The sequence below is a fragment of the Phycicoccus sp. CSK15P-2 genome (assembly GCF_016888005.1).
Taxonomy (GTDB): Bacteria; Actinomycetota; Actinomycetes; order Actinomycetales; family Dermatophilaceae; genus Phycicoccus.
The window spans coordinates 114095-209487 of record NZ_JAFDVE010000011.1; the positions used below are offsets into that span (position 1 = coordinate 114095).

At 72.9% G+C, this 95393-nt stretch carries 85 protein-coding genes and 2 riboswitches (1 of these 87 cut by a window edge); of the genes, 29 read left to right on the forward strand and 56 right to left on the reverse strand.

The features are described 5' to 3' along the window. Both sucB and JQN72_RS07460 read left to right on the forward strand, forming a co-directional pair. Nucleotides 1-302 carry the 3' end of a 2-oxoglutarate dehydrogenase, E2 component, dihydrolipoamide succinyltransferase gene (gene sucB / locus JQN72_RS07455; RefSeq protein WP_204134534.1) on the forward strand. It extends 1648 nt beyond the left edge of the window, so only the last 302 of its 1950 coding nucleotides appear in the window; the start codon falls outside the window, past its left edge; it ends in the stop codon at nucleotides 300-302. Nucleotides 303-314: 12 nt separating this feature from the next. Further along, entirely contained in the window at nucleotides 315-1205 is an 891-nt protein-coding gene (locus JQN72_RS07460; protein WP_204134535.1) for a TIGR01777 family oxidoreductase, read from the forward strand. Nucleotides 1206-1258: 53 nt separating this feature from the next. Here the strand turns inward: JQN72_RS07460 and JQN72_RS07465 are convergent, their stop codons facing one another. After that, the gene (locus tag JQN72_RS07465; RefSeq protein WP_204134536.1) at nucleotides 1259-2845 is read right to left on the reverse strand and encodes a protein kinase; all 1587 of its coding nucleotides are present in this window, start codon (nucleotides 2843-2845) and stop codon (nucleotides 1259-1261) included. 92 nt (nucleotides 2846-2937) lie between these two features. Between JQN72_RS07465 and JQN72_RS07470 the strand changes: the two genes are divergently transcribed. The 6 genes from JQN72_RS07470 (at nucleotide 2938) to JQN72_RS07495 (ending at nucleotide 9584) form a co-directional block, all read left to right on the forward strand. Next, nucleotides 2938-3675 carry a peptidase E gene (locus JQN72_RS07470; RefSeq protein WP_204134537.1) on the forward strand — a complete coding sequence of 246 codons (738 nt, stop codon included), beginning with the start codon at nucleotides 2938-2940 and terminating at the stop codon, nucleotides 3673-3675. 137 nt (nucleotides 3676-3812) lie between these two features. Further along, nucleotides 3813-5123 (forward strand): extracellular solute-binding protein, encoded by a 1311-nt coding sequence (locus JQN72_RS07475; protein ID WP_204134538.1) that lies wholly within the window; start codon nucleotides 3813-3815, stop codon nucleotides 5121-5123. A 109-nt stretch (nucleotides 5124-5232) separates the two neighbouring features. Beyond that, nucleotides 5233-6246 (forward strand): carbohydrate ABC transporter permease, encoded by a 1014-nt coding sequence (locus tag JQN72_RS07480; RefSeq protein WP_204134539.1) that lies wholly within the window; start codon nucleotides 5233-5235, stop codon nucleotides 6244-6246. Continuing rightward, nucleotides 6243-7073, forward strand: a complete 831-nt coding sequence (locus tag JQN72_RS07485; RefSeq protein WP_204134540.1) for a carbohydrate ABC transporter permease — start codon at nucleotides 6243-6245, stop codon at nucleotides 7071-7073. The genes JQN72_RS07480 and JQN72_RS07485 overlap by 4 nt, the downstream gene beginning before the upstream one ends. Next, nucleotides 7070-8524 (forward strand): GH1 family beta-glucosidase, encoded by a 1455-nt coding sequence (locus JQN72_RS07490; RefSeq protein ID WP_204134541.1) that lies wholly within the window; start codon nucleotides 7070-7072, stop codon nucleotides 8522-8524. The genes JQN72_RS07485 and JQN72_RS07490 overlap by 4 nt, the downstream gene beginning before the upstream one ends. Nucleotides 8525-8570: 46 nt before the next feature. Beyond that, a complete protein-coding gene (locus tag JQN72_RS07495) occupies nucleotides 8571-9584 on the forward strand; it encodes a LacI family DNA-binding transcriptional regulator (RefSeq protein ID WP_307812498.1) in 1014 nt (337 codons plus the stop codon). A 42-nt stretch (nucleotides 9585-9626) separates the two neighbouring features. Here JQN72_RS07495 and JQN72_RS07500 read toward each other — a convergent pair whose 3' ends face one another. Next, entirely contained in the window at nucleotides 9627-11921 is a 2295-nt protein-coding gene (locus JQN72_RS07500) for an MMPL family transporter (RefSeq protein WP_204134543.1), read from the reverse strand. Between the two features lie 71 nt (nucleotides 11922-11992). Here JQN72_RS07500 and lipB point away from each other — a divergent pair, with 71 nt between their 5' ends. The 3 genes from lipB to JQN72_RS07515 all read left to right on the forward strand — a co-directional run bounded on the left by lipB (nucleotide 11993) and on the right by JQN72_RS07515 (nucleotide 14571). Then, nucleotides 11993-12631: a lipoyl(octanoyl) transferase LipB gene (gene lipB, locus JQN72_RS07505; RefSeq protein ID WP_204134544.1), complete on the forward strand. Its 639-nt coding sequence runs from the start codon at nucleotides 11993-11995 to the stop codon at nucleotides 12629-12631. A gap of 126 nt (nucleotides 12632-12757) precedes the next feature. Continuing rightward, the gene (gene lipA / locus JQN72_RS07510) at nucleotides 12758-13783 is read left to right on the forward strand and encodes a lipoyl synthase (RefSeq protein ID WP_204134545.1); all 1026 of its coding nucleotides are present in this window, start codon (nucleotides 12758-12760) and stop codon (nucleotides 13781-13783) included. 62 nt (nucleotides 13784-13845) lie between these two features. Further along, nucleotides 13846-14571 carry a DUF4191 domain-containing protein gene (locus JQN72_RS07515; protein WP_204134546.1) on the forward strand — a complete coding sequence of 242 codons (726 nt, stop codon included), beginning with the start codon at nucleotides 13846-13848 and terminating at the stop codon, nucleotides 14569-14571. An 81-nt stretch (nucleotides 14572-14652) separates the two neighbouring features. Here JQN72_RS07515 and JQN72_RS07520 read toward each other — a convergent pair whose 3' ends face one another. Both JQN72_RS07520 and JQN72_RS07525 read right to left on the reverse strand, forming a co-directional pair. Further along, nucleotides 14653-15117 (reverse strand): aromatic ring-opening dioxygenase LigA, encoded by a 465-nt coding sequence (locus JQN72_RS07520; RefSeq protein WP_204134547.1) that lies wholly within the window; start codon nucleotides 15115-15117, stop codon nucleotides 14653-14655. Nucleotides 15118-15225: 108 nt separating this feature from the next. After that, nucleotides 15226-15642: an RDD family protein gene (locus tag JQN72_RS07525; protein ID WP_204134548.1), complete on the reverse strand. Its 417-nt coding sequence runs from the start codon at nucleotides 15640-15642 to the stop codon at nucleotides 15226-15228. Nucleotides 15643-15894: 252 nt separating this feature from the next. Here JQN72_RS07525 and glnA point away from each other — a divergent pair, with 252 nt between their 5' ends. The 3 genes from glnA (at nucleotide 15895) to JQN72_RS07540 (ending at nucleotide 18490) form a co-directional block, all read left to right on the forward strand. Further along, nucleotides 15895-17319, forward strand: coding sequence for a type I glutamate--ammonia ligase (glnA, locus tag JQN72_RS07530; RefSeq protein WP_304622425.1), 1425 nt, complete (start codon nucleotides 15895-15897; stop codon nucleotides 17317-17319). Between the two features lie 200 nt (nucleotides 17320-17519). Continuing rightward, nucleotides 17520-17897 (forward strand): helix-turn-helix domain-containing protein, encoded by a 378-nt coding sequence (locus JQN72_RS18705; protein ID WP_204134550.1) that lies wholly within the window; start codon nucleotides 17520-17522, stop codon nucleotides 17895-17897. Further along, nucleotides 17894-18490, forward strand: coding sequence for a PIN domain-containing protein (locus JQN72_RS07540; RefSeq protein ID WP_204134551.1), 597 nt, complete (start codon nucleotides 17894-17896; stop codon nucleotides 18488-18490). The genes JQN72_RS18705 and JQN72_RS07540 overlap by 4 nt, the downstream gene beginning before the upstream one ends. A gap of 67 nt (nucleotides 18491-18557) precedes the next feature. On the opposite strand, the gene JQN72_RS07545 is transcribed toward JQN72_RS07540, so the two are convergent. Next, the gene (locus JQN72_RS07545) at nucleotides 18558-19325 is read right to left on the reverse strand and encodes a thioesterase family protein (RefSeq protein ID WP_204134552.1); all 768 of its coding nucleotides are present in this window, start codon (nucleotides 19323-19325) and stop codon (nucleotides 18558-18560) included. 101 nt (nucleotides 19326-19426) lie between these two features. On the opposite strand from JQN72_RS07545, the gene JQN72_RS07550 reads away from it, so the two are divergent. After that, complete coding sequence (locus JQN72_RS07550; RefSeq protein WP_204134553.1) at nucleotides 19427-20056, forward strand: class II aldolase/adducin family protein; 630 nt, start codon at nucleotides 19427-19429, stop codon at nucleotides 20054-20056. 9 nt (nucleotides 20057-20065) lie between these two features. Here the strand turns inward: JQN72_RS07550 and JQN72_RS07555 are convergent, their stop codons facing one another. The 3 genes from JQN72_RS07555 to mtnA are packed head-to-tail and all read right to left on the reverse strand — an operon-like array spanning nucleotide 20066 to nucleotide 22576. Continuing rightward, entirely contained in the window at nucleotides 20066-20839 is a 774-nt protein-coding gene (locus JQN72_RS07555; protein WP_204134554.1) for a hypothetical protein, read from the reverse strand. Then, a complete protein-coding gene (locus JQN72_RS07560) occupies nucleotides 20836-21492 on the reverse strand; it encodes a SatD family protein (protein ID WP_239100282.1) in 657 nt (218 codons plus the stop codon). The genes JQN72_RS07555 and JQN72_RS07560 overlap by 4 nt, the downstream gene beginning before the upstream one ends. Nucleotides 21493-21535: 43 nt before the next feature. Beyond that, nucleotides 21536-22576 carry an S-methyl-5-thioribose-1-phosphate isomerase gene (mtnA, locus tag JQN72_RS07565; protein ID WP_204134555.1) on the reverse strand — a complete coding sequence of 347 codons (1041 nt, stop codon included), beginning with the start codon at nucleotides 22574-22576 and terminating at the stop codon, nucleotides 21536-21538. Nucleotides 22577-22748: 172 nt separating this feature from the next. Here mtnA and JQN72_RS07570 point away from each other — a divergent pair, with 172 nt between their 5' ends. Next, complete coding sequence (locus JQN72_RS07570) at nucleotides 22749-23609, forward strand: universal stress protein (RefSeq protein WP_204134556.1); 861 nt, start codon at nucleotides 22749-22751, stop codon at nucleotides 23607-23609. Here JQN72_RS07570 and JQN72_RS07575 read toward each other — a convergent pair. The 6 genes from JQN72_RS07575 to JQN72_RS18300 all read right to left on the reverse strand — a co-directional run bounded on the left by JQN72_RS07575 (nucleotide 23599) and on the right by JQN72_RS18300 (nucleotide 33362). Then, entirely contained in the window at nucleotides 23599-25734 is a 2136-nt protein-coding gene (locus JQN72_RS07575; protein ID WP_204134557.1) for a S9 family peptidase, read from the reverse strand. The genes JQN72_RS07570 and JQN72_RS07575 overlap by 11 nt on opposite strands. A gap of 82 nt (nucleotides 25735-25816) precedes the next feature. Beyond that, the gene (locus JQN72_RS07580; RefSeq protein WP_204134558.1) at nucleotides 25817-27577 is read right to left on the reverse strand and encodes a bifunctional UDP-sugar hydrolase/5'-nucleotidase; all 1761 of its coding nucleotides are present in this window, start codon (nucleotides 27575-27577) and stop codon (nucleotides 25817-25819) included. Between the two features lie 139 nt (nucleotides 27578-27716). Then, nucleotides 27717-31340, reverse strand: coding sequence for a DNA polymerase III subunit alpha (gene dnaE, locus JQN72_RS07585; RefSeq protein ID WP_204134559.1), 3624 nt, complete (start codon nucleotides 31338-31340; stop codon nucleotides 27717-27719). Nucleotides 31341-31442: 102 nt separating this feature from the next. Then, nucleotides 31443-32366: an RluA family pseudouridine synthase gene (locus JQN72_RS07590; protein ID WP_204134560.1), complete on the reverse strand. Its 924-nt coding sequence runs from the start codon at nucleotides 32364-32366 to the stop codon at nucleotides 31443-31445. Then, on the reverse strand, nucleotides 32359-32889 hold the full coding sequence (gene lspA / locus JQN72_RS07595) for a signal peptidase II (RefSeq protein ID WP_204134561.1): 531 nt from the start codon (nucleotides 32887-32889) through the stop codon (nucleotides 32359-32361). Before lspA ends, JQN72_RS07590 begins: the two co-directional genes overlap by 8 nt. A 29-nt stretch (nucleotides 32890-32918) precedes the next feature. Continuing rightward, the gene (locus tag JQN72_RS18300) at nucleotides 32919-33362 is read right to left on the reverse strand and encodes a TraR/DksA family transcriptional regulator (protein WP_307812500.1); all 444 of its coding nucleotides are present in this window, start codon (nucleotides 33360-33362) and stop codon (nucleotides 32919-32921) included. Between JQN72_RS18300 and JQN72_RS18305 the strand changes: the two genes are divergently transcribed. After that, nucleotides 33316-34056, forward strand: coding sequence for a hypothetical protein (locus tag JQN72_RS18305; protein WP_239100283.1), 741 nt, complete (start codon nucleotides 33316-33318; stop codon nucleotides 34054-34056). The two genes, JQN72_RS18300 and JQN72_RS18305, sit on opposite strands and share 47 nt — an antisense overlap. On the opposite strand, the gene JQN72_RS07605 is transcribed toward JQN72_RS18305, so the two are convergent. From JQN72_RS07605 to JQN72_RS07675, 15 genes are all read right to left on the reverse strand, one after another. Next, complete coding sequence (locus JQN72_RS07605; protein WP_204134563.1) at nucleotides 33966-35384, reverse strand: DivIVA domain-containing protein; 1419 nt, start codon at nucleotides 35382-35384, stop codon at nucleotides 33966-33968. The two genes, JQN72_RS18305 and JQN72_RS07605, sit on opposite strands and share 91 nt — an antisense overlap. Nucleotides 35385-35517: 133 nt before the next feature. Then, nucleotides 35518-35817, reverse strand: coding sequence for a YggT family protein (locus tag JQN72_RS07610; RefSeq protein WP_204134564.1), 300 nt, complete (start codon nucleotides 35815-35817; stop codon nucleotides 35518-35520). Nucleotides 35818-35866: 49 nt separating this feature from the next. Further along, the gene (locus JQN72_RS07615) at nucleotides 35867-36340 is read right to left on the reverse strand and encodes a cell division protein SepF (RefSeq protein WP_204134623.1); all 474 of its coding nucleotides are present in this window, start codon (nucleotides 36338-36340) and stop codon (nucleotides 35867-35869) included. Between the two features lie 55 nt (nucleotides 36341-36395). Beyond that, the gene (locus JQN72_RS07620) at nucleotides 36396-37091 is read right to left on the reverse strand and encodes a YggS family pyridoxal phosphate-dependent enzyme (protein ID WP_204134565.1); all 696 of its coding nucleotides are present in this window, start codon (nucleotides 37089-37091) and stop codon (nucleotides 36396-36398) included. Then, nucleotides 37088-37795 (reverse strand): polyphenol oxidase family protein, encoded by a 708-nt coding sequence (locus tag JQN72_RS07625; RefSeq protein WP_204134566.1) that lies wholly within the window; start codon nucleotides 37793-37795, stop codon nucleotides 37088-37090. The genes JQN72_RS07620 and JQN72_RS07625 overlap by 4 nt, the downstream gene beginning before the upstream one ends. A 64-nt stretch (nucleotides 37796-37859) precedes the next feature. Continuing rightward, nucleotides 37860-39269: a cell division protein FtsZ gene (ftsZ, locus tag JQN72_RS18310; RefSeq protein ID WP_204134567.1), complete on the reverse strand. Its 1410-nt coding sequence runs from the start codon at nucleotides 39267-39269 to the stop codon at nucleotides 37860-37862. A gap of 222 nt (nucleotides 39270-39491) precedes the next feature. After that, a complete protein-coding gene (locus JQN72_RS07635; RefSeq protein WP_204134568.1) occupies nucleotides 39492-40253 on the reverse strand; it encodes a cell division protein FtsQ/DivIB in 762 nt (253 codons plus the stop codon). Next, on the reverse strand, nucleotides 40250-41710 hold the full coding sequence (gene murC / locus JQN72_RS07640; protein ID WP_307812502.1) for a UDP-N-acetylmuramate--L-alanine ligase: 1461 nt from the start codon (nucleotides 41708-41710) through the stop codon (nucleotides 40250-40252). The genes JQN72_RS07635 and murC overlap by 4 nt, the downstream gene beginning before the upstream one ends. Nucleotides 41711-41712: 2 nt before the next feature. Further along, nucleotides 41713-42798, reverse strand: a complete 1086-nt coding sequence (gene murG, locus JQN72_RS07645) for an undecaprenyldiphospho-muramoylpentapeptide beta-N-acetylglucosaminyltransferase (RefSeq protein ID WP_307812503.1) — start codon at nucleotides 42796-42798, stop codon at nucleotides 41713-41715. Next, nucleotides 42795-44057, reverse strand: a complete 1263-nt coding sequence (gene ftsW / locus JQN72_RS07650; protein ID WP_204134569.1) for a putative lipid II flippase FtsW — start codon at nucleotides 44055-44057, stop codon at nucleotides 42795-42797. Before ftsW ends, murG begins: the two co-directional genes overlap by 4 nt. 3 nt (nucleotides 44058-44060) lie before the next feature. Beyond that, on the reverse strand, nucleotides 44061-45551 hold the full coding sequence (murD, locus tag JQN72_RS07655) for a UDP-N-acetylmuramoyl-L-alanine--D-glutamate ligase (RefSeq protein ID WP_204134570.1): 1491 nt from the start codon (nucleotides 45549-45551) through the stop codon (nucleotides 44061-44063). Continuing rightward, nucleotides 45548-46630: a phospho-N-acetylmuramoyl-pentapeptide-transferase gene (gene mraY, locus JQN72_RS07660; RefSeq protein ID WP_204134571.1), complete on the reverse strand. Its 1083-nt coding sequence runs from the start codon at nucleotides 46628-46630 to the stop codon at nucleotides 45548-45550. Before mraY ends, murD begins: the two co-directional genes overlap by 4 nt. After that, on the reverse strand, nucleotides 46627-48030 hold the full coding sequence (gene murF / locus JQN72_RS07665; RefSeq protein WP_204134572.1) for a UDP-N-acetylmuramoyl-tripeptide--D-alanyl-D-alanine ligase: 1404 nt from the start codon (nucleotides 48028-48030) through the stop codon (nucleotides 46627-46629). Before murF ends, mraY begins: the two co-directional genes overlap by 4 nt. Further along, a complete protein-coding gene (locus JQN72_RS07670) occupies nucleotides 48027-49568 on the reverse strand; it encodes a UDP-N-acetylmuramoyl-L-alanyl-D-glutamate--2,6-diaminopimelate ligase (protein ID WP_204134573.1) in 1542 nt (513 codons plus the stop codon). The genes murF and JQN72_RS07670 overlap by 4 nt, the downstream gene beginning before the upstream one ends. A gap of 10 nt (nucleotides 49569-49578) precedes the next feature. Beyond that, entirely contained in the window at nucleotides 49579-51384 is a 1806-nt protein-coding gene (locus JQN72_RS07675; protein ID WP_204134574.1) for a penicillin-binding protein 2, read from the reverse strand. Between JQN72_RS07675 and JQN72_RS07680 the strand changes: the two genes are divergently transcribed. Further along, a complete protein-coding gene (locus JQN72_RS07680) occupies nucleotides 51371-51919 on the forward strand; it encodes a hypothetical protein (protein ID WP_204134575.1) in 549 nt (182 codons plus the stop codon). The two genes, JQN72_RS07675 and JQN72_RS07680, sit on opposite strands and share 14 nt — an antisense overlap. On the opposite strand, the gene JQN72_RS07685 is transcribed toward JQN72_RS07680, so the two are convergent. From JQN72_RS07685 to mraZ, 3 genes are all read right to left on the reverse strand, one after another. Continuing rightward, entirely contained in the window at nucleotides 51882-52337 is a 456-nt protein-coding gene (locus JQN72_RS07685; protein WP_204134576.1) for a hypothetical protein, read from the reverse strand. The two genes, JQN72_RS07680 and JQN72_RS07685, sit on opposite strands and share 38 nt — an antisense overlap. Continuing rightward, nucleotides 52334-53311, reverse strand: coding sequence for a 16S rRNA (cytosine(1402)-N(4))-methyltransferase RsmH (rsmH, locus tag JQN72_RS07690; protein ID WP_239100284.1), 978 nt, complete (start codon nucleotides 53309-53311; stop codon nucleotides 52334-52336). The genes JQN72_RS07685 and rsmH overlap by 4 nt, the downstream gene beginning before the upstream one ends. A 185-nt stretch (nucleotides 53312-53496) precedes the next feature. Then, complete coding sequence (mraZ, locus tag JQN72_RS18315; RefSeq protein ID WP_307812504.1) at nucleotides 53497-53940, reverse strand: division/cell wall cluster transcriptional repressor MraZ; 444 nt, start codon at nucleotides 53938-53940, stop codon at nucleotides 53497-53499. A 391-nt stretch (nucleotides 53941-54331) separates the two neighbouring features. Between mraZ and JQN72_RS07700 the strand changes: the two genes are divergently transcribed. From JQN72_RS07700 to JQN72_RS07710, 3 genes are read left to right on the forward strand one after another with little or no spacing between them, the layout of a single operon-like run. Continuing rightward, complete coding sequence (locus JQN72_RS07700; protein ID WP_307812505.1) at nucleotides 54332-55336, forward strand: AAA family ATPase; 1005 nt, start codon at nucleotides 54332-54334, stop codon at nucleotides 55334-55336. A 7-nt stretch (nucleotides 55337-55343) separates the two neighbouring features. Continuing rightward, nucleotides 55344-56615, forward strand: coding sequence for a DUF58 domain-containing protein (locus tag JQN72_RS07705; protein ID WP_204134578.1), 1272 nt, complete (start codon nucleotides 55344-55346; stop codon nucleotides 56613-56615). Beyond that, complete coding sequence (locus JQN72_RS07710) at nucleotides 56612-58894, forward strand: DUF3488 and transglutaminase-like domain-containing protein (RefSeq protein WP_204134579.1); 2283 nt, start codon at nucleotides 56612-56614, stop codon at nucleotides 58892-58894. Before JQN72_RS07705 ends, JQN72_RS07710 begins: the two co-directional genes overlap by 4 nt. Before the next feature lie 126 nt (nucleotides 58895-59020). Here JQN72_RS07710 and JQN72_RS07715 read toward each other — a convergent pair whose 3' ends face one another. The 6 genes from JQN72_RS07715 to JQN72_RS07740 all read right to left on the reverse strand — a co-directional run bounded on the left by JQN72_RS07715 (nucleotide 59021) and on the right by JQN72_RS07740 (nucleotide 64963). Beyond that, nucleotides 59021-60604 (reverse strand): RNA polymerase sigma factor, encoded by a 1584-nt coding sequence (locus JQN72_RS07715; RefSeq protein WP_204134580.1) that lies wholly within the window; start codon nucleotides 60602-60604, stop codon nucleotides 59021-59023. A gap of 224 nt (nucleotides 60605-60828) precedes the next feature. After that, the gene (locus tag JQN72_RS07720) at nucleotides 60829-61224 is read right to left on the reverse strand and encodes a universal stress protein (protein WP_204134581.1); all 396 of its coding nucleotides are present in this window, start codon (nucleotides 61222-61224) and stop codon (nucleotides 60829-60831) included. A gap of 56 nt (nucleotides 61225-61280) precedes the next feature. After that, the gene (locus tag JQN72_RS07725) at nucleotides 61281-62411 is read right to left on the reverse strand and encodes a homoserine O-acetyltransferase (RefSeq protein ID WP_204134582.1); all 1131 of its coding nucleotides are present in this window, start codon (nucleotides 62409-62411) and stop codon (nucleotides 61281-61283) included. A 16-nt stretch (nucleotides 62412-62427) separates the two neighbouring features. Then, nucleotides 62428-62537: riboswitch (SAM riboswitch) on the reverse strand. An 11-nt stretch (nucleotides 62538-62548) separates the two neighbouring features. Continuing rightward, entirely contained in the window at nucleotides 62549-63646 is a 1098-nt protein-coding gene (locus JQN72_RS07730) for a DUF4192 domain-containing protein (protein WP_204134583.1), read from the reverse strand. Nucleotides 63647-63742: 96 nt separating this feature from the next. Continuing rightward, nucleotides 63743-64141, reverse strand: a complete 399-nt coding sequence (locus JQN72_RS07735; protein WP_204134584.1) for a YkvA family protein — start codon at nucleotides 64139-64141, stop codon at nucleotides 63743-63745. An 84-nt stretch (nucleotides 64142-64225) separates the two neighbouring features. Beyond that, nucleotides 64226-64963, reverse strand: a complete 738-nt coding sequence (locus JQN72_RS07740; RefSeq protein WP_307812508.1) for an EcsC family protein — start codon at nucleotides 64961-64963, stop codon at nucleotides 64226-64228. A 30-nt stretch (nucleotides 64964-64993) separates the two neighbouring features. Here JQN72_RS07740 and JQN72_RS07745 point away from each other — a divergent pair, with 30 nt between their 5' ends. Beyond that, nucleotides 64994-66808 carry a DNA polymerase gene (locus JQN72_RS07745; RefSeq protein WP_307812510.1) on the forward strand — a complete coding sequence of 605 codons (1815 nt, stop codon included), beginning with the start codon at nucleotides 64994-64996 and terminating at the stop codon, nucleotides 66806-66808. Between the two features lie 141 nt (nucleotides 66809-66949). Here JQN72_RS07745 and JQN72_RS07750 read toward each other — a convergent pair whose 3' ends face one another. From JQN72_RS07750 to JQN72_RS07765, 4 genes are all read right to left on the reverse strand, one after another. Continuing rightward, entirely contained in the window at nucleotides 66950-67861 is a 912-nt protein-coding gene (locus JQN72_RS07750; protein ID WP_204134585.1) for a proteasome assembly chaperone family protein, read from the reverse strand. Nucleotides 67862-67955: 94 nt separating this feature from the next. Further along, nucleotides 67956-71804 carry an ATP-dependent RNA helicase HrpA gene (gene hrpA, locus JQN72_RS07755; protein WP_204134586.1) on the reverse strand — a complete coding sequence of 1283 codons (3849 nt, stop codon included), beginning with the start codon at nucleotides 71802-71804 and terminating at the stop codon, nucleotides 67956-67958. Nucleotides 71805-71832: 28 nt separating this feature from the next. Beyond that, a complete protein-coding gene (locus JQN72_RS07760; RefSeq protein ID WP_204134587.1) occupies nucleotides 71833-73071 on the reverse strand; it encodes a hypothetical protein in 1239 nt (412 codons plus the stop codon). 8 nt (nucleotides 73072-73079) lie between these two features. Continuing rightward, nucleotides 73080-73367: a hypothetical protein gene (locus tag JQN72_RS07765; protein WP_204134588.1), complete on the reverse strand. Its 288-nt coding sequence runs from the start codon at nucleotides 73365-73367 to the stop codon at nucleotides 73080-73082. A gap of 92 nt (nucleotides 73368-73459) precedes the next feature. Here JQN72_RS07765 and JQN72_RS07770 point away from each other — a divergent pair, with 92 nt between their 5' ends. Beyond that, a complete protein-coding gene (locus tag JQN72_RS07770; protein WP_204134589.1) occupies nucleotides 73460-73750 on the forward strand; it encodes a hypothetical protein in 291 nt (96 codons plus the stop codon). Nucleotides 73751-73981: 231 nt separating this feature from the next. Here JQN72_RS07770 and JQN72_RS07775 read toward each other — a convergent pair whose 3' ends face one another. Further along, on the reverse strand, nucleotides 73982-75463 hold the full coding sequence (locus JQN72_RS07775) for a bifunctional o-acetylhomoserine/o-acetylserine sulfhydrylase (protein WP_255541749.1): 1482 nt from the start codon (nucleotides 75461-75463) through the stop codon (nucleotides 73982-73984). Continuing rightward, a riboswitch (SAM riboswitch) is annotated at nucleotides 75428-75540 on the reverse strand. (Overlaps the previous gene by 36 nt.) 193 nt (nucleotides 75541-75733) lie before the next feature. On the opposite strand from JQN72_RS07775, the gene mgrA reads away from it, so the two are divergent. After that, nucleotides 75734-76783: an L-glyceraldehyde 3-phosphate reductase gene (gene mgrA, locus JQN72_RS07780; protein ID WP_204134591.1), complete on the forward strand. Its 1050-nt coding sequence runs from the start codon at nucleotides 75734-75736 to the stop codon at nucleotides 76781-76783. A gap of 146 nt (nucleotides 76784-76929) precedes the next feature. Then, the gene (locus JQN72_RS07785; protein WP_204134592.1) at nucleotides 76930-77364 is read left to right on the forward strand and encodes a nitroreductase family deazaflavin-dependent oxidoreductase; all 435 of its coding nucleotides are present in this window, start codon (nucleotides 76930-76932) and stop codon (nucleotides 77362-77364) included. Nucleotides 77365-77423: 59 nt separating this feature from the next. Here JQN72_RS07785 and JQN72_RS07790 read toward each other — a convergent pair whose 3' ends face one another. Both JQN72_RS07790 and JQN72_RS07795 read right to left on the reverse strand, forming a co-directional pair. Next, nucleotides 77424-77864: a hypothetical protein gene (locus JQN72_RS07790; protein ID WP_204134593.1), complete on the reverse strand. Its 441-nt coding sequence runs from the start codon at nucleotides 77862-77864 to the stop codon at nucleotides 77424-77426. Further along, the gene (locus JQN72_RS07795; RefSeq protein WP_204134594.1) at nucleotides 77857-78219 is read right to left on the reverse strand and encodes a hypothetical protein; all 363 of its coding nucleotides are present in this window, start codon (nucleotides 78217-78219) and stop codon (nucleotides 77857-77859) included. The genes JQN72_RS07790 and JQN72_RS07795 overlap by 8 nt, the downstream gene beginning before the upstream one ends. 60 nt (nucleotides 78220-78279) lie before the next feature. On the opposite strand from JQN72_RS07795, the gene JQN72_RS07800 reads away from it, so the two are divergent. Beyond that, on the forward strand, nucleotides 78280-79176 hold the full coding sequence (locus tag JQN72_RS07800) for an alpha/beta fold hydrolase (protein WP_204134595.1): 897 nt from the start codon (nucleotides 78280-78282) through the stop codon (nucleotides 79174-79176). Here the strand turns inward: JQN72_RS07800 and rocD are convergent. From rocD to JQN72_RS07815, 3 genes are all read right to left on the reverse strand, one after another. Further along, the gene (rocD, locus tag JQN72_RS07805) at nucleotides 79169-80416 is read right to left on the reverse strand and encodes an ornithine--oxo-acid transaminase (RefSeq protein ID WP_204134596.1); all 1248 of its coding nucleotides are present in this window, start codon (nucleotides 80414-80416) and stop codon (nucleotides 79169-79171) included. The two genes, JQN72_RS07800 and rocD, sit on opposite strands and share 8 nt — an antisense overlap. A gap of 111 nt (nucleotides 80417-80527) precedes the next feature. After that, nucleotides 80528-81433 (reverse strand): patatin-like phospholipase family protein, encoded by a 906-nt coding sequence (locus JQN72_RS07810; RefSeq protein WP_204134597.1) that lies wholly within the window; start codon nucleotides 81431-81433, stop codon nucleotides 80528-80530. 58 nt (nucleotides 81434-81491) lie between these two features. Next, nucleotides 81492-82169, reverse strand: a complete 678-nt coding sequence (locus tag JQN72_RS07815; protein ID WP_204134598.1) for a SprT-like domain-containing protein — start codon at nucleotides 82167-82169, stop codon at nucleotides 81492-81494. A 235-nt stretch (nucleotides 82170-82404) separates the two neighbouring features. Between JQN72_RS07815 and JQN72_RS07820 the strand changes: the two genes are divergently transcribed. Then, nucleotides 82405-83982, forward strand: a complete 1578-nt coding sequence (locus JQN72_RS07820; RefSeq protein ID WP_204134599.1) for an OFA family MFS transporter — start codon at nucleotides 82405-82407, stop codon at nucleotides 83980-83982. Between the two features lie 184 nt (nucleotides 83983-84166). Here the strand turns inward: JQN72_RS07820 and JQN72_RS07825 are convergent, their stop codons facing one another. From JQN72_RS07825 to JQN72_RS07845, 5 genes are all read right to left on the reverse strand, one after another. Beyond that, nucleotides 84167-85069, reverse strand: a complete 903-nt coding sequence (locus JQN72_RS07825; protein WP_204134600.1) for a hypothetical protein — start codon at nucleotides 85067-85069, stop codon at nucleotides 84167-84169. Further along, a complete protein-coding gene (locus JQN72_RS07830; RefSeq protein ID WP_204134601.1) occupies nucleotides 85069-85677 on the reverse strand; it encodes a DUF6318 family protein in 609 nt (202 codons plus the stop codon). Before JQN72_RS07830 ends, JQN72_RS07825 begins: the two co-directional genes overlap by 1 nt. 156 nt (nucleotides 85678-85833) lie before the next feature. Continuing rightward, a complete protein-coding gene (locus JQN72_RS07835) occupies nucleotides 85834-87777 on the reverse strand; it encodes a glycoside hydrolase family 55 protein (RefSeq protein ID WP_239100285.1) in 1944 nt (647 codons plus the stop codon). A 171-nt stretch (nucleotides 87778-87948) separates the two neighbouring features. Then, nucleotides 87949-88860 (reverse strand): hypothetical protein, encoded by a 912-nt coding sequence (locus tag JQN72_RS07840; RefSeq protein ID WP_204134602.1) that lies wholly within the window; start codon nucleotides 88858-88860, stop codon nucleotides 87949-87951. Nucleotides 88861-89000: 140 nt separating this feature from the next. Next, on the reverse strand, nucleotides 89001-89849 hold the full coding sequence (locus tag JQN72_RS07845) for a hypothetical protein (RefSeq protein ID WP_204134603.1): 849 nt from the start codon (nucleotides 89847-89849) through the stop codon (nucleotides 89001-89003). Nucleotides 89850-90843: 994 nt separating this feature from the next. Here JQN72_RS07845 and JQN72_RS07850 point away from each other — a divergent pair. Next, nucleotides 90844-91821: an Ltp family lipoprotein gene (locus tag JQN72_RS07850; RefSeq protein ID WP_204134604.1), complete on the forward strand. Its 978-nt coding sequence runs from the start codon at nucleotides 90844-90846 to the stop codon at nucleotides 91819-91821. On the opposite strand, the gene JQN72_RS07855 is transcribed toward JQN72_RS07850, so the two are convergent. Together JQN72_RS07855 and JQN72_RS18710 are read right to left on the reverse strand one after the other, a co-directional pair. Beyond that, on the reverse strand, nucleotides 91767-93320 hold the full coding sequence (locus JQN72_RS07855) for an HNH endonuclease signature motif containing protein (protein ID WP_204134605.1): 1554 nt from the start codon (nucleotides 93318-93320) through the stop codon (nucleotides 91767-91769). The two genes, JQN72_RS07850 and JQN72_RS07855, sit on opposite strands and share 55 nt — an antisense overlap. 230 nt (nucleotides 93321-93550) lie before the next feature. Next, on the reverse strand, nucleotides 93551-94054 hold the full coding sequence (locus tag JQN72_RS18710) for a DUF1996 domain-containing protein (RefSeq protein WP_255541740.1): 504 nt from the start codon (nucleotides 94052-94054) through the stop codon (nucleotides 93551-93553). On the opposite strand from JQN72_RS18710, the gene JQN72_RS07865 reads away from it, so the two are divergent. Continuing rightward, a complete protein-coding gene (locus JQN72_RS07865; RefSeq protein ID WP_204134607.1) occupies nucleotides 94013-95077 on the forward strand; it encodes a hypothetical protein in 1065 nt (354 codons plus the stop codon). The genes JQN72_RS18710 and JQN72_RS07865 overlap by 42 nt on opposite strands. An 85-nt stretch (nucleotides 95078-95162) precedes the next feature. Here the strand turns inward: JQN72_RS07865 and JQN72_RS07870 are convergent. Next, a partial coding sequence (locus tag JQN72_RS07870) for a DUF1996 domain-containing protein (protein ID WP_204134608.1) occupies nucleotides 95163-95393 on the reverse strand: 231 nt, incomplete at its 5' end.

Below are 95393 nucleotides of genomic sequence, written 5' to 3' on the forward strand. Positions count from 1 at the left end.
CCCCGGACGACCTGGCGGGTGGCACGTTCACGATCACGAACACCGGGTCGCGCGGTGCGTTGTTCGACACCCCGATCATCAACCAGCCGCAGGTCGGCATCCTCGGCACGGGTGCGGTCGTCAAGCGCCCGGTCGTCGTCACCGACGAGGACGGCGGCGAGACGATCGCGGTGCGCTCGATGGTCTACCTCGCCCTGTCGTACGACCACCGGATCGTCGACGGCGCCGACGCGGCGCGCTTCCTGACGACGATGAAGCAGCGCCTCGAGGAGGGGGCGTTCGAGGCCGACCTCGGTCTCTGACGTCCGGCTCCCATGGCCCGGGTCGCCGTCACCGGTTCGTCCGGACTGATCGGTTCCGCGCTCGTCGCCGCGCTCCGTGAGCGCGGCGACGAGGTGGTGCGGCTCGTGCGCCGTGCCCCCTCGGGAGCGGACGAGGTCCGGTGGGACCCGGCCTCCCGGTACCTCGACCCGACCGTCCTCGACGGGGTCGACGCCGTCGTCAACCTCGCCGGGGCCGGTGTGGGCGACCGCCGGTGGACCCCGTCGTACAAGCACGAGATCCTCGCCTCGCGCACCGACAGCACGACGGCCGTGGCAGGAGCGGTCGCGGCCATGGACGGCCCGGTGCGGCTCGTGAGCGGCTCGGCCGTCGGCTACTACGGTGACCGCGGCGACGAGGAGCTCACCGAGCGCAGCGCACCCGGTGCGGGCTTCCTCGCCGACGTGACGCGCGCCTGGGAGGCCGCCACGCAGCCGGCCGTGGAGGCGGGGGCCCCTGTCGCGGTCGTCCGCACGGGCATCGTCCTGGCGCGCAAGGGCGGCGCGATGGACCGGCTGCTCACCCTCGCGCGGCTGGGGCTGGCCGGGCCGTTGGGTTCTGGCCGCCAGTTCTGGCCCTGGATCACGCTGCCAGACACGGTGGGGGCCCTGCTGCACCTCGTCGACCATCCGGAGGTCACCGGGCCGGTGAACCTCGCGGCGCCCTCCCCCGCCCGGCAGCGCGAGGTGGTGGCGGCCCTCGGCCGTGCCCTGGACCGCCCCGCCCTGCTCCCCGCGCCGTCCCCCGCACTCCGTCTCGTACTCGGGGAGTTCGCCGGGGAGATCCTCGCGAGCCAACGCGTCGTGGGCGAGGCCCTCGCGGCCGGCGGGTTCGCGTGCACCCATACGGACATCGACTCCGCGGCCGCCTGGCTCGTCGCCTGAACGGCCCGCGCCTCGTCGCCCCAGCGGCCGCCGGGCCACCGAGCAGCCGACGGTCACGCGCTCCGCAGGTCGGCCATCCGCCAGCCCCGCTCGTCACGGACCAGCTCGACGACCACCTCCTGGGCCGCCTGGGCCTCCCGGTGCGAGACCGCCGTGCGTCCTCCGGCGACCGCGTAGCCCGTGGTCCCGAGGCGGGCGCGCACCGTGGCGGCGGACTCGGCGGAGCGGACGACCCGGACCTCGGTGACGGTGTAGCGCAGCCCGTCGTACCGGAGCCCGGTACGTCTCAGCTCGGCCACCCCACGGGCGTCCCGCTCGAGCATCGGACCGGTCGTGAACGCCTCGCCGAGCTGCTCCGGGTCGGCCTCGGCCCAGGCCCGGGCGCGGGCGTCGGCGAGGGTGCGCAGGACGGCGTCCGGCCGGGCGTCGACGGCACGGTCGAGCCGCGGGTCGTCCCCGGGCGCAGACGCCTGCTGGGGCATGACCGTGGAAGTACCGGAGCCGGTCACCGCGGGAGCACCGGAGCTGGTCACCGGCGCCCGCACGGACACGGTCGGCTCCGCGGCGCGTGGCACCGCGAGCACGCCCACCACCGCCACGGCGGCGCCGAGCAGCGCCGCCGCGCCGACGAGCAGCGGCGACCGCCGGGTGCCGGCACCGTGCCGCGCCCTGCGGCGCGACCGCGGGCGCAGCCCGCGGACCAGACCGCCCGCCCGCTCGACCGTCGCCGCCGCCCGTGCCACGGGCGAGCGCCCGGACGAGGACGCGTCGTCCTCCGGTCCGTCCGGCGCCCCGGCCGCCGCCCGGAGCCGGTAGGTGACGCTGCTGACGTCGTCCGTCCCGTCGACGAGATGCAGCGGCGCGGCCTGCGCCGCCTCGAAGAGCGCCCACGCGAGGTCGTCCGCGGACGGCCGCTCCCGTGCCCGTGGCGCGACGGCGGACTCCACAACGGCGAGGAGGGGCGCCGCCCCCTCCCCCGCGCGGTTCACCTCGGCCAACGTGGGGCGCAGGCCGGGCGCCCCCGGTACCTCACCCGCCAGGCACATCCAGCCGAGCGCCCCGAGGGCGTAGACGTCGGCGGCCGGTGAGGGGTCCGCCCCGAGGAGGACCTCGGGGGCGAGGTGGCCCTCGGTGCCCCAGACGGGGGTGTCCGCCTCGCCGACGACCCGGCCGAGGCCGAGGTCGGCGAGCACGGGGCGGCCGTCGAGGTCGAGGAGGACGTTGCCCGGCGAGACGTCCCCGTGCACGACACCGGCCGCGTGCAGCCGGCCGAGCGCCGACGCGACGGGCGCGAGGACCGTGACGACCTCGCCCGGCGACAGGTGGCCGCGCGCGCGGACCAGTGCCGCGAGGCTGCCACCGTCGAGCAGCGGCATGACGAGGGCGGTGCGGCCGTCGGGGAGCGGCACGCAGGCCTCGACGGCGAGGACGTGCTCGCTCGCGACCCGGGCCGACACGGCGGCCTCGCGCACCGCGGCGTCGGTGAGCTCGGGGTCCGCTCCGGTGACCTTGACCGCGACCCGGCGCCCGTCGGCCTCGCGGACGGCCGCCCAGACCTCGCTCGTCGCACCCCGGCCGAGCACCGCACCCAGCTCGAACCCCGGTACGTCCGGCACCACCACGTCGGTCACGACATCCATGGAGCCAGCCTGCCGTGCTCCGCCGGACGGGCCGTGGAGTTGTCCACAGGCCCGTGGGAGCCCCGCCGCGTCCGGCTTCGTACAGTGAGCGGATGCCCGCTGACCAGCCCACGATCCTCGCCACGTCCGGTGGCTACCGCCGGGGAGAGCGCGCCCCGCTCGAGCTCGACGCCCTGGTCCACCACGCGGTCGACCTGTCCGGCGTCCACGGCCGGCGCCCCCGGGTCACCGTCGTCGGCACCGCGTCGGGCGACCAGCGAGCGTTCTTGTACGACCACCTGCAGGCGGGCCGCCTCGCCGGGTTCGACCTCACGGTCCTCGAGCTCTTCCCCCTACCGAACGTCGAGGACGTCCCGGGGCACCTCCTCGACCAGGACGTCGTCTGGGTCGGAGGTGGCTCCGTCGCCAACCTCCTCGCCGTGTGGGCCGTCCACGACCTCGGGCCCGCGCTGCGGGCCGCGTGGCAGAGCGGCGTGGTGCTGTCCGGCGTCTCCGCGGGGTCGATCTGCTGGTACGTCGGCGGCACGACCGACTCGTTCGGCCCCGAGCTCCGGGCGGTGACGAACGGCCTGGCGCTGCTGCCCTACGGCAACGGCGTCCACTACGACTCCGAGGCACGGCGCCGCCCCCTCGTCCACCGGCTCGTCGCTGATGGCACCCTGCCCGAGACGCACTGCACGGACGACGGCGTCGGGCTCGTCTACCACGGCACCGAGCTCGTCGAGGCGGTCGCGGAGCGGGACGCCCCCGCGGCCGCCTACCGGGTCGTCCGGGACGGCGACGCCGCCGTCGAGGAGCGCCTCGGGACGCGGCGTCTGACGCGGTCCTGAGCCGCCCGGGGTCCCGCTCAGGTCTCGAATCGGTAACAGCCCCTGGGACGACCATTGACGCGCTCACGACGACCCACCACTCTGTGAGAGCGCTCTCGTGAGAGCGCTCTCAACCCGGTGGGACCGAAGGAGTTCTCATGACCGCTCGACCGACCCCGACGCGCTCGCGACGCCCCCGTCACTGGCACGCCACCATCGCCACGGCCGCCGTGGCCGCTCTCGCCCTCACCGGGTGCGGCGGCGACTCCGACGGCGCAGACGACGCCGCCGGGGACGACGGCCCGGTCACCCTGACCCTCGCGACGTTCAACCAGTTCGGCTACGACGACCTCATCCCCGAGTTCGAGGCCTCCCACCCGAACATCACGGTCGAGCACAAGAAGGCGGCCACGTCGAACGAGGCCCGCGACAACTTCTTCACCCGGCTCGCCGCCGGCAGCGGGATGGCCGACGTCGAGGCCGTCGAGGTCGACTGGCTGCCCGAGATGCTCCAGTACTCCGACAAGCTGAGCGACCTCACCTCCGACGACGTCGCCGGTCGCTGGCTCGACTGGAAGACCGCCGCCGCCACCGACGGCGAGGGCCGGCTCATCGGTTACGGCACGGACATCGGCCCCGAGGCCATCTGCTACCGCGCGGACCTCTTCGAGAAGGCCGGGCTGCCGAGCGAGCGCGAGGAGGTCGCGGCGTTCTTCGGCGACACCTGGGAGAGCTACTTCGAGGCCGGCCGGAAGTTCAAGGCCACGTCCGACGTCCCCTTCTTCGACTCCATCGGCGCCACCTACCAGGGCATGGTCAACCAGGTCCCGGCCGCGTACGAGAACCCGGACGACGACACCGTCACCGCCACGGACAACCCCGAGGTCAAGGCGATCTACGACCAGCTCGTGAAGGCCGGCATCGAGGACGGCCTCTCCGCCAAGCTCCAGCAGTGGGGCGACGACTGGACCGCGTCCTTCCAGAAGGACGGCTTCGCGACGATGCTCTGCCCGGGCTGGATGCTCGGCGTCATCGAGGGCAACGCCGAGGGCGTCGAGGGCTGGGACGTCGCCAACACCTTCCCGGGCGGCGGCGGCAACTGGGGCGGCTCCTACCTCGTCGTGCCGGACCAGAGCGAGCACCCCGAGCAGGCGCGCGAGCTCGCCGCCTGGCTGACCGCCCCCGAGCAGCAGATCAAGGCGTTCAAGGCCGTCGGCACCTTCCCGAGCCAGACCGAGGCGCTCGACAGCCCCGACCTGCAGTCGGTGAACGTCGAGTTCTTCAACGGCGCACCGACCGGCCAGATCCTCGCCGAGCGCGCCAAGGCCGTCACCGTGTCCCCGTACAAGGGCGCGCACTACTTCGCGGTCAACGACGCGATGCAGCAGGCGCTCACCCGCATCGAGCAGGGCGAGGACCCGACGACCTCGTGGGACAAGTGGGTCGCCGAAGTGAAGTCGATGGGCTGACCCTGCCCCTCCATCCGAGCCGCACCGGCCCCGCCGGTGCCCCGAGACCCGGGTGGCCCGGTGAGCGCGCAGGCTCGCCGGGCCACCCGACCCCAGGAGCGGACTCCCGATGACCGTGAGACCGACGCAGCCGGCCCCGGTGGCGGCCCCGACGCCACCGGACCCGGCCCCGCCGGAGCGAGCAGACCGGCCCGGCCCGGGCGCCCCCCGCACGCGCTGGCGCCGCAGGCTCACCCGCCTCGACGAGAAGGGCGCGCCGTACGCGTACGTCTCGCCGTTCTTCCTGCTCTTCGGTGTCGTCGGGCTCTTCCCGCTCCTGTACACGGCGTGGGTCTCGCTGCACGACTGGAACCTCATCGGCGGCCAGGGCGACTTCACCGGCCTGGAGAACTACCGCGACGTCCTCGCCCAGCCGTACTTCTGGAACGCCCTGCGCAACACCGTGAGCATCTTCCTGCTCTCGAGCGTCCCCCAGGTCGTCCTGGCCCTCCTCATCGCCGCCGCGCTCGACAGCAAGCTGCGGGCCCGGACGTTCTGGCGGATGGGGGTCCTCGTCCCCTACGTCCTCGCGCCGGTCGCGGTCGCCCTCGTGTTCAGCGACCTCTTCGGGGACCGGTTCGGGCTGTTCAACCACGTCCTCGGGACGCTCGGGGTGCCCGAGATCCGCTGGCACCAGGACACCCTGCCCAGCCATCTCGCGATCGCGACGATGGTCAACTTCCGGTGGACCGGCTACAACGCGCTGATCTTCCTCGCGGCGATGCAGGCCATCCCCCGTGACTACTACGACGCCGCGCTGGTGGACGGCGCGTCCCGGCTGCGCACGCTGTGGTCCATCACGATCCCGCAGCTGCGCCCCACCGTGATCTTCGTCGTCGTGACCTCGACGATCGGCGGCCTGCAGATCTTCGACGAGCCACGGATGTTCGACCAGTACGGGCTCGGTGGGCCGGACAAGCAGTGGCAGACGCTGACCATCTACCTCTACCAGCTCGGCTGGACGCAGAAGAACTTCGGGCGGGCGGCCGCCGTCGCCTGGATGCTTTTCCTCATCATCGTCGTCTTCGCGCTGGTCAACTTCCTGCTCACGCAACGGATCTCGTCCAAGGAGGGGAAGCGATGAGCCTCGCCCGCCGCGCCCACGCCGCGCCCACCGCGTACGTCTTCCTCGTCGTCGTCCTCCTCGCCTCGGCGTTCCCGTTCTGGTGGTCGATGGTCATCGGCAGCAAGGACTCGTCCGCGATCGTCCGCGACCCCTACTCGCTCGTCCCGGGCGGCCACTTCCTGCAGAACGCCGCGACGGTGGCCGACACCGTGCCGTTCTGGAAGGCCCTCGGCAACAGCGTCATCGTCTCCACGACGGCCTCGGCCGCCGTCGTCCTCATCAGCACGCTCGCGGGGTTCGCCTTCGCCAAGCTCCGTTTCCGGGGGCGCGGCGCGCTGCTCGTCTTCGTTATCGCGACGATGGCGGTCCCGACCCAGCTCGGCGTCGTCCCCCTGTTCATCGTCATGAGCAAGCTGGGCTGGATCGGCAGCCTGTGGGCGGTCATCCTCCCGAGCATGGTCAACGCCTTCGGGGTGTTCTGGATGACCCAGTACCTGCGCGAGGCGCTGCCGGACGAGCTCGTCGAAGCCAGCCGGGTCGACGGCGCGTCGACCCTGCGGACGTTCTGGTCGGTGGCTCTGCCGGCGGTACGGCCCGGCGCGGCGATGCTCGCCCTCTTCACGTTCATCATGACGTGGACGAACTTCTTCTGGCCGTTCATCATCCTCGACCCCGGCAACCCGACCCTGCCCGTCGCGCTCCAGCAGCTGCAGGCCGCGTACTTCGTCGACTACTCGCTCGTCCTCAACGGGGTGGTCCTCATGGCGCTGCCGCTCATCGGCCTGTTCGTGGTCGCCGGGCGCCAGCTCGTCGCCGGCATCATGCAGGGCGCGGTCAAGGGATGACGGCCCCCACCCGCACGGCGCACGGGACCCGCACCCTGCCGTCCGACTTCCTCCTCGGTGCCGCGACCGCGGCCTACCAGATCGAGGGCGGGCGGCACGAGGACGGCCGGACCGACTCGGTCTGGGACACGTTCTCGCACCGTCCCGGGACGGTCGTCGGCGGGGACACCGGCGATGTCGCATGCGACCACTACCACCGCTCCCGCGAGGACGTCGCGCTCATGGCCGACCTCGGGATCGAGTCCTACCGCTTCTCGGTCGCGTGGCCCCGGGTCCGCCCGGACGGCGGTTCGGTCAACCCGCGCGGTCTCGATTTCTACGAGCGCCTCGTCGACGACCTCCTCGCCGCGGGCATCCACCCGTGGCTGACCCTCTACCACTGGGACCTGCCCCAGGCCCTCGAGGACCGTGGCGGATGGACCTCCCGGGAGACCGTCGACCGGTTCGTCGAGTACTCCCTGTCGGTGCACGACCGACTCGGCGACCGGGTCGAGACCTGGACGACCCTCAACGAGCCGTTCTGCGCCGCGTTCCTCGGGTACGTCGGAGGCGTCCACGCGCCGGGCCGCACCTCGCCCGCCGACGGGCTCGCCGCCGCGCACCACCTCCTGCTCGGGCACGGGTCCGTCGTCCGGGCGCTGCGCGAGCGTGACGCCTCGCTGCGGCTCGGGCTCACTCTCAACTTGACGGTCGTCGACCCGCTCGACCCCACCGACCCCCGCGACGTCGACGCCGCGCGACGCGTCGACGGGCAGGTCAACCGGATCTTCCTCGACCCGCTGTTCCGTGGCCACTACCCTGCCGACGTGCTCGACGACGTCACGACGTTCGGCCTGGAGGACCACGTCCGCCCGGGCGACCTCGACGTGGTCTCCACGCCGATCGACGTGCTCGGCGTCAACTACTACACCGGTGACGTCGTCGGGCACCGCGCTCCCCCGTCCGCGGAACCCGGTCCGCTCGAGCCCCCCGCGGGGCGGTCCCCGCTGCCGGCGGCACCGGACGCGCACAGCCACCCGCGCGGTCTCCCGACGACGGCCATGGGCTGGGAGGTTCAGCCGGACGGCCTGACCCGGTTGCTCACCCGGGTCCACGAGGAGTACACCGGCCCTGCCCGCACGGCTCTCTACGTCACCGAGAACGGCGCCGCCTACGACGACGAGCCGGGTGACGACGGCGCGGTCGAGGACGACGACCGCACCGACTACGTCCGCGCCCATCTCGGCGCCGTGCTCGACGCCGTCGAGGCCGGGGTGCCGGTCTCCGGCTACTTCTACTGGTCCCTGTTCGACAACTTCGAGTGGGCCTGGGGGTACGCCAAGCGCTTCGGCATCGTGCGCGTCGACTACGACACCCAGGAACGCACCCCGAAGGCCAGCGCGCTCGACTACGCTCGCCTGATCGCCACCCGTACCCTGCTCCCCCCGACCGCCGATGTCGAACGGCGCTGAGACCGAGCCGGGCGGCACCCGGACCGGCAGGCCGACCCTCGAGGAGGTGGCGCACCTCGCCGGGGTGTCCCGCGCCACCGTCTCCCGCGTCGTCAACGGCTCCACCCGCGTCCGTCCGGACGTCGTCGAGCTCGTCCAGCGTGCGGTCACGCAGCTCAACTACGTCCCGAACCGGGCGGCTCGCTCGCTCGCCGCTCAGCGGACGATGTCGATCGCGCTCGTCGTCCCCGAGGACGCCCACCGCTTCTTCAGCGACCCGTACTTCGCCGACATCGTCCAGGGCATCGACGACCGGCTCGAGACGAGCGAGTACGTCCTGACGCTCCTCCTCGCCCACCCGCGCAGCCCGTCCGACAAGACCCGCCGCTACCTGCTCGGCGGCAACGTGGACGGCGCGCTCGTCGTGTCGCACCACTCGGGAGACCACTTCCTCTCCGAGCTCGCCCGGTCGCTGCCGGTGGTCTTCGGCGGGCGGCCGATGGGGCCGGTCGCGCGGGCGGACGACCACTACGTCGACGTCGACAACCACCTCGGCGCCGTGCTGGCCACCCGGCACCTCCTGGAGGCAGGCGGCCGGAACGTCGCCACGGTCGCCGGGCCCGAGGACATGCCCGCCGCCCTCGACCGCGAGCAGGGCTGGCGCGACACCCTCCGCGAGGCCGGTCTCGCCTCGGACCGGCTGATCCGCGGAGACTTCACCGAGGTGAGCGGCGTCCGGGCCGGGCTGAGCCTCCTGGACCGCTGGCCGGACACCGACGCGGTGTTCGTCGCGAACGACCTCATGGCGAGCGGTGTGATGCTCGCCTTCGCCGAGCGTGGCGTCGCCGTCCCCGACGACGTCGCGCTCGTGGGGTTCGACGACAGCCCGTACGCCGTGCGAGGGCCGCTCGGGCTCACGACCATCGACCAGCGGACCCGCGAGATGGGCGGGATCGCCGCGGACATGCTGCTGCGGCGTCTCGCGGGCGAGCCGGTGGAGCCGACCCAGGTGCTGGCCCCGCGGCTCGTCGTGCGGGAGTCCTCGCTGCCGGCGCCGTCGCGGACCGGCGGCGCCGGCTGACCGTCGGGGCCAGGACCCTGGGCTCGCCTGGCTCCGGTCTCGTCAGGACTCCGGCTCGGGGTCGGCCGCCGGATGGGCCCCGGAGGCGTGGCGTCCGGGACCGGAGCCGCCACCGTCCGCGACGAGCCGGGCCGGCCACCAGGTGCGCGCCCCGATGTCGTGGACGAGGGCCGGGACGAGCAGCGAGCGCACGACGAAGGTGTCGAGGAGCACGCCGAACCCGACGATGAACGCGATCTGGACGAGGAACTGGATCGGCAGGACCGACAGTGCCGAGAACGTCGCGGCGAGGACGATGCCGGCGCTCGTGATGACCCCACCGGTCACGGCGAGGCCGACGAGGACGCCGGGACGGGTCCCGCGCTCGATCGCCTCCTCCCGGACCCGGGTCATGAGGAAGATCGAGTAGTCGATGCCGAGGGCCACGAGGAACACGAAGCCGTAGAGCGGGATCGACGGGTCTCCCCCGCTGAAGCCGAGGACGTGGTCGAAGACGAGGGCGGCGATCCCGATCGTCGCCCCGAACGACACGACGTTGGCGACGACGAGCACGAGGGGGGCGAGCAGCGAACGCAGCAGGAGCGCCAGCACGAGGAAGATGACGACGAGGATGGCCGGGACGATGACCCGCAGGTCCCGTGCGCTCGCGTCGAGGACGTCGAGGTTCGTCGCGGCGTTGCCCCCGACGAGGGCGTCCTCGCTCACGGCGTCGAGAGTGTCGCGCAGGCGTTCCACGGTCTCCTCGGCCCCGGCGGTGTCGGCGGCGTCCCGCGTCGTGGCCTGGATGACGGTCTCGCCGTCGACGACCGGCGGGGCGCTCGGCTCCTGACCCGGCTGCGGTGGGGTCAGGCCGAGGTAGGCGCCGTCGATCCCGGGGTCGTCCTGGACGACGGTCAGCGCCTCCTCGGCCTGCGCCTGCGGGACGACGACCTGGAGCGGCTGGGCGGCGCCGCCCGGGAAGTGACGGCCGATGACCTCCTGCGCCGTGATGGAGTCGACGTCGGTGAGGAAGGTCTCCTCGATGGTCGCGCCGTCGGCCTTGAAGGTCGGGACGAACGCGGCGGCCCCGAGCAGGACGACGAGGGTGATGCCCCAGGTGCGTCGCGGGTGTGTGCCGACGAGGGACGCGACCCGGCCCCACAGGCCGCGGGAGGTGCCGACGACGTCCTCGGCGTGCCGGTGGTCGATCTTCGGGGCGAACGGCCAGAAGACCTTGCGCCCGAACAGCAGGAGGACCGCCGGCAGGAAGGTGAGGGACGCCAGGAGCGCGCCGGCGATGCCGAGGGCCCCGACCGGTCCGAGCCCGGACGTGCTGCGGAGCTCGGCGAGCAGCAGGCAGAGCAGCCCGAGGATGACGGTGGCGGCGGAGGCGGCGACTGGCTCGACGCTCCCCCGCCAGGCGGCCTTGAGGGCGACCCAGGAGCTCGGCTCGTCGTGGAGCGCCTCCCGGAAGCGGCTGACGAGGAGCAGGGCGTAGTCGGTGGCCGCGCCGACGACGAGGATGAAGAGGATGCCCTGTGACTGGCCGGAGAGCGTGATGACGTCGCTCTTCGCCAGCTGGTAGACGACGAGCGACGCGGCCGACAGCCCGAAGATGGCGCTGAGCAGCACGGCGACCGGCAGGATCGGGCTGCGGTAGACGACGAGCAGGATGACGAGCACGACCGCCAGGGCGACACCCAGCAGGATGCCGTCGATGCCGGCGAAGGCCGCCGAGAAGTCGGCGATGAGACCACCGGGGCCGCCGACGTAGGCGTCCAGGCCCGCGGGGGCGAGGGTGCGCCCGATCTCGGCCCGCAGGGCGTTCGCGCCCTCGGCGAGCGCGGTCGTCTCGCCCTGGGCCTCGGTGCCGGACTCGCCGTCCAGGGGCACGGTGACGAGGGCCGCCTCGCCGTCCTGGGACGGGATGGGGACGACGGGCGTCCCGGCCACGAGGTAGTCGCCGAGCGTGCCGCCGTCCTCGAGGACCGGCAGCGACAGCCCGGGGACGTCGGCGGCGAAGCGCTGCACGGCGGCGAGGTCGTCCTGCGTCAGCGTCCCGCCGCCGCGCTTCTCGACGACGACGAGGTAGGGCAGCTCGGTGTCGTCGCTGAAGCGCGACAGGGCCTCCGCGACGAGGGTCGACTCGGCCTTCTCCGGCAGGAACGTCGAGTTGTCGTTCGACTGGACCCCCGAGAGCTTCCCCTGGGCCTGGCCGCCGAACGCACCCACGACGAGCCAGACGAGGACGAGCCCGACCGCGGCGAGGAGCGCCGGGCGAGGTCTGCGGGCGCGGCGCGCGGGGTCGTCGGCGTCGTCCGGCGGTGGGGTCGCGGGGTCCGCGGGGGCCTCGGTCATGGGGTCAGCCTAGGAGCCTGCCCGGACGGGCCCGGACAGGGTTCGACACGTCAGCGGCGTACCGTGTCGCCATGCGCTTCGTGCACCTCGGATTCGCCCCCGACCTCGTCGACTACGAGGAGGGCTGGGCCACCCAGCGCGCCGTGCACGCCCAGGTCGTCGAGGGCACCGAGGAGGACACCACGCTGCTGCTCGAGCACGCCGCCGTGTACACCGCGGGGAAGCGCACGGAGCCGCACGAGCGGCCCACGGACGGCACGCCGGTCGTCGACGTCGACCGCGGCGGCAAGATCACCTGGCACGGGCCGGGCCAGCTCGTCGGCTACCCGATCGTCCGGCTGCCCGAGGTGCCGATCGACGTCGTCGCCCACGTGCGGCGCCTCGAGGAGGTCATGATCCGGGTCTGCCGCGAGTTCGGGGTCGAGACGGCCCGGGTCGACGGCCGCAGCGGCGTCTGGGTGCCTGCAGACCGGCGCGACCCGGAGCGCAAGCTCGGGGCCATCGGCGTCCGGGTGAGCCGGCGGGTGACGATGCACGGCTTCGCGCTCAACTGTGACGCCGACCTCGGCTGGGCCGACGCCATCATCCCGTGCGGCATCGCCGACGCCGGGGTCTCCTCGCTCACCCAGGAGGCCGGGCGGGTCATCACCGTCCAGGACGTCCTCCCCTACGCCGAGAAGCACCTCGCCGACGTCCTCGCCCGCTCCTGACCCCCTCCTTTCTCCACTCCTTCGCGGGGTCAGGGGCATCCCGTGCGCTCAGGGGCCTGTACCCACCTGATCCCGCGGGATGCCCCTGACCCCGCCGTAAGGAGGGGCGAGCGTAGGGTGGATCGCGTGACTGTCGCACCCGAGGGACGCCGCCTGCTGCGGGTCGAGGCGCGCAACGCCGAGACGCCCATCGAGCGCAAGCCGGAGTGGATCCGCACCACGGCGAAGATGGGGCCGGAGTACACCCAGATCCACGCGATGGTGAAGGGCCAGGGCCTGCACACCGTCTGCCAGGAGGCCGGCTGCCCCAACATCTTCGAGTGCTGGGAGGACCGCGAGGCCACCTTCCTCATCGGGGGTGACACCTGCACCCGCCGCTGCGACTTCTGCGACATCGCCACCGGCCGCCCGCAGCCCCTCGACGACGACGAGCCGCGCAAGGTCGCCGAGTCCGTGCGCACCATGGGTCTGCGGTACGCCACGGTCACCGGCGTCGCCCGCGACGACCGGCCCGACGGCGCCGCCGGCCTCTACGCCGAGACGATCCGGCAGATCCACGCGCTCAACCCGAACACCGGGGTCGAGATCCTCCCGCCCGACTTCGGGGCCAGGCCGGAGCTCGTCGGCCAGGTCTTCGACGCCCGCCCCGAGGTCTTCGCCCACAACCTCGAGACCGTCCCGCGGATCTTCCGCAGGATCCGTCCCGCCTTCACGTACGAGAAGTCGCTGAGAGTGCTGTCGATGGCGCGTGAGGCCGGCCTGGTCACGAAGTCCAACCTCATCCTCGGCATGGGCGAGGAGGACCACGAGGTCGAGGAGGCCATCCGCGACCTCCACGACGCGGGCTGCGACATCCTGACGATCACCCAGTACCTGCGCCCCTCCCCCATGCACCACCCGATCGACCGGTGGGTCAAGCCGGAGGAGTTCGTCCACTGGAGCGAGGTCGCGGACGACATCGGCTTCAAGGGCGTGATGGCCGGCCCGCTCGTGCGTTCGTCGTACCGGGCGGGTCGTCTCTGGGCCACCGCGATGAAGCGGTGGGGACGCCCGGTGCCCGAGCACCTGTCCCACCTCGCCGAGGCCGCGTCCGACCCCGCTCGCCAGGAGGCGGCGTCGTTGGTGGCCCGGTCCGCGCGCACCGTATCCTGAGGGCTCCCCGCCCGGCTCCCACCGGGCGCACGTCGTTCGCAAGACCAGGAGCACCGACCCCCGTGTCCGACCAGCCCGAGAAGAAGCCCGGACGGATCGCCGAGATCCGGCAGGCCTACTCCGCCCTGAAGACCCTCGACCCGAAGCTCGGGCGGTGGATGCTCGGTGTCGCGCTCGCGACCGCCGCCGTGATCATCGCCGTGGGCTTCGTCCTCGGCGGATGGTTCCGGTGGTACGGCATCCTCATCGCCATCCCCACGGCCGCGCTCGCCGCGACGGTCGTCATGAACCGGCGGGGCAACAAGGCCATGTACGGCGCCCTCGAGGGCAAGGTCGGCGCGGCCGGCGCAGCGCTCAACGGCCTCGGCAAGCGGGGCTGGTACGCGGCGCAGGAGCCGGTCGCCATGGACGGCGCCCGCGGCACCCGGCCGCAGGACATGACCGGAGCCGCACTGGTGTTCCGCGCGCTCGGCCGTCCCGGTGTCGTGCTCATCGGCGAGGGCCCGACCGGTCGGGTCGCCAAGCTCCTCAAGCAGGAGGAGAAGAAGGTCGCCCGGGTCGCTCCCGGCGTGCCCGTGCACCTGTGGACGGTCGGGGACGGCGAGGGCCAGGTGCCCGTCCGCAAGATCTCGAGCAAGCTGACCCGCATGCGCCCCGTCCTCAGCAAGGCCGAGGTGTCCGTCGTCAACAAGCGGCTCACCTCGCTCGGCGGCCTCAAGCCGCCGATCCCCAAAGGCATCGACCCGACGAAGGCCCGGATGGACCGGCGTGCCATGCGGGGCAAGTGACCCCACCGTCCCCACCCCCGGGACGACGACGCGGCCCCCGCTCCCTCTGGGACGGGGGCCGCGCGCTCGGGGCGCCGGACGTCAGGCGCGGCGGGGGGCGAGCCGGGTCATGGCCACTCCGAGGAGCAGCTGGGTGAGACCCAGGCCCATCGCCATGGCGCTGACGCCGAAGGCCAGCACCGAGGTGAAGAGCGAGGCCCGCAGGAACGAGGCGTTCATGACGACGGTCCGCCTCGGGTCCTCGCGGTCGAGCTCGGCGTAGGTCTTGCCGTCCGAGGCCTCGAGGGCGTGGTGGTTGATGATGTCCGCCTGTGCGTAGGCGCTGAACGGGCCGTCGACGTCGTCGCCGGCGAGCCAGCGTGCGTCCTCGGCGACCGTGATCTTCTCGGCGGCGAGCTGGTCCTGGACCAGCACCCAGGTGGACCCACCACCGATGAGCATGACGGCGCCGATCACGGCGACGACCCACCCGACGACCCGGGCGAAGCCGCCCGAGGAGCGGGCCGTGGTCGCGGCGGTGGTGGGGGTCGAGGTCGATGTGGTCATCGTGAGCTCCTGCCCTGTGCGCTCCGGGAGTCTCCCGGCTGAGTCCATTGTCCTACCGCTCGTAGTAGTAGACCAGGCGCCGAGCTTGTGTACTACGTCACGTAGTAGCTACTTCCCCGGGCCCGGCGCTCCGCCGGGGTGGACGATGCGCGTCCCGGCGGCGACGTCGTGCAGCCCCCGCCCGTCCCGGCCGGAGAGCACGGCGGGGACGAAGAGGCACAGCAGGGCGGTGCGGACCAGCACCTGGAGGGGAAAGCTGCCGGGACGCACCTGCCAGACCTGCAACCCGAGGAGCCGGTGGCCCACGGTGGAGCCCGTGAGTGAGACGAGGACGACGGTCAGCACGAAGAACACGCCGAGCGGCGCGAACGCCGCCGCGCCTCCGCGCGAGGTGTCGATGCCGATGAACGCGACGGCGACGAGCTGCGCGAGCAACCAGTCGACGACCACGGCGACCAGGCGACGCAGCAGGGTGGCGGTCGGAGGTGCGGGCGCGCCGCCGTGGAGGGCGTCGTCGGTCGGCACGCACCCAGCCTAGTTTCGACCGACGGTCCACCGGACGGCGCCCGCCCTCCTCGACCCACCCCACCCCTCCTGCCACGCCCGTCTCACTGGTCGTCCGCGCCTCGGTCCGCTCGTATCACCCGTTGATACGGTGCTGTGCGTTACGTCGGCGAAACATCCGGGTGACGGTCGGGAAACCGGTCAGCCCTACCTTCGTCGGCAATGCCTCAGGGCTGGCTCCATAGCCCCTGCACCGAACCAGGAGGTTCAGCATTGTTCAGCTCCGCTGACGAGGTCCTCACGTTCATCAAGGACGAGGACGTCAAGTTCGTCGACATCCGCTTCTGCGACCTGCCGGGCATCATGCAGCACTTCAACGTGCCGGCCCAGACGGTCGACGAGGACTTCTTCGAGAACGGCCAGATGTTCGACGGGTCCTCGATCCGCGGCTTCCAGGCCATCCACGAGTCCGACATGAAGCTCATCCCGGACCCCACGACGGCCTACCTCGACCCGTTCCGGGCCGAGAAGACGCTGATCATGAACTTCAGCATCGTCGACCCCTTCACCGGGGAGAAGTACGACCGCGACCCGCGCAACATCGCCGCGAAGGCCGAGGCGTACCTGAAGTCCACCGGCATCGCCGACACCGCCTTCATGGGCGCCGAGGCGGAGTTCTACATCTTCGATGACGTCCGCTTCGAGACGAAGCAGAGCGCCGGCTACTACTTCATCGACTCGGTCGAGGCCGCGTGGAACACCGGCCGCGCCGAGGAGGGCGGTAACCGCGGCTACAAGACGCGGTACAAGGGCGGCTACTTCCCCGTCCCGCCGGTCGACCACTTCGCCGACACCCGCGACAAGATCTGCCTCAACCTGGCCAAGGTCGGCATCGACGTCGAGCGCAGCCACCACGAGGTCGGCACCGCGGGCCAGCAGGAGATCAACTACCGGTTCAACACCCTGCTGCACGCGGGCGACGACGTGATGAAGTTCAAGTACGTCATCAAGAACACGGTGTGGGAGCTCGGCAAGACCGCGACGTTCATGCCGAAGCCGATCTTCGGCGACAACGGGTCGGGCATGCACACCCACCAGTCGCTCTGGAAGGACGGCGAGCCGCTCTTCTACGACGAGCGGGGCTACGGCGGCCTGTCCGACATCGCCCGCTGGTACATCGGCGGTCTCCTGGCGCACGCCCCCGCGGTGCTCGCCTTCACCAACCCGACGATGAACAGCTACCACCGTCTGGTCCCGGGCTACGAGGCGCCGGTCAACCTCGTGTACTCGGCCCGCAACCGCTCGGCCTGCGTGCGCATCCCGATCACGGGTGACAGCCCGAAGGCCAAGCGCATCGAGTTCCGCGTCCCGGACCCCTCGAGCAACCCGTACCTCGCGTTCTCGGCGATGCTCATGGCCGGCCTCGACGGCATCAAGAACCGCATCGAGCCGCCGGAGCCCGTGGACAAGGACCTCTACGAGCTGCCGCCGGAGGAGCACGAGAACATCGGGCAGGTCCCGGCCTCGCTGCCGGCCGTCCTCGACGCGCTCGAGGCCGACCACGAGTTCCTCCTCGAGGGCGACGTCTTCACCGAGGACCTCATCGCGGCGTGGATCGACTACAAGCGGACCAACGAGGTCGACCCGATCCGCTTCCGCCCGCACCCGCACGAGTTCGAGATGTACTTCGACATCTAGGCCTGACAACCTCACGAACCGGCCCCTGAACTGCTGAAACGCAGATTCAGGGGCCGGTTTGCCTCGCCCCGGTCCGCAAGAAGGTCCTCGAGGCGTTCGTTGCTGACCAACGGCAGCCGTCGATTCCGCTCGCCACCGGCGACCTCCAGAGCGGTATACACTTAGAGCACTTAGGGACTTCGAGGCTGCTGGGAGGCGACGTGAGCACAGCACTGACCGAGGACGTCCAGGCCCTACGCTCGAGTCTGGCCGGCGACGAGCCCGAGATCGAGGTGACCCTGCGCCTCCCCCGCGAGAGTGCGAAGAAGGTGCTGGCCCTCCTGGACGCCGAGCAGACCACGGGCGCACTCGTCGTTCCGGCCAAGCAGGAGTTCACCACGACCGAAGCGGCGAAGATTCTCGGAATGTCTCGCCCGACCCTGATGCGGATGATCGAGCGTCGAGGCATCGACTTCCGCATGGTCGGCAAGCACCACCGCATCCCGACCTCCTCGATCCAGAAGATGCGCGAGCTCCTCGACGAGGACCACATGGCGGTCGTGGCTGAGCTGGCGAACAAGTACGGGAATGTCGATTGAGTCTGTCGGTCACGCTCGCCGATGCGAACGTCCTGATCTCTCGAACTCTGCGCGACTACTTCGTATACGCCGCGAAGCTGGGCGCGCTGGACATCCACTGGAGCGAAGGCATCCTCGATGAGACGACCCGCAACCTCATCGACACGTTCGACTTCACCCAGGAGGATGCCGAGGTCCTCGTCGACCGGCTGAGTGCGTACATCCCGACTGCGCTCGTCGAGGTCAAGAAGCGCGACGAGACACGGGTCGCCAAGGTCGACATGGATGCCAAGGACCGCCACGTTCTCGCCGCCGCGCTCTCGGCACATGCAGAGCTGCTACTGACGCAGAACGTCCGCCACTTCCCGAGGGAGTGGATGTCCAAGCGCGGCATCGAGCTTGTCAACGCGGGCGCGCTCCTCACGCGACTGGCCGACGAGTACCCGGACATCCTGCGAGAGGCCCACCGACTCGGCCTGAGCTCACGCCCTCAAACCGAAACGGATGTGTTTGCGATCCTGGTCGACCAGGTCGGTGAGGACGTGATGGCCGTCGTCCGCGCAGTCGTGACGGCCGAGCCGGCGGCTCAGAGTGAGTCGGACTCGGCTGGCTGAACCGTCTCGGCCCCTGCCTGCATCACCGCGTCTTCGCCGTCTCCGGTCGGGGAACGGACCGTGGTCATCAGCGGGGGCGGACGGTGAGGCTCTGGGCGAGCGTCCCGACCGGGCCGTCGGTGTCACGCAGGACGCTGCTCGTGAGCCCCACGCCGCCCGGGCCGAACCACACCGACGTGTCGAAGCCCATCCACTCCCCCGCCGGCTCCCGGACGAGGTGCGCGACGAGGTCGACGTTCGGGAAGTGCACCTGCGCCGGGTCGGCCCGCACGAGCATCCCGTTCGCGAGGTCGAACAGGCCGACGAGCCGCGCGAGGTCGCTGACCGGGCCGTCTAGGAGCGGCTGGTGCGCCCGCGCCCAGAAGCAGCCCCGGCCCGGCTCGACCCGGTGCCGGCGCAGCTCCACGGAGTCGATGAAGCCCCCGGGCCAGGTCTCGCTCGGGGTCCAGGGCGCCAGCTCGTCCGGCCCGGGGATCTCGGGCAGTGGCGAGCCGGCGATCGCCGCCGTGTCACGCGGCTCGAGCAGCCACGCGCGCAGCACGACGACATCGCGGCCGGCGTGCGCCATCGTCGCCTCGACGAGCTCGACCGTGCGCCCCGGACGCAGCGTCCGCACCGAGGTCTCCACCTCCGCCACTGGGACCGTGCCGAGGATGTCGTACGCGAGACGGGAGACCACCATCCCCGGGCCCCGACGAGCGTCCCGTTCCTGCTCCACCAGGTGCACGAGCAGCCCGAGCGCCGGTGCGATGTGCTGCTCCTCCTCACGCCAGGCGCCGCCGGTGTGCTCGGTGGCGCGGAAACGCCCGTCAGCCAACTGCTCGAAGTACGCCACGCCTCTCCTCACCTCGCGAACCCGACCCGACCCTACGACCCGGCCGTGCCACCCGGCCGCGGCACCGGGACCCGAGGTCGCCGGTGGGGCATGATCGACGGGTGAGCGACCCGCGCGCCGCCCTCGCCGACGAGCTCGCCGCCGCCGGACGCCATGTCGTCGAGCGTGGCCTGGTCCAGGCGAGCGGCGGGAACCTCTCGGCCCGCATCCCCGGCACCGACCGTTTCCTCGTCACGGCGACGGGGACCTGGCTCGACCGCCTGACCGACGAGTCGTTCGCGGAGCTGACCCTGGACGGCGAGCACGTCGGCGGGGCCGAGCATCCCTCGGGCGAGTGGCGGCTGCACCAGCGCACGTACGCCGTCCGGGACGACATCGCCGCCATCGTGCACCTCCACCCGCAGCACGTGCTGCTCGTCGACATGCTCGGCGCACCCATCCGCTACACGACGCTGGATCACCGCTTCTACGTCGGCAGGGCCGGGCGGGTGCCGTTCTTCGCGTCGGGCAGCACCGAGCTCGCCGACGCCGCCGCGGAGGCGGCACGGGAGCACGACGCGGTCGTCCTGGCGCACCACGGGTGCTCGACGCTCGGCGACTCGGTGGAGACGGCCCTCCGGCGCGCCCTCAACCTCGAGGAGGCGGCGAGGATGACCTACCGGCTGCTGCTCGCCGGCGACACGACGTCCGACTTCCCGGCCGAGTGGGCCGACCGGATCATCGAGGCCTGAGCGACCGGGTCAGCCCGCGAGGACGAGGCTGCCGAGCGCGAGGAGCCAGGAGACGAAGGACCCGACGAGGAAGTACTCGGTGACCTCGTCGATCCCCACCCCCTCGACGGACACCCGCTCACTGCGCTTGCTCTGCAGCTCGGGGAAGCGGATGAGGCCCTTCGCCGCGATGACCAGGCCGGCCGCACCCAACTGTCCTGCGAGGCCCAGCCCGAGGATGAGGACCCGCTCCATCGGCCCGAGCAGGCGACCGCCGCGCAGCTGGTCCGCCGGCTCGTCACCGAGTGTGACGCGGGCACGCTCGGCGGGCCGCTTGGCCCCGATGGCGACGAGGACGAGCTGCACGACGACGTTGCCCGTGGCGAGGTTGGCGAGCAGGAGGCCCACGACGACCACGGCGACCCCGACGTCGGCGTCCCCGACGGCGCCGGGCAGCTCGGCCCACGCGAGCCATCGCCCGAGCACGCCACCCGGCTGCCCCGACCATCCGGAGAGTCCGACGAGCCACCCGGCCCCGACGGCGAGCGAGGCGAGCGCGGCGAGGTGACCGGTACCCGTCATGAGCGCCTGCTGGGAGTAGCGCAGCCACAGCACGAGCGGCACGAGGGCCGCCGCGAGGACGACGAGGTCGACGGGGCCGTGGAGGCCGGCGAGCAGTGCGACGACGACGACCCCCACCGCCCCGACGAGCCGCGCGAGGGGCTCGGCCCCGGGACGCTCACCACCGCCCCGGACGAGATCGGCCAGGCCCAGCCCGACGAGCCACACACCGAGCCAGGTCACGGCAGGCTCCGCAGGAGGTCGTGGGCGGCGAGCACGGCTCCGATGCCGTCCGAGCGCACGCGCTGGGACACGGCGGAGGCACTGATGCCCTCGCGCTCGGCGAGGGCCGCCTGGGTGGTGTCGGGGTCCATGAGTCCTCTCAGCAGCCGTAGGGGGCGGTCCGTCAACGAGCCAACCAGATGGTCCCGACACAGCAGGGCCGCGTTGACGGCGTCGGCCACCGGCGACCCGGTCCCGGCGTGCCGGTAGGCGGTGCGCAGCTCGCGCGTCGCGGCCCTCTCGGCCGCCGACTCCGCGGCCTCGACGGCCTCCCGCGCCGCCCACCAGCCGGGGCCGTCCTCGATGCCGCGCGCGTCGTCGACCACCGTGACCTCGCCCCTCCCCACGCCGACCCGGACGTCGACGTCCGGCAGCAGGTGGAGGCGGACCCGGAAGGCGGCGTCGAGCGCCACGCCCAGGCGGTCGTAGACGCCCTGGAACTCGTCGCCCACCGTGACCCGTAGCGGCCTGGTACCCGGGACGGCCCGTTCCGTCGCCTCGAGGGCCGCCATGACGGCGTCGTGGACGCCGCGGCGGTCCCGGGCGGTCCGGGAGCCCACGAGGTCCCCGATGATGACCACCTGGGATGAAGGCTCAGACTTCATCTGACTCATATGAAGACCATACCTTCATTTTTGTCAGATGAAGTCTCTGGCTTCAGGAAAGGTCGCTCATCACGGCCCCGCCGGCCGGCTCGACGACACCCCGCTCGGTGGCGACGGCCGAGACGAAGCGCGCCGGGGTCACGTCGAAGGCCGGGTTGAAGCCGGCACTCTCCTCCGGGGCGACCCGCCGACCCGCGACGGTCGTGACCTCCTCCCCCGACCGCTCCTCGATCTCGATGCCGTCACCGTCCGCCATCGTGAGGTCGACGGTCGACCACGGCGCGGCGACGAGCAGCGGGATGCCCGCCTCCCGGCACGCGAGCCCCACCGCCAGCGTGCCGATCTTGTTCGCCACGTCCCCGTTGGCCGCCACCCGGTCGGCGCCCACGACCGCGCAGTCCACGAGCCCGCGCAGCACCGTGGAGGCGGCCGCACCGTCGACCTGCACCCGGTGCTCGACGCCCTCCGCGGCGAGCTCCCAGGCGGTGAGCCGGGCACCCTGGAGCAACGGCCGGGTCTCGTCGGCGTAGACGACCTCCAGCCGCCCCCGGGCCTGCAGCTCGCGCACCACCCCGAGAGCGGTGCCCCAGGCCGACGCCGCGAGCACCCCGGCGTTGCAGTGGGTGAGGACCCGTACCCGGTCGCGGTCCATCCGCGCGAGCAGCCAGTCCGCCGCACGCCGGGACAGCTCGCGGTTGGCGGCCTCGTCCTCGGCGGCCACCCGACGCGCCGCGGCGAGCACCGCCTCCCGCCCCTGCGCGAGAAGCGGGCGCACCGCGTCGACGCCCCATGCGAGGTTGACGGCGGTCGGCCGGGCGTGGCGGACGCGGTCGATCTCGGCCTGCAGGCGCTCCTCGCCCCACCCCTCGCGCTCGGCCTGGTCGAGCGCGACGAGCACCCCCATCGCCCCCGCGACACCCAGGGCCGGCGCCCCCCGGACGGCGAGCTCCTCGATGGCCGCGACGAGCCCGTCGACGTCCCGGACGACCCGGTCCTCGGTCCGCGACGGCAACAGGGTCTGGTCCAGCAGCCGCAGCACGCCTCGCCCGTCGGGTCCCCCGGTGTCGTCCCACGAGATGGTGCGGATCGTCATGGCCGCACCCTAACGGCCGGTCCGCCACCGGCGACGTGCCGCCGGACCTTGCGCCGGGCCGGACACGGTGGCACGGTCGAAGGGTCGGGACGCCGTCCCGACGACGACGGACGCGTCATCCGTTCACCGCCGCTGGCGGGCCCGCCGCCACACCGGCCCGAGAGGACGGACGATGGACAGGTCCCGTGTCGTCGTGGGAGTGGACGGCTCCCCCTTGTCGAAGACCGCGGTCGTCCAGGCAGCGCACTACGCGAGCACGCGAGGCTTCGGCCTCCACGTGCTGCACGCCTTCGCACCCGACCTGCCGATGCTGGGCTTCGGAGCACTCGCCGACCGGGACGCGGTGAGCGAGCACGGCCGCCGACTGCTCCAGGACGCGACCGCGCGTGCCCACTCGGCCCATCCGGACCTCACGGTCACCCACGGCCTCACCGACGGCTACGCGGGCAAGGCGCTCGTCGCCTCCTCGCACACCGCAGCGCTCGTGGTCGTCGGTGCCGTCGGCTACGGCCTGCTCAGCCGGACGAGCATGGGCGCCGTCGCGATGCAGGTCATCACCCACGCCCACTGCCCGGTCCTCGTCGTCGGCCACGAGCGCGACGGCGCGCCGACCCCCGGCAGCCGGGTCGTGTGCGGCTGGGACGGGTCGGACCACGCCCGCGCCGCCCTCGCCACTGCGGTCCGCGAGGCCGCGGTCGTCGAGGGCACGGTCGAGGTCGTCCACGCCTGGGAGCCGCGCGGCGCCACCGACCCCACCCTCGGAGAGGCCTCGAGCTGGGAGGAGTACTCCACCGCCGTCGAGCGACGGGTCATGGACGCGGTCGAGCCCCTGCGCGCCGAGTACCCCGACCTCAAGGTCGACGTCCGCGTGGTCCGCGACGAGCCCGTCCATGCGCTGTCCGCCGCCGCCGAGGGCGCCGGCGTGCTCGTCGTCGGAGCACGTGGGGTGGGCGGCTTCCAGGGTCTGCACGTCGGTGCGACGGCGCTGCGGCTCGTCGGCCGTGCCCCCTGTCCCGTGCTCGTCAGTCGCTGACCGGCGCGGCCACGCGCTCCGCAGCACCCAGCTGCTCGAGCACGAACGCCCACTCCCACGCGATCTGCTCCCACGCGGCGTAGCGGCCGCTGCGGCCGCCGTGCCCCGCGGACATCTCGGTACGCAGCAGCACCGGGCGCTCCGCCGGGTCGTTGGTCACGGTCTCGCGCAGCCGGGCGACCCACTTGGCGGGCTCCGTGACGTAGACCCGCGTGTCGTGCAGGCTGCTCGTGGCGAGGACCGCCGGGTACTCGGCCGCCCGGACGTTCTCGTACGGGGTGTAGGAACGCATCGCCGCGTAGACCGCCGCGTCGGACAGCGGGTCGCCCCACTCCTCCCACTCCCCCACGGTGAGCGGGAGCTCGGGCTGGAGGATCGTGTTCAGCGCGTCGACGAACGGGACGGCCGCGTGCGCCACCCGGAAGCGCTCCGGCGCCAGGTTGAGCACGGCGCCGACGAGCAGCCCACCGGCCGAGCCGCCTTCGAGCCCGAGCCGGTCCGGCGCGACCCATCCGGTGTCGACGAGGTGGGTGGCCACCGCCACGGTGTCACCGAACGTGTTGACCTTGGCGAGCAGCTTCCCGTCGTCGTACCAGCGGCGGCCCATCTCGCCGCCGCCACGCACGTGGGCGACGGCGACGACGACGCCGCGGTCGAGCAGCCCGAGGCGCGCCACCGAGAAGTACGGGTCCGAGGAGATCTCGTAAGCGCCGTACGCGGTGAGCAGCCCGGGGTTCGTGCCGTCCGGGCCCACCCCACGGCGGCGGACCACCGAGACCGGGATGTCGGCACCGTCGGCCGCCCGGACCCACTCCCGCGACTCCTCGTAGTCGTCGGCGTCGAAGCCCCCGAGCACCGGCTGACGCTTGAGCTCGGTGCGGGCGCCGGTGGCGAGGTCGACCTCGAGGACGGTGCGCGGGGTCGTCCACGACTCGACGACGACCTGGAGGGCGGTCTGCGCCGGCTCCGGGTTGTCACCGAGACCGATGGTGTGCACCGGCTGGGCGACCTGGACGTCCCACGGCGTGCCGTGACCGGCCGGGGACGTGACGTCACGCGGCAGGACACGCAGTGCCGTGAGGCCACCGGTGCGCAGCGTGAGGACCGTCGCGGTGTCGAAGGCGTCGACCCCGACGAAACGCTCGCCCTCCCCGGAGGCGAGGAGCGGCACCCACTGGTCCGCGCTCGTCGCGTCGAGCGGCGCCCACGCGAGGTCGGAGTCCGGGGTGTCGGTGTTGTGCACGACGAGGAGCCGGTCGTCGGCCGGTTCGACGTCGTACTCGACACCGTCGCGCCGCGGTGCGACGACCCGCCACTCCCCCTCCGGGTCGTCCGACGCGAGGATCCGGACCTCCGAGGTGGTCTTCGAGCCCAGGCCGAGCAGCAGCCAGCGCTCGTCGCGGCTGCCGCTGACCCCCATCCAGAACCGTTCGTCGTCCTCCTGGTGGACGAGGACGTCCTCGGCGGGGTCGGAGCCCACCCGGTGCCGCCACAGCTGGTACGGGCGCCAGGCGTCGTCGACCCGGGTGTAGAAGACGAACCCGCCGTCCCGGCTGAACTCGCAGCCGTAGCCGATGCCCGTGAGCGAGGTGTCGAGGACCCGGCCGGAGGAGACCTCGCGGACCGTGAGGTCGAAGCGCTCGTCGCCCGCGGTGTCGACGGCGAAGGCGAGCAGCCGGTGGTCCGGGCTGACGGTCAGTGCTCCGAGGGAGAAGAACGGCGACTCCCCGGCCTCGACGTTGCCGTCGAGGACGACCTCCTCACCCGGGACCGCGGCCCCCTCGGGGTCGGGGCGGACGTCGCCGTCGGCGCGTGGCGCCCGCACGTGCACGGCGTACTGCTTGCCCTCCGCGGTCCGGCTGAAGTACCACCACGGCCCGCTCGCGACCGGCACCGACAGGTCGTCCTCCTTGACCCGTGCCTTGATCTCCTCGAACAGCGTGCGACGCAGGGGCGCGAGCTGCTCGGTCATCGACTCCGCGTAGGTGTTCTCCGCCTCGAGGTGGGCGAGGAGGTCGGGGTCGTCGAGGTCGCGCATCCACCAGTAGGCGTCCTCGACGGACTCGCCGTGGTGCTCGCGGACGTGGGGGCGGCGCGGGGCGACCGGGGGTGTCGGGGTCGGCATCCCGCCACCCTATGCGCGCCCGGTGACGCACCGAGGGCCGCACCCCGGGCAGGGGGTGCGGCCCTCGAGCGGACCACCGTGGTCAGAGACCGGCGACGCGGTCCTCCGGTGCGGTGACGCCCGGGTGCGCCTTGAAGTAGTCGACGAGGTTCGCGAGGTCCTCGGCACCACCGAGGACGTTCGTCCCGGCCGAGAACCCGGTGAACAGGTCACCGCCGTTGGCGAGGAAGTTGAGCGTGGACACGCGGTAGGTGGCGTCCATGCTCATCGGCTCGCCGTCCAGCGTCATCGAGCCGTCGACGACCGTGTGGCTCGCGGCGTCCCACTCGTACGCGAAGCCCTCGGACACCCCGAGCGCGAGCATCGGACGGCTGCCCCGCTCGGGCACCGGCTGGTACTGCTGCTCGAGGACCGTCCTGATCTGCTCACCGGTGAGGTCCATCGAGACGAGCAGGTTGCCGAACGGCGCGATGTCGTACGCCTCGGCGTAGGTGATCTCACCGGTGCCCTCGTCGTACTTCGGCTCGAGCGGCAGCTCCTCGCGGACGCCACCGATGTTCATGAACGAGATCTGCGCACCACCGTTCTCCGGCGCCTGGGTGCCCCAGAGGATCGCGTCGGCGACGAGGTCGCCCATCGGGGTCTCCTCGCAGCGGCAGGTGCCGGAGTCGCCGAGGATCGGCTCGGCGTTAGTGCCGACGACCTGCGCGGCGAGCGGGCCCGCGATGGTGTCCCACTTGTCGATGATCCGGGTCTGCTCGGCGTCGGCCGGGTACTTCTCGCGGTCGACGAGGACGTTGCGCGCCGTGGAGCGCTTGCGGTCGACGTCACCGGTGCGGCGGTCGATGACGAGCGTGGTGTCCGTGACGACCTGGCCGTAGGAGGCGGCGCTCGTCACGAGCCGCGGGTTGCCCTTCGGGTCCGGGATCGAGCAGACGTACGGCTGGTGGGTGTGCCCCGTGATGATGGCGTCGACGTCGGCCGTCATCGTCTCGGCGATCGTCGTGATCGGGCCGGAGATGCCCTCGCACTGGTCGTAGGTCCCGGCCTGGTAGCCACCCTCGTGGAGAAGGACGACGATCGAGTTCACACCCCGGCGCTTGAGGGCCCGGGCCTGCCGGTTGGCGGTCTCGACCTCGTCCTTGAACTCCACGCTCGACACCCCGGCCGGGTCGACGAGCGTGGGCGTGGCCTCGAGGGTCATCCCGATGAAGCCGATCTTCATGCCGCCGACCTTCTTGACCGACGTGCCGGGCAGGAGGGTGCGGCCGTTGGACTTCTTGACGACGTTCGCGGCGAGCCACTGGAAGTCGGCGCCACCGTACGGGTCGTCCTCGAAGTAGCAACCGTCGTCGGGGTGGCAGCCGCCCTTCTGCATCCGGAGCAGCTCGTCGGTGCCCTCGTCGAACTCGTGGTTCCCGACGCTGCTGACGTCCAGGCCCATGGCGTCGAGGGTCTCGACCGACGGCTCGTCGTGGAAGAGACCGGAGAGGAAGGTCGAGCCGCCGATGAGGTCACCGGCCGCGACGGTGAGGGACCGCCCCTTCGGCGCCTCCTCACGCAGCTCGGCGAGAGCCGTGGCGAGGTGCTCGGCGCCGCCGGCGGGGGTCTGGCTCGGGTCCTGCTCCTCGTCGAGCGGGTCGTCCGTGGCCTCGAGGTGGCCGTGGTAGTCGTTGAACGACAGGATCTGGACGGCCTGGGTGCGGCCGTGGCCCCAGCCCGGCCAGTGGCCGTGGCCCTTGCCGTGGCCGCCGGCCACGGCGGCAGGGGTGCCGGCGGCGAAGGCGGCGAGCGCGGTGGCGGCGATGCCTGCGCCGAGCACGCGACGACGAGTCGATCTCATGGTGTCTTCTCCTCGAGGTGGGACGAGCGCCATCACCCTAGGCGAGACCGCCCGCGTGGGGCAGGTCCTGTGACGCGCGAATCCGCGACGACACGAGGTGTTCACATCCGCCGTGGTCGTGCCGACCGCGGCCGGCGGGTCACGAGAGGCAGCGGGGGCCGAGGAGGACCTTGAGGTCGCCGAAGAGGGCCTCGTCGGCGTTGACCCGGAAGGCGGGGTCGAGCCGGATCTCGACGGCGCGCCCGGGCTTGGTGAGCCGCAGGTGGACCTCCGTGGTCCCCGGGTGGTTGGTCAGGACGCCCTTGAGGTCCTCGATGCGCTGCGCCGTGGCCCGGGCGGTCTCCATCGTGACGACCACCGGGCCGCGCGGGCCCTCGGAGATGTCCGGCAGGGTGAGCTCCTGGGCGTAGATCGACACCGCGTCGTCCCGGCGGTTGATCTTGCCGCGGACGACGGCGATCTGGTCCTGCTGGAGCATCCCGGCCACGGTCATGTACGTGCTCGGGAAGAAGAGGCACTCGATCGACCCGGCGAGGTCCTCGACCGTGGCGATGGCCCACAGGTCGCCCTTCTTCGTCCGCTTGACGGCGAGCCCCGTGATCAGGCCGGCAATGGTGACCATCGACCCCTCGGGCCGTCCCCCCTCGTCGGCCGTCAGCGCGGCGATCTGGGTGTCGGCGTGCGCCTGGAGGACGTGCTCGACCCCGAACAGCGGGTGGTCCGAGACGTAGAGGCCGAGCATCTCGCGCTCGAAGGACAGCAGGGTCTGCTTGTCCCACTCGACCCCCGGGACGGCGGTCAGGCCCATCATGTCGTCACCGCCGGCAGCCCCAGCGGCGTCGTCCCCGAAGGCGCCGAAGAGGCTGTCCTGGCCGATGGCCTCCTGCCGCTTGACCGACACGAACGCGTCGACGTACTCCTCGTGGACCCGTACGAGGCCCATCCGGGTCTCGGCGAGGCCGTCGAAGGCCCCGCCCTTGACGAGCGACTCGATGGTGCGCTTGTTGCAGACGACTGCGGGCACCTTGGACATGAAGTCGCGGAACGAGGTGAACCGGCCCTTCTCCTCGCGGGCCTGGATGATGGCCTCCACGACGTTGTGGCCGACGTTGCGGATGGCGTGCAGGCCGAACCGGATGTCGGTGCCGACCGCGGCGAACTGGCCGACCGAGTCGTTGACGTCCGGCGGCAGGACCTTGATGCCCATCCGCCGGCACTCCCCCAGGTAGAGCGCCGACTTGTCCTTGTCGTCGCCGACGCTCGTGAGCAGCGCGGCCATGTACTCGGCCGGGTAGTTGGCCTTGAGGTAGGCGGTCCAGTACGAGACGAGCCCGTACGCCGCGGTGTGCGCCTTGTTGAACGCGTAGTCGGAGAAGGGGACGAGGACGTTCCACAGCGCGGCGACCGAGGCCTCGTTGTACCCCTTGGCCTTCATGCCCTCGGAGAAGGGGACGTACTCCTTGTCGAGGACCTCCTTCTTCTTCTTGCCCATCGCCCGGCGGAGGAGGTCTGCGTTGCCGAGCGTGTAGCCGGCGAGCTTCTGCGCGATCTCCATGACCTGCTCCTGGTAGATCACCAGGCCGTGGGTCGTGCCGAGGATGGGTTCGAGCGCCTCGACCATCTCGGGCTGCAGCTTGCCCTTCAGCTGCGGGTCGAGCGGGATGAGCTCCTGCTTGCCGTTCTTGCGCAGCGCGAAGTTCGTGTGCGCGTTGACGCCCATCGGACCGGGCCGGTAGAGCGCGAGGGCGGCGGAGATGTCCTCGAAGTTGTCGGGCTGCATGAGCTTGAGCAGCGTGCGCATCCCGCCGCCGTCGAGCTGGAACACCCCGAGGGTGTCGCCGCGCTGGAGCAGCTCGTAGGCGGGCTTGTCGTCGAGCGTCTTGGTCAGGGCGTCGAGGTCGATCTCCTCGTTCCGGTTGGCCTGCACGTTCTCGATGGCGTCGTCGAGGATCGTGAGGTTGCGCAGGCCGAGGAAGTCCATCTTGACCAGGCCCAGGTTCTCGCAGCTCGGGTAGTCGAACTGGGTGATGACCTGGCCGTCCTGCAGCCGCCGCATGATCGGGATGACGTCGACGAGCGGCTCGCTCGACATGATGACGCCCGCGGCGTGCACGCCCCACTGCCGCTTCAGGCCCTCGAGGCCCTTGGCGGTCTCGACGATCTCCTGCAGGTGCGGCTCGGTCTGGACGAGGTCGCGGAACTCCTTGCCCTCGCCGTAGCGCGGGTGCTCGGCGTCGTAGATGCCGGACAGCGGCACGCCCTTGCCCATGACGTCGGCGGGCATCGCCTTGGTCAGCTGCTCGCCGACGGAGAACGGGTGGCCCATGACCCGCGAGGAGTCCTTGACGGCCTGCTTGGCCTTGATCGTGCCGTAGGTGACGATCTGGGCGACCCGCTCCGAGCCGTACTTCTCGGTGACGTACTTGATGACCTCACCCCGTCGGCGCTCGTCGAAGTCGACGTCGAAGTCGGGCATCGAGGCGCGCTCGGGGTTGAGGAAGCGCTCGAAGATCAGGCCGTGCGGGACCGGGTCGAGGTCGGTGATCTTCATCGCGTACGCACACATCGACCCGGCACCCGAGCCACGGCCAGGACCCACCCGGATGCCGTGGTCCTTGGCCCACGTGATGAAGTCGGCGACGACGAGGAAGTACCCCGGGTACCCCTTACCCAGGATCACCTCGGTCTCGAACTCGGCCTGCTTGCGCGCGTACTCCGGAACCCCGCCGGGGAAGCGATCGCGCAGGCCCTTCTCGACCTCCTTGACGAACCAGCTCTCCTCGTTCTCCCCGGGCGGGCAGGGGAAGCGCGGCATGTACCGACCCTCCCCCTCGGTGAAGGAGATGTCGCACATCTCGGCGATGCGGAGGGTGTTGTCGCAGGCCTCGGGCAGCTCACGCCAGGTGTGCCGCATCTCCTCGGCCGACTTGAGGTAGAAGTCGTCGGAGTCGAACTTGAACCGGTTCGGGTCCATCATCGTCGAGCCGGACTGGACGCAGAGCAGCGCGCCGTGGGCCTTCGCGTCGTCCGGGCTGGTGTAGTGCAGGTCGTTCGTGGCGACGAGCGGGAGGTCGAGCTCACGGGCCAGGCGCAGGAGGTCCTGCTGGACACGGCGCTCGATGTCGAGGCCGTGGTCCATGAGCTCGCAGAAGTAGTTCTCCTGGCCGAAGATGTCGCGGAAGTCCGAGGCCGCCTGCTTGGCGAGGTCGTACTGCCCGAGCCGGATGCGGGTCTGCACCTCCCCGGACGGGCAGCCGGTCGTGGCGACCAGGCCGCTGCCGTACTGCGAGAGGAGCTCGCGGTCGATGCGCGGCCACTTGGCGTAGACCTGGTCGAGCGAGGCCTGGCTGTCGAGCCGGAAGAGGTTGCGCAGCCCGTCGTTGTCCTTGGCCAGCAGCGTCATGTGGGTGTACGCGCCGGAGCCGGAGACGTCGTCGCCCGGGCGGGTGCGCTCGTCACCCCACTTGACGCGGGTCTTGTCGGTGCGGTGCGTGCCCGGGGTGACGTAGGCCTCGACCCCGATGATCGGCTTGACGCCGGTGCCCTGCGCCTTCTTCCAGAACTCGTAGGCGCCGAAGACGTACCCGTGGTCGGTGGTCGCGAGCGCCGGCATCCCGAGCTCCGCTGCGCGTTGGAAGAGGTCGCCGATCCGGGCGGCGCCGTCGAGCATCGAGTACTCGGTGTGCACGTGGAGATGGACGAACTGGTCCGTGCCCTTCGCAGGTGACGACGGGGCGGGGCGCGGGGCGGACGGGGTCGACATCGCCGACCATCCTAGGTCGGCCCGGGGACACCGCTCGGCGTGTCGTGGCCCGTGTCGCGCGGTCCGCCGGCGCGGCGCCCGGCACGGTCCACGAGAGGGACCTCAGAGGCGGTCGAGAGCCTGCTGGAGGTCGTCGGGGTAGCCGCTCTCGAAGGTGACCCACTCCCCCGACCCGGGGTGCTCGAACCCGAGCCCGACGGCGTGCAGCCATTGCCGCTCCAGACCGAGGCGCTTCGCGAGGCTGGGGTCGGCGCCGTAGAGCGGGTCACCGACGCAGGGGTGGCGGACGGCGGCCATGTGCACCCGGATCTGGTGGGTCCGCCCGGTCTCGAGCCGGATCTCGAGCAGGCTCGCGTGCCGGAACGCCTCGAGCAGCTCGTAGTGCGTCACCGCATGCTTGCCGACGTCCATCACGGCGAACTTGTAGTCGTGGCCCGGGTGCCGGCCGATCGGGGCGTCGACGGTGCCCACGAGCGGGTCGGGCAGGCCCTGGACGAGCGTGTGGTACGTCTTCTCGACCCGCCGCTCCTTGAACGCACGCTTGAGGACGCTGTACCCGCGCTCGCTCTTGCACACGACCATGAGACCGGACGTGCCGACATCGAGCCGCGAGACGATGCCCTGACGTTCGCTGGCACCACTGGTCGAGATCCGGTAGCCGGCGGCCTTCAGACCGGCGAGGACGTTCGGCCCGCTCCACCCGACACTCGGGTGGGCGGCCACCCCCACCGGCTTGTCGACGACGACGATGTCGTCGTCGTCGTGGACCACGCGCATCCCCGGGACCGGCTCGGCGACCACCTCGAGGGTGGGGCTCGCGGGGCCGCTCGGGATGGTGACCTCGAGCATGTCGCCCGCGCTCACCCGGTGGCTCTTGCCGACACTCGTGGCGTTGACGCTCACCTCACCGCCGGCCGCGAGGTCGGCCGCCCGGGTGCGGGACAGGCCGAACAGCCGGGCGATGGCGGCGTCCACCCGCTCGCCCTCGAGGCCGTCGGGGACGAGCACGGTGCGCTGGTCAGCCATCGGGCTGCTCCTGGGCACCGACCACCGGCTCACGGGCGGCGAGCGGGACACCCCGGTGCGCGAGCAGCATGACGACCCCCGCCGCCGCGACGATGGCGATGTCCGCGACGTTCCCGACGAACCAGCCGAAGTAGTCGATGAAGTCGACGACGTGCCCACGTCCCGGGCCGGGCGACCGCGCGAAGCGGTCGACGAGGTTGCCGACCGCACCGCCGAGGAGGAGGCCGAGGGTCAGCGCCCACGGCCGGTTGCGCACCCGCCGGGCGGCCACGAGGACACCGACGAGGATCGCGAGCGAGACGAGGGTGAGCACCCATGTCGCGCGGTCGCCCACCGAGAAGGCGGCGCCCGGGTTCCGCACGAGGTTCAGCCGGATCGCGGAGCCGATGACGTCGACCGGCTGGCCGGGGGTCAGTGCGGCGAGCGCCCAGACCTTCGTGGCCTGGTCGAGGACGAGGGTCACGCCCGCCACGAGGACCAGGAGGGAGCGGGGGCCGACCCGTCCGGAACCGTCTGTGGTCATGGCCGGGGACGAGGACGGCCCGACGGCCGTCAGCGACGCTCCTGGAGCGTCTTGCACGACAGGCAGAGGGTCGCGCGCGGCGCGGCCTGGAGGCGCATCTTGCCGATCGGGTTCCCGCAGGACTCACACGTCCCGTAGGTGCCGGTGTCCAGCCGCTCCAGGGCGTGCTCGGTCTGCTCGAGCATCTCGCGCGCGTTGTTGGCGAGCGAGATCTCCTGCTCGCGCTCGTACGTCTTGGCGCCGGCGTCCGCCTGGTCGTCGCCGGCCCCGTCGCCGGAGTCGCGCATGAGGTCGACGATGTCGCTCTCGGCGTTCTCGAGCTCCTCGCGCAGCTGGGCCACCTCGCGCTCGAGCTCCTCGCGGATCCCTCGGACCTCCGCAGCGGTCCACTTCTTCTCGTTCTCGAGAACGGGCAGGGTTGCGGGCGTGACCTTCGCAGAGGTCTTCTTCGCCGTCTTCGTCGCGCTCTTCACCGGTGCCGCCTTCTTCGTCGTGGAGGTCTTCTGGACCGGCGTCTTCTTCACCGTGGAGCTCTTCTCGGCCGCCGGCGACTTCTTCGCCGGGGCGGACTTCTTCGCGGCCGACGACTTCTTCGCCGGAGCAGACTTCTTCGCGGCCGACGACTTCTTCGCCGGGGCGGACTTCTTCGCGGCCGACGACTTCTTCGCCGGAACAGACTTGTTCGTCGTGGAGGCCTTCTCGGCCGACGTCCTCTTCGCCGGAGCCGACTCCTTCGAGGCGGAGGACGTGGTGGCGCCGGACGACGCCGTCGCGGCCGACGTCGAGGCCCCGGAGGTGGCCGGCGTCGAGCTGGTCGAGGCGCCGCGACCGCGACCGACGGCCTTGCGGGCGTTGCTCGCCGCGCGGGACGTCGTCTTCCTCGCGGCGTCGATCGCCCGCTTCACAACCATCTCGTCCAACCCTTTCCCGGGCCGGCCGGGCCTGTCTGACCCGGCCGGTGCGTGGAGGATACGGGTGCTTCCCGTGGTGCCTCAACGCGGGTCCCGCGCCGATCGTGCGTGGACCCCAACGACGAGGGGCCCGGGATGGTGCCCGGACCCCTCGTCGTGTGGTGCTCAGCCCTGGTGCTCGTGCTGCTTCGCGGCGTCCTCCGCCGCGTCGCCCTCGGAGTCCGGCTTGAGGTCGGCCAGCTGGTGCTGGATGTAGTCGTGGAGCCGGCTGCGGTAGTCCCGCTCGAAGCCCCGCAGCTCCTCGATCTTGCGCTCGAGGAGCTGGCGCTCCTTGCCGAGCTCCTCGAGGACCGCCGCCTTCTTCTGCTGCGCCTCGGCGACCATGCCCGTCGAGCGCTCCCGGGCCTCGGTGAGCATCTCGTCCCGCTGCGTGGTCGCGGTGCCGATCATCTCGTCCCGCTGCGCCGTGGCGGTCGTGACGAGCTCGTCGTGCTGCGACTGACCGGTGCTGAGGAGCTCGTCGTGCTGCGACTGGCCCGTCGTGACGAGCTCGTCGTGCTTGGACTGCCCGGTGGACAGCAGCTCGTCGTACTTCGCCTGGCCGGTCGAGATGAGCTCGTCGTGCTTGCGCTGGGCGGTCCCGAGGAGCTCGTCGTGGCGACGCTGACCCTCCGTGATGAGCTCCTCGCGCTTGGACTCACCGGCCGAGACGTGCTCGTCGTGGAGCCGCTGCGCGAGAGCGATGACGCCCGCGGCGCTCGCCCCGCCACCGGCGGCGGCCAGCGCGGCGACGTCGCCGGCACCCGCGACAGGGGTGCTCGAGGCAGCGGACGCGGCCTGCTGCTCGGCAGCGTCGGCCCGCTGCTGGGCTTCCGCGACGCGCTTCTCGACATCGGCGACCCGCTGGTCGGCCTCGGCCTGGACCTCCTGGAGGCGTGCCTCCAGGGTGGCCACTCGCTCGTCGGCGGCCTGGCCACCGGCCTGCTGGGCGGACTGCAGCTGGGCCTCGAGCCCGCGGACCTTCTCCTCGAGGGAGTTGGCGTGGCTCTCGATCTGGGTCGAGTGGTGCTCGAGCTCGGTCGCGCGGCGCTCGGCGTCGGCGACCCGGCCGTCGGCGTCACCGCTGTTCGCGCGAAGCTCCTCGAGCTGGCGCTGGAGCTCGGCGGACTGCTGCTCGAGCTCCCCGTTGCGGTGCTCGAGCTGGCCGACCTGACCCTGGAGCTCGGCGGCGCGGGACTCGGTGTCGCCGCTCTTGTTCTCGAACTCGCCGAGGCGCGCCGTGAGCTCGCTGCGCGCACCCTCCAGCTCGGAGACGCGTGCCGCGAGGGTGGCGTTCTTCGAGCGGAGCTCCTCGAGCTCGCGGGCGCTGTTGTCGGCGTCGGCCCGGGAGACGACCGGGGCCAGGCCCTTGCCGTCCCGGGCGCCGGAGAGCTCCCCGCGCAGGTCGTCGGACTCCTTGAGCATCCGCCGCATCTCGACGACGACGTCGTCGAGGAAGTCGTCGACCTCACGCTCGTCGTAGCCACGACGGAACTGGGTCTGGGTGAACGTCTTGTTCAGGACGTCCTCGGGCGTGAGAGCCATCTGCAACTCCTGCTGGCGCGGGGGGCACGGGCGAGCCCGGAGACAACGTTGACGCTGCCTCGGGGTCTCGAAGGGACACCCTACGCGATGCCGGGGCGTGAGAGACGGGAGTTACCAGAAGTGACTCAACTCGTCACGCCGACGCGCGGGCCAAGGTCAGAAGAACCTCTCGGACCACGACGACACCGACGAAGAGCACGAGGAAGGAGAGGTCGATGGTGGCCCCACCGACACGCAGCGGGGGGATGAAACGGCGCAGGGCCCGGATGGGCGGCTCGGTCATCGTGTACACCGGCTCGGCGACGAGGAGAACGACCCCGCGGGGCCGCCAGTCCCGCGCGAACGTCCGGATCCCCTGGAAGACGACACGACCGACGAGGACCAGGAGGAACAGGTAGACCACGAAGGCCAGCGCGGAGAGGGTCGTCGACATGACAGGTAAGTCTGGCGGATCACCCTGAGCGCGTGGCGGGCGGCCCCGGTCAGCTCTGGTTGAAGACTCCGCGGGCCGGCGGGACCGCGCCGTCCTCGGCGGTGACCTCGACCGTCTCCGGGGAGAGGAGGAAGACCTTGGACGTGACGCGCTCGATGCTGCCGTGCAGCCCGAACACCAGGCCCGCGGCGAAGTCGACGAGGCGCTTGGCGTCGGCGTCGCTCATGTCGGTGAGGTTCATGATGACCGGCACGCTGTCCCGGAAGTTCTCACCGATGGTCTTGGCCTCGTTGTAGGTCCGCGGGTGGATCGTCGTGATCCGCGAGATCGAGGCCGCCTCGTGCGGGCGCACGACCTCGGCGACGGCACGACGGGTCGGCAGCGGGGTGACCTCGGCGCCACGGTGCTCCGTGACGTCGTCGGTGTCGGGCTGGTCGTCGTAGTCGTAGTACTCGTCGTCGTAGCCGCCCTGGTCCTCGGCGAGGCCCAGGTAGACCATCGTCTTGCGCAGCGCGCCTGCCATCCCGTGCTCCTCGGTCGTCGGCTCCGCCTTCCGGTGCCGTGCGTCGTGACCGAAGTTACCCGTGTGACTCACGAGAACCGAGGATTGCCGAGCCGACACGCAGGTGTGTCGCGCCTTCGGCCACCGCGTCCTCGAGGTCGCCGCTCATCCCGGCGGAGATGGCGGTGGCGCCCGGATGAGCGCTGCGCAGCCGCTCGGAGAGCTCGCGCAACCGCGCGAAGGCGGGCCGCGGAGGCTCGCAGCGCGGGGCGACCGCCATGACACCGCGCAGCCTCAGGTGCTCCAGCCCGGCCACGAGGTCGGCCAGCGCGGGGACGTCCGCAGCGGGCGCTCCCCCGCGACCGCCCGCGGTGTCCAGGCCCACTTGGAGGAGGACCTCGATCGCGCGCCCCTCACGCTCGGCGGCGCGGTCGAGCGCCCGAGCCAGCTTCTCGCGGTCCAGCGAGTGGACGACGTCGGCGTACCGGGCCACCGAGCCGGCCTTCCTCGTCTGCACCTGACCGACGAAGTGCACCGTGAGCCCGGAGCGCGCCGCGACCTCCGGCAGCTTCGCGGCCGCCTCCTGGTCGCGGTTCTCCCCGATGTCGGTGACCCCCAGGTCCACGAGGAGGTCCAGGTCGGAGGTCGGGAACCGCTTCGTCACGACGACGAGGGTGGGGGCGTCCGTGCGTCCGGCGGCCGAGAGCGCGGCGTCCACCCGCTCGTGCACCCGGGCCAGACCCGCGGCGAGCTCCGCCCGCCGGTCGCTCACGACGCCACCCGTCGCACGACCCCGGCGAACCGGCCGGTCGTGCGGTCGCGCCGGTAGGAGTAGAGGTCGTCCCGCTCACGGGTGCAGCCGGGCACCCAGGTCACCGGGACGTCGCGGGCGGTGAGGCGGGCGACCACGCCGGCCGCGACGTCCACCGCCGTCGTCCCGGTCCAGGAGACCGTCGCAGCGAGGGGAGCCACCCCGGCGACGTCGTCACGCATCGCCGCGGGCACCTCGTAGCAGCGGCCGCACACCGACGGCCCGACGACCGCGTCGACCGCGGACGCGCCGAGGTCACGCATGGCGTCCAGGGCCGCGTCGACGACCCCGGCGACCAGCCCGGGACGGCCGGCGTGCACCGCCGCGACGACACCGTCGGGGCTGGCGAGGAGGACGGGGACGCAGTCGGCGACGAGCACGGCGACGGCGAGCTCGGCGCTCGTCGTCACGAGCGCGTCCGCCGAGGGCGCGACCTCCGGGACGGTGTCGACGACCGCGACCTCGGCGCCGTGGCACTGGTCCATGTAGACGACCGGAGCCCCGACCGCGGCGGCGAGCCGGGAACGGTTCTCGCGCACCGCGTCCGGGTCGTCCTCGACGTGCAGCCCGAGGTTCAGGCCGAGCCACGCCCCTCGGCTCACCCCGCCCTCACGACCGGTGAGGGCCCGGTGGACACCGCCCGTCGTCTGCTCCCAGGTGAACACGGACCCACCGTAGACGCGCCGGGGCGGGCCGGGAGCCCCGGCCCGCCCCGGCGTGCGTCGAGTCCTACTTGAGGAAGTCCGGAACGTCGAGGTCGTCGGCCTCGTCGAAGGTGACGGTCCGCGGCGGCTGCTGCTTGGCCGGCTCGGGCGGCGTCGACTCCCGCTCGGTGCGCACCGGCTCCTCGTCCGCGTCGGGCTCCTCCGGGACGACGGCCGGCGGGACGGCGGGGGCCGACGGCTCGGGGCTCTCCTGGTGCGGCCGGAACATCTCGCCGGGCGGCGGCGCGGCGGGCGGGGCCGACGGCGCCGTCGAGGGCGGGGACACCGCCGCGCCGGACGCCGCGCCACCGCCGATGACCGCCGGGCGGGAGGTGGCCGGAGCACCGGGCGCCGCAGGGGCCGGCGGCGTCGTCGACGGGGTCGAGGTGGTCGACGGCGTCGAGGGAACGGCCGGTGGCGGCGAGACCGGCGGGACCGGACGCCCCTGGATCGTGCCGAGGGCGCGGTCGTCCTGCCTGCGGACCGGGGCTCCGCCGTCGAAGCCCGCCGCGATGACGGTGACCCGGACCTCGTCGCCGAGGGCGTCGTCGATGACCGCCCCGAAGATGATGTTGGCCTCGGGGTGCGCGGCCTCCTGGACGAGGCGTGCCGCCTCGTTGATCTCGAAGAGGCCGAGGTCGCTGCCGCCCTGGATCGAGAGAAGCACCCCGTGGGCGCCGTCGATGCTCGCCTCGAGCAGCGGGCTGGAGATCGCGAGCTCGGCGGCCTGGACGGCGCGGTCCTCACCCCGGGCCGAGCCGATGCCCATCAGGGCCGAGCCCGCTCCTTGCATGACGGACTTGACGTCGGCGAAGTCGAGGTTGATCAGGCCCGGCGTGGTGATGAGGTCGGTGATGCCCTGGACGCCGGAGAGCAGCACCTGGTCGGCGCTGCGGAAGGCGTCGAGCATCGAGACGCCGCGGTCGCTGATCGAGAGCAGCCGGTCGTTGGGGATGACGATGAGGGTGTCGACCTCGTCGCGCAGCGCGGCGATGCCGGACTCGGCCTGGTTGGCGCGGCGCCGGCCCTCGAAGGTGAAGGGCCGGGTGACGACACCGATGGTCAGGGCGCCGAGACCCTTGGCGATCCGGGCGACGACCGGGGCGCCGCCGGTGCCGGTGCCACCGCCCTCGCCTGCGGTGACGAAGACCATGTCGGCCCCCTTGAGGACCTCCTCGATCTCCTCGGCGTGGTCCTCGGCGGCCTTCTTGCCGACGTCCGGGTCCGCACCCGCACCGAGGCCGCGGGTGAGCTCGCGCCCGACGTCGAGCTTGACGTCCGCGTCGCTCATGAGAAGGGCCTGGGCATCGGTGTTGACCGCGATGAACTCGACCCCCTTGAGGCCGACCTCGATCATCCGGTTGATGGCGTTGACGCCGCCTCCGCCGATGCCGACGACCTTGATGACGGCGAGGTAGTTCTGGGGTGATGCCACGGCTGGGGGCCTTCCACTGGGACGTCGGCGGTGCGGTGATGCCGACCGAACTCTCGAGGTGAGGTCGAGGGTTACTGTTCGGTGACGGTGTCGATGGGACGACGCTACGTCCGCCCCCGCTGTCCGGCGCAACATGAGCGTGGCGTGTCGCGACATCCCGTGGTACGAATCCTGCCACGTGGAACCGAGAGCGGACCATCCGCCCCATCCGTCACACGAGCGTCATCGGGTCACGGGGGTGTTCGGGGCGCTGACGTCGATGGTCCTCGCCTTCGTCCCGAGCAGTGCGCGCAGCACACGGATCTTCAGCTCGGCGTCGTCGGCGCCGCCCCAGACGACGGTGCGCTTGCCCAGCGTGAACGTCACGAGGTCGGCGCTGCTGACGGTGACCGCCGAGACGTCGTCCGCGAGGTCTTCTGGGAGAGCGGTGAGCAGGGCGAACGCGGCGGCGAGGGCCTCCGGGGTCATCGCCCGCTCCCCCGTCGCGGTGACGACGGGGATGCCCTTCGGCGCCTTCTTCACGGTGCCGAACGCGACCCCGGTGGCATCCACGACCTCGAGTCGACCTTGAGGGTTCTTGACGACGATCGCGGCGGTCCGCGGCACGACGTCGACCTCGAGCGACCGTGGCCAGCCGCGCCGTACCGACACCTCCGCGACGGTGATCCGTGTCCGGACGTCCGCCTCGACGGCTGCGGTGTCGACCCGCGCGAGGGGGGTGCCCGGCGGGACGTCGACGAGCCCGCGGACCGCCTTCTCCTCGGCGCCGTCGACACCGGAGACGACGACCTCGCGCACACCGAGGACGTCGGTCCAGCCGACCACGTACCCCGCGCCGACGAGGACTCCCGCGACGGCCACGGTCCCCAGGGCGCGCAACCACGGGCGACGCCGCCGCGCGATCGCCCGGTCTCGGAACCGGGACGCCGACGACTCGACACCGGTGTGGGACGGGCGCCGCGGGCGGGTCGCCGTGCGGCTCATCCGGACTCCCGGCCGTGGCGGTCGCGGAGCGCGTCGAGCAACGGCGCCCCGAGCGCGGTGACGTCCCCGGCACCGACGGTCAGGACGAGGTCGCCGGGGCGGGCGGCCTCCGCGAGTGTCGCCACGGCGACCGGCGCGGTGAGCCCCACCTCGACGAGGCGTTCGCCCGGCAGGTCCCGGAGCGGGTCGCCGACGAGCGCCGAGGAGACGCCCGGCATCGGCGCCTCACGCGCGCCGTAGACGTCGAGCAGGACCACGTGGTGCGCGGGAGCGAGCGCCGCCGCGAAACCCTCAGCGAAGTCGCGGGTCCGGCTGTACAGGTGTGGTTGGAACACGACGAGGACCCGGCCGTGTCCGGCGCGCTCGACGACCCCCCGTGCCGTGGAGACCACCGCCGCGACCTTTGCCGGGTTGTGCGCGTAGTCGTCGACCACGGTCACCCCGTCGACCGACCCCCGCACCTCGAAGCGCCGGCGCACCCCGGTGAAGGCCGCGAGCCCGGCGAGCACCGCGTCCGGGTCCTGGCCGAGCCCGACCGTGGCGGCGAGGAACGCGGCCGCGGCGTTGCGGACGTTGTGGTCGCCCGGCACCTGGAGGACGAGGGTGTGCTCGCTCCCCCGCCACGTGAACGGGCTCCGCGTGCCGAGGCCCTCGGGCGTCGTGTGGATCAGCCGGAGGTCGGCGACCGGGTCCGCCCCGTACGTGACGACCTGTCGACCGGCGGCTCGCTCGCCCTCGGCCAGCCTGCGGGCCCCGGGGTCGTCGAGGCAGGCGACGAGCACGCCACCCTCACGCACGGTGGCGGCGAACTCGACGTAGGCGGCGTCGACCGCCTCGGGGGTCCCGTAGAAGTCGAGGTGGTCGGGCTGGACGGTGGTGACGACGCCGACCTCGGGCCGGTAGACGAGGAACGTGCCGTCGCTCTCGTCGGCCTCGACGACGAAGGCCTCCCCCGCGCCCACGGCCGCGTTCGAGCCGAGCTGCGGGATCTCGCCGCCGCCGGCGTAGGACGGGTCGGCCCCGGCGTGGACGAGCGCGACGGTGAGCATCGAGGTCGTCGTCGTCTTGCCGTTCGCCCCCGCGACCGCCACCCCACGGCTGCCGGCCATGAGCGACGCGAGAGCCTGGGAGCGGTGCAGGACCCGCAGCCCGCCGGCCCGGGCAGCCGCGAGCTCGGGGTTGTCCTCGCGGATGGCCGAGGACACCACGACGGTGTCGACGCCGGCGAGGTGCGCGGCGTCGTGCCCGACGTGGACGGTGGCACCGGCCTCGCGAAGGCCCGCGAGGGTGGGCGAGTCGGCGGCGTCGGACCCGCTGACCGTCACGCCTCGACCCAGCAGCAGCCGGGCCACCGCGGACATGCCCGCACCGCCGATCGCGACGAGATGGACCGCACCGAGCCGGTCCCACGGCGGGACCGGCGCCCGGAGGTCGACCCGGGGGTTGACGACGGGCACGGTCACCGCCCCCGGGCGGCGACGACGAGGTCGGCGAGCTGCTCGTCGCCGTCCCGCTCCCCCACGGAGGCAGCGGCGGCGGCCATCCGGGCGAGGCGGTCGTCGTCGAGCGCCAGGGGGACGACGGTGTCCTGCACCCACGCCGCGTCGACGGCGGCGTCGTCGACGAGGAGCCCGCCCCCAGCCGCGACGGCCGTCGCGGCGTTGAGCCGCTGCTCGCCGTTGCCGATGGGCAGGGGGACGTAGACGGCCGGCAGCCCGACCGCGGTGAGCTCGCAGACCGTGTTCGCGCCGGACCGGGCGACGACGAGGTCGGCCGCGGCGTACGCGAGGTCCATCCGGTCGCAGTACTCGAGGACGCGGTACACCGCACCTGTGCTCTCCCCCGGGTCGACCGCCTTCCCCGCCCCGGTGACGTGCAGCACCTGCACCCCCGCTGCCGAGAGCGCACCGGCCGCGCCCTCGAACGCGGTATTGAGCCGGGCGGCGCCGAGGGAGCCGCCCGTGACGAGCAGGGTCGGAGCATCGGCGAGACCGAAGTGCTCGCGGGCCCGGGACCGCAGGGCCGGACGGTCGAGCGTGGCGATCTCGTGCCGCAGGGGCATCCCGGTGACCGTGGCGTGCGGCAGCGGCGTCCCGGGGAATGTGACCGCGACCTGCGCGGCGACCCGGGCGCCGAGCCGGTTGGCCAGGCCCGGGCGGGCGTTCTGCTCGTGGACGACGACGGGGACCCCCCGGCGGCGGGCCGCGAGATAGGCCGGCGAGGCGACGAAGCCCCCGAAGCCCACCACGACCTCGGCGCCCGTGGCGTCGAGGGCCTCCCCGGCGGCCCGGACCGCGCGGCGCAGGTTGCCCGGGAGGCGCAGCACGTCGGCGGACGGGCGCCGCGGGAACGGTACGCGGGGCACCTCGTGGAGCGGGTAGCCGCGCTCGGGCACGAGACGTGCCTCGAGCCCGGTCGCCGTCCCGAGCGCCGCGACGGCGACCTCGGGGTCCCTGCGGCGAAGACAGTCGGCGAGGGCGAGCAGCGGTGAGACGTGCCCGGCCGTCCCGCCCCCCGCGAGGAGGACCGAGCGCAGCTCGCTCACGAGCGTCCGCCCGGCCGGCGCACGACACCGGAGACGACCGACAGCGACCGGCGCAGCGAGGAAGGCCGCGCCGAGAGGCTCTCGGCGCAGCCCGGCTCGTTCCGCGCGAAGCACAGGAGGATGCCGAGGGCTCCCATCGTCGTGATGAGCGAGGACCCACCGGAGGACACGAGCGGCAGTGGGACACCGATGACCGGCAGGAGGCCGATGACCGCGCCGATGTTCACCGTGGCCTGCACGATGATCCACGTCATGATGCCGGCGGTCACCACCCGCACGAAGAAGTCGTCGGAGCGGCTGACGAGGCGGTAGCACGCGACCGCGAGACCGCCGAAGAGCAGGAGGATCGCGAGCGTGCCCGCCAGGCCGAGCTCCTCGCCGATGATCGCGAAGATGAAGTCGTTGTGCGGCTCGGAGAGCAGGCCCCACTTCTCGCGGCTCTCTCCGAGGCCGAGGCCGAGCCACCCGCCGTCGGCCAGCGCGTAGCGACCGTGGATCGGCTGCCGGGCCGGGCCGTCGATGTCGGTGTCGCGCCCCAGCCAGACGTCGAAGCGGCCGAGCCGGTTCGAGCTCGTGAGGACGAATGTGACGGCCATCCCGACGAAGGGCACGCCGGCGACGGCGAACCAGCGCAGCGGGACCCCGGCCGCGAAGAGCACACCGGCCACGACCGCGCCGAGCACGAGGACGGTCCCGAGGTCCTCGCCGAGGAGGACCAGGCCGATGGCGACCGCGACCATCGGCACGAGGTACGGCACGAGCACGTGCGAGAAGGACGAGAGGTGGCGCCGCTTGCGCGAGAGGACGGCGCCGCCGGTGAGGGCCAGGCCGAGCTTGATCGCCTCGGACGGCTGGATGTTGACCGGCCCGAGGTGGACCCAGTTCCGGTTGCCCTGGAACCCGCCGCCGAGCGAGGTGAAGACGAGTAGCTGCAGGACGATGCCGACGAGCAGGACGGGCAGCGCGAGCCGCTTCCAGCCCCGCACCGGGACCCTCGCGGCGACGAACAGGACGACGGTACCGATGGCCGCGTACATCGCCTGGTTCGTGAAGATCGAGAAGGCCGACCGCTGCTCGCTGCTGGCCAGCGAGACGATGGAGCTCGCCGACAGCACCATGATGAGGCCGAACACGACGAGCGCCACGGTGAGCGAGAGCAGCAGGTAGTACGTGGTCACGGGCGACTCGAGGCGGGCGGCCCAGGCCCGCAGCCGGGCCGGGGCGCCGGGACCGGGCGCCGGTGCGGTGGTGCTCGTCACGGGCTACCCCCGGGTGTCGAGCCGCCGCACCGCCGAGGAGAAGGCGTCGCCGCGCGCACCGTAGTTCGCGAACATGTCCATGGACGCGGCGGCGGGGGCGAGCAGCACGACGTCGCCCTCCCGGGCGAGCGAGAGCGCGTCGGCCACCACCTGGTCCATGGCACCAGTGTCGGTACGGGCGACGTCGACGACGGGGACATCCGGCGCGTGTCGGGCGAGTGCGTCGGAAATGGCCGCCCGGTCACGGCCCAGCAGGACGACCCCGCGGAGCCGGCCGGCGGCGGACGCGACGAGCTCGTCGACGTCGGCGCCCTTGAGCAGGCCGCCCGCGACCCAGACGACGTGCTCGAAGGCGGCCAGGCTCGCGGCCGCCGCGTGCGGGTTGGTCGCCTTGGAGTCGTCGACCCACCGCACGCCGCGCACGACCCCGAGGTCGGCGATCCGGTGCGGCTCCGGGGTGAAGTCGCGCATGCCCTGCCGCACGGCCGCAGGCGGCACGCCGTGGGCCCGGGCCAGCGCCGCGGCGGCGAGGGCGTTCGCGACGAGATGGGGTGCCGGCGGCGGGGCGTCCGGCCCGGCGCGCAGGTCGTCGAGGGTCCCGAGCTCGGCGGCCGAGGTGCGGCGCTCCTCGACGAACGCGCGGTCGGCGAGGACGTCGTCGACGAGCCCGACCTCCGAGAGCCGTGGCGTCGCGAGCGTGAACCCGACGGCGCGGCAGCCCTCCCGGACCTCGGCGTCCTCGACGAGGTGCATCGTCACCTCGTCCTGGACGTTGTAGACGCAGGCGACCTCGGTGTTCGCGTAGACCCGGCCCTTGGCCCGGGTGTACTCCTCGAGCGAGCCGTGCCAGTCGACGTGGTCGGGAGCGACGTTGAGGCAGACCGAGGCGCGCGGGGCGATCGAGTGCGACCAGTGCAGCTGGAAGCTCGAGAGCTCGACGGCGAGGACGTCGTAGGGCTCGGGGTCCATGACGGCCTCCAGCACGGCCGTGCCGACGTTGCCGACGCTGCGGGCACGCAGCCCGGCGGCGCGCAGCATCGCGGTGAGCATCCGGACCGTCGTCGTCTTCCCGTTCGTGCCCGTGACGGTGAGCCACGGGGCCGCGCCGGTGGCGGGACGCAGCCGCCACGCGAGCTCGACCTCACCCCAGACCGGCACCCCGGCCCGGGCCGCGGCCACGAGGAGCGGCTGGTCCGGACGCCAGCCCGGTGAGGTGACGACGAGGTCGGCGGGCTCGTCCGGCAGGGCCCGCACGGCGGGCTCGCCGTAGCGCAGCCGCGCGCCGAGGATGTCGAGGATCCGGGCCCGTTCCTCCATCGGAGAGCCCTCGGCCGGCTCGGTGGCGTCGACGACGGTGACGGCGGCCCCGCGGTCGAGGAGGGCGTCGGCGGCGGCGAACCCGCTGACCCCGAGCCCCGCGACGACGGCGCGCAGCCCCGCCCAGTCGGCGTCGCGGGAGGTCAGACCGGCGGTGCGGGCGGACCCGGTGGTCATCCGGCGCTCACGACCCACTCGGCGTAGAAGAGCCCGAGCCCGAGCGCGACGAAGAGGCCGGAGATGATCCAGAACCGGATGACGATCGTGACCTCCTGCCACCCGATGAGCTCGAAGTGGTGTTGCAGGGGTGCCATCCGGAACACCCGTTTGCCGGTGGTCTTGAACGAGGCGACCTGGATGATGACCGACAGCGTGATCGTCACGAAGAGACCGCCCAGGATGACGACGAGCAGCTCGGTGCGGGTCAGCACGGCCAGGCCGGCGAGTGCCCCGCCGAGGGCGAGCGAGCCGGTGTCGCCCATGAAGATCTTCGCGGGTGAGGCGTTCCACCACAGGAAGCCGAAGCAGGCGCCCATCCCGGCCGCGGCCACGATCGCGAGGTCGTGCGGGTCGCGTACCTCGTAGCACTTGGTCCCCGGGTTCCACTGGCAGTTCTGGTTGAACTGCCAGATGCCGATGAGCACGTACGCGGCGAAGACCATGGCCGAGGTCCCCGTCGCGAGGCCGTCCAGGCCGTCGGTGAGGTTCACGCCGTTGGACGTGCCGGCCACGATGATGTTCGCCCAGAGGACGAACAGCACGACGCCCAGGACGGTGCCCGCGAAGGCGAAGTCGATCGGGGTGTCCCGCACGAACGAGACCGCGGTCGAGGCCGGGGTCCGGAACGACGAGTTGGGGAACTGCAGCGCGAGGATCGCGAAGAGCACCGCGACGAGCGTCTGTCCCGCGAGCTTCTCCCGGGAGCGCAGGCCGAGGCTGCGCTGCTTGCTGATCTTGATGTAGTCGTCGAGGAACCCGACGAGCCCCATGCCGGTCATGAGGAAGAGGACGAGCATCCCGCTGACCGACGGCAGCTGGCCCGTGAAGACGTGGGCGAGGGCGTACGCCACGAGGGAGGCCAGGACGATGACCGCACCGCCCATCGTCGGCGTACCGCGCTTGGTGTGGTGCGACGTGGGGCCGTCATCGCGGATGAACTGGCCGTAGCCGCGCTTGACGAGCAGGCGGATGAAGGCCGGCGTGCCGAAGAGGGACAGGACGAGCGAGACGACGGCAGCGATGAGGACGGCCTTCACGTCGTCTGCTCCTCGGGGCTCGCCAGTCGGTCTCCGAGCAACCGTAGCCCGGCGTCCCGGCTCGACTTGAACAGGGCCACGTCGCCCGCGCGCAGCTCGTCGCGCAGCAGCGCCTCGGCGGCCTCGGCGTCGGCCACCGCGCGGACGCGGGTCGCGCCGCCCACCGCCCGCGCACCGTCCGCCAGGGGGCGGGCGACCGCGCCGACGACGAGCAGCTCGTCGACCCCGCGGGCCACGGCCTCGGCACCGACCTCGGCGTGGAGGGCGTCCGAAAGGTCGCCGAGCTCGAGCATCGTCCCCAGCACCGCCCAGGTCCGCCGCCCCTCCCCGACCCGCTCCAGTGCCTCGAGTGCGGCGCGCATCGAGTCGGGGTTGGCGTTGTACGCGTCGTTGACCAGCGTCACCCCGTCCGGGCGCTCCGTGACCTCCATCCGCCAGCGGCTCACCGGCCGGGCCTCGGCCAGGGCGTCGACGGCGTCGTCGAGGGAGAGCCCGAGCTCGAGCGCCACGGCGAGCACCGCGAGGGCGTTGCCGACGTGGTGGCGTCCGACGAGCCCGAGGGAGAGGCGGGCCGTCGCTCCGCCGGTGGTCACGGTGCACGAGGGGCGGCCCGCGGCGTCCAGGGACACCCCGGTGGCGCGGACGTCGGCGTCGTCGGCCTCGCCGACGAGGACGACGCGCGCGTCGGTCGCACCGGCCATGGCGCGCACGACGGGGTCGTCGGCGTTGAGGACCGCGAGGCCGTCCGCGGGCAGCGCGGCAGGCAGCTCGGACTTGGCCCGGCCGATCGCCTCGCGCGAGCCGAACTCTCCGACGTGCGCCGTGCCGACGTTGAGGACCACGCCGACCCGCGGCGGGGCCATCGTCGCGAGGTAGGCGATGTGCCCGGCGCCGCGCGCGCCCATCTCGACGACGAGGACGCGTGTGTCCGGCTCGACCCGGCACACGGTGAGGGGGACGCCGACCTCGGAGTTGTAGGAGCCGACGGGGGCGACCGTCGGGCCGACGGCACCGAGGACGGCACCCAGGAGGTCCTTCGTGCTGGTCTTGCCCGAGCTGCCGGTGACCCCGACGACCGCGAGGTGGGGGCTGCGGTCGACGACGGCCCGGGCGATCGCCGCGAAGGCGTCCTGGGTGTCCTCGACGACGAGACACGGCAGCCCCTCGAGGGGCCGGGTGGTCACCGCGGCGACGCAGCCGGCCTCGACGGCGTCCGCCGCGAAGTCGTGCCCGTCGGCGTGCTCACCGACCCGGGCGACGTAGAGGCCACCGGGACCGGCCTCCCGCGAGTCCGTGACGACGGGCCCGTCGACGAGCACGCTCGTCGCGTCTCCCTCGGGGACGCCGGTGAGGGTCCCGCCGGTGACGACGGCGACCTCGGCGAGCGGGATGGGGATCATCGGGCCTCCGCCCCGGCGGCCCGGGCCAGGGCCTCGCGGAGCTCGTCGCGGTCGTCGAAGGGGTGCACGACTCCCCCGACGTCCTGACCGGTCTCGTGGCCCTTGCCGACGACGGCGACCGTGGCGTCCCGCCCGTCGGCCCAGACGGCGGCGACGGCCTCGCGGATGGCCTGCCGCCGGTCGCCGACGACGACGACCTCGACGTCCCGGCCCGCCGCACGGACCTCGTCGGCGCCCGCCCGGACGGCGTCGCGGATGTCGGCCGGGTCCTCGGAGCGCGGGTTGTCGTCGGTGACGACGACGAGGTCGGCGGCCTGGGCCGCGGCCGCCCCCATCGCACGACGCTTCTCGCGGTCGCGGTCGCCGCCGGCACCGGTGACGCACACGAGGCGTCCCGGTGTCGTGGGGCGCAGCGCCTCGAGCGCGGCGCGGATCGCGTCCGGGGTGTGCGCGTAGTCGACCACCGCGAGCGGCTGGTCGAGGTCGCCACCCAGGACGACGCGCTCCATCCGGCCGGGGACGTGCGGGGCGACGAGCACGGCGCGGGCCACGGCGTCCGGATCCTCGCCGAGGAGCACGAGGGCGGCGGCGGCCATCGCGGTGTTCGTCACGTTGAACGCGCCCGGGAGGCCGGACCTGAGGTCGAGGTCGATGGCGTCCGGGCCGGTGAGGCGGAACGCCGCCGGGTCCGAGGCATCCGGGTGCACGACCCAGTCGGCGCGGCCACCGGTGGCCAGCGTCCGCACCGGAACCCCGGCGGAGCCGGCCAGCCGTCTCCCCCAGCCGTCGTCGACGCAGACGAGGCCGCGCCGGGCCCGCTCCGGGGTGAAGAGGGACGCCTTGGCGACGAAGTAGTCGTCCATGTCGGCGTGGTAGTCGAGGTGGTCCTGCGAGAGGTTCGTGAACAGCGCGACGTCGTAGACGGCCCCGTCGACGCGGTGCTGTACGAGGGCGTGGCTCGAGACCTCCATGACGCACGTGTCCAGGCCGCGCTCGGCCATGACCGCGAGGAGGGCGTGCAGGTCGGGCGCCTCCGGGGTCGTCCGCACGCTGCCGACCCGTTCGTCACCGATGCGCGTCTCGACGGTACCGATCAACCCTGGTCGGCGACCGAGCGCGGTGAGGGCGGAGTGCACGAGGTGGGCGGTGGTCGTCTTGCCGTTGGTGCCGGTGATGCCCACGAGCCGCAGTGGGGTCGACTCGGTGCCGTAGAGCCGGGCCGCAACCGCACCGAGGACCCCCCGGGGGTCGGGCACCTCGAGGACCGGGAGCCCGACCCCTGCGGCGTCCAGGCGGGCCCGGCCGCCGGCGTCGGTGAGGACCGCGGCAGCTCCGGCGTCCCGGGCGGAGAGCGCGAAGTCCGCGCCGTGGACGTGCGCGCCGGGCAGGGCCGCGTAGAGGTCGCCGGGACGCACGGCACGCGAGTCGAGGGTGGCGCCGAGCACCTCCGTGGCGGGCTGCGGACCGGGTAGCCCGAGGAGCGCCGCGACCTCCCGGAGCGGGGTGCGGCGAGGAGAGGTCGGGCGGGGGGACACCACGCGCAGGACCCTATCGCTTGGGGTGCTTGACGCCGTCACGCAGGACGTCGGGGTCCTTCAGGGCCTTCCCGGGGTCGACCTCGAGGGTGAGCTTCCGGCTCTTGCTCCCCGTCGGGGGCACCCGCAGCTCCTGCAGCGCGTAGGTCATGACGTCCTTGAAGACCGGGCCGGCGACGTAACCACCGAAGAACGGGTAGGTCGGCTTCTGGACGATGACGGCGACGACGATCTCCGGGTCGTCCGCCGGCGCGTATCCGATGAAGCTCGCGGTCTTCCCGCTGTAGCGGCCCACCCGGGAGTCGTAGTACTCGGCGGTGCCGGTCTTGCCCGCGACGCGGTAGCCCGGGATCTGCGCCTCCTCCGCGGTGCCCTCGTCGCTCACCACACCCTCGAGCATGGCCGAGACGTCCTCGGCGGTCTGCGTCGACACGACCCGCTGGGGCGTCGCCTCGGGAGCGTGCCGCACCGTGCCGTCGGCCTCGGTCACGCCGTCGACGAGGCGCGGGGTCATCCGCACGCCCCCGTTGGCGATGGTCTGGAACACCGAGGCCGCCTGCACGGCGGTGACCGAGATGCCCTGTCCGTAGGCGACCGTGGCGCGCTGGGTGCCGCTCCACGTGTCCGACGGCGGGAGGAGGCCCGCGGACTCGCCGGGGTAGCCGAGCCCGGACCGCGAGCCGAGGCCGAAGGAGCGGAAGTAGCGCTCGAGGGTGGCCGGCTTGAGGGTCTCGCTGACGAGGACCGTCCCGATGTTGCTCGACTCCGCGAGGGTGCCCGCGACCGTGCGGTACTCGGTGGGGTGGTCGTGGCTGTCCTTGAAGCTCGCGTCGTAGCGCGGCAGCCGGTTCGGGATGACGACCGGGGTCGACGGCGTGACGGTGCCCTCCTCGAGAGCCGCCGACATCGTCATGATCTTCGCCGTGGAGCCGGGCTCGAAGACGTCCGAGAACGCCTTGTTGTCGAGGTGCACGCCCTTCTTCCCGATGTCGGTGTCCGGGTCGAACGTCGGGTAGGACGCCACGCTCAGGAGGTCGCCGGACCTGGCGTTCATGATGACGACCGTCCCCGAGGTCGCCTTGGTCTCCTTGATCCGCTGGGCCAGCGCGTTCTGCGCGTACCACTGGAGCGAGGAGTTGATCGTGAGGCTGACGTCCCGGCCGTCGACCGCGGGGGTCGAGGTCGACTCCCCCGCGGGGATGGCCGTGCCGTCGCGACCCCGCTCGAAGGTGATCTTCCCCGGGGTGCCCTGGAGGTCCTCGTCGACCATGAGCTCGACGCCGCCGCCGGGGTCGCCGTTGTCGAGGACGTACCCGACGAGGGCAGCGGTCGTCTGGCCCTGGGGGTAGACCCGCTCGGACCGCGTCTCCCGGCGGTCGCTCGCGATCCCGGGGATCCCGAGCTCGGCGATCTTGTTCCAGGTCAGCGGGGTGACGTCCTTGCTGAGGATGCGGTACTTGCTGTCGCCGGTGAGCTGCTCGACGAGCTCGCTCCGGGGCGTGCCGAGCAGCGGCGAGAGCTTCTCGGCGGCGGCCTCGACGGCCGCCTTCGAGGTCTCGGGCGCGCACGTGGGCTTCTTCGTGCGGTACGTGCACACGGCCTGCTGGTTGACGACGACGACCTCGCGGACGACGCTCGACGCGAGCACCGTGCCGTCGCTGGAGAGGACCTGACCACGCATCGCAGGGATGATCTGCGCGGTCACGCGGTTGGCCTCGGCCTCGGAGGCGACGGCGTGCGCGTCGAGTCCCTGGATCCGGACGAGCTGGGCCCCGAAGACGCTGAGGACGAAGACGGCGGCCACGGTGAGGCTGCGCATCCGGCGCCGGCTGCTCGGGCCCGGACCGGGCGCGCTGCGGCGCCGACGGCGCGGGGGGGCCTTGGGCGGCGGCGGCCGGCGGCGGCCGGACGTCGACCCGCCGCGCCCCGTCGTCGGGCCCCGGCCACCGCGGCCACCGGCCTTCACCGAGGCCGCGGCCCGACTCGACGCCTTCGTCCCGGACGCCTTCTTCGCCGGCGCCTTCGTCGACGTGGCCTTCGTCGCCGGCGTCCCACCCGACCGCCCCTTCGCCGCAGCGGGACCCGGGGACGGGGTCCGCGTCCCCGGAGCCGGGCTCTTGGCGGTCCGGCGCTCCCCCGACGCCCCGCCGGGGGCCGGGCCCGTGGCGCGGCGCCGCGCCGGGGACGACGAGCCGTCCCGAGTGGTGCGCCCGCCCGGGGACGCCGCGCGGCCGGTCCCACCGGACGCGCGAGAGCGCCCGTTCGGGGGCTTCTTCGGTGGCGTCACTGGGTCTCCGTGCTCGTGGTCGGTGCGGGTCAGCGGCTGGTCGAGGACGCGGAACGGGCTTCGGTGACCACCTTGAACCGCTTGTCGGCCTTCGCCTTCTTCGCCACGCCGACGACCTTGCCGTCGGCGAGGCGCAGGAAGACCGGCGTCTCGGCCGGCACCATGCCGAGGCTGCGTGCCTCGCGGGCGAGGGGTCCCGGTCCGGACACGGCGTCGAGGTCGTGGCTGAGGTCGTCCCGGGCGTCGGTCAGCTCGTCGGAGCGGTGCTGGAGGTCGCGGATCGTGTACGACCCCTTGGCCATCTCCGTGTTGAGGAGGAGCACCGACACGAACCCCCCGAGGAGGAGCAGCACGCAGAGCGCGATGAACGCCGCGTTGCCCTCGGGAGCGGGTGGTGCGACGACCCGGAGCCGACGCGGGGTCGGGCCGCTCGCGCGGCGGGGTGCGGGACGGTGCTGCGGCCGGGCGACGGCACTCTGGCTCATGCGGGAGCTCCCTTCGGCGAGAGTCGCTCGGCCGCGCGCAGGCGGGCCGAGGCGGACCTGGGGTTGTCGTGCTGCTCGGTGTCGGTCGGGACCTCGGCCCCACGGGTGAGGAGCCGGAGGTAGGGGGCGTGCTCCGGGAGCTCGACGGGCATCCCGGCCGGGGTTCGGCTGCGGGAGCCGTGCGCCAGGGCCCGCTTGGTGATCCGGTCCTCGAGCGAGTGGTAGGACAGGACCGCGATCCGCCCCCCGGGCTCGAGCGAGGCGATGGCGGAGTCGACCGCCCGCTCCCAGACGTCGAGCTCGGCGTTGACCTCGATGCGCAGCGCCTGGAAGGTGCGCTTCGCCGGGTGTCCTCCGGTGCGCTGCAACGCCGCGGGCACGGCGGACCGGATGGTCTCGACGAGCCGGGCCGAGGTCGTGAACGGCTCCTTCTCGCGCTCGCGGAGGACCGCCGAGGCGATCCGGCCGGCGAAGCGCTCCTCGCCGTAGGTGCGGAGCACCCGGGCGAGGTCGCCGTGCGCGTACGTGTTGAGGACGTCCGCGGCCGTGCGACCACGGGTCTGGTCCATCCGCATGTCCAGCGGCGCGTCGTGCCGGTACGCGAACCCGCGCTCGGCCTCGTCGAGCTGGAGCGAGGAGACCCCGAGGTCGAAGAGGATGCCGCGGGCCGTGCCGTCGGCGACCCGCTCCAGGACCTCGGCGACGTCGTCGTAGACCGCGTGCACCGCGGTGAACCGGTCACCGAAGGGCGCGAGCCGCTCCTCGGCGAGGGCGATCGCGTCGGTGTCGCGGTCGAGGCCGACGACGCGCGCCCGGGGACAGCGGCGCAGGATCGCCTCGGTGTGCCCGCCCATCCCGAGCGTGCCGTCGACGCACACGCTGCCCGGAGCGTCGAGGGCGGGCGCGAGGAGGTCGACGACGCGGTCGAGCATCACCGGGACGTGTCGTGCTCCGGTGTCGTCGGGTGCGGTCATCGCTGCTCCTCTCGCGGATGTCGCGGTGCACTGCTGGTGCGTGGTGGTCGGTGCGGGTCGACCCGGCGGCGGGTCCCCATCCGATCCGGCCCGGCGCGGGGGAAGGCGCGTCGGGTGCGGGTCGGCTGGAGGCCTGCGGGCGGGTCGGCCGCTCGTCGTTCCTGTGGTCGGTGTGGCCGGGCGGGTCAGAGTCCGGGGACCACCTCCTCCGTCCCGGCGGAGTACGCCGAGTAGGCCGGCATGACCTCGGCGAGGTAGGCCTCCCAGCGGGTCGTGTCCCAGACCTCGAGGCGGCTGCCGTTGCCGATGACCGTGCAGTCCTTGTCGAGCCCGGCGTAGCCGCGCAGCGGCGCGGGGATGGTGACCCGGCCCTGCTTGTCGGGGGTGTCCGGGTGGGCGCTGGCCCGGAAGACGCGGACGAAGTCGCGGACGGTCTTCGACGAGCCCGGGGCCTTCTGCATCTCCTGGGAGATCCGGTGGAACTCGGCGGTCGGGAAGACGTAGAGGCAGCCCTCCTGGCCGGTCGTCACGACGAGCCCCTCGGCGAGCGCACCACGGAACCGGGCGGGGAGGAACAGGCGGCCCTTGTCGTCGAGCCGGGGCGTGTGGGTACCGAGGAACTCGTCCACGACGCCACCTCCTCGACCCGCCCGGAGGGTTCCCTCGACCTCCGGATCACTCCACTTTACTCCACCTGCTTCCCCCAGGAGACCATACTTCTGACGAAAGTGGTCTGATTTGACATAAAAATGCAGGTCAGTGCCGGTGGAGTGAAGTGGAGGGGATGAGACCCTCGCTCCCCAGAAGGTCCGATGAACCGGGGCCGAGGAAGACGGCGAGCGCCTCGGGTCCCGGGACGGGGAGCACCGTGGAGGGCCCGTGGGGCGTCGTGGGGACATCCGGTGGGGCAGGGTGGGACGAAGCACGTGCGTCGCGTCGTTGCCGTGTAGCAAGATCGTGGGCACGCCGCGCCCGCCCGTGTCGTTGGGCAGGGACCGGACAGACGAAAGGGACCATCGCGTGAGCGACCTCCAGCACGACCGCCCCCCGGCCACCGACCCCGCCGCGCGGGGCGCCTCCCTCGACCAGGTGCTCCAGGTCTGCGGGTCGCTCGCGGCCGCGATGAACTCCGTGATCGAGGGCAAGCAGTCCGTCGTCCGCACGGCGATCACGGTGCTGCTCGCCGAGGGCCACCTCCTCGTGGAGGACGTCCCCGGGGTGGGCAAGACCCTCCTGGCCAAGACCCTCGGCCGGTGCATCGACGCCTCGGTCCGGCGCGTGCAGTTCACGCCCGACCTCCTGCCGAGCGACATCACCGGCGTCTCGGTGTTCAACCAGGACGTCCGGGACTTCGAGTTCCGTCCCGGCGCGATCTTCGCCAACGTCGTCGTGGGGGACGAGATCAACCGGGCCTCACCGAAGACCCAGAGCGCACTGCTGGAGTCGATGGAGGAGGGGCAGGTCACCGTCGACGGGACGACGTACACCCTCCCCCGGCCGTTCATCGTCATGGCCACCCAGAACCCCATCGAGATGGAGGGCACCTACCCGCTGCCGGAGGCCCAGCGCGACCGCTTCATGGCCCGGATCTCGATGGGCTACCCGTCGGCCCGGTCCGAGCTCGAGATGCTCGAGGTGCACGGCGGCGCCTCGCCCCTCGACGCGCTCCAGCCCGTCACCGACGCCGCGACGATTCAGGCGATGGTCGAGGCCGTGCGCTCGGTGCACGCCGCGCCCGCGGTGCGGCAGTACGTCGTCGACCTCGCGCACGCGACCCGGTCCAGCTCGGCCCTCCGGCTCGGCGCCTCGCCGCGCGCCACTCTGCACCTCCTGCGCGCCGCCCGCGCACACGCGGCCCTCTCCGGGCGCGACCACGTCCTGCCCGACGACGTCCAGCAGGTCGTCGTCCCGGTCCTCGCCCACCGGCTCATGCCCACCGGCGAGACCCAGATGGCCCGGCGCAGCACGGCGGACGTGCTCGGCGACCTCCTCCAGCGGGTCCGGGTCCCCGCGCCGACCCGGTGACCCGGTCGTGCGGGCCCTGCGACGCACACTGACGACCCGGGGGGCGTCCTTCACCGGCTGCGGCCTCGCGCTCGTCGGCTCCGGCATGCTCCTCGGACAGCCGGACGTCACCCGCGTCGGCGTGCTCCTCGTCACCCTCGTCGCCGTGTCGCTCGTCGTCGTCCGGCGCCACGGGCTGCACCTGCAGGTGAGCCGCGACGTCGAGCCCGGCCGCGTGGTCATGGACGAGCGGTCCCTCGTGACGGTGCGCATCCACAACGGCGAGGCATCCCCCGCCCCGGTGCTCATGGCCGAGGACTCCATCGACTACGCCCTCGGTGACCGTCCGCGTTTCGTCCTTCCCTCGCTGCGTCCCGGCACGTCCCGCGAGGTCCAGTACACCGTCCGGTCGCACAGCCGCGGCGTCCATCACATCGGCCCGCTGCGGGTGCGCGTCCGCGACCCGTTCGGCCTCACGCTGCGGACCGCGTCGGTGAGCGGGCAGACCGAGATCATCGTGCTCCCCCGCGTCGTGCCGCTGTCCGCAGGGCAGTCCCTCGGCTCCGGGATCGGCAGCGAGGGCGCGATCCCGCACATGGTGGCCCTGCACGGCGAGGACGACCAGACGATCCGCGAGTACCGGGACGGCGACGACCTCCGGCGCATCCACTGGCCGGCGACCGCCCGTACCGGTGCGCTCATGGTCCGCCAGGAGGACCGGCCCGCGAAGCGGCGAGCGGTGGTCCTGCTCGACACCCGGGCGATCGGCCACGGGGGCACCGGTCGGGCGAGCTCGCTCGAGTGGAGCATCACGACCGTCGCCTCGCTCGTCGCCCACCTCGTCGACGGCGCCCACGCCGTGCACCTCCTCGTGCCGGACCCCGGGTCGGACCGGGGCACACGCCACGACGACACCCTGGACGGAGCCCTCGACGCGCTCGCCCGGGTGGGTACCGGCGACGCCGAGGACGCGATGCGCGCCGTACTCCACGACGCCGCCGGCTTCAGCGCCCAGGGCGGCCTGGTCGTCTACGTCGGGGGCCCGCTCACCGACGACGACGCCCACGCGCTGGCTGCGCTGCGCCAACCGGGCTCGAGTGCCGTGGCCATGGTCGTCGACCCGGCCGCCTTCGACGGCCACCGCCCACCGCTCCGGGGTGGCGCGCTGCGCGCCGAGACCACCTGCGCCACGCTGCGCGCGTCGGGCTGGCTCACGACCTCCGTCGAGCCCCCCACGAGCCCTGCCGACGCCTGGTCCGAGGTGGTCGGCAGCACCGCCGTCGCGGGAGTGGCCGGATGAGCCGCGCCCGTCCGGTCGAGACCGCCCTCGGTGCGGTCGCCACCCTCGCCGTCACGCTCCCGCTGCTCGACCTCTTCTCCCCCGCCTCGGCGTGGAGCAGCCCGAGTGCGGTGCTCGTCATCGCCGTCGTGGTCACGGGCCTGCTGCTGCGCACCGTGACGTCGGTGCGGCCGCTCGTCGTCCTCGCCCAGCTCGTGGTGCTCGCCCAGGGCACCGCGCTGCTCCACGGCCGGGGACATCTGTGGTCGGGCATCCTGCCCTCCGCCGAGACCGTGCACGCCTTCGGCATCCTCCTGACCGACGCATACCGGGTCGTGACCACGTTCGCCGCCCCGGCGCCGACCGACCGTGGCATCGCGCTCGGGGTGAGCCTTCTCGTCGGGCTCACCGCGGTGGCGGTCGACGCCTGCGCCGTCACGTACCGCTCCCCCGCGGCGGCGGGCGTGCCGCTGCTCACGGCGTTCCTGGCCGGAGCCACCAACACCAGCGCCGGCCTGGCCGCCTGGCTCGTCGTGCCCCCGGCGCTCTGCTGGCTGGCCATGGTCGGACGCCAGGGGGTCCGGAGCATGCAGACCTGGGGAGGGAGCCCGGCGACGAGCAGCGGCTCCGACCCGGTCGCGAGCTTCGCGACTCTCGCCCGGGTCGTCGGCGTGCTGGCCCTCGTCGCGGCGGTCGCCATGCCGGGTCTGCTCCCCCACCTGCCGACGACGTTCGTCGCCGAGGGGCTGGCGCGTGGCGCGGGCAACGGCAAGAGCAGTGGCCCGCTGCGCCTCTCGACGAGCATCGACATCGCCCGTGACCTCGCGAGCCGCTCGACGGCTCCCGTCCTCGTCTACAAGACCACGGCGTCGTCCCCGGAGCCGTTGCGGGTGGGCGTCCTCGACGACTACCGCGCCGGCCAGTGGCGTTCCACGAACGACGTCACCTTCGTGCCGCTCGACGGGCGGCTACCGGGCAGCCAGGCAGGTCCTGCGGTCACGCGGACGGTCGAGCGGATCGAGGTCGGCGAGTCCTCCGTCGGGGTGCCCCAGGTGGCGCTGCCGCCGAACACGCTGGGCACGCCCTTCCCGACCGGCTCGTGGCGCGTCACCGGGGCGGGGCTCGTCGAGCTCACCCGTCAGGTGCGGTCCTACACCGCCGAGTACGAGGCGCTGCAGCCGGAGCCGGAGCAGTTCGGTACGTTCGCCGACCTGCGGGGGTCCGGTCAGGACGTGCGGGTCGACCCCCAGGCCGAGGCGACCGTGCGGCAGCTGCTCGGCGACATCACCGACGAGGCCGGTGCCGGCACCCCTCTCGAGGTGGCCGTCGCGATCCAGGACCACCTGCGTGGTCCGACGTACGTGTACTCCGAGGAGCTCGCCGACGACACCGCCGAGGGCCGGCGGCCGGAGGAGCCGCTCGTCCGCTTCTTCGAGACCCGGCGCGGGTACTGCGTGCAGTTCGCCAGCGCGATGATCATGCTCGCCCGGGCCGCCGGCATCCCGGCGCGGATGGCGGTCGGCTTCCTGCCGGGATCCCTCGACAACGGTGAGCGGGTCGTACGGGCCGACGACGCACACGCCTGGCCCGAGCTCTACTTCCCCGACCTGGGTTGGATGCGCTTCGAGCCCACCCCGGGTGTCCGTAGCGGCATCGCCCCCGCCTACACGCGGGAGCTGACCGCACCCGAGAACAACGCCCTGCCCGTCCCGACCGCCTCGGCGTCGACCGACGCCGACGACCCGGCGCGGCCGGAGGAGGAGGACACGACCCAGGACCCGCTGGTCACCGACACGACCCCGGTGACCGGTGTGCTGGACGTCGTGGTCAGGAGCTGGCCGACCGTCGCCGGGGTGGTCGGGGTGCTCGTCCTCGCCTCCCTGACCCCCCTCGGTGCCTGGCTGGCCCGACGACGGGCCAGGGCGCGGGCCCGCGACGACGCCGACCTCGTCGAGGCCGAGTGGCAGTCGCTGCTGCTCCGGCTCGGGGACGTCGGGCTCGTCCCCGGCCCCGGCGTCACACCACGGCAGGCCTCGAAGCAGATCCGGTCCGCGGCATACCTCTCGGCCGAGGAGGGGGAAGCCCTCGAGCGCGTGGTCGGCGTCCTCGAGACCGCCCGCTACGCCCGGCCGGGCGCGGCCCTCGACGACGTCGAGGCCGACGCACGCACCGTGTGGCGGGCGGCCTTGGGGCGTCGTCGGCGCCGGGACCGCGTGCGCGCGCTCATGCTGCCCGAGGAGGGACGACGACACTGGCTCTCCCTCGTACGCCGGACGCGCGACCGAGCACCACACGCCTGAGCCCCACGCACCGCCCGGCACCGGAGCCCCGCTCGACGACGGCGTGCCCGACGACGGCGTGCCGGACAACGCAGCGGCCCCGGGGCGTCACGCCCCGGAGCCGCTCGCGCACGCCGTAGGTTCTCGTCAGTCGAGGTAGTCGCGCAGCGCCTGGCTGCGGCTCGGGTGACGCAGCTTGGACATCGTCTTGGACTCGATCTGGCGGATCCGCTCACGGGTCACGCCGTAGACCTTGCCGATCTCGTCGAGGGTCTTGGGCTGGCCGTCGGTGAGCCCGAAACGCATCGAGACGACGCCGGCCTCACGCTCCGAGAGGGTGTCCAGGACGCTGTGCAGCTGCTCCTGGAGGAGCGTGAAGCTCACGGCGTCGGCCGGGACCACGGCCTCGGAGTCCTCGATGAGGTCACCGAACTCGCTGTCGCCGTCCTCGCCGAGCGGGGTGTGCAGCGAGATCGGCTCGCGACCGTACTTCTGGACCTCGACGACCTTCTCGGGGGTCATGTCGAGCTCGAGTGCCAGCTCCTCCGGGGTGGGCTCGCGGCCGAGGTCCTGGAGCATCTGGCGCTGCACGCGGGCGAGCTTGTTGATGACCTCGACCATGTGCACCGGGATGCGGATGGTGCGGGCCTGGTCGGCCATCGCGCGGGTGATCGCCTGGCGGATCCACCACGTGGCGTACGTGGAGAACTTGTAGCCCTTGGTGTAGTCGAACTTCTCGACCGCCCGGATGAGACCGAGGTTGCCCTCCTGGATGAGGTCGAGGAAGAGCATGCCGCGGCCCGTGTAGCGCTTGGCGAGGCTGACGACGAGACGCAGGTTGGCCTCGAGGAGGTGGTTCTTGGCCTTCTTGCCGTCCTGGGCGATCCACCACAGCTCGCGCTTGAGCTTCATGTCGAGCTTCTCGCCCGCGTTGAGCTTCTCCTCGGCGAAGAGCCCGGCCTCGATGCGCTTGGCGAGCTCGACCTCCTGCTCGGCGTTGAGGAGGGCGACCTTGCCGATCTGCTTGAGGTAGTCCTTGACGGGGTCGGCGGTGGCACCGGCGGTGACGACCTGCTGGGCCGGCGCGTCCTCCTCGTCGTTGCTCATGACGAAGCCGCTGTCCTCGCCCTCCTTGACCTCCGGCTCCTCGGCAGCGGCGGCACCGCCGTCGACCTCGAGGTCCTCGAGGTCGACCGCCTCCGTGCCCCCGGTCGGGGCCTCGGCGGTCTTCTCGGCGGTCGACCTCTTCGCGGTCGACTTCTTGGCGGTGGCCTTCTTCGCGGTGGCCGGTGCGGCGGCCGACGCCGTCTTGCGGGTGGACGACGTGGAGGCGCCCTTGCTCGTCGCCTTGGTGGCTGCCGTGCCTTCGGACGCCGCGGCCTTCTTCGTCGTCTTGGTGGACTTGCTGGTGGACTTCGAGGGGGTCGAGGTCTTGGCGGCAGCCTTCTTGCCGGTCTTCTTGGCGGACGCGGTGGCCGACGGCTTCTTCGCGGTGCTCGTCGCCGCGGCGACCCCCGACGCGTCGTCGGCGCGAACCTCGATGCCCTGGTCACCCAGAGCCCGCAGGACGACCCGGCCGCGGTTCGGACGGACCTCGGCCGCCCGCATCGCCTCCGCGACCTGTGCACCCGTCACCGTCCCGCTCGTGCGGCCCCGGCGCACCAGGGTCTGGAGGGCCTGGTGGGAGAACTCGGGGGGGAGGGCGCTGGGCTCGGAGGACGTCGTGGACACAGGCGACACCGTCTACCTTTCGTCGCGGATGACCGCAGCCCGGGGACACGAATGCCCGGGCAACGGCGAGTTCGGGGGTCCGGGGCGACACCTCGTCCGACTCGGTTGGCGGGCCGTCCGGCCGGGTGCGCACTACCATTATAACTTCGCGGTCGCCCGACGGACACATCAGACCGGTCGGGCGCCTCCGGGTGCGGCGGCGGGCGGGGTGCCCGCGGGGGCCATCAGCCCTTGACGGCGAGGACCGCGCAGGGGGCGTCGAGGAGGATCCGCTGGGCATTGGAGCCCAGGATGAGCTTGCCGACGGGGGTGCGGCGACGCAGCCCGATGACGATGAGGTCGGCCTCGGTCTCGGTGGCGACGGCGATGAGGTCCTCCGCGGGCTCGTTGCCCCGGACCAGCTGGCGCACCTCGATCTCCGCGCCGCTGCCGCTCAGCTCCTCGGCGGCACGCTGCAGCTCCTCCTCGGCCGCTCGCGACGCGTCGTCGTCGAGGTCGCGACCACCACGGTGGGAGTTGATGACGATGAGCCGCCGGCTGCGCTCACGCGCCTCCTGGACGGCGCGGGCGAGGGCAGCACGGCCCTCCTTCGTGGGCACGAAGCCGACGACGATGGTCACGGTCTCCTCCTGGGCCGGGCGGACACTCGTCCGACCGTACCGCAGAGGCGGACGGGTCACCCGGGCCGCGTCACCGCGCGGATGACGGCACCCACCTGCTCGGTCTCGACGAGGAACCCGTCGTGGCCGTGGCCGGACTCGACGACCGTCAGCGCGGTGTCCGGACGCATCCGCACCATCTCCTCGGAGAGCCTGAGCGGGTAGAGGCGGTCGGTGGTCACCCCCGCCACGTGGAGGGTGCCGGGAAACGCACGGAGCGCGGCCGCCACACCCCCCCGGTCACGGCCGACGTCGTGGCTGTTCATCGCCTCGGTGAGGACGACGTAGCTGTTGGGGTCGAACCGGCGAGCGAGCTTCTCGGCGTGGTGGTCGAGGTAGCTCTCGACGTCGTAGCGGCCTCCGCCACCCAGCGGGTCCTCCCCCGCTCGCGGACGACGGCCGAAGCGGTCGTCCAGCTCGCTGTCGTGCCGGTACGTCGTGTGGGCGATCCTGCGGGCGATCCCGAGCCCGGTGAGCGGGGCACGCCCCGTGTCGTAGTAGTCGCCGTCCGCGTAGTCCGGGTCGCTGCGGATGGCGAGGAGCTGGGGCTGGCACCACGCGACCTGGTTCGCGCTCGCGGCGGCGGTCGAGGCCAGGACGAGCGCGCGCTCGACCCTGTGGGGGTACGTCGCCGCCCACTCGAGGGCGCGCATCCCGCCCATCGAGCCCCCGAGGACGGTGTGCCAGCGCCGGATGCCGAGGGCGTCGGCGAGGGCCGCCTCGACACCGACCTGGTCCCGGATGGTGATGTACGGGAACCGCCCACCCCAGGGGCGGCCGTCCGGCGCGTCGGAGGCCGGGCCGGACGTCCCCTGACAGCCGCCGAGCACGTTCGACGCGACGACGAAGAAGCGGTCGGTGTCGAGCGGGGCGCCGGGCCCGATGAGGCCCGGCCACCAGCCGTCCGTCGGGTGACCCGGGCCGGCCGGGCCGACGACGTGGCTGTCGCCCGTCAGCGCGTGCTCGACGAGAACGGCGTTGCCGCCGTCCGGAGCGAGGGTCCCCCACGTCTCGTACGCGACCGTGACGTCCGGCAGAAACCCGCCGCGTTCGAGGGCGATCTCGCCGACCGCGGCGAACTGCCGGTCGCCGACCGGGTCACCCGTGCGCCAGGCGGCTCCGGCCCAGCGGGTCGGGGTGGCGGTCATCGGCGTGCTCCTCGGCATCTCGCGTTGCCGGTACGCACCGCACCGGCCGGGTCATCACCCGGGGCACCCCACCGCGAGGAGGGTTGCCGCCCAGCAAACCGGGGTTTGGCACTGGGACTCATGACCTGTCGAGAATGCTACCCGGCCAGGCTCTCCGGGGCGGGAGGAGTCCGCGGAGCGGTCGTGCCCACCCCCGACACCCGCAGGCCGGCTCCGACGACCGTGTCGAGCAGCAGGGCGAGGCGGTAGCCGGGGTCGAGGCGGAGCGCCCGGCCCAGGGCGGCGCGGGTCAGGGCGCCGTCGCCGTCGTGCCACGCGGCCTGGGCGAGCACGGTGCACGCGGCCGCCGCGTCGGCCGGACGGTCGTCGGGCACTGCGCGGGCGAGCCCGATGAGGCGTTCGACGACGAGACCGCGCCCACCGGGGTCCGGGGAGCCCGTTCCCCACGACCCCATGGCGCCCCATCGGGGCAGGCACCCCTCGAGCAGCCGGACGACCCGCGCGTCCACCGCCGACCGGGGCAGCACACCGGGAGCGACCCACGAGACGACGCCGTCGCGCAGGGGCACGTCGGTGAGACCCCGCACCGCGACGGCGACGTCGGACGCCCCGACGTGGTGGTCGTGCGGCGGCGCGGTGGCGGGGGTGCGCAGCACACGGGACCAGGCTCGCACGGCCGCCCGGCGTCGGCGGACGGTCTGCGCCGGCAGCGCGGCGAGCCGATCGGCCACGGCCCGGGTGGGGCCGGAGGGCTCGACGAGGGCGTCGACGCTCCGGCGGTCGGGGAGCGGCGAGCGGCCGAGCGCCACGAGCTCGGCCACCGCAGGGACGTCGGCGGCGAGCGGCAGGGGGATGCCGTCGGGCGGGCAGCAGGGGCGGTCGCACCGCAGGGAGTACCGCCGACCGTCGCGCACGACCACGACGTCGAGGACCCTCGTGCCGGCCTGCCCGAAGCGCTCGGCGAGAGCGGCCAGAAGGGGCTCGGACTCTCCCACGTGGTCCTCGTAGCCGACGAGGAGGACGCTGCCGGGACGCTCGCGCAGGGCCGGGCCCGCCACCGCCGCGACCACGGTCGGCACGCCGTCCGGCCCGGGGAGGTCCACCCGTGCCGTCATGACGACCCGCGTCGCACGGAGGGTGATGACGACGGCGCTACGTCTCGGGTGGTAGCCGAGCTGGTAGGGCAGGGACGCGACGACGTCACCGGGGTCGCGCAGGACGATGGATGCTGTCATGCCTCCACGCTGCCGACGTCCCGGCGCGGCCGGAAGGCCGGGCCTGCGTGCCTGTGGACGACCGACGGCAGCCGGGCGCCTGTGGACGACGCGGGCTCAGTCGACGACGTCGGAGCGCACGGTGGTGGGCCCGGCGGCCGGCTCGCCCTCCCCCGGCCCGCGGCCGCTGGATGCCTCCCACTCGAGGAACTTCTCGGTCTCCTCGACGACGGTCGTCGCGACCCAGCCGAGAACCATCGCGTCGTCCGCGAGCCCGAGGACGCCGAGGACGCCCTCGGGGAGGAGGTCGACGGGCGAGACGACGTAGGCGGCACCGGCGGCGACGAGGCCGAGCCGGACGAGCGAGGTGCCCGTGTAGTCGCCGCTGCGTACCGCGGACACGAGCCGTGGGATCGCCACCGCGCGGTCTCCGAGGGACGGGCCGCCGGGGCGGGTGGCGAGCTTGGCCGCGCGCGCGAGCGCGCCGACGTAGGCGAAGCCGCGGGCTTTCGACATGGTTCCTCCTGGTCCGGTGGCGGGTGGCTCCCGCCGTCTCTCTCGACGTGTGTGGCGCGCGGGAGGTTCCCGCGACCGGCCGCGTCAGCCGTTCTGGATCTGCGGAGTGGCCGGCGGGAACTCCCGACGTGCGTCGGAGGCGATCCGGCGAAGGAGCACGATGTCGACCCCTGCGCCGATGACTCCCCCGGCGAGCGGGACGCCCCGGCCGAGGCGTGCCAGCACGGTCTTCGTCGTGCCGGCCACCATCCGGAAGTACACGCCCTTCTTGACGACCATCTCGACCGGGCCGGGCAGCCGCTGTGCCGCGAGGTTGACGAATCGTCCCCCGGGCGGGGTCGGCAGGTGGGCCTTGCGCAGCAGGTCCTCGGCGTCCGCGCCGACGAGGGTGAGCAGCACCGCGGCACGGATCGGTTCGCGGTCGATGTCGTGGCCCCGCAGCCGGGCGATGGCGGCGGTCATCCGGGTGGCTGCCGCGTAGAAGGCGATGACGTTGGCGGGCAGCGCCACCGGCAGGGTGACGAAGCCACCGAGCCCGGTGAGGAACCCCTCGGACCCCGCCGCGACGGTGTGCGTGCGGACGATGTGGTCGATGGCCTTCTCGACGTCTCCCCCCGACTTGCGCAGGGCCGTGTCGGCCACCCGGGAGGCGGAGGCGAAGGGGCCCTTGCCGTCGATGCCGACGTCGAGCACGGTGTCGACGACCTTGATGGCCCGCCGGGAGAGCATGCCGTCGTCCGTGGGCTCCTCCGCGGCCCGTTCGAGAGCAGGACGGTCGTGCGTGGCGTCCTTGCCCTTGCCACGTCGGTCGAGAGTCCCCACGGTCACCTCCGGGTCGGCCGGGGCGGCGCCGTGTCGGCCGCGCGGGTCCGGCTGTTCGTCATCCTGCCACGCAGCGCGCTGACCTGGCACAGCGCCGGACGCACCCGCGGTGACGGTGCCGGGACGTACGCTCGGCGCGTGCTCGGTGCGGACGAGGTGGCGGTGCTCGTCGTCGGCCCGTCCGCGGGTGTGCACCGTTCTGCCGCCGCCCTCGTCCACGGCGGCTCGGCCCGGGTACTGCCGGCGGCCGAGGTCGTGGACGAGGTCGCGCGCCTCGAGGCCGAGCACCGTCCGCGGTGGGTCTGGTGGTCCGCGGGGGCAGCCGCGCGGGACCTCGTCGCCGCGCGGGTCCGGCTCGCCCGCTCCTGGGACGTCGCCGAGGCACACCGCCTGCTGCACGGTGGCTCCGCAGCCGGGCCGCCGCTGGCCTGGGCGGCGGCGCACGGTCTCGGCCCCGGGTCCGTTCCCGCGGCCCCGACGGGCGACCTCTTCGACCACGTGGCGCGGCAGGACCTCCCCGCGGAGGACACCCTCGTCGACGACGCCGGCCACCTGCGGGCCGACCACCTGCGCTGGCTCGAGGACCCCGAGCACCTCGTGCCATGGGCCCACGCGGCGCTCGAGACGGCCCGGACCCAGCTCGACGCGGCGACCCAGCGCTCGCCGCGCCTGACGGGCACGGTCGCCTCCGAGTCGGCTGCGTCCCTGCTCTGCCTCGAGCTCGAGCGCGACGGGCTGCCGCTGGACCGCGCCCGGATGGAGGAGCTCGTCGCCGGCGCCGCGGGTCCGCGGGCGGCCGACCCCGCCGGCGAGGTCGCGGGACGCCGGGCGCGGGACGCACGGGTCCTCCGGCACGTCCCGGAGCGAGGGTCCACCGACCTGCGCAACCCTGCCCAGGTCAAGGAGATGCTCGCGGCCGTCGGGGTCGACGTCCCGTCCACCCGCAAGTGGGTCCTCGAGGCCTACCGGGAGGTCCATCCGGTCGTCCCGGCCCTCCTCGAGTGGCGGCGGGACGAGCGCATCGCGACGACGTACGGCTACCGGTGGCTGGATGCCTGCGTGGGTCCGGACCACCGGCTCCGCGGGGCCTGGACCGCGTGCGACGGCGCGGCGGGGCGGATGACCGCCGAGAACGGGCTGCACAGCCTGCCGGCCCTGCTGCGTCCGGGGGTCGCGGCCGAGCCGGGTCACGTGCTGGTCCGGGCCGACCTCGGGCAGGTCGAGCCGCGGGTGCTCGCGGTGGTCGCCGGCGACGCCGCGTTCGCCGCCGCCACCCGCGCCGACGACCTGTACGCGCCCGTCGCGCAGCGGCTCGGGGTGGAGCGTCCGGTGGCGAAGGTCGCCGTCCTGGCCGCGATGTACGGACAGCGCAGCGGCGCGGCCGGTCAGGCCCTCCGGGGGCTCGAGGCGGCGTACCCGGTGGCGATGGGGTTCCTCGACCGCGCCTACGCGACCGGACGGCGCGGTGAGCCGCTGCGCACGTACGGAGGACGTCTCGTCCACACCGGCCGCGTCCTGGCGGGGCAGCCACCCGGGACCGACCCTCGTCTCGACGCGGCCCGCGGCCGGTTCGCCCGCAACGCCGTGATCCAGGGGTCGGCCGCCGAGCTGTTCAAGGCGTGGGCGGCCACCGTCCGGGCGACGACGGCGGACCTCCAGGCACAGGTCGTGCTCTGCCTTCACGACGAGCTCTTGGTGCACGTGCCGGAGGAGGCGGCCCAGGAGGCGGTGCGCCGGGTCGACGACGCGCTCACCGACGCCGCCCGCCGGTGGTCGGGCGGGGCCCCGGTGCGCTTCGTGTCCCACACCTCGGTCGTCCGCCGCTGGTCCGACGCCAAGGACTGACCGCGGCGGCGGGTGCCCCGACCCGTCGGCCCGGGGCACCCGATCAGGGCTGGGAGAGCCCACCGGACGGGCCGCTGCCTGGGCTCGTCCCCGCGGTCGGCTCCGCGTCCTGGGGAGGGCCGACGGCCGCGCCGGGGAGGGTCAGTCGTCGTCGGAGACCGTGCGGAGGAAGTCCTCGAACTCGGCACCGAGCTCGTCGGCGGACGGGATCTCGCGTGCCTCCGTGGCGAGCAGGCTCGGGCGCTCCTCGCCGGCGACGAACGCGTCGTACTGCTGCTCCAGCGCGGTGATGACCTGCCGCGCCTCCTCGCTGTTCTCGACCTCGGCCGCGATGGCGCGCTGGTTGACGCGGGCGCGCTCGACGAGCTCGTCGTTGGGGAGGTTCAGTCCGGTGGCGTCGGTGATCGCGCCGAGGGCCGCGAGCGAGCCCTCGGCCCACTCGGCGTTCGCCAGGTAGTGCGGGACGTGGACGGCGAACCCGAGGGCGTCGCGCCCGGCCTCCCCGAGCCGCAGCTCGAGCAGGGCGCCGATGGAGGCCGGCACCTGGACCCGGCCGAACGGCGAGCGCGCCTCGCCGATGAGGGAGTCGTCCGTGGCGTGTGCCGTCATCCCCACCGGGCGGGTGTGCGGCACCGCCATCGGGATGCCGTGCGACGACACGACGAGGGTCACCCCGAGCCGGTCGACGAGCTCGGTGACCGCCTCGACGACACGCTCCCACTGGTAGTCGGGCTCGGGCCCGGTGAGCACGTAGTACGTCTGGCCGTCGCGGTCGGTGAGCCGGTGCAGGAGCATGGCGGGGTCGTCGTACTCGACCCAGCGCGTCGTGTCGAAGACCATCGCGGGACGCCGGCCCCGGTAGTCGAGGAGCTGGTCGACGTCGAAGGACGCCACGATCTCGGACCCGCCGGACTCCAGGAGGTGGTCGGTGAGGGTCTGCTGGATCTGCCCGGCGTCGACGAAGCCACCGAGGAGCACGAGCAGGACGCCGGGGCGCGAGTCGTCGAGCCCGGCGTCGGTCTCGACGTGGTAGAGGTCGCTGGGGTTCTGCACGGGTGAAGCCTTTCACGCAGAGGGTCTCACCCTGCACCAACGCCCGGGGCCGGCAGCGGATTCCCCGGCCCGGCGGGCTCAGCCTTCGGTGGGCTCAGCCTCCGGCGGCCACCGCGGCGATGGCCCGCCGCACCCGCTTCTCGGAGACGGGGTGCGCCGTTCCGAGGGACTGCGCGAAGAGCCCGACGCGCAGCTCCTCGACCATCCAGGCGATGTCGGCGACCTCCGGCGCCGCCCGGCGCGCCGCCGGCAACGCGTCGAGGAGGTCGGCGTACGCGGTCTCGACGGCGTCGACCTGCTCCTGCAGCACCGGCTCGCGTGGGTTGGACGCCGCTCGCTCGAGGCGCTGCTTGGCCGCCCGCAGGTATCGCCGGAGGTCGGGCAGCCGGAGCGCTCCGGTGGCGGCGACGAAGCCCGGGCGGACGAGGCCGTCGAGCTGTGCGCGGACGTCCGCGCGTGCCGCTGCCGTGGTGGTGGCCGCACCTCCTGACCCGAGGGCGTCGAGGGTCCGGCGTACCTGCGCCGCGAGGACGAGCACGGGCTCGACCGCCTCCACGACCGTGAGGACCCGCGTCGCGGCGTGCGTCCGGACGGCCACGAGCACCCGGTCGAACTCCTCCTCGGTACGCACCGGACCGGTCACGTGCTCGGCGGCGATGGCGTCGACCGCGGCGTCGAGACAGTCCTGCAGCAGGGCCGGCACCGAGCCGTGCGGGTTGTCGGCGAGGGCGAGCTTCTGCGCGTTCGTCAGCCGGGCGAGCACGCGCTTCCACGGCGCGGTCGTGCCGAGCAGCAGCAGCCGGCGTACTCCCGCCCGGTGGGCCGCCGCGGCGGAGCCGGCGTCCGGGAGCACGCGCAGGGCCACCGAGTCCCCCGCGTCGACCAGGGCCGGGAACCCGACGACCGGCTGCCCGCCGGCGTGCCCCTCGAAGGTCTCGGGCACGGTGCCGACGTCCCACGTCGTGAGCCCGGCTCGCTCGATCGAGGCGCCCGCGCGGGACATCCCCTCGCGGACCGCTCCCCCGGCCCGCTCGCGGAGCGCCTCGAGGTCCTTGCCGGCGGCGACGACCCGCGGACCGCGGGAGCCGGGCCGCTCGACCGAGAAGGTCACCCGGAGGTGGTCGGGGACCCGCGCGAGGTCGAACTCGCCGGGGTCGACACGCACCCCCGTGCGGTCGTGCAGGACCCGGGCGAGCTCCTCCACGAACGTCCCCCGCGCGGGGTCGGCGTCGCGCAGCGCCGCGGCCGCGTGGTCGGGGGCGGGGACGAAGTGCCGGCGGACGGCCTTGGGCAGCGAGCGCAGCAGCGCGACGGCAAGGTCGTCGCGCAGCCCCGGCACCTGCCAGTCGAAGCCCTCCGGGGTGAGCCGGTTGAGGACGGCCACCGGGACGTGCACGGTGACGCCGTCGGCCGCCTGGCCGGGCGCGAACTGGTACGTGACGTCGAGCTCGACGTCGCCCTGCCGCCAGGTCCGCGGGTAGTCCTCCACGGAGATCCCCTCGCCCGCGTCCGAGGTCAGAGTCTCCTCGGTGAGGTCGAGCAGGTCGGGGCGGCGGCGCCGCTCACCGCGCCACCACCGGTCGAAGTGCCGCTCGGTGGTGACGTCCGGCGGGATGCGCGCGTCGTAGAAGGCGAACACGACGTCGTCGTCCACGACGATGTCCCGGCGCCGGGCGCGCTCCTCGAGCTCGGCGACCCGGGCGAGGGTGCGCCGGTTGCGCCGCCAGAAGTCGTGGCGCGGGTCCCAGTCGCCCTCGACGAGCGCGGAACGGAGGAAGATCTCGCGGGCCGCCTCGGGGTCGAGACGCGCGTACTGGACGGTGCGGTCGGTGACGAGCGGCACCCCGTAGAGGGTGACCCGCTCGGTGGCGACGGCGGCGCCGGCCTTCTTGCTCCAGCGAGGCTCGCTCACCGTCCGCGCCACGACGTGTGCGCCGGCCTCCTCGGCCCACTTCGGTTCGATGACGGCGACGGTCCGCGCCCACAGTCGGCTCGTCTCGACGAGCTCGCCGGCCATGACGTACTCGGGCCTGCGCCTGAAGAGCGTCGACCCCGGGCTGATCCCGAACCGGGCGCCCCGCCCGCCGAGGTACTCGCGCCGCACCTGGTCGCGGACTCCGACGTGCGAGAGCAGCCCGGCGAGCAGCGCCCGGTGCACGGTGTCCCAGTCGGGGTCGGCGTCCTGCGCGGCCGTCGCGAGGTCGGGGTCGATACGGACCGAGCGGGCCGCCCGACGCAGCTGGGCATGGAGGTCCTGCCACTCGCGGATCCGCAGGTAGTGCAGGTACTCGTTCTTGCAACTCCGCCGGAAGGCACTGTGCGACAGCTCTTCCTGCTTCGTCGTGAGGTAGCGCCACAGCGACAGGTACGCGGCGAAGTCGGAGCGGTCGTCCGTGAACCGGGCGTGCTGCTGGTCGGCCTGTGCCTCCTTGTCGGCGGGCCGTTCGCGCGGGTCCTGGATGGACAGCGCCGCGACGAGGACCAGCACCTCGCGGGTGCAGCCGAGCCGGCCGGCCTCGACGACCATCCGGGCCAGGCGTGGGTCGAGCGGCATCCGGGCGAGGGTGCGACCGGTCGGGGTGAGCCGGCGCCCGCGCCCACGGTGCCGCCCGGGGCCGCGCTCGTCGGTGGAGAACGCCCCGAGCTCCTCGAGCAGACGGACCCCGTCGGCGACCTGCCGGGCGTCCGGCGGGTCGACGAACGGGAAGCGGGCGACGTCGCCGAGCCCGAGCGAGGTCATCTGGAGGATGACGGAGGCGAGCGAGGTGCGCTGGATCTCCGGCTCGGTGAACTCGTCGCGGGCGTCGTGGTCCTCCTCGGAGTAGAGCCGGATGCACACGCCCGGGGCCACCCGCCCGCACCGACCCGCCCGCTGGCTGGCACTGGCGCGGCTCACCGGTTCGATGGGCAGACGCTGGACCTTCGTCCGCTGGCTGTACCGGCTGATCCGGGCGGTGCCGGTGTCGACGACGTAGCCGATGCCGGGCACGGTGAGCGAGGTCTCGGCGACGTTCGTCGCGAGCACGATCCGCCGACCTCCGCCGCGCCGGAACACGCGGTGCTGCTCGGCGGCGGAGAGCCGGGCGAAGAGCGGGAGCACCTCGGTGTTCGGCAGACGCAGGGCGGTGAGGGCCTCGGCGGCGTCGCGGATCTCCCGCTCGCCACTGAAGAACACGAGGATGTCGGTGGCCTCGGGGCTCGGTGGGGCCTCGGTCCACAGCTCCTCGACGGCCTCGACCACCCCCTGGGTCTGGTCCTTCTCGGCGACGACGTGCCGGCCGTCGGGGTCCAGCTCGACGAGGGGTCGGTAGCGGACCTCGACGGGGAAGGTGCGGCCCGAGACCTCGACGACGGGGACCTCGCGGACGGTCTCGCCACGGTCGTCGGTGCCGAAGTGCCGGGCGAAGCGCTCGGGGTCGATCGTCGCCGAGGTGATGACGACCTTGAGGTCGGGGCGGCGCGGCAGCAGCTGCTTGAGGTAGCCGAGGATGAAGTCGATGTTGAGGCTGCGCTCGTGGGCCTCGTCGATGACGACCGCGTCGTACCGGCGCAGGTCGCGGTCGCGCTGGAGCTCGCTGAGCAGGATGCCGTCGGTCATCACCTTGACCCGGGTCGCGTCGCTGCTGTGGTCGCCGAAGCGCACCTGGTACCCGACGAGGCCGCCGAGCTCGACCTGCATCTCCTCGGCGATCCGCTCGGCCACCGACCGCGCGGCGATGCGGCGCGGCTGGGTGTGGCCGACCTGCCGCCCGCGCGCGCCGAGGCCGAGCTCGAGGAGCATCTTGGGCAGCTGTGTCGTCTTGCCCGAGCCGGTCTCCCCCGCGACGACGACGACCTGGTGCTCGCGCAGCGCGGCGAGGAGGTCGTCACGCCGCTCGACGACGGGCAGGTGCTCCGGGTAGTGCAGCTCCGCCGGGGTGAGCGCGTCGGCGGGGGCGGGCATGCCGCCAGGATAGGTGTGCCCCACCCGCCTACCGGCCGCCCGGTGGCCCACCGGGGGACATCCTCGGGTCGGGCCCCGTGGGCTCTGCGCGGCCGTCCTCCAGACCCCCCGTGGTCGTGGGTCGCAGTGGCCGGTCGACGAGCCCGGCCGTCTCGTCCACCTTCTGCGTCGTCTCCCTCGCTTTGACCGCCGCGGACAGTGAGGCGCCTGCCACGTACATCTTCTGGGTGCTCGAGCCGCCGGCCGAGACGAGCCGGTACTCGTGGGCCATCTGCCGCCGCCGGTAGTCGGCCTCCCTCGACACGCGGTCGCCTACCGTCGGACGCTGCGGGAGCGGACGCCGCTGCACATCACTCTCCTGGCGCGGAGGGTTAAGCCGGTGGCTGTCCCGCGCCTCTCGGAGCCGGTCCTTCGCTGCCCGGATCGAACCGCCCACGACCCGGTCGTCGAGCCGCATCGCGGCACTGACCACGGTGCCGTCGGCCTTCGTCGTCGCACCCAGCTTCGCCCCGGCCCGCAGCCCGTCCCCGAAGACTCCCGTGGCGGCCATCCCGACGTCGCTGCCGATCTGCGCCCAGTCCCCCTCGTCGTAGAAGACGGCCAGGACTGCGTCGCCGCCCAGACCGACCGTGTCCCCCACCGCGCCGGCCACCCTGGCGTGCGGCGACCACTGCCCCACCACGCCCACGTACCCGAGTCCGTGCCCGATGCCGCTGACCGTCCGGGTACCGCGGTAGAAGAACGAGTCGGCGATGTCGTCCTCGGCCAGGGCCCGCAGGGCGCGCGCGCACTCGGCGTCGGCCTCCTCCACCCGGGCGTGCGCCGCCGCATGGCGTGCCTCGCTCTCCGTCATGACCGCCACCTCGTCCCGCTGGAGACGGAGCAGCGTCTCGACCTGCGGGTCCCCCATCTCTCGCCCCGAGTCGAGCAACGCCACGATGCGGTTCTCGATGGCGAGGATCTCGTCGCATGCCGAGGAGTGACGGGTGCTCAACCAGGTGGCGAGCCGCTGCTCCTCCTCCAGGACGGCCGCGAACCGACGCAGCGGCCCGGCCGCACCCTCGAAGCGCCGGGTGGCCCGGCCGAGCAGCGTCGGGGCGTCCGCGATCCGGGACAGGAAGAGCCGTTGCGCCTCCCCCTCCCACACGGCACGGTCGCGCAGGAAGACCAGTGTCCCGGCGGTGTCGGCGAGCCGCCGCCCCGTCGTCTCGAGGGCGTCGGCCAGCCTCCGGAGCCCCTCGCCGCTGCCGGAGACGGGTCGCAGCACCTGGCCGATCATCGTGCGCCTCGTCCGAGGCCGTGGCAGACCTCCGCCTCCGTGTCGAGGTAGAGCCCCCCGACATCCGCTGCGGCCTCACCGAGGGCGGCGAGGTCCTTGGCGAGCGCGAGCCGGACGTGTCGCCAGGCGCCCAGCAGCTCCTCCAGGGCCGGGCCGGTGTCGCCGGCGCCGGTGGCCCACCGCTCCTGCGCGGGGTCACCCATGAGCGCGAGGCCCTCCGCGACCTCCGCGAGCGACTCCCCCACGCCGATGACGGACTCGGCATCCACCCGGTAGATCGTCATGCAGCGACGGTAGGCGAGTGCGCGCGAGCGGCCTCCGACTTTTCCACAGCCGGCCGGCACGCGGGTCCTCTCGCTCCCTGCGTGCGGGTCTCGTGCCCGGGATACACGTCTCGCCCCAGGCAGGGCGGCACGCACCTCCCCCGAGGCGCACGAAGGGACGGACGGCATCCCGGATCACGCTGCGCAACGTCCCCATCGCCACTGCTCGCCGGGCCCTGGGGCTGCGGGTCAAGGGTCTGCGGCGCCTCCGCCGCAAGCCGCTGATCTACGACGGCGCCGCGGTCCACCGGGCCGCTGCGGCCCCCATCGCGCCACTGCGGACGCACGCCGACCCGCTCGTCCGAGAGGTCGCGGCCTTCCTCGTCCTCGTCGTGCCGGGGTGAGTACGCCGCGGCCGAGGTCGCGTTCCAGGAGGTCGACTGGCCGGACGAGGCGTCCCGCGAAGAGGCAGTCGCGCTCCTCAACGCCGAGCTCCTCCCCGCCCGACGTCTCCGGCAGCGCCCGACCCCCGGACCGGCCGGACGTCGCCGGTCCCACCCCCGGCGCGCGGGGTCGGGCCGGTGCGGTGTCGTCCGCGACCGCCCGAACCGGTCCGCGCGCCGGGGGTGGCGGGCTCAGCCGGCCGTCGACCCGACGAGCTCGGGAGCGGTGTCGTCCGTCCCGCCGCCGAGCGCCGCGGCGAACCCGGCGTCGAGGTCGGCGAGGATGTCGCCCACCGTCTCGATGCCGACCGCGAGCCGGACGAGCCCCGGTGTGACGCCTGCCGCGAGACGGTCCTCGTCGCCGCCCTGGCTGTGCGTCGTCGACGCGGGGTGGATGGCGAGCGAGCGCACGTCCCCGATGTTCGCGACGTGGCTGTGCAGCTGGAGGCCCTCGACGAACCGGCGGCCGGCCGGGGCCCCGCCCGCGATCTCGAAGGCGAGGACCGCGCCGGCCCCCTTCGGGGCGTACTTGTCGGCCAGTGCCTTCCCGGGGCTGCCGTCGAGCGAGGCCCAGCGCACCGACTCGACCTGCGGGTGGGCGGCGAGGTACGCGGCGACCTCGCGGGTGTTCTCGACGTGTCGCTCGACCCGCAGGCTGAGCGTCTCCAGCCCCTGGCCGACGAGGAAGGCGTTGAACGGGCTGATGGCACTGCCGAGGTCGCGAAGCAGCTGCACCCGGGCCTTGAGGACGTAGGACAGGTTGGCGCCGAACGGGCTGCCGACGCCGAGGTCCGGGCCGTAGCGCAGACCGTGGTAGCTCTCGTCTGGGGTGTTGTAGCCGGGGAACCGGTCGGGGTCGGCCGCGTAGTCGAAGGTCCCGCCGTCGACGATGACGCCGGCGATGGACGTGCCGTGCCCGCCGAGGTACTTCGTCGCCGAGTGGATGACGACGTCCGCGCCGTGCCGCAGCGGCTGGATGAGATAGGGCGTGGCGATCGTGTTGTCGACGACGAGCGGGACCCCGACCTCGTGCGCGACGGATGCGACGGCCTCGATGTCGAGCACCTCGGCCTTGGGGTTGGCGATCGTCTCGCCGAAGAACGCCTTCGTGTTCGGTCGGACCGCGGCCCGCCAGGCGCCGGGGTCGGTGTGGTCCTCGACGAAGGTGACCTCGACCCCGAGCTTGGCGAAGGTGAACTTCAGCAGGTTCGTCGTCCCCCCGTAGAGGGCTGCGCTGGAGACGATGTGGTCACCCGACTCGGCGACGTTGAGCAGACCGAGCGTCGTGGCCGCCTGGCCGGAGGAGACGAGCAGCGCGCCGACACCGCCCTCGAGCGCGGCGATGCGTTGCTCGACGGCGTCCTGGGTCGGGTTCATGATCCGGGTGTAGATGTTCCCGAACTCCTTGAGCGCGAACAGGTTCTCGGCGTGCGCGGTGTCGTCGAAGACGTAGGACGTCGTCTGGTATATCGGCAGAGCCCGCGCGCCTGTCGCGCTGTCGGGCACCTGGCCCGCGTGGACCTGCCGGGTCTCGAAACCCCACTGGGACTGGTCGGTCATCTCTCGCTCCTGGGTAGGGGTGCGCCGGCCGTGGCCGGCACACGCGGCGACGTGTGCACGGCGGGGGTCCCGAGAGGTCTCCCGCGCTTGCGTGCGGCGGGTGCCGCACGCCAGGTCCTCACCCGGGGCACCCCACCGCGGAGGAGGGTTGCCGGCCAGCGAGCCGGGGCTTGGCGCTGGCGCTCATGACCTGCGACCACGGTACGCCCGGTCCGCCCGCGCGTCAGGGCCCCGTCTCATCCCCCGGGCACCCCCCTCGACATTTCGGGGTCACCCCGAAATGTCCACCAGACACGGGTTCGGAACCGGTGTCTCGTCGACGAACCGGGGTCTCGCGAGGCGCTGCACGGTCCCAGCGCCGCGTCGGGCGGCAGGATGGGGCGCATGACCTTCCACGCCGACGAGTACCAGGCCGCCGCCACCCGCTACCGCGCCGGGATGCCCTACCGCCGCACCGGCTCGTCGGGGCTCGACCTACCCGCGATCTCGCTCGGGCTCTGGCACAACTTCGGCGACGACGTGCCCCTGGAGCGCCAGCAGGGCGTCCTCCGTCGGGCGTTCGACCGCGGCGTCACGCACTTCGACCTCGCGAACAACTACGGCCCGCCGTACGGCAGCGCCGAGCGCAACTTCGGCACGATCTTCGCCCGCGACTTCCGCCGCTACCGCGACGAGCTCGTCATCAGCTCCAAGGCGGGGTACGACATGTGGCCGGGGCCGTACGGCCAGGGCGGCGGGTCGCGCAAGTACGTCGTCGCGAGCTGTGACCAGTCGCTGCAGCGGATGGGGCTGGACTACGTCGACATCTTCTACTCGCACCGGTTCGACGAGACGACCCCGCTCGAGGAGACGCTCGGCGCGCTGGACTCGCTCGTGCGGGCCGGCAAAGCGCTCTACGTCGGCATCTCGTCGTACTCGGCGCAGCGCACCCGCGAGGCGGTGGAGATCCTCCGCGGGATGGGGACGCCGCTGCTCATCCACCAGCCGTCCTACTCGATGCTCAACCGGTGGATCGAGGAGGAGGGTCTGCTCGACGCCCTCGGCGAGACCGGCACCGGATGCATCGCGTTCTCTCCCCTGGCCCAGGGGATGCTCACCGACAAGTACCTCAAGGGCATCCCGGCCGGCTCGCGTGCCGCGCAGGACAAGTCCTTGGACGCCGCGCTGCTCACCGAGACCGCGCTGCGGCACATCCGGGCGCTCAACCGGCTCGCGAAGGGTCGCGGGCAGTCCCTCGCACAGATGGCGCTCGCCTGGGCGCTGCGCGACCCGCGGGTCACCTCGGTGCTCATCGGGGCGTCGTCGGTCGAGCAGCTCGACGACAGCCTGGACGCGGTGAAGAAGCTGCGCTTCACCCGGGACGAGCTCGCACAGATCGAGAAGCACGCGGTCGACACCGGCATCAACCTCTGGAAGACCTCCAGCGACAAGTGACCTGTCCGGAAAACACCGGGTGCTGACCCGGCCGGAACACGCCGGGCGCTGCCTCGTCCGGAACACACCGGGTGCTGACCCGGCCGGAACACGCCGGGCGCTGCCTCGTCCGGAAGACACCGGGCTGCGTCGTCGTTGGCCCGCTCATGAGCGACGACTACATTCCCTCCCCCACCGAGTGGGTCCGCAAGCAGGTGGAGACGATCGAGCGGACGGGCGACACCCGGTCGGTGAACATCATGGACCGGCCCGTCGTGATGCTCACGATGCGCGGCCGCAAGACCGGCGCCCTGCGCAAGGTCCCCCTCATGCGGGTCGAGCACGACGGCGTGTACGCCGCCGTCGCGAGCAAGGGAGGCGCCCCCGAGCACCCCGTCTGGTACGGCAACCTCCTCGCCGACCCCCACCTCACGCTGCAGGACGGCACCGACTCCTGGCCGGCCGTGGCGCGCGAGATCGACGGCGACGAGCGCGCGCAGTGGTGGGAGCGCTCCGTCGCCGCCTACCCGCCGTACGCCGACTACCAGGAGAAGACCGACCGGCTCATCCCGGTGCTGGTCCTCGAGCCGGGCGAGGGCTGACGCCCGTCGCGGGCTGTCGCCGATGACGGCCGGGGCCGCCGCCCGCCCGCTCGCTCGAGTCAGTCGGCGGCGACGGCCACGTCGTCGGCCTGCCGGCCCGCCCGGTCGACCCGGCGGAACCACAGCAGCCCGAGGACCGGCAGCACGAGCGGGACGAACCCGTAGCCCTGGCCGAAGTGCGACCACACGGTCCTGTCCGGGAACGCCCCCGGCACGAGGTACGACGCCGCCCCGACGACCACCACGCCGACGAGCTCGACCGCACAGGCAGCCACCCCGACCCGCACCCACCTGCCACCCCTCGCGAGGCAGAAGGTGGCGAGCACGTAGACGACGGCCGCGAGCGCCGAGAGCAGGTACGCGAGCGGGGCGCGGTCGAAGTACTCGGTGATCTGGAGCACCGAGCGGCCCGTTGCAGCGAGCGCGAGCACGGCGTAGACCGCGACGAGCAGCACCCCCGGACCTCCGAGGGCACGACGGCGGACATCCGGCTCAGGCATGGGCGGTCCAGATCTGCAGGAGACGAGCGGTCATCACGGCCACGGCGAAGCCACCGACCGCGACCGCGGCCATGGCCCAGCGGCTCTTCTCCTTGATCGCGAGGAACGCCGTCCCAACGGGGATGAGGGGCAGGGTGGCGAGGTACGCCACGAAGGTCGCACGCTCGGCGGACTCGTCGATGTGGTCGAGGCGGACCAGTCCCACGACGAGGAGGACCCCCAGCCCGAGCTCGACGAGACCGACGACGACGAGGAGTGGGTCGTCGATGAGCCGGTCCCGCGCCGCGTACACGACCGCGACGACGCACAGCAGCGCCGCCAGCCCGACGACGGCATACGTCAGCGGCTCGACCACGGGCCACACCCTAGCTCCGAGCCGTCCGGGGGGTCGGTCACGGGGTGGGACACTGCCGTCATGCCCACAGTGACCGTCGGCCAGCTCGACATCGCGTACGAGACGGACGGCCCCGACGACGCCGAGCCGCTGCTCCTCGTCATGGGTCTCGGGACCCAGCTCGTCGGCTGGCCCGAGGACTTCGTAGCGGGGCTCGTCGAGCGCGGCTTCCGGGTCGTGCGTGTCGACAACCGTGACATCGGGCTGTCGAGCCGCACCGACGGCCCGGCCCCGAGCCGCAGCACGGTGCTCAAGGCGTTCGTGCACCGTCGCGCCGCGGAGAGCGAGTACCTCATCTCCGACATGGCGGACGACGCCGCGGGTGTGCTCGACACGCTCGGCATCGACCGTGCGCACGTCGTCGGCGCCTCGATGGGCGGGATGATCGCCCAGCAGCTGGCCATCTCCCGGCCCGAGCGCGTGCTCAGCCTCACGTCGATCATGTCGACGACCGGGGACCGCCGCTACGGACGGGTGGCGCCGCGGCTGCTGCCGACGATGGCGCGGTCCCTGACCGTGCCGCGTCCGACCGACGAGGAGGAGGCCGTGCGGCTCGGGGTCGAGGGGTGGCGGATCATCGCCGGGCCGCTCTTCGACGAGGTGGAGATGGAGGGCATGGTGCGCACGGCGGTGGCCCGTGCCACCAGCCCGCTGGGCGGGGTCCGTCACCTGCTCGCCATCCTCGCCAGCCCGGACCGAACGGCGGGGCTGCGCGAGCTGGACGTGCCGACGCTCGTCATCCACGGCCTGGTGGACCCGCTCGTCGACGTCAGCGGCGGGATCGCGACGGCGCGGGCGGTTCCGGGCTCCCGGATGCTTCTCTTCCCCGACATGGGTCACGACCTACCAGCGTCCCGCCGCACCGAGATGCTCGACGCGATCGCCACGAACGCCGGCCGGGCCGCGCGCGTCAGCTGAGCGAGTCCGCGACCGCGGCGACGAGGAGCGCGACCTCCTCCTCGGTGACGACGAGCGGTGGCGCCAGGCGGATGGTGGAGCCGTGGGTGTCCTTGGCGAGGACACCACGCTCGAGCAGCCGCTCGCACAGCTGCCGCCCGCTCGGGCCGCCCGGAGCGACGTCGAGACCGGCCCACAACCCGCGGACCCGCACGGCGTCCAGGCCTGCTCCGACGAGCGGGTGGAGGCCGTCGGCGAGCAGGGCACCCAGCCGGGCGGCGCGCTCCTGGAACTCACCCTCGCCGAGCATCGTCACGACCTCGTGACCGACCGCTGCGGCCAGGGGGTTGCCGCCGAAGGTGGATCCGTGGGTCCCGGGCCTGATGACGTCGAGGACGCGGTGGTCAGCGGTGATCGCCGACACGGGCAGGATGCCGCCGCCGAGTGCCTTGCCGAGCACGTAGACGTCCGGCCGGACGTCCTCGTGGTCGCAGGCGAAGGTGCGTCCGGTGCGGGCGAGCCCGCTCTGGATCTCGTCGGCGACCATGAGCGCCCCGGCCTCGTCGCAGACCGCACGCACGGCCCGCAGATAGCCGTCCGGCGGGATGACGACACCTCCCTCGCCCTGGATCGGCTCGAGGAGGACGGCGACGGTCGTGTCGTCGACGGCGGCACGCAGGGCGTCGACGTCGCCGTACCGGACGGTGCGGAAGCCCGGCGTGTAGGGGCCGTAGTCGTCGCTCGCCTCCTTGTCGTCCGAGAAGCTGACGATGGTGGTGGTGCGCCCGTGGAAGTTGCCCTCCATGACGACGATCGTGGCAGCGTCCTCGGGGACGCCCTTGACGCGGTAGCCCCACTTGCGGACGACCTTGAGCGCGGTCTCGACGGCCTCCGCTCCGGTGTTCATCGGGAGGACGACCTCGTGACCGGTCAGCTGCGCCAACGCGGCGGCGAACGGGCCGAGGGTGTCGGTGTAGAAGGCGCGGCTGGCGAGGGTGAGCCGCTCGAGCTGCTCCTTGGCGCGGGCGACGAGCCGCGGGTTGCCGTGTCCGAAGTTCAGGGCGCTGTACCCGGCGAGGCAGTCGAGGTAGTGCCGGCCCTCGACGTCGGTGACCCAGGCGCCCTCCCCGTGGGCCAGGACGACCGGCAGCGGGTGATAGTTGTGGGCGGCGTGCTCCTCGGTGAGCGCGATGTGGGCCCCGGAGTCCGGCGCGCGCTGGGCGCCGGCGGCGGCGTGGCTGGGACGGGTCCCGTCGGTCACGTGGCCTCCTTCGGTCGCGGTGCCGCGACTGTATCGCCGGGCGGCACGGGGCGGGTCGGTGGTCGGGGGCGGCGCCGTGGCACGTCGCGGGCCGCTGCACCGGTGCCGTGGTCAGCCGTCCCAGAGCTCCCCGACGCGGTCGGCGATGCGCTGCCCGTGCTCGCGTGCGCGGTCGAGGGTGACCTCGGAGCGACCGGTGTCGAGCGGGTTGGCACCCATGGCCCAGGCGTCCCGCGCGTCGGGGACGACGAGGTGGCTGCGACCGTGCCGACGCAGTGCCCAGGTCTGCACCCTCGGCAGCTCACGGACCTGTGCCCCGACCGGGTAGGGCGCGAGGACCAGGACGCGCTCGTGCCCGACGGCGAGGTCGGCGTTCGCGATCGAGCGCAGACCGCCGTCGACGTAGCGACGGCCGCCCACCTCGACGGCCGGGAACACCCCGGGGACCGCGCAGCTGGCGGCGACGGCCCGATCGAGCGGAACCCCCTTGCTGCCGTCGAAGACCACGGACGTCCCGGTCTCGGCGTCCACGGCGGTGATGAGCAGGCGGCCCTGAGGCCACTCGCGACCGACGAGCCCGAAGCCGACGGTGTCGAGCCAGGCCTCCTCGGTGGCGGTCGTGGCGTCGAGTGCGGCCCGCCCGACCCGGGCGCGTCCCCCGCGCGGGTCGCGGGTGATCTGTGCGCGCAGGTAGCGGCCGGCGTCGGCGGCCCCGATGCGGCCGATCTCGGGCAGCGGCGCGCTCTCGCGGACGCGCTGGAACGCCTCGTCCTCGGTGCCCAGCCGAAGATGCGCGGCGACCATCGAGCCGGCCGAGGTGCCGATCATCGTGTCGGCGGTCCGGAGGTCGACACCGCCGTCCCGGAGACCGAGGACGATGCCCGCCTCCCAGGCGATGCCGGTCGCTCCCCCACCGGCGAGCACCAGGGCGCGGTCGAGCCGGACCCTCGGCGGCTCCCACGGGGCGAACCCGCCGGCGTCGACGTACGTCGGGCCGGTCGTCGGTGTGTCGGTCACGAGCCCGATTGTCCCGCCGGGACCCCGCTGCGACCGAACCCGCCGGGCGTGAGGGTGCTCACGCCGACAGGCGCACACGGACCGCCTCCAGCGGCAGGGCGACGAGGTCGTCCCCGACGCGGACCTGGCAGCGCGCGGCCCCGACGAGCTCGACCTCCCCGGTACACCCCTGCCACGGGCCGCTCGTCACCTCGACGACGTCACCGAGCACGGGAGCCGGGCCGACCGGCCGCTGGGAACCCCGCAGGCCGGCGAGCTCTGCGGTGTAGGAGGCGGGCAGGGTCGCGCGCGACCCGCGGTAGGTCCACGTGAACAGGTGGGCGGCGTCGAAGCGCCGGGAGCACCGCCCACAGGACATGAGCCGCGTCGGGGCGCGGTGCCGCGTCCGCTCGTGACCCGCCGGACAGCGGCCGAGCCAGTCGCCGGGAACGCGCGGGGCGTCGGCCGGGACGCAGCGCTCCCCCGTGCAGCCGATGCGCACGGCCGCCTCCCGCCACACCGCGTCGTGGCCGTGCTCGGGGCCCACGAGGGCGTGCGCGATCTCGTGGAGCAGGGTGTCCCGGACCTCGGCCTCGTCGTGCAACGCGGTGAGCGGACCGCTGATCCCGATCTGCCGGCGCCCGAAGCGGCACACGCCGGCGCGCGTCTTGGCGCGGTCGGCCACGACCGTCCATCCGTCGAGCCCGTGCTCCGTGAGGAGCGCACGCCCCAGCGCGAGCGCCTTCGAGATCTCCACGACACCTCCCACCGTCCCGGAACCGCGTCGAGCGGCTGCGCCCACCGTAGGAGCACGCACCGACACCGCAGGCTCGCCACACCGTCCAGGCCCCGTCCCACCATGCGGCGCCGACGAATTCGTCGGACCACCAAGTCACCACGGGCCCCTCCGCATGCCTAGGCTGCTCGGCGGTGCCCGCATCGTGGCGGGGCCCGGACGCATCGTGGCGTCCGCATCCGTGGAAGGGACTGGCATGACCACGTCGACCGCTCAGCGCGACGCATCCGGGGGGCTGCTCGCCTTCCTCGACCGCCGCCACACCGTCGCTCCCCACGACTACAACCGGTGGCTCATACCCCCGGCAGCGCTGGCCATCCACCTGTGCATCGGCCAGGTGTACGCGACGAGCGTCTACAAGGCATCGATGGTCTCGCACTTCGACACCTCGCTGACCGCCGTCGGCATCGTCTTCTCGATCGCCATCGTCATGCTCGGCCTGGCCGCCGCGGTGCTGGGGACCTGGGTCGACCGGGTCGGTCCGCGCAAGGCGATGTTCGCCGCGGCGTGCGCGTGGGCCCTCGGGTTCTTCGTCGGCGCGCTCGGCATGGCCACCTCGCAGCTGTGGCTCGTCTACCTGGGCTACGGCGTCATCGGCGGGATCGGGCTCGGCATCGGCTACATCTCGCCGGTGTCGACGCTGATCAAGTGGTTCCCGGACCGTCCGGGCCTCGCCACCGGCATGGCGATCATGGGGTTCGGCGGTGGCGCGATGGTGGCGTCACCCCTGTCCCGCCAGCTCATGCGGTTCTTCGACAGCGAGTACGACCCCTCCACCCCGGGGTCGCTGGCCAACGGCACGGCGCTGACGATGCTCTTCGTCAGCCTCGGCGTCATCTACTTCCTCATCATGATGATCGGTGTCTCGAACGTCCGGGTCCCCCCGCCGGGATGGAAGCCCGAGGGGTACGACCCGTCGGGCACCAAGAAGAGCACGCTCATCACGGACCAGAGCGTCTCGGCGGCGAACTCGATCCGGACGCCGCAGTTCTGGCTGCTGTGGACCGTGCTGTTCTGCAACGTCACGGCGGGCATCGGCATCCTCGAGCAGGCCTCTCCGATGATCCAGGACTTCTTCCGCGGCTCGGACGGCACGTCGACGGTCGCGGCGGCTGCGGCGGGCGGGTTCGTCGGCCTCCTGTCGTTGTTCAACATGGCCGGCCGCTTCGTGTGGTCGTCGACCTCGGACAAGATCGGCCGCAAGCCGATCTACATGGTCTACCTCGGCGTCGGCATCGTCCTGTACTTGCTGCTTGCGCTGGCCGGGTCGACCGCCACCGCGGTGTTCGTGCTCGTCGCGGCGATCATCATCAGCTTCTACGGGGGCGGGTTCGCGACCGTTCCGGCGTACCTGCGTGACCTCTTCGGCACGTTCCAGGTCGGCGCCATCCACGGGCGCCTGCTCACCGCGTGGTCGGCGGCCGGTATCGCCGGGCCGCTCATCATCAACGGGTTCCTCGACGCGGCGGGCAAGCCGGGTGAGCTGACCGCGGCCGAGTACCGCCCGGCGCTGTTCACGATGGTCGGGGTGCTGGGCGTCGGGTTCGTGGCCAACCTGCTCGTGCGCCCGGTGGCGGACCGGTTCCACGAGCCGGCAGAGACCGTGGAGGCCGCTGCCGCTGCGGACAAGGCTGCGGTCGAGGAGATCGAGTCCTCCGACACGCACGCGCGCGGTGGGTCGAGCCGGGTGTACCTGTCCTGGGGCCTGATGATCGCGCTGCTCGTCTACGGCGTGAGCCAGACGCTGGTCACGGCGACCAAGCTCTTCGGCTGAACCGGACCCTCCGGGAGGGCGCGCCGGCGATGACGCCGCGGTGGGCACGGCCCGCCGCGGCGTCATCATGTTCCGGAGGCCGGACGACCGCCGCCGGCGACCGCATCGGGCTCGTCGGCCGGTCGGATCGGCGCCCGGGTCCGCACGGTCCGGGCTCGCCGGCCTTCGCTGCTCTCGGGCGCGGTCAGCGTGTGTAGAGCCGTGACCTGGCCTCGCGCACGGTCAACGTCACCGGCGCACCCTCCAGATCGACCTCACCCGGGATGTCGATCCACCCACTCCCCCCGACCCGGAACTGACCCGTGTACACCACATCCACCCGCACGACCTGCTCACCCGCACTGCCGTACGAGTGCACCACCGACCCGTCCGGGTACGGCCCACCCAGGTCCCGTGTCGGCCCCACCACAGTCTCACCCAGCGAATACGTCACCGTCTTCACCTTCGGCCGCACCTCCACCGCATGCCCCATCAACCGCGCCGGATCCGGACGATCCACCTCACCCGGCCCGAACCCCTCCCGCGGGAACACCACCTCGAAGAACGTCGGCAGATTCACCAACGTCACATCACCCTCCGGCTGGACGTTCACCGTCGGCACCGAGAAATCCGTGTCATGGAACGCCTCCCGGATCATCGCCATCGTCAACACGTTCTCCGCACCGGGCACCGCCTCCGGGAAACACGTGTACCCCACGGCCTGCCACGCACCAGCAGCCCCTTCAACCGGCCCAGCGTCCGCGTCGACCTCGCGCCGGTAGATGGCCACGGCCGGACCGTCACCGGGCCGTGACAAGCAGAGATTGAACGCGCGGAGACAGAGTGCATCGGCGCCGGGTGACCCCGGCCCGGTGCTGCACGGCGAAACACTCGTGTAGTCGTACTTGGGCTTGTCGCTGTTGGTTGCGATCACTGCCTCCGAGGCCCAGCCGCGCAACTCATTCAAACTTCGGAATCTGATGTCAGCACCGCTCTCGGAGGCACTCGACGAGAAGACACCCTTCTGGGGCTCGTTCTCAACAGCCGTGAGCCCGCCAGCCGCTGAGAGCAGAGGCACCAGAGCTACCGCAAGATCGGCTGCTTTCATCACACAACCTCGACCGCGAACATGTACCACCGTCCGCCACTCCACTTGAGAGCGAGGTTTCGCTGCACATCCATGCGGTCCTCCGAGCTGGTCACCGTCCCGTCAGCCGTGACGACATCGACCGGATTCTGTACGAACTCCGCGAATAGGTACAGCTGCCCCTTTGGGGCACCCGCTAGTGCCTCGACACTCTTGAGCGTGATCGGCTCGGATGAGTAACGCTGATCATTGTCAGCAAGCCAGACAGCATGTTCCTCGGTGGTCCTGCAGAACTTGCAGTCGCCAGTGCTGTTTGCCTCGATCAACCCAGGGCGCGGCTCGGTCCACGCCACGTTGAACTGCTCGAAGTAGAACTCCACGAACGCCTCGGCACCCTCCGGCGTCTGCTCCCGTGCCGCCGCCGGAACCTCCGGACCCGCACCCCCCGTCGAGCTCGGCGACCCCGACACCGACGGAGACGCAGACGAAGACACCGACCCACCCGGACCCGACGACGAGACCACCGGCGACCCCGACGGCACCGAACCTCCCGACCCACCACACCCAGCAGCCACCACCACAGCCACCACGGCGGCACCGACCAACCACACCCGACCAGAGAGCAGCATGCCTCCCCTTCCCGACCACCCCTGCGATGGCCCCGGAGCACACACCGTAACCAACCCCACCCACCCCACACCGCGACCGTCCACAGCCTCGCGCGAACGAGGACCCCCGTCGGCGCCCAGTTTCGCCGTCGGGGGTCCTCGCTCGAACCGACTACGTCACGGGTACTCGGTGACGTACGCCGGAGTCCCGGTGTTCGAGTTGTCGACCTGCGAGCCGGTGTCGTTGACGACGTGCCGGATCGTGCCGGCGCCGAGGTTGACCGTGAGGACGTGGTGCAGCTTCACCCCGTCCGTCTCGGGCACCTGGAAGCCGTGCTCGGTGACGATCGAGTCGTTGTTCCGGTTGTAGACGTACGACCCACCGCCCCACAGCTCGTGGGTCTTGACGTCGTCGGCCACGACGTAGCCCGCGTACCCGAGCGTGCCGTCGGGCTGGGTCCAGTCGGCCTGCGTCGGCGGGTCGTACGGTAGTTCGTTCTGGTAGAGCACGGTCCGGCCGCGCTCACCGTTCCAGATGGTGTTGTGCTGCTGGAAGTGCTCGACGAACAACCCGGTCGCCGTGACGTCGTCGCCGTTGACGATGACGCCGTTGGTGCCGATGTTCGTCGTCCACCGCTCGTCGTCGCCGAGGAACCCGCCCTCGAAGTCCTCGACGCCGTGGTCGGCGCGCCACACCCACGTGTGGTCGACGAGGACGTTGTCGGCGTCGATGACGAGCGCGGTGTCGGTGGCGCCCTCGTGCGGACCGCCGACCCGGAAGTACAGGTCGGAGAGCGTCAGCGGGTTGCGGGCGTTGGACCGCAGCCACCGCGGCTGCCAGCCGCGGGCCTTGCCCGGGCCACCGACCCGGACGAGCACCTCGGACTTCTCCGGTCCGGCGTCGACGGTGACGCCCGCAATGACGATCCCCGGACGGTCGCTGACCTCGAGCGGTGTGGAGCCGCCGGACGCCGTGAGCGTCGCGTGACCCATCCCGAGGACGACGGTGCCGGCACGCCGGACCTTGATGCTCTTGGCGATGTCGTAGACGCCTGGCGTGAGGAGCAGGTGCTTGCCGCGCGCGAGCTGGGCGTTGATGCGTGACACGGAGTCACCGGGGCGCGCGACGTAGAACGACGAGAGCGGCAACGTGCGGCCGGCGGTCACCCCGTCGGCCCAGGAGACGCCACGGGTGTCCGTGGCGGCGTTGGGCACCCGCACCTTCCAGCGGCCGCGGTCGTCGAGGAAGAGCCAGGGCTTCTCCCGGCTGAGCGGCGTGGTGTCGAGCGTCGTGTAGGGCGGGTCGGGGAAGGACGCGTCGTCCGGGGCGCCCTCGACACCCGCGAAGACCTGGTTCCACACGCCGTTGGACCACTCGCCGACCTCGCTGTCGCGGGTCAGCCACTGCTGCTGCGAGCCGCTGACCACGACCCCGGCCTTGGAGTCGGCGATGAAGCCGCCGCTGGCGTACTGCGGGCCGGCGGTGCAGTAGTCCATGAGCGAGAGGTTGCCGCCGGTGACCTCGACCCGGCGCATCGAGACGGCCTGCGACACCGCCCAGAAGTTGGCGCTGGACCGGCAGCCGTCCTGGCCCGCGGCGTTGATGTCGATGGTCAGGTTCGACAGGGTGCGCCAGAAGTTGTTGAGCGCGATGCAGTTGCTCGTCCCGCCGTCCTCGAGGCAGCGGTTGTAAACCTCGACCTTGCCGTTGATGTGCACGTCGCCCGGCTGTGCGCCGAGCCCGGCGACCTCGGTGTAGTAGCCGACGCGCATCTGCAGGGGCTCCTCGGCCGTGCCGTAGGTGCCGGGTGCGAAGAGGAGGCTGTAGCGCTCGGTGCCCATCTCGTTGTCGATCTGCGCGTCAGCGATGCGGTCGACCGTGGACTGGATCGCGCTCACCGGCATCGACGGGTCGAAGACGATGACGTTCTCGCCGAGGTCCGCGGCGGCCGGGGCCTTGGGCCCGTGCGGCATGTGCGGTGCCTGCGGAGCAGGCCCGGCAGGTGCGGCCACGGCGCCGGGCACGGTACCCACGAGGACGGCCGCACCGGTGGCGACGGCCGTCACGCAGGCGAGCGCGAGGCGACCTCGGCGCGCGGGACGGGGGCGGGTCAGAGGCATCCAACAGCTCCTTTGCTGGCGGGGGGTGTCTCGGCGCCCTGAGAGCGCTCTCACGCACCCAACCACACCAGCCCGGAACCGGCAAGCGGTCGTCCACCCCCGACCCGACCTGCGGACACGCCGCGAGCCCCGCACCGCAGGGGTGGTCCGGGGCTCGCAGTCTGTGTCGGGTCAGGCCGACTCGGCCTGTGACCCCATCCGCACCTCGGCCGCGCTGCGGCAGAGCTTGGCGAACACGTCGGTGACCTCGGGCAGGTCGGCGAGGGGCAGCGGCTCGAGGGTGTTGTCCGGCTCGGCCGTCCGCCAGAACACGCGCTGCCCCACCTCGAGGAGCACGTCCTCGGCGTCCTTGGAGTAGTCGGCGCCGTCCAGGGCGGACCGCTCGAGCTCGACCGACGCCAGGGAGGTGACCGTGTCGTAGTTGCCCTCGTGCAGCGAGCGGATGACGACGATGCGCACACCGGTCAGCCCCGGCGCGGCGGCGAGCACCTGGCGCGCCGTGCCGATGACGAGGCCGGCGACGAGCTGGCGGTAGAGGCGGGCCCGATGGGCGGGCGGCGGGCGACGGATGGAGAGCGTGCCCCCGTTGACGAGCGTGACGGTCTTGCTCGGCAGCACGTGGTCGTCTGGCGCGAGGATGGCGACGACGGCCACCGGCCCGGCGACCTCCATCGGCACGGCGGGGGCGCCGGTGTCCTCGAAGCAGCGTCCCAGCTGGTCGAGCACCGTCTCGGCGTCGTTGAGGCAGAGCAGCTCCCACCGGATGTCGGCGCGGCGCTGGACACCGGACGGGTCCGGTGTGGGCGCCTCGGCCACGACGGGTTCGACGCGGTGCAGCGACGAGAGGGCTTCCTCCTCGTCGAGGATGGCCTGCGCCTTCTCCTCGGGGTTCTGCTGGCCCGGCCCGGCCGCCATCGCGATGAGGTCGAGCGGGTTGGCCGGGCCCGAGGTCGCGGGCGCAGGGGGCGCGACCGGCGTCGACGGACGGATCGGAGCCATGGCACGGAGCCCGAAGGTCTGCCGCACCCCCGGGCTCGGAACTCGGAAGCTCGTCTCGGAGACCAGTCCGACCGTTGCAGTCATCCTCTACTCCTCTGCAGGCTGAGGCTGCGAACCTAAGGGGCACTTCGGTGTTCGCACAGGGCGATGGGCACAATCAGGACCGCACGACGGAGGCAGGAAGAACCGAACGGCCGACCCCGCGGCGGCCGTCGACCCCCTCGTCAGGCCAGGATGCGGCCGCGGGCCCGGCAGAGCCTCGCGAGGAAGGGCGCCAGCGCCGGGAGGTCGTCCAGCGGCCGGGGGCGGAGCGTCCCGTGCTCACCCTCGGTGTCCCAGTGCCGGACGGCACCGTCGTGGAGGACGAGGGACTCGGCGTCCTGGTCGAGATCCGCCGTCTCGAGTCGGTCGCGGTCGATGTCCACGACACCGAGGACGGACAGGTCGGCCACCTCTCCGCGGTGCTCCGCGTGGATCGCGTGGACGCGAGCCACCCGCAGACCAGGAGCGGCAGCCAGGGCGTGGCGCGCCGCCGAGAGGGTGAGGCCGGCGACCACCTGCCGGTGCAGCCAGGCCCGGTGCGCGGCCGTCGACATCCGGATCGACAGCGTTCCACCGACGAGCCCGACGGTGTCGCGCGGGAGGAGGTGCTCCCCCGGCGTGAGGACGGCGAGCTCGACGGTGTCGTGGACGACGGAGACCGGACTGACCGGGAGGTTGAGCTCCTGGAAGGTGCGGGAGAGGTGCGGGAGGAGCGTCTCGTGGTCGTTGCTGCACAGCGCGTCCCACCACGCGTCCAGGCCCTGCTCCTGGGCGGTGAGGTCGTCGGCGAGGGTGGCGGAGCCCTCCTCGCCCTCGTCGTGGCGCCGGCGCTGGCCGTCGAGCGAGCGCACACCGGGCGGCTGCTCCTCCGGCACGGACGGACGCTCCGTCTGCTCGACGGGGCCACGGTGCAGCGAGGTGAGGGTCTCGTGCTCGGAGACGAGGTTGAACACCCGTCGGGCCTTCTCAGCGGTCACCGACGGACCGAGGGCACTCGAGAGCGTGCGGTCCATCACGGGGTCCGCACTCATCGTCGCGTGCGTCCCCTCGGCGCCGAAGACTTCTTGAAGGCCGGGACTGGGGACCCGGAAGCTCGTCCTGGAGACGAGACCGACGGACTGGTTCAACTCACACCGTGTCTTTCTCCCTGCAGGCCGAGACACTAGGGCCTGCAGCGTCCGTGAGCAGCCGACTTGACCTTCCCTTTACTCGCTTCAGAGCGAAACTTGACCCGGCCTCCCCCGTTCGGTCGAGGCCGCAATCGACAACACGGCCACCGGCGCGATGGGCTGTTCGATGACAACGTGCGACAACGCTTTTCGCGGTGCGTCGAGCCCGGAACACCCCCCGGGGCATCTCGCCGGACGGGCCCTGCTCGAGCCGCACGTGACGCCCCTTGCGCCCACACCGAGGCGCGGGTGGACACACCATCGCGCTGGCCGTGTCGGACGCCATCGCCCCGTCCACGTCGACGGCCGACCCGCGGGGCCTGCAGCTCGGGGTCGTGCCACGCCGGCGTCGACGCGCCGCAAGCGTTTGACGCACGACCCCTACGCCCCCGCGCGCGAAACCCCATGCCCCTGCGGGCCGAAACATGGCTGATTTGTTTCTACTACATTTCGTCGTATACGCTACGTGACGTAGTAGGGAGGAGCGGGGAACCGCACCACTGCCAGCGGAACGGTCGCACGTTGCCGATGCCCTGTCGGGGGTCAGCCTCACTGAAGAGCACCCCCGCTCCCTGAGACCTGCTACCCCCGAACGACGGCCTCGGCCAGGTGGCGAGACCCCCTGCACCGCTGCCTGTACCCCCTGGGGCCGTCGACCGGCGCACACCCACCTCTGTTGCGAGCACGTGCGCCGGGACGCTCGCGGCGCGCGTCCGTGGACCCGACCCCTGTCCGGCGTTCACGGACGCGCGTCTTCGGGACGATCCCGCTGATCCCGCGCGATCCACGCCGTGACTCGCTTCTTCCACCAGAGTCCGGTCCCCGCTGCAGGACCACCCTCCAGAAGGAGAGCACGATGAGCACGACACCCGCCGGTTGGTACCCGCAGGCCGATGGCAGCCAGCGCTACTGGGACGGTGAGCAGTGGACCGTCCACACTGCGCCCGGAGGCAGCGTCGAGTCCGCGGACGCGGCCGCCACCACGTCCGGGGCGGGCGGCGCGGCCGACACCGCCGGTGCGGCGGGTACCGCGAAGGCCGGCAGCACGGGGCGTCCGTGGTTCGCCAAGAAGCGCTTCGCCATCCCGGCCGCCGTCGCCGTGCTCGTCGTCGGGGGGAGCGCGCTGAGCGCGAACGGCACCGAGAGCGACGCCGTGGACGCGACGACGTCCGCCTCGTCGTCCGCGTCCACCGAGGACGACGCCCCCGCCGACACCGACGCGGCTCCGGAGGCCGAGGCCGAGGCGGAGCCCGCGGCCGAGGAGCCCGAGCCGAAGCCCGTGGAGCCGAAGGGCACAACCGCGCAGCGGAACGCGCTGCGGTCGGCAGAGGGCTACCTCGACTTCAAGGCGTTCAGCAAGAAGGGCCTCATCGAGCAGCTCTCCAGCGAGTACGGCGATGGCTACGACAAGGCCGACGCGACCTGGGCCGTGGAGCAGCTGGAGGTCGACTGGAACGAGCAGGCCGTCCGCGCCGGCCAGGAGTACCTCGACCTCCAGGGCTTCTCGCGCAGTGGCCTCATCGAGCAGCTGAGCAGCGAGTACGGGACCGGTTCACCAAGAAGCAGGCCGCCCACGCGGTCGACGAGCTGGGTCTCTGACACAGGCTCCGCCCACGCGGTCCGACCGTGGACGACCGGGCGCCTTCTCGTCGGCGCTCGGTCGTCGCCGGTCCGTCAGGGCACGATCAGCAGCGCTCCCAGGCGTGGAGCACTTGGGTACAGCGCAGGGATGGCCCCCACGCGGCTGACGTCAGAGGTGACGGTTGACGGCGCGGAGGTTCAGGCGACCTCGTCGAAGAGCGACGCCATGGGTGGGCCACCCCGCTCCGGGTGATCTGCCCTGTCCCAGCCGTCGTCGTCGGTCTCGCACCTCGCAGCCCACAGCTCGATCTCCGCCCAGCGCGACTCGTCGGGGTCATCACCCCCGATGGCGGCGAGCAGCTCTTGAACACGTTCCGGTGTCAGCGGCGGCGGGTCGTGCGCCGCCGCTTCGGCTCGCAGCCGTTCCAGGTGCCGGTCGTAGCTGCCGACGCCGAGGTCCCAGACGACATGGCGCCCCTCTTCGTCGGGGACGTGGAGGACCTCGGCCATGAGCCGCCTTTGGTGGACGACCGTGTGGTGCCGCTGACACAGCAGAGCGGCGTTGTCGATGTCGGTCAGGCCTCCGTCGGCCCAGTGCCTCACGTGATGCGCCTGCGCCCACGCCGGTGGGGCGTCACATCCCGGGTAGGTGCAGCAGCCGTCCCGCCGCCACAACCGGCGTCGTTGCGCACGGGTGAACAGCCGGGCAACGCGCCCGAGGTCGAGGAGCTCGCCCTCGGTGCCGAGCACGTGCGGCACGAGGTCGGCCTCGCAGGTGATGCGCCGGAGCGTCTCGGGCGACAGCACGGTGCCGGTGGCGGTGGACCCCATGACCTCCCCGCATCCGGTACGGCCCTCGAGGTCGCTGAGAGCGATGGTCACGTGCACCGCGGCCGCCGCACCGGCGGCGCCGTCGGGAGCTGCGGCGGCGTCGATCGACGAGGAGCGCCGACAGACCTCGGTGAGGGCCTCGACACGGCGCTGGCCGGCCGGGCGGAGGTCGCGCTCACCGGTCTCGTCGTCGGGGGCGGGGGCGCTCAGCCTGCCGATCGCGGCCTCGAGGACGGTGGCCTGCTCGGGCGTCATGAGCAGCTGGTACTCGGTGAGGTCGCCCGACTCGACGAATGGTGCCGAGAGACGCGCGGCACCGGCGAGACGCTGCTGCAGGTCGTCGAGCTCGCCGGGGTGTCCGTACTCGGCCAGGAGGCGCGGGCGGAGCCGCCGCATCGTCGACGGCCCCCACCGGATGCCGAGGTCGAGCAGTGACCGGGCGACCGTCGGCTTGGCCTCGTCGCGCAGATGCGGGTCGAGCCGCTCGAGCTCTCGCATCGCGGCCGCCGCGAGCATGGGGGTGACGGTGCCGTCGGTGACGCCGGCCGACAGCATCCCCAAGGGCGAGTCGGGGTCGAGGCCGGGGCCGTCCGGATGCCACAGCGCCCCGCCTCCGGTGATCGCCGCCGCGACCGAGGCGACGTGCCCCGCGCCCCCCTGACGCAGGGAGGGCGCATGGTCGCGGACCCAGGTGCGCGCGTTGGTGCCGGAGGCGGCGATCTCACCGCGGGTCAGGGCCTCCGCGGTGATGGTGACCCTGGCCGCTGCGGCCTGCGCGGCCAGCCCGTCGATGATGCCCATGAGCTCTGCCAGCTCGGCGCCGGACGCTTGGTGGAGCACTTCACCCAGGCCGGTCAGCGCGCCCACGGCTCCCTCGATCTCGGAGCGGCGCTCCCCGAGAGGGGCGGTGGGCTGTTCCATGGCGACGACACTATGCGGGACCACCGACAGGGCATCCGAGCAGCGACGATGCCGAGACATGGCCGCTCGGCTGTGCGTCCGCGGCGGTCGGACCAGGGCTCGGTGGCCGGAGAGGTCGGCCCCCGCCATCGGGACGCCAGGTGCCGCCAGGGCGGTGCCGCCGGAATCCGGTCGCGCGGCCAGGACTGTTGCGCCGGAGCCCCGGCCCCGCGCCGCACAGCCGGCTCAGCTCACGGTCGGCCGTCCGTGCCGCACTTGACGATCGGCCGGATGCAGTCGTTCACCCGGCGGGCCATCTCGTCCTCCGGCCAGGCGTTGAAGAAGTCTCCGTGCATCGTGTAGCCGGGCCCGGAGTCCAACCGGAACGCGGCCGGGTCGCCGGTCACCGGGTAGCGCATCACCTGGCGCAGCTTCGGCACGACGACCGGGTGGCTGTCCGGGCAGGCGCCGCCGACCGGGTAGGCCATGTGGCTCTTGTGGTCGCTGGAGTCGAGGTCGCGGCCGTTCCAGCACTGCGGGAAGTCCAGGTACGACTCCAGCATCGACCCGGCCGGGCACTCGACGAAGTCGTGCGACGGGTCGACGACGGACACCCGACATCCGGGGTTCGACGGGCACCGAACATCGCGATTTCGCGCACGGGACGCCCGGACCCGGCACGAGCGGCACCACAGGTCATCTACCCTTGCCGCGTGCGAGACGGGGGAACCGGGAACGGCGCGGAAGGCGCCCATGACGAGAACGGTGCGAACGACTCCGCGCGCCGGCGCGGCGAGACGCGGGGCGCGGAGGACGCCGACGCCCGGGTCGACCGGCTCTTCGCCGAGATCACGGCCATCGAGCGCGTCGACTGGCCGGAGGCCGAGTCGGGACCCCGACACCCGCCCCGTCCGTCGCAGACACGGAACCGGGCGTCGTCGGCAGGCCGCGCCCAGACGTCGCCGAGGCGCCGGGACCTCATGACGGGCCTCATCGCTCTCGTCCTCCTGGCCCTCGCCGTCGGCGGCCACGTGGTCCTCCCCCACGTCTCGGGCTGGGTCGACTACCTCGTACACGGCGACCCGCGCTTCCGGGTCGACGCGCGATCGGCGTCCGCTGCGGCCGCCCCTCCGCTGGACGGCCGGGTGCGGGCCGCGGTGGCGCTCCCCGACGACCCCGGAGACGACCGGTACGCCTTCATGCAGCGGACGCCCAGCGGTGGGCCGGTGACCTTCGACCCCTGCCAGCCCATCCACTACGTGGTCCACGACCCGTACGGGGTCGGCGAGGCGGGTCAGGACGTCGTGGCCGAGGCGGTCTCGGAGATGTCTGCCGCGACAGGCCTGGCGTTCGTGTTCGACGGGTACACCGAGGAGGAGCCGGACGAGTCACGGCCGTCTCGGGTGCCCATGTACTCCTCCCGCTGGGCGCCGGTGCTCATCGCGTGGAGCGACCCGGAGGAGACACCTCGTCTCGAAGGATCCGTCGTCGGCGTCGGCGGCCCGGTCTCGTTCGGCCCCCGCGACGGGCACCGGTGGTGGGTGACCGGAGCAGTCACCCTCGACACCCCCGCACTGGCGCCGCAGCTCGGCTCCGCCGACGGGCGCACCGAGGTGCGTGGGGTCGTCATGCACGAGCTCGGGCACGTCCTCGGGGCGAGCCACTCCGAGAGCTCCGCGGACCTCATGCATGCGCAGGGCGGTACGGACGGACTCTCGGACGGTGACCGGTACGCGTTCGCGATGCTCGGCGACGGGGTCTGCATCGCGAGCCCGTGAGCTGGGGTGTCGGCCCCGATCTTCTCCGGCGGGGTGCCGGCCAGGGCCGTCCCCGTCGGGCCCCGCGCCGCACAGCCGGCTCAGCTCACGGTCGGCCGTCCGTGCCGCACTTGACGATCGGCCGGATGCAGTCGTTCACCCGGCGGGCCATCTCGTCCTCCGGCCAGGCGTTGAAGAAGTCTCCGTGCATCGTGTAGCCGGGCCCGGAGTCCAACCGGAACGCGGCCGGGTCGCCGGTCACCGGGTAGCGCATCACCTGGCGCAGCTTCGGCACGACGACCGGGTGGCTGTCCGGGCAGGCGCCGCCGACCGGGTA

Coding starts and splice junctions, on each gene's coding strand:
- lipB (WP_204134544.1), top strand. CDS start 11,993: ATGCGCTTCGTGCACCTCGGATTCGCCCCCGACCTCGTCGACTACGAG.
- JQN72_RS07730 (WP_204134583.1), bottom strand. CDS start 63,646: ATGACAGCATCCATCGTCCTGCGCGACCCCGGTGACGTCGTCGCGTCC.
- rsmH (WP_239100284.1), bottom strand. CDS start 53,311: ATGACCGCACCCGACGACACCGGAGCACGACACGTCCCGGTGATGCTC.
- JQN72_RS07470 (WP_204134537.1), top strand. CDS start 2,938: ATGCCCGCTGACCAGCCCACGATCCTCGCCACGTCCGGTGGCTACCGC.
- JQN72_RS07685 (WP_204134576.1), bottom strand. CDS start 52,337: ATGAGCCAGAGTGCCGTCGCCCGGCCGCAGCACCGTCCCGCACCCCGC.
- JQN72_RS07790 (WP_204134593.1), bottom strand. CDS start 77,864: ATGCCTGAGCCGGATGTCCGCCGTCGTGCCCTCGGAGGTCCGGGGGTG.
- JQN72_RS07580 (WP_204134558.1), bottom strand. CDS start 27,577: ATGAGATCGACTCGTCGTCGCGTGCTCGGCGCAGGCATCGCCGCCACC.
- JQN72_RS07500 (WP_204134543.1), bottom strand. CDS start 11,921: ATGACCGAGGCCCCCGCGGACCCCGCGACCCCACCGCCGGACGACGCC.
- JQN72_RS07590 (WP_204134560.1), bottom strand. CDS start 32,366: ATGGCTGACCAGCGCACCGTGCTCGTCCCCGACGGCCTCGAGGGCGAG.
- JQN72_RS07845 (WP_204134603.1), bottom strand. CDS start 89,849: ATGAGTGCGGACCCCGTGATGGACCGCACGCTCTCGAGTGCCCTCGGT.
- JQN72_RS07635 (WP_204134568.1), bottom strand. CDS start 40,253: ATGAGCCGCACGGCGACCCGCCCGCGGCGCCCGTCCCACACCGGTGTC.
- JQN72_RS07735 (WP_204134584.1), bottom strand. CDS start 64,141: ATGTCGAAAGCCCGCGGCTTCGCCTACGTCGGCGCGCTCGCGCGCGCG.
- JQN72_RS07830 (WP_204134601.1), bottom strand. CDS start 85,677: ATGCTGCTCTCTGGTCGGGTGTGGTTGGTCGGTGCCGCCGTGGTGGCT.
- JQN72_RS07605 (WP_204134563.1), bottom strand. CDS start 35,384: ATGGCTCTCACGCCCGAGGACGTCCTGAACAAGACGTTCACCCAGACC.
- JQN72_RS07615 (WP_204134623.1), bottom strand. CDS start 36,340: ATGGCAGGCGCGCTGCGCAAGACGATGGTCTACCTGGGCCTCGCCGAG.
- JQN72_RS07570 (WP_204134556.1), top strand. CDS start 22,749: ATGGACAGGTCCCGTGTCGTCGTGGGAGTGGACGGCTCCCCCTTGTCG.
- JQN72_RS07490 (WP_204134541.1), top strand. CDS start 7,070: ATGACGGCCCCCACCCGCACGGCGCACGGGACCCGCACCCTGCCGTCC.
- JQN72_RS07785 (WP_204134592.1), top strand. CDS start 76,930: ATGAGCGACGACTACATTCCCTCCCCCACCGAGTGGGTCCGCAAGCAG.
- mtnA (WP_204134555.1), bottom strand. CDS start 22,576: ATGACGATCCGCACCATCTCGTGGGACGACACCGGGGGACCCGACGGG.
- JQN72_RS07480 (WP_204134539.1), top strand. CDS start 5,233: ATGACCGTGAGACCGACGCAGCCGGCCCCGGTGGCGGCCCCGACGCCA.
- JQN72_RS07675 (WP_204134574.1), bottom strand. CDS start 51,384: ATGCGCAGCCTCACCGTGGCCGCCGTCTTCGTCCTCAGCGTCTTCGGG.
- JQN72_RS07610 (WP_204134564.1), bottom strand. CDS start 35,817: ATGTCGACGACCCTCTCCGCGCTGGCCTTCGTGGTCTACCTGTTCCTC.
- JQN72_RS18710 (WP_255541740.1), bottom strand. CDS start 94,054: ATGGGCGCCTTCCGCGCCGTTCCCGGTTCCCCCGTCTCGCACGCGGCA.
- JQN72_RS07850 (WP_204134604.1), top strand. CDS start 90,844: ATGAGCACGACACCCGCCGGTTGGTACCCGCAGGCCGATGGCAGCCAG.
- JQN72_RS07840 (WP_204134602.1), bottom strand. CDS start 88,860: ATGACTGCAACGGTCGGACTGGTCTCCGAGACGAGCTTCCGAGTTCCG.
- JQN72_RS07825 (WP_204134600.1), bottom strand. CDS start 85,069: ATGAAAGCAGCCGATCTTGCGGTAGCTCTGGTGCCTCTGCTCTCAGCG.
- JQN72_RS07725 (WP_204134582.1), bottom strand. CDS start 62,411: ATGACCGCCACCCCGACCCGCTGGGCCGGAGCCGCCTGGCGCACGGGT.
- hrpA (WP_204134586.1), bottom strand. CDS start 71,804: ATGCCCGCCCCCGCCGACGCGCTCACCCCGGCGGAGCTGCACTACCCG.
- murF (WP_204134572.1), bottom strand. CDS start 48,030: ATGATCCCCATCCCGCTCGCCGAGGTCGCCGTCGTCACCGGCGGGACC.
- JQN72_RS07460 (WP_204134535.1), top strand. CDS start 315: ATGGCCCGGGTCGCCGTCACCGGTTCGTCCGGACTGATCGGTTCCGCG.
- dnaE (WP_204134559.1), bottom strand. CDS start 31,340: ATGTCGACCCCGTCCGCCCCGCGCCCCGCCCCGTCGTCACCTGCGAAG.
- JQN72_RS07485 (WP_204134540.1), top strand. CDS start 6,243: ATGAGCCTCGCCCGCCGCGCCCACGCCGCGCCCACCGCGTACGTCTTC.
- JQN72_RS07560 (WP_239100282.1), bottom strand. CDS start 21,492: ATGAGTCAGATGAAGTCTGAGCCTTCATCCCAGGTGGTCATCATCGGG.
- JQN72_RS07475 (WP_204134538.1), top strand. CDS start 3,813: ATGACCGCTCGACCGACCCCGACGCGCTCGCGACGCCCCCGTCACTGG.
- mgrA (WP_204134591.1), top strand. CDS start 75,734: ATGACCTTCCACGCCGACGAGTACCAGGCCGCCGCCACCCGCTACCGC.
- JQN72_RS07465 (WP_204134536.1), bottom strand. CDS start 2,845: ATGGATGTCGTGACCGACGTGGTGGTGCCGGACGTACCGGGGTTCGAG.
- JQN72_RS07765 (WP_204134588.1), bottom strand. CDS start 73,367: ATGACGATCTACCGGGTGGATGCCGAGTCCGTCATCGGCGTGGGGGAG.
- JQN72_RS07575 (WP_204134557.1), bottom strand. CDS start 25,734: ATGCCGACCCCGACACCCCCGGTCGCCCCGCGCCGCCCCCACGTCCGC.
- lspA (WP_204134561.1), bottom strand. CDS start 32,889: ATGACCACAGACGGTTCCGGACGGGTCGGCCCCCGCTCCCTCCTGGTC.
- JQN72_RS07855 (WP_204134605.1), bottom strand. CDS start 93,320: ATGGAACAGCCCACCGCCCCTCTCGGGGAGCGCCGCTCCGAGATCGAG.
- JQN72_RS07820 (WP_204134599.1), top strand. CDS start 82,405: ATGACCACGTCGACCGCTCAGCGCGACGCATCCGGGGGGCTGCTCGCC.
- murD (WP_204134570.1), bottom strand. CDS start 45,551: ATGACCACCGGGTCCGCCCGCACCGCCGGTCTGACCTCCCGCGACGCC.
- JQN72_RS07710 (WP_204134579.1), top strand. CDS start 56,612: ATGAGCCGCGCCCGTCCGGTCGAGACCGCCCTCGGTGCGGTCGCCACC.
- JQN72_RS07520 (WP_204134547.1), bottom strand. CDS start 15,117: ATGACCACATCGACCTCGACCCCCACCACCGCCGCGACCACGGCCCGC.
- JQN72_RS07835 (WP_239100285.1), bottom strand. CDS start 87,777: ATGCCTCTGACCCGCCCCCGTCCCGCGCGCCGAGGTCGCCTCGCGCTC.
- JQN72_RS07800 (WP_204134595.1), top strand. CDS start 78,280: ATGCCCACAGTGACCGTCGGCCAGCTCGACATCGCGTACGAGACGGAC.